This is a genomic window from Bartonella birtlesii IBS 325 (genome assembly GCF_000273375.1).
Lineage (GTDB): Bacteria > Pseudomonadota > Alphaproteobacteria > Rhizobiales > Rhizobiaceae > Bartonella > Bartonella birtlesii.
This window is the reverse complement of record NZ_CM001557.1, coordinates 979982-1095324: the sequence shown is the minus strand read 5'-3', so window position 1 is coordinate 1095324 and position 115343 is coordinate 979982. Positions and strand designations below refer to the sequence as shown.

The 115343-nt window shown below is 36.8% G+C and carries 90 protein-coding genes and 9 pseudogenes (1 of these 99 cut by a window edge); 39 read left to right on the top strand and 60 right to left on the bottom strand.

What is annotated here, in order from left to right:
* Positions 1 to 155: 155 nt before the first annotated feature.
* The 6 genes from QWU_RS05335 to tpiA form a co-directional block, all read right to left on the bottom strand.
* On the bottom strand, positions 156 to 563 hold the full coding sequence (locus QWU_RS05335; RefSeq protein WP_026017310.1) for a TM2 domain-containing protein: 408 nt from the start codon (positions 561 to 563) through the stop codon (positions 156 to 158).
* 94 nt (positions 564 to 657) lie between these two features.
* Positions 658 to 1926, bottom strand: a complete 1269-nt coding sequence (eno, locus tag QWU_RS05330; protein WP_006589324.1) for a phosphopyruvate hydratase — start codon at positions 1924 to 1926, stop codon at positions 658 to 660.
* A 76-nt stretch (positions 1927 to 2002) separates the two neighbouring features.
* Positions 2003 to 2839, bottom strand: a complete 837-nt coding sequence (gene kdsA, locus QWU_RS05325; RefSeq protein ID WP_006589323.1) for a 3-deoxy-8-phosphooctulonate synthase — start codon at positions 2837 to 2839, stop codon at positions 2003 to 2005.
* Positions 2840 to 2875: 36 nt separating this feature from the next.
* Positions 2876 to 4504, bottom strand: coding sequence for a CTP synthase (locus tag QWU_RS05320; RefSeq protein WP_006589322.1), 1629 nt, complete (start codon positions 4502 to 4504; stop codon positions 2876 to 2878).
* 128 nt (positions 4505 to 4632) lie between these two features.
* Positions 4633 to 5088, bottom strand: coding sequence for a preprotein translocase subunit SecG (gene secG, locus QWU_RS05315; protein ID WP_006589321.1), 456 nt, complete (start codon positions 5086 to 5088; stop codon positions 4633 to 4635).
* A gap of 82 nt (positions 5089 to 5170) precedes the next feature.
* Positions 5171 to 5935: a triose-phosphate isomerase gene (gene tpiA, locus QWU_RS05310; protein ID WP_006589320.1), complete on the bottom strand. Its 765-nt coding sequence runs from the start codon at positions 5933 to 5935 to the stop codon at positions 5171 to 5173.
* 155 nt (positions 5936 to 6090) lie between these two features.
* Between tpiA and QWU_RS05305 the strand changes: the two genes are divergently transcribed.
* Entirely contained in the window at positions 6091 to 7980 is a 1890-nt protein-coding gene (locus QWU_RS05305; protein WP_017196350.1) for a peptidyl-prolyl cis-trans isomerase, read from the top strand.
* 662 nt (positions 7981 to 8642) lie between these two features.
* Here the strand turns inward: QWU_RS05305 and QWU_RS05300 are convergent.
* The 10 genes from QWU_RS05300 to nagZ all read right to left on the bottom strand — a co-directional run bounded on the left by QWU_RS05300 (position 8643) and on the right by nagZ (position 17473).
* Positions 8643 to 9503, bottom strand: coding sequence for a phytoene/squalene synthase family protein (locus QWU_RS05300; RefSeq protein ID WP_006589318.1), 861 nt, complete (start codon positions 9501 to 9503; stop codon positions 8643 to 8645).
* Positions 9500 to 9886: an Mth938-like domain-containing protein gene (locus QWU_RS05295; protein ID WP_006589317.1), complete on the bottom strand. Its 387-nt coding sequence runs from the start codon at positions 9884 to 9886 to the stop codon at positions 9500 to 9502. Before QWU_RS05295 ends, QWU_RS05300 begins: the two co-directional genes overlap by 4 nt.
* A 472-nt stretch (positions 9887 to 10358) precedes the next feature.
* On the bottom strand, positions 10359 to 10811 hold the full coding sequence (gene yajC / locus QWU_RS05290) for a preprotein translocase subunit YajC (RefSeq protein ID WP_006589316.1): 453 nt from the start codon (positions 10809 to 10811) through the stop codon (positions 10359 to 10361).
* 389 nt (positions 10812 to 11200) lie between these two features.
* A complete protein-coding gene (locus tag QWU_RS05285) occupies positions 11201 to 12376 on the bottom strand; it encodes a M23 family metallopeptidase (RefSeq protein WP_017196349.1) in 1176 nt (391 codons plus the stop codon).
* A 148-nt stretch (positions 12377 to 12524) separates the two neighbouring features.
* Positions 12525 to 13184, bottom strand: coding sequence for a protein-L-isoaspartate(D-aspartate) O-methyltransferase (locus QWU_RS05280; protein ID WP_006589314.1), 660 nt, complete (start codon positions 13182 to 13184; stop codon positions 12525 to 12527).
* 134 nt (positions 13185 to 13318) lie between these two features.
* A complete protein-coding gene (serS, locus tag QWU_RS05275) occupies positions 13319 to 14596 on the bottom strand; it encodes a serine--tRNA ligase (RefSeq protein WP_006589313.1) in 1278 nt (425 codons plus the stop codon).
* A 61-nt stretch (positions 14597 to 14657) separates the two neighbouring features.
* On the bottom strand, positions 14658 to 15440 hold the full coding sequence (gene tatC, locus QWU_RS05270; protein WP_006589312.1) for a twin-arginine translocase subunit TatC: 783 nt from the start codon (positions 15438 to 15440) through the stop codon (positions 14658 to 14660).
* A gap of 84 nt (positions 15441 to 15524) precedes the next feature.
* Entirely contained in the window at positions 15525 to 15866 is a 342-nt protein-coding gene (tatB, locus tag QWU_RS09200; RefSeq protein ID WP_017196348.1) for a Sec-independent protein translocase protein TatB, read from the bottom strand.
* Between the two features lie 55 nt (positions 15867 to 15921).
* Positions 15922 to 16233 carry a twin-arginine translocase TatA/TatE family subunit gene (locus QWU_RS05260; protein ID WP_026017309.1) on the bottom strand — a complete coding sequence of 104 codons (312 nt, stop codon included), beginning with the start codon at positions 16231 to 16233 and terminating at the stop codon, positions 15922 to 15924.
* Between the two features lie 208 nt (positions 16234 to 16441).
* Positions 16442 to 17473, bottom strand: a complete 1032-nt coding sequence (gene nagZ, locus QWU_RS05255) for a beta-N-acetylhexosaminidase (RefSeq protein ID WP_006589309.1) — start codon at positions 17471 to 17473, stop codon at positions 16442 to 16444.
* Positions 17474 to 18128: 655 nt separating this feature from the next.
* Between nagZ and QWU_RS05250 the strand changes: the two genes are divergently transcribed.
* The 3 genes from QWU_RS05250 (at position 18129) to pgsA (ending at position 22017) form a co-directional block, all read left to right on the top strand.
* On the top strand, positions 18129 to 18992 hold the full coding sequence (locus QWU_RS05250; protein ID WP_006589308.1) for a 23S rRNA (adenine(2030)-N(6))-methyltransferase RlmJ: 864 nt from the start codon (positions 18129 to 18131) through the stop codon (positions 18990 to 18992).
* Positions 18993 to 19376: 384 nt separating this feature from the next.
* Complete coding sequence (gene uvrC / locus QWU_RS05245; RefSeq protein ID WP_006589307.1) at positions 19377 to 21362, top strand: excinuclease ABC subunit UvrC; 1986 nt, start codon at positions 19377 to 19379, stop codon at positions 21360 to 21362.
* A gap of 73 nt (positions 21363 to 21435) precedes the next feature.
* Complete coding sequence (pgsA, locus tag QWU_RS05240; protein WP_026017308.1) at positions 21436 to 22017, top strand: CDP-diacylglycerol--glycerol-3-phosphate 3-phosphatidyltransferase; 582 nt, start codon at positions 21436 to 21438, stop codon at positions 22015 to 22017.
* A gap of 87 nt (positions 22018 to 22104) precedes the next feature.
* Here the strand turns inward: pgsA and ndk are convergent, their stop codons facing one another.
* The 3 genes from ndk to bafA (QWU_RS05225) all read right to left on the bottom strand — a co-directional run bounded on the left by ndk (position 22105) and on the right by bafA (QWU_RS05225) (position 28383).
* Entirely contained in the window at positions 22105 to 22527 is a 423-nt protein-coding gene (ndk, locus tag QWU_RS05235) for a nucleoside-diphosphate kinase (protein WP_026017307.1), read from the bottom strand.
* A 382-nt stretch (positions 22528 to 22909) separates the two neighbouring features.
* The gene (bafA, locus tag QWU_RS05230; RefSeq protein ID WP_006589304.1) at positions 22910 to 25474 is read right to left on the bottom strand and encodes a BafA family autotransporter; all 2565 of its coding nucleotides are present in this window, start codon (positions 25472 to 25474) and stop codon (positions 22910 to 22912) included.
* A 350-nt stretch (positions 25475 to 25824) separates the two neighbouring features.
* Complete coding sequence (gene bafA, locus QWU_RS05225) at positions 25825 to 28383, bottom strand: BafA family autotransporter (RefSeq protein WP_006589303.1); 2559 nt, start codon at positions 28381 to 28383, stop codon at positions 25825 to 25827.
* A 675-nt stretch (positions 28384 to 29058) separates the two neighbouring features.
* Here bafA (QWU_RS05225) and QWU_RS05220 point away from each other — a divergent pair.
* Positions 29059 to 30348 carry an MFS transporter gene (locus QWU_RS05220; protein WP_006589302.1) on the top strand — a complete coding sequence of 430 codons (1290 nt, stop codon included), beginning with the start codon at positions 29059 to 29061 and terminating at the stop codon, positions 30346 to 30348.
* On the opposite strand, the gene QWU_RS05215 is transcribed toward QWU_RS05220, so the two are convergent.
* The gene (locus QWU_RS05215; RefSeq protein WP_026017306.1) at positions 30345 to 30608 is read right to left on the bottom strand and encodes a hypothetical protein; all 264 of its coding nucleotides are present in this window, start codon (positions 30606 to 30608) and stop codon (positions 30345 to 30347) included. The two genes, QWU_RS05220 and QWU_RS05215, sit on opposite strands and share 4 nt — an antisense overlap.
* Before the next feature lie 155 nt (positions 30609 to 30763).
* Positions 30764 to 31210, bottom strand: coding sequence for a DNA polymerase III subunit chi (locus tag QWU_RS05210; RefSeq protein WP_017196345.1), 447 nt, complete (start codon positions 31208 to 31210; stop codon positions 30764 to 30766).
* Between the two features lie 412 nt (positions 31211 to 31622).
* Between QWU_RS05210 and lptF the strand changes: the two genes are divergently transcribed.
* From lptF to rsmA, 6 genes and pseudogenes are all read left to right on the top strand, one after another.
* Positions 31623 to 32813 carry an LPS export ABC transporter permease LptF gene (gene lptF, locus QWU_RS05205; RefSeq protein ID WP_006589299.1) on the top strand — a complete coding sequence of 397 codons (1191 nt, stop codon included), beginning with the start codon at positions 31623 to 31625 and terminating at the stop codon, positions 32811 to 32813.
* Positions 32810 to 33900 (top strand): annotated as a pseudogene (lptG, locus tag QWU_RS09190) (LPS export ABC transporter permease LptG). The gene lptF and the pseudogene lptG overlap by 4 nt, the downstream one beginning before the upstream one ends.
* Positions 33901 to 36257, top strand: a pseudogene (locus tag QWU_RS09185) (LPS-assembly protein LptD). It abuts the pseudogene before it with no gap.
* Between the two features lie 110 nt (positions 36258 to 36367).
* A complete protein-coding gene (locus QWU_RS05190) occupies positions 36368 to 37324 on the top strand; it encodes a SurA N-terminal domain-containing protein (protein WP_006589296.1) in 957 nt (318 codons plus the stop codon).
* Positions 37324 to 38337 carry a 4-hydroxythreonine-4-phosphate dehydrogenase PdxA gene (gene pdxA, locus QWU_RS05185; RefSeq protein ID WP_006589295.1) on the top strand — a complete coding sequence of 338 codons (1014 nt, stop codon included), beginning with the start codon at positions 37324 to 37326 and terminating at the stop codon, positions 38335 to 38337. The genes QWU_RS05190 and pdxA overlap by 1 nt, the downstream gene beginning before the upstream one ends.
* Positions 38328 to 39158, top strand: a complete 831-nt coding sequence (gene rsmA, locus QWU_RS05180) for a 16S rRNA (adenine(1518)-N(6)/adenine(1519)-N(6))-dimethyltransferase RsmA (RefSeq protein ID WP_006589294.1) — start codon at positions 38328 to 38330, stop codon at positions 39156 to 39158. The genes pdxA and rsmA overlap by 10 nt, the downstream gene beginning before the upstream one ends.
* A gap of 47 nt (positions 39159 to 39205) precedes the next feature.
* Here rsmA and gmk read toward each other — a convergent pair.
* The 7 genes and pseudogenes from gmk to QWU_RS05140 form a co-directional block, all read right to left on the bottom strand.
* Positions 39206 to 39870 (bottom strand): annotated as a pseudogene (gmk, locus tag QWU_RS09180) (guanylate kinase).
* A 57-nt stretch (positions 39871 to 39927) separates the two neighbouring features.
* Complete coding sequence (gene mltG, locus QWU_RS05170) at positions 39928 to 41037, bottom strand: endolytic transglycosylase MltG (protein ID WP_006589292.1); 1110 nt, start codon at positions 41035 to 41037, stop codon at positions 39928 to 39930.
* Positions 41038 to 41134: 97 nt separating this feature from the next.
* Positions 41135 to 42397, bottom strand: a complete 1263-nt coding sequence (fabF, locus tag QWU_RS05165; RefSeq protein ID WP_017196342.1) for a beta-ketoacyl-ACP synthase II — start codon at positions 42395 to 42397, stop codon at positions 41135 to 41137.
* Between the two features lie 108 nt (positions 42398 to 42505).
* Positions 42506 to 42742, bottom strand: a complete 237-nt coding sequence (locus QWU_RS05155; RefSeq protein ID WP_004860281.1) for an acyl carrier protein — start codon at positions 42740 to 42742, stop codon at positions 42506 to 42508.
* Positions 42743 to 43011: 269 nt separating this feature from the next.
* Entirely contained in the window at positions 43012 to 43749 is a 738-nt protein-coding gene (fabG, locus tag QWU_RS05150) for a 3-oxoacyl-[acyl-carrier-protein] reductase (protein ID WP_006589290.1), read from the bottom strand.
* 20 nt (positions 43750 to 43769) lie between these two features.
* Positions 43770 to 44714 carry an ACP S-malonyltransferase gene (gene fabD, locus QWU_RS05145; protein ID WP_006589289.1) on the bottom strand — a complete coding sequence of 315 codons (945 nt, stop codon included), beginning with the start codon at positions 44712 to 44714 and terminating at the stop codon, positions 43770 to 43772.
* A gap of 78 nt (positions 44715 to 44792) precedes the next feature.
* Positions 44793 to 45380 (bottom strand): undecaprenyl-diphosphatase, encoded by a 588-nt coding sequence (locus QWU_RS05140; protein WP_017196340.1) that lies wholly within the window; start codon positions 45378 to 45380, stop codon positions 44793 to 44795.
* 346 nt (positions 45381 to 45726) lie between these two features.
* Here QWU_RS05140 and rpsF point away from each other — a divergent pair, with 346 nt between their 5' ends.
* The 9 genes and pseudogenes from rpsF (at position 45727) to QWU_RS05090 (ending at position 54687) form a co-directional block, all read left to right on the top strand.
* Positions 45727 to 46134: a 30S ribosomal protein S6 gene (rpsF, locus tag QWU_RS05135; RefSeq protein WP_006589287.1), complete on the top strand. Its 408-nt coding sequence runs from the start codon at positions 45727 to 45729 to the stop codon at positions 46132 to 46134.
* Entirely contained in the window at positions 46134 to 46382 is a 249-nt protein-coding gene (gene rpsR / locus QWU_RS05130; RefSeq protein ID WP_006589286.1) for a 30S ribosomal protein S18, read from the top strand. The genes rpsF and rpsR overlap by 1 nt, the downstream gene beginning before the upstream one ends.
* Positions 46383 to 46537: 155 nt before the next feature.
* Positions 46538 to 47518 (top strand): hypothetical protein, encoded by a 981-nt coding sequence (locus QWU_RS05125; protein ID WP_017196339.1) that lies wholly within the window; start codon positions 46538 to 46540, stop codon positions 47516 to 47518.
* A 25-nt stretch (positions 47519 to 47543) separates the two neighbouring features.
* Positions 47544 to 48131 carry a 50S ribosomal protein L9 gene (gene rplI / locus QWU_RS05120; RefSeq protein WP_006589284.1) on the top strand — a complete coding sequence of 196 codons (588 nt, stop codon included), beginning with the start codon at positions 47544 to 47546 and terminating at the stop codon, positions 48129 to 48131.
* Positions 48132 to 48758: 627 nt separating this feature from the next.
* Positions 48759 to 50249 (top strand): replicative DNA helicase, encoded by a 1491-nt coding sequence (locus tag QWU_RS05115; protein ID WP_006589283.1) that lies wholly within the window; start codon positions 48759 to 48761, stop codon positions 50247 to 50249.
* A 6-nt stretch (positions 50250 to 50255) separates the two neighbouring features.
* On the top strand, positions 50256 to 51644 hold the full coding sequence (gene radA, locus QWU_RS05110) for a DNA repair protein RadA (protein ID WP_006589282.1): 1389 nt from the start codon (positions 50256 to 50258) through the stop codon (positions 51642 to 51644).
* Between the two features lie 130 nt (positions 51645 to 51774).
* Complete coding sequence (locus tag QWU_RS05105) at positions 51775 to 52356, top strand: CvpA family protein (protein ID WP_006589281.1); 582 nt, start codon at positions 51775 to 51777, stop codon at positions 52354 to 52356.
* A gap of 89 nt (positions 52357 to 52445) precedes the next feature.
* A pseudogene (gene purF / locus QWU_RS09170) lies at positions 52446 to 53935 on the top strand (amidophosphoribosyltransferase).
* Complete coding sequence (locus QWU_RS05090) at positions 53935 to 54687, top strand: SDR family NAD(P)-dependent oxidoreductase (protein ID WP_017196338.1); 753 nt, start codon at positions 53935 to 53937, stop codon at positions 54685 to 54687. The pseudogene purF and the gene QWU_RS05090 overlap by 1 nt, the downstream one beginning before the upstream one ends.
* A 393-nt stretch (positions 54688 to 55080) precedes the next feature.
* Here QWU_RS05090 and pssA read toward each other — a convergent pair whose 3' ends face one another.
* From pssA to cysS, 5 genes are all read right to left on the bottom strand, one after another.
* The gene (gene pssA, locus QWU_RS05085; RefSeq protein WP_006589278.1) at positions 55081 to 55920 is read right to left on the bottom strand and encodes a CDP-diacylglycerol--serine O-phosphatidyltransferase; all 840 of its coding nucleotides are present in this window, start codon (positions 55918 to 55920) and stop codon (positions 55081 to 55083) included.
* Between the two features lie 8 nt (positions 55921 to 55928).
* Positions 55929 to 56627 (bottom strand): phosphatidylserine decarboxylase, encoded by a 699-nt coding sequence (locus tag QWU_RS05080; protein WP_006589277.1) that lies wholly within the window; start codon positions 56625 to 56627, stop codon positions 55929 to 55931.
* Between the two features lie 117 nt (positions 56628 to 56744).
* On the bottom strand, positions 56745 to 58628 hold the full coding sequence (locus tag QWU_RS05075) for an ABCB family ABC transporter ATP-binding protein/permease (RefSeq protein ID WP_017196337.1): 1884 nt from the start codon (positions 58626 to 58628) through the stop codon (positions 56745 to 56747).
* A 117-nt stretch (positions 58629 to 58745) separates the two neighbouring features.
* A complete protein-coding gene (locus QWU_RS05070; protein ID WP_006589275.1) occupies positions 58746 to 59417 on the bottom strand; it encodes a DUF421 domain-containing protein in 672 nt (223 codons plus the stop codon).
* Between the two features lie 42 nt (positions 59418 to 59459).
* A complete protein-coding gene (cysS, locus tag QWU_RS05065; protein ID WP_017196336.1) occupies positions 59460 to 60968 on the bottom strand; it encodes a cysteine--tRNA ligase in 1509 nt (502 codons plus the stop codon).
* A gap of 516 nt (positions 60969 to 61484) precedes the next feature.
* Here cysS and QWU_RS05060 point away from each other — a divergent pair.
* Positions 61485 to 61901: a TIGR02301 family protein gene (locus tag QWU_RS05060; protein ID WP_017196335.1), complete on the top strand. Its 417-nt coding sequence runs from the start codon at positions 61485 to 61487 to the stop codon at positions 61899 to 61901.
* Positions 61902 to 62065: 164 nt separating this feature from the next.
* Here the strand turns inward: QWU_RS05060 and QWU_RS05055 are convergent, their stop codons facing one another.
* Positions 62066 to 63394, bottom strand: a complete 1329-nt coding sequence (locus QWU_RS05055) for a dihydroorotase (protein WP_017196334.1) — start codon at positions 63392 to 63394, stop codon at positions 62066 to 62068.
* A gap of 64 nt (positions 63395 to 63458) precedes the next feature.
* On the opposite strand from QWU_RS05055, the gene ygfZ reads away from it, so the two are divergent.
* Together ygfZ and QWU_RS05045 are read left to right on the top strand one after the other, a co-directional pair.
* The gene (gene ygfZ, locus QWU_RS05050) at positions 63459 to 64325 is read left to right on the top strand and encodes a CAF17-like 4Fe-4S cluster assembly/insertion protein YgfZ (RefSeq protein WP_017196333.1); all 867 of its coding nucleotides are present in this window, start codon (positions 63459 to 63461) and stop codon (positions 64323 to 64325) included.
* Positions 64325 to 64945, top strand: a complete 621-nt coding sequence (locus QWU_RS05045; RefSeq protein ID WP_006589270.1) for a YfbR-like 5'-deoxynucleotidase — start codon at positions 64325 to 64327, stop codon at positions 64943 to 64945. Before ygfZ ends, QWU_RS05045 begins: the two co-directional genes overlap by 1 nt.
* Before the next feature lie 415 nt (positions 64946 to 65360).
* On the opposite strand, the gene panB is transcribed toward QWU_RS05045, so the two are convergent.
* The 11 genes from panB to rpoZ all read right to left on the bottom strand — a co-directional run bounded on the left by panB (position 65361) and on the right by rpoZ (position 74735).
* Positions 65361 to 66179: a 3-methyl-2-oxobutanoate hydroxymethyltransferase gene (panB, locus tag QWU_RS05040; RefSeq protein ID WP_006589269.1), complete on the bottom strand. Its 819-nt coding sequence runs from the start codon at positions 66177 to 66179 to the stop codon at positions 65361 to 65363.
* Positions 66166 to 67041 (bottom strand): pantoate--beta-alanine ligase, encoded by an 876-nt coding sequence (gene panC / locus QWU_RS05035; protein ID WP_006589268.1) that lies wholly within the window; start codon positions 67039 to 67041, stop codon positions 66166 to 66168. Before panC ends, panB begins: the two co-directional genes overlap by 14 nt.
* A gap of 22 nt (positions 67042 to 67063) precedes the next feature.
* Complete coding sequence (gene recO, locus QWU_RS05030) at positions 67064 to 67810, bottom strand: DNA repair protein RecO (protein ID WP_006589267.1); 747 nt, start codon at positions 67808 to 67810, stop codon at positions 67064 to 67066.
* Positions 67811 to 67817: 7 nt separating this feature from the next.
* Entirely contained in the window at positions 67818 to 68717 is a 900-nt protein-coding gene (era, locus tag QWU_RS05025) for a GTPase Era (RefSeq protein ID WP_017196330.1), read from the bottom strand.
* Entirely contained in the window at positions 68710 to 69417 is a 708-nt protein-coding gene (gene rnc, locus QWU_RS05020) for a ribonuclease III (RefSeq protein WP_006589265.1), read from the bottom strand. Before rnc ends, era begins: the two co-directional genes overlap by 8 nt.
* Positions 69398 to 70210, bottom strand: coding sequence for a signal peptidase I (gene lepB, locus QWU_RS05015; protein WP_006589264.1), 813 nt, complete (start codon positions 70208 to 70210; stop codon positions 69398 to 69400). The genes rnc and lepB overlap by 20 nt, the downstream gene beginning before the upstream one ends.
* 81 nt (positions 70211 to 70291) lie before the next feature.
* Positions 70292 to 70693 (bottom strand): holo-ACP synthase, encoded by a 402-nt coding sequence (acpS, locus tag QWU_RS05010; protein ID WP_006589263.1) that lies wholly within the window; start codon positions 70691 to 70693, stop codon positions 70292 to 70294.
* Positions 70690 to 71292 (bottom strand): DUF2062 domain-containing protein, encoded by a 603-nt coding sequence (locus tag QWU_RS05005; protein ID WP_006589262.1) that lies wholly within the window; start codon positions 71290 to 71292, stop codon positions 70690 to 70692. The genes acpS and QWU_RS05005 overlap by 4 nt, the downstream gene beginning before the upstream one ends.
* 95 nt (positions 71293 to 71387) lie before the next feature.
* Positions 71388 to 71966, bottom strand: a complete 579-nt coding sequence (gene pyrE / locus QWU_RS05000; RefSeq protein ID WP_006589261.1) for an orotate phosphoribosyltransferase — start codon at positions 71964 to 71966, stop codon at positions 71388 to 71390.
* Positions 71967 to 71983: 17 nt separating this feature from the next.
* Entirely contained in the window at positions 71984 to 74209 is a 2226-nt protein-coding gene (locus QWU_RS04995) for a RelA/SpoT family protein (RefSeq protein ID WP_006589260.1), read from the bottom strand.
* A gap of 127 nt (positions 74210 to 74336) precedes the next feature.
* Positions 74337 to 74735 carry a DNA-directed RNA polymerase subunit omega gene (rpoZ, locus tag QWU_RS04990; RefSeq protein WP_006589259.1) on the bottom strand — a complete coding sequence of 133 codons (399 nt, stop codon included), beginning with the start codon at positions 74733 to 74735 and terminating at the stop codon, positions 74337 to 74339.
* Between the two features lie 580 nt (positions 74736 to 75315).
* On the opposite strand from rpoZ, the gene QWU_RS04985 reads away from it, so the two are divergent.
* Positions 75316 to 75984 (top strand): uracil-DNA glycosylase, encoded by a 669-nt coding sequence (locus QWU_RS04985; protein WP_017344942.1) that lies wholly within the window; start codon positions 75316 to 75318, stop codon positions 75982 to 75984.
* Positions 75985 to 76025: 41 nt separating this feature from the next.
* On the opposite strand, the gene smpB is transcribed toward QWU_RS04985, so the two are convergent.
* Together smpB and dapA are read right to left on the bottom strand one after the other, a co-directional pair.
* Complete coding sequence (smpB, locus tag QWU_RS04980; RefSeq protein WP_006589257.1) at positions 76026 to 76502, bottom strand: SsrA-binding protein SmpB; 477 nt, start codon at positions 76500 to 76502, stop codon at positions 76026 to 76028.
* Positions 76503 to 76510: 8 nt separating this feature from the next.
* A complete protein-coding gene (gene dapA / locus QWU_RS04975) occupies positions 76511 to 77404 on the bottom strand; it encodes a 4-hydroxy-tetrahydrodipicolinate synthase (protein ID WP_006589256.1) in 894 nt (297 codons plus the stop codon).
* 244 nt (positions 77405 to 77648) lie between these two features.
* On the opposite strand from dapA, the gene QWU_RS04970 reads away from it, so the two are divergent.
* The gene (locus QWU_RS04970) at positions 77649 to 79772 is read left to right on the top strand and encodes a lytic transglycosylase domain-containing protein (protein WP_017196328.1); all 2124 of its coding nucleotides are present in this window, start codon (positions 77649 to 77651) and stop codon (positions 79770 to 79772) included.
* A gap of 108 nt (positions 79773 to 79880) precedes the next feature.
* Here QWU_RS04970 and QWU_RS04965 read toward each other — a convergent pair whose 3' ends face one another.
* Positions 79881 to 80648, bottom strand: a complete 768-nt coding sequence (locus QWU_RS04965) for an energy transducer TonB family protein (RefSeq protein ID WP_017196327.1) — start codon at positions 80646 to 80648, stop codon at positions 79881 to 79883.
* Positions 80649 to 80903: 255 nt separating this feature from the next.
* Between QWU_RS04965 and QWU_RS04960 the strand changes: the two genes are divergently transcribed.
* The 5 genes from QWU_RS04960 to QWU_RS04940 all read left to right on the top strand — a co-directional run bounded on the left by QWU_RS04960 (position 80904) and on the right by QWU_RS04940 (position 87208).
* A complete protein-coding gene (locus tag QWU_RS04960; protein WP_006589253.1) occupies positions 80904 to 83081 on the top strand; it encodes a TonB-dependent hemoglobin/transferrin/lactoferrin family receptor in 2178 nt (725 codons plus the stop codon).
* 270 nt (positions 83082 to 83351) lie between these two features.
* Positions 83352 to 84395: a hemin-degrading factor gene (locus QWU_RS04955; RefSeq protein WP_017196325.1), complete on the top strand. Its 1044-nt coding sequence runs from the start codon at positions 83352 to 83354 to the stop codon at positions 84393 to 84395.
* Positions 84396 to 84411: 16 nt separating this feature from the next.
* Positions 84412 to 85314, top strand: a complete 903-nt coding sequence (locus tag QWU_RS04950; protein WP_006589251.1) for a heme/hemin ABC transporter substrate-binding protein — start codon at positions 84412 to 84414, stop codon at positions 85312 to 85314.
* A 5-nt stretch (positions 85315 to 85319) separates the two neighbouring features.
* Positions 85320 to 86417 (top strand): FecCD family ABC transporter permease, encoded by a 1098-nt coding sequence (locus QWU_RS04945; RefSeq protein ID WP_006589250.1) that lies wholly within the window; start codon positions 85320 to 85322, stop codon positions 86415 to 86417.
* Positions 86414 to 87208, top strand: a complete 795-nt coding sequence (locus QWU_RS04940; RefSeq protein ID WP_006589249.1) for a heme ABC transporter ATP-binding protein — start codon at positions 86414 to 86416, stop codon at positions 87206 to 87208. Before QWU_RS04945 ends, QWU_RS04940 begins: the two co-directional genes overlap by 4 nt.
* Positions 87209 to 87849: 641 nt before the next feature.
* Here QWU_RS04940 and QWU_RS09165 read toward each other — a convergent pair.
* Positions 87850 to 88812 (bottom strand): annotated as a pseudogene (locus tag QWU_RS09165) (phage tail protein).
* 1292 nt (positions 88813 to 90104) lie between these two features.
* Here QWU_RS09165 and thiC point away from each other — a divergent pair.
* The 9 genes and pseudogenes from thiC (at position 90105) to QWU_RS09150 (ending at position 101736) form a co-directional block, all read left to right on the top strand.
* On the top strand, positions 90105 to 91937 hold the full coding sequence (gene thiC / locus QWU_RS04915; RefSeq protein ID WP_017196323.1) for a phosphomethylpyrimidine synthase ThiC: 1833 nt from the start codon (positions 90105 to 90107) through the stop codon (positions 91935 to 91937).
* On the top strand, positions 91934 to 92884 hold the full coding sequence (locus QWU_RS04910; protein ID WP_006589245.1) for an FAD-dependent oxidoreductase: 951 nt from the start codon (positions 91934 to 91936) through the stop codon (positions 92882 to 92884). Before thiC ends, QWU_RS04910 begins: the two co-directional genes overlap by 4 nt.
* Before the next feature lie 3 nt (positions 92885 to 92887).
* Positions 92888 to 93085, top strand: coding sequence for a sulfur carrier protein ThiS (thiS, locus tag QWU_RS04905; RefSeq protein ID WP_006589244.1), 198 nt, complete (start codon positions 92888 to 92890; stop codon positions 93083 to 93085).
* A 4-nt stretch (positions 93086 to 93089) separates the two neighbouring features.
* Entirely contained in the window at positions 93090 to 93863 is a 774-nt protein-coding gene (locus QWU_RS04900) for a thiazole synthase (RefSeq protein WP_017196322.1), read from the top strand.
* Entirely contained in the window at positions 93860 to 94465 is a 606-nt protein-coding gene (locus QWU_RS04895; RefSeq protein ID WP_017196321.1) for a thiamine phosphate synthase, read from the top strand. The genes QWU_RS04900 and QWU_RS04895 overlap by 4 nt, the downstream gene beginning before the upstream one ends.
* Complete coding sequence (locus QWU_RS04890; protein WP_017196320.1) at positions 94456 to 95214, top strand: hydroxymethylpyrimidine/phosphomethylpyrimidine kinase; 759 nt, start codon at positions 94456 to 94458, stop codon at positions 95212 to 95214. The genes QWU_RS04895 and QWU_RS04890 overlap by 10 nt, the downstream gene beginning before the upstream one ends.
* 387 nt (positions 95215 to 95601) lie before the next feature.
* On the top strand, positions 95602 to 96429 hold the full coding sequence (locus tag QWU_RS04885) for a uracil-DNA glycosylase (protein ID WP_006589240.1): 828 nt from the start codon (positions 95602 to 95604) through the stop codon (positions 96427 to 96429).
* Between the two features lie 71 nt (positions 96430 to 96500).
* Positions 96501 to 99127 (top strand): annotated as a pseudogene (pepN, locus tag QWU_RS09155) (aminopeptidase N).
* Positions 99128 to 99415: 288 nt separating this feature from the next.
* Positions 99416 to 101736: pseudogene (locus QWU_RS09150) on the top strand (ATP-binding protein).
* Here the strand turns inward: QWU_RS09150 and QWU_RS09145 are convergent.
* The 11 genes and pseudogenes from QWU_RS09145 to QWU_RS09140 form a co-directional block, all read right to left on the bottom strand.
* Positions 101723 to 102160: a methylated-DNA--[protein]-cysteine S-methyltransferase gene (locus QWU_RS09145; protein WP_017196319.1), complete on the bottom strand. Its 438-nt coding sequence runs from the start codon at positions 102158 to 102160 to the stop codon at positions 101723 to 101725. The pseudogene QWU_RS09150 and the gene QWU_RS09145 sit on opposite strands and share 14 nt — an antisense overlap.
* Positions 102161 to 102706: 546 nt before the next feature.
* On the bottom strand, positions 102707 to 103555 hold the full coding sequence (locus QWU_RS04865) for an outer membrane protein (RefSeq protein ID WP_006589236.1): 849 nt from the start codon (positions 103553 to 103555) through the stop codon (positions 102707 to 102709).
* Positions 103556 to 104208: 653 nt separating this feature from the next.
* Complete coding sequence (locus QWU_RS04860) at positions 104209 to 107133, bottom strand: bifunctional [glutamine synthetase] adenylyltransferase/[glutamine synthetase]-adenylyl-L-tyrosine phosphorylase (RefSeq protein WP_017196317.1); 2925 nt, start codon at positions 107131 to 107133, stop codon at positions 104209 to 104211.
* Positions 107134 to 107231: 98 nt separating this feature from the next.
* On the bottom strand, positions 107232 to 108614 hold the full coding sequence (locus QWU_RS04855) for a sensor histidine kinase (RefSeq protein ID WP_017196316.1): 1383 nt from the start codon (positions 108612 to 108614) through the stop codon (positions 107232 to 107234).
* Positions 108611 to 109297 carry a response regulator transcription factor gene (locus tag QWU_RS04850; protein WP_006589233.1) on the bottom strand — a complete coding sequence of 229 codons (687 nt, stop codon included), beginning with the start codon at positions 109295 to 109297 and terminating at the stop codon, positions 108611 to 108613. The genes QWU_RS04855 and QWU_RS04850 overlap by 4 nt, the downstream gene beginning before the upstream one ends.
* A gap of 81 nt (positions 109298 to 109378) precedes the next feature.
* Complete coding sequence (locus QWU_RS04845; protein ID WP_006589232.1) at positions 109379 to 110890, bottom strand: Do family serine endopeptidase; 1512 nt, start codon at positions 110888 to 110890, stop codon at positions 109379 to 109381.
* 188 nt (positions 110891 to 111078) lie between these two features.
* Positions 111079 to 111501, bottom strand: a complete 423-nt coding sequence (locus QWU_RS04840) for a cytochrome c-type biogenesis protein (protein ID WP_006589231.1) — start codon at positions 111499 to 111501, stop codon at positions 111079 to 111081.
* Positions 111498 to 113477 carry a heme lyase CcmF/NrfE family subunit gene (locus QWU_RS04835; RefSeq protein ID WP_006589230.1) on the bottom strand — a complete coding sequence of 660 codons (1980 nt, stop codon included), beginning with the start codon at positions 113475 to 113477 and terminating at the stop codon, positions 111498 to 111500. The genes QWU_RS04840 and QWU_RS04835 overlap by 4 nt, the downstream gene beginning before the upstream one ends.
* Before the next feature lie 7 nt (positions 113478 to 113484).
* A complete protein-coding gene (gene ccmE, locus QWU_RS04830; RefSeq protein ID WP_006589229.1) occupies positions 113485 to 113964 on the bottom strand; it encodes a cytochrome c maturation protein CcmE in 480 nt (159 codons plus the stop codon).
* Positions 113965 to 114152: 188 nt separating this feature from the next.
* Positions 114153 to 114885 (bottom strand): annotated as a pseudogene (locus tag QWU_RS04825) (tetratricopeptide repeat protein).
* A gap of 202 nt (positions 114886 to 115087) precedes the next feature.
* Positions 115088 to 115343 (bottom strand): annotated as a pseudogene (locus tag QWU_RS09140) (ATP-binding protein) (it continues 1159 nt past the right edge of the window).

Genomic DNA, 115343 nt, shown 5'->3' with positions numbered 1-115343 from the left:
TTTTTATTCTTAAGAAAACTATGTATGAGTTTTTCAATACTTAGTAAATGTATATAATACAGTCGCTTCTCATTACATACCTGATACATTTTCTGCATAAAAAGTAAATAATAATTATGTTATCTACTCTTTATGTTTTATTTTATATGAAACCCTTACCAACGTATAATTTGCTTTCCATCTTTATCAGTAAACTTTCCCGCAGTAATGACGATAAAGTCGACAATTGCCCAAATCCCTGTAATCATCAATCCAACAACCGATAAAGAGAGAGCAAGCATTAAAGCACCGGTTCTCACCTTTCCAACCATAAAACGGTGCACACCAAATATACCAGTAACCCAACAAATCATTGCTAACATTGGTTTTGAAGGTTCTGAATCCTGTGACAACAATGGGTAAACAGAATGAACACTATCTCCTTCACAGACAAAATCAACGGAATCACTTATTCTTGGTGGATTTTTTCCTAACCAATCCCAAGTCGCAAATTGATAACGCCTACCATCATCACCGGAGATAAGATAAGCCCCCTGATCCTGACTAATAATTATACCTCTCATATTTGCACACCTATAAAATTGTTGCCCCCTATCTCTTACAGTTAAAATGATAATCCCAATGACATCACAGTCTAAAACTTTATACTTACCACTCTCAACAGCGCAAATCACCAGCATAACATGCCTGTTTTCCTAGCATTTCCTCAATACGAATGAGCTGATTATATTTTGCTAATCTATCCGAACGTGCAAGCGAACCCGTTTTAATCTGTCCACAATTCGTTGCAACGGCAAGATCCGCAATAAAAGAATCCTCTGTTTCACCTGAACGGTGAGATATAATAGCACGATAGCCTGCTTTATGTGCTGTTTCTACAGCATCAAGTGTTTCACTCAATGTGCCAATCTGATTCACTTTAATAAGAATAGAATTAGCAACTCCCATTTTAATGCCATCACGCAAACGTGCAGAATTTGTTACAAATAAATCATCACCAACAAGCTGACATTTTTTACCAATCGAATCAGTAAGTAATTTCCAACCTTCCCAATCATCCTCAGCCATCCCATCCTCAATTGTAATAATGGGATAAGTTTCAACAAGTTGCGCTAAATAATTTACCTGTTCCTGGGCATCACGACATGTTCCCTCACCTTTATAAAAATATAAACCATCTTTATAAAGTTCGGTTGAAGCACAATCTAAACCAAGAGCAATCTGTTCACCTAGTTTATACCCACACGATATTATAGATTCCATAATAAAATCAATTGCCTGCTCTGCGCTTTTGAATTGTGGAGCAAAACCACCTTCGTCACCAATATTGGTATTATAGCCCGCATTTTTTAAACGTTTTTTTAACGTATGAAAAATTTCAGCACCATAACGAACTGCTTCTTTCACGGTAGATGCTCCTACAGGAATAATCATAAATTCTTGAAAATCAATTGGGTTATCAGCATGAGCACCACCATTAATAATATTCATCATAGGTGTGGGAAGAATATGCGCTTGTGTACCACCAATATAACGATATAAAGGCAGATTCAATGAATCTGCAGCTGCTTTTGCAACAGCCAATGAAACGCCCAAGATAGCATTGGAACCAAGGCGCGCTTTATTTGCTGTTCCATCCAAAGTAATCATTGCTTGATCAATAGCGATTTGATCTCTTGCATCTCGCCCACCTAGCTCCTCAAGAATTTCGCCATTTATTGCAGCAACGGCCTTTTCAACACCTTTTCCTTGATAGCGCATACCACCATCACGAAGCTCAACAGCTTCATGAGCTCCTGTCGATGCTCCTGAAGGAACGAGAGCACGACCAAAAGCTCCATTTTCTAGATGAACATCAACCTCTACCGTTGGATTCCCTCGGCTATCAAGCACTTCACGTCCAATGATATCGACAATTATAGCCATATGCGATTCCTTACTAAACAAAAGCTTTATCTATTTTTAATGCCATAATGATACAATATCCTTTATAACTTTATATTCAATTAATCTTTTTGGATAAATAATCAAAATCCATTAAAGTCTCAAGCAATCTCTGTAAGTGATCGATTTTAACCATATTAGGTCCATCAGAAGGTGCATTATCGGGATCTTGATGTGTTTCTAAGAATACCCCCGCCACTCCAACAGAAACAGCTGCACGTGCTAAAACCTCAACAAATTGACGCTGTCCACCAGATGAATTTCCCTGCCCTCCTGGCTCTTGAACAGAATGTGTTGCATCAAAAATAACAGGAGCACCAAATGAACGTAAAATAGGCAATGAACGCATATCAGAAATAAGGCGATTATAACCAAATGAAGTCCCTCGCTCACAAAGCATAACATTCGGATTACCGCTTTGTGTGACTTTTCTTAAAACATTTTTCATATCCCACGGAGCTAAAAACTGACCTTTTTTTATATTAATAATGCGTCCTGTTTTGGCTGCTGCTATCAAAAGATCTGTTTGACGACATAAAAAAGCAGGTATTTGCAAAATATCTACTGTGGAGGCAACAATCGCGCATTGTTCTTCTGTATGCACATCTGTCAATACTGGGCAACCAAATTCCTTTTTCAGGTCAGAAAAAATAGCCATTGCGTTTTCAAGCCCAACACCACGTTCTGCATTCAAAGAGGTTCTGTTAGCTTTATCATAACTCGATTTATAGACAAACCCGATACCAATTTGATCAGTAATTGTCTTAATCCGACCAGCCATTTCAAAAGCATGATCTCTACTTTCTATTTGACATGGCCCCGCAATTAATGAAAAAGACTTTTCATTTGAAAAAACAACATTTCCAACTTTTACAATAGCATTTGGTTCAGACATTTTATCCCTCAAAAAGCAAATAACGCAATTTATCAACTAAACCAATCGACTTTGTTCTACAGTGGCTTCAATAAAAGAAACAAAAAGTGGATGTGGACAAAATGGACGTGATTTCAGTTCTGGATGATATTGAACACCAATGAACCACGGATGATCTGCATATTCTATTGCTTCTGGCAAAATACCATCAGGAGACATACCAGAAAAAACTAAACCACACTGCTCTAGCGCATCTTTATAATCGATATTTACTTCATAACGATGACGATGTCGTTCGAAAATCTGCGTTACTCCATAAATTTTTGCAATATGACTCTTTTCTTTTAATTCAGCAGCAAAAGTTCCAAGGCGCATTGACCCACCAAGATTACTATATTGTGTACGTTTCTCAAGATTTTCTCCTTTGCGCCATTCTCTCATTAAATCCACAATCGGATTTTCGGTCTCGCAAAATTCACTTGATGAAGCATCCTTAATTTGTGCAATATTACGTGCAGCTTCTATACAGGCCAATTGCATACCAAAACAAATACCGAAAAATGGAATTTTATACTCCCGTGCAAATTGAATTGCTCGAATTTTACCTTCTGCACCACGCGCTCCAAAAGCACCAGGAACCAAAACTCCATGAACTTTTCGTAAAATAGGCGTAGGATCTTCTTTTTCAAAAAGCTCTGCATTAAGCCATTCAATATTAACCTTTACTTTATTGGCTAAACCACCATGAATTATCGCTTCAGTAAGAGATTTATAAGCATCTTTTAACCCCGTATATTTCCCAACAACAGCAATTGTAACTTCCCCTTCAGGATGGTGAATGCGATGTGTAATATCCTCCCAATGCTCCATTTTGGGTTTAGCTGCCGATTCTATTCCAAAAGCAGAAAGAACTTCTGAATCTAATCCCTCTTTATGATATGCTATGGGAACATCATAAATCGTTGGCACATCCAATGCTTGAATAACGGCACTCTGACGAACATTACAAAAAAGTGATAATTTGCTTCGCTCTGTTTCTGGAATAGGTCGATCTGCACGCACCAATAAAATATCAGGAGCAATACCAACCGATTGTAACTCTTTAACGGAATGTTGTGTTGGTTTGGTTTTTAATTCACCCGCTGAGGGAATATAAGGCATTAATGTAAGATGCACATAAACAACATTGTGCCTTGGTAATTCATTGTGAAGCTGACGAATCGCTTCTAAAAAAGGCATTGCTTCAATGTCGCCAACTGTTCCACCTATTTCACACAAAACAAAATCAAATTCTTCATTTCCGGTAGTAATAAATCTTTTAATTTCATCGGTAACATGAGGAATAACTTGAACTGTAGCTCCCAAATAACCACCGCGTCTTTCGCATTCAATGATATTGCGATAAATACGCCCTGTCGTAATATTATCTTGGCTATTCGCAGAACGTCCCGTAAAACGCTCATAATGGCCAAGATCAAGATCCGTTTCCGCACCATCATCGGTTACAAAGACCTCACCATGTTGGTAAGGTGACATCGTACCTGGATCAACATTCAAATAAGGATCAAGTTTGCGAAGCCGTACATGGTACCCACGTGCCTGTAATAATGCCGCTAATGCCGCTGCAGTAATGCCCTTTCCAAGAGAAGAAACCACACCACCAGTAATAAAAATATAACGTGCCATAGGCTTATGGTGATAAGCAGTTTATGATGATTTTTCCAGCAAAAAATGCAAAAAGGAATTATTTTTTTCTATAAGATAAAAAAGGCGAAAGTATCGCCTTTTTAAAAATTTACACTTTTTTGAGTAAACTATTTTTTATCATCATTTGGAACTGGATTTTCAAGAACCGGCGGAACGGGGTTTTCAATTTCAGAATTTGTAGGTTGTTTTTGTTCTCGATGTGGAACAGAAGTGTCTCCTAGCTGTTCAAGAATAGAAGGCTGAGATTCACCATTTGATGATGATGCCGCTTCTGGAACTTCTTTATTTTTAGAATTTTGTTTTGAATTAACAGGAATACGTTTGAGAATATCAGAACTGGAGTTTGATATATTCCCCACGACAATAAGCCCAATAGACACTGCCAAAAAACAACATGCCAAAATAGCGGTTAAACGTGTTAACGGATTTCTGGACCCCCGCGTTCTCATCAACCCAGAGCCGCTACTTGCACCAAACCCGCCACCTTCCGAAGGCTGAATAAGTATAACACCCACCAAAGCAATAACAACCAAAAAATGAATAACAATAAGTACTGTTTGCATAAACCCTGCTCTTTAAATAACTTTTCATGGCTATTTACACATAAATAGCACATAATCCAAGGGGGGAACAAAAATTCCTCTGTTATAATTTACGATAAACATCACAAATAGTTAAAAAATCAACCGCTTTTAAGCTTGCTCCACCTACCAAAGCACCATTCACGTGATCAATGCTCAAAAGCTCAAATGCATTGGATGGTTTTACTGATCCACCATAAAGCAATCGCATCTTATCCCCTTCATTACCAAAACGAGAGTGCATTTCATTACGAATGAAATTATGCACTTCTGCAACATCTGCTGAAGTAGCCGTATTTCCTGTGCCTATAGCCCATACAGGCTCATAAGCGATAATAACATTTTCTGCTTTTGCACCATCTGGTAAAGACTCCTCAAGCTGTCGTTTGAGAACATCCAGAATCTTATTACTTTGGCGTTCTGCCAATGTTTCACCAATACAAACAATCGCAACAAGACCTGCTCGCCATGCTGCTTGCACTTTAGAACAAACAATTGCATTACTTTCCTGGTAAACTGTGCGACGTTCTGAATGCCCAATAATGACATGGCTTGCTCCTGCTTCTTTCAGCATAAAAGCTGAAATATCTCCAGTATAAGGACCATAAACATCAAAATGACAATTTTGTCCTCCTAAAAGAAGGCTTCCACCACCTAATATATCAGCGGCACGTGATAAAAGTGTTGCTGGAACACAAATAAGTGCTTCTAATAAATGACCTAAATCAGAACTAATGCCGGCAGCAATGGTATGCAATTCTCTAAGCGATTCACCAGTACCATTCATTTTCCAATTTCCAGCAATAAAAGGCCGAACATTTGGAGACATATTTTCACCTCAAAAGCTATCACAACACGTTATTTGTCCTTTAGGTATCAAATTATAAAACGAAAGCAAGTCTTTAAGCTTGCATCTTTCTTATCTTTATTGCAAATTCTGTTATTATTTTGATAACAACTCATGCTAAAATATGGAATTGAACGATGCTTGACATCATAAGAAATGCTACAAATTTTTGGCTTTTCAGAATTTGCCTTGCTATTTTGCTCTTGTGCTTCATTCTTTTGTGGGGGATACCACAATTACACATAAAGAGTGAAAGAGATCTTATTACTTCTGGAAAATCCACGATAACTGTTGATGACTATCGTCTTGCACTCACTGATCAAAGCGCGCGTTTAGCGCTCTCATCTCATCTTGGACGAATGTTTACACCAAATGAAATGCAGCAATATCAAATACCTGCTTTTGTTTTCAATCAATTACAACAAAATATACTGTTTGATGAACAGGTGCGTAAGATGAAAATTAGTCTTTCAAAAGACGCGGTAGCACGTATTCTTAGTGCTGATAATATGTTTCAAACAAACAGCGTCTTTGATCAAAATTTATTTCGTAACTATCTTCAGCATTTACATCTCAGCGAAAATAGTTTCCTTGATTATTACACTCAAAAAGAGAAACGGAATCAACTCATTGCAGCTTCAATATCCGGAATGAAAGCACCAGATTTCTTTTATAAAGCTCTCGCCCTTTATCAAGGAGAAACTCGTATCGCTGATTATCTTGTTATTAATCTAAAAGAGAAGGAAACAATTTCTGATCCTGATCAAGAAACATTGCAAAAATGGTTTGAAATCCATAAAAATGAATTTAGTACTCCGGAGTACCGTACTGTTTCTTTATTATCTATGACATCAGCTGAGATAATAAAACCCGAAGATATTTCAGCAGATGAGACAAGAGCTTATTATACACAAAATATATCCCGTTTTATAACTCCTGAAAAACGTACTATTGAAGAATTGCGATTCCCTACACGCGAAGCTGCCGATAATGCGGCAAAAAAAATAGCCGATGGATTGAGTTTTGATGCACTGGTTAAAGCTGAAAATAAAACTCTCGATGATATAAAAAAAGGGCCTTTTACAGAAAATGAACTTCCTAGCCATCTAGCGTCTGAGGTTTTTGAACTTAAACAAGGGCAAACCAGTACTGTAATCAATACTATACAAGGTCCTGTTATTATTCGCGTAATATATATTGAACCTTCGGTTTCTATTCCCTTTGAAAAAGTGGAAAAAAATATTCGTCAAACACTCTCTCAAAATCGTGCCGTGGACATTATACGTAATAATTATGCAGCAATCGAAAATGCACGTTTTGAGGGAGCTTCTCTTAAAGAGCTTGCTGACCAATATAAGTTACCTTTGCGTACAATTACCATTGATAAAACAGGAAAAACAATTGAGGGCGCAATACTTACAGATTTACCCCAGAAAGATATTCTACTGGATGCACTTTATAAATCAAGCGAAGGAGTCGATCTTGATCCCCTCTCTCTCCCAGCAGGTGGATACCTCTGGTATAAGGTAGATAAAATTATTCCTGCCCGCTATAGAACACTTGAAGAAGCTAAGAAAGATGCACTTTCTCAATGGAAAAGTGAAGAAGTCCAACGCCTTCTTGATGAAAAAGCCCAAAATACTCTCAAACAACTCCATGAAGGAAAAAGCCTTATTTCTCTTGCTCATACACTTGGTATCATAAAACAAACCACACCAGCCCTACGACGCCAAGACTCATCTGAAATTCTTGGAGATGAAGGTGTTAAAGCATTATTTTCTGTGCCTAAAGATCATTACGGTATAGTAAAAGGCCCGATTATAACAAATCGTATCGTTTATCAAATAAAGACTGTAACCATACCTAAAGATATTACACCTCAGACTCTTTCATCTGATATCCGTACCAACATTGATATGATAATGAGAGAAGATATTAAGCTAGAAATACTACAAACTGCTAATAAAGAACATCCTTTGAAAATTAATAGTACGAACTATCATCAAATCTTCAATGTTCTTCAATAAAAACGTTGCAAATGATTTTTAATATTTAAGTGAAGAAATTCTATTCAGAACCTCTTCACTCTTTGGGAGTAAAATAGACTTCTTTTTCCGTAATATCAGAATACGTAACTTCTGTAACAACAACGGAATTTTCTGGAATCTCATAAATGTGCAGAAAAAGAGTAGATGTATTTTTAGAAAGAGTTTTTTTGTGTAATAAAAATATAATTTATAAAAATCACTCTACAAATATTTTCATAACAAGTGATGACCATTTGTAGTTCTATAATTTTTACATGCAATACCTATCATCAACTACAGATTTTTATGTATCCCTTGTATTGTCTCATAAAAAAAAGAAATAATACGTGAACAAATATATTTAAGCACTGCATATCAAAATCCCAATCTCCTGAAAACACTAATTGATCTATTTCATAAATTTGCTCTCACATTGTTCTCTATATCATCCACTGACATACAATCTAAATAAAATGAATACTAGCGAAAGGAATAAACAACATCTTTAACTTTATAAATCTAATGTCTAATTGTTTGAAGATCATCTTTATTCATTCTACTTGCAGTGTCTGCTAAATAAGAAAGAAATTTAAATCCATAACACACGATGACCGTCAACAGATTTACTGATTCTGCTGTTTTTAGATAACATTCTTTTATCCTTATAATACCTTTGGGAAATTACCGCCTATTGCTGTCCTTGTGATCAACCAATAGCGGTGAAGCAGTGATAAAGTTGCACTTTCTTGAAAAACTGCAGCCCCCAACTGTCGTGCTTTTTGAAGGGATGCTGGTATAATTGCTAATGGAAGAAATGCTGGCTTAAGCATTTTAGGCAGAATATTGGTACATTCGTGAAATTTGCTATAATGGTCTTGTGATAATGCGAGCATAGCTTCAATAATATGGCATTGTTGTTCACTATTAATACGATGAGACTCCAAATCCTTCCTATCCACTCCAACAGCTTCTAGCATATCAGTAGGCAAATAATATTGGTATCGTGATTGCATGAATGATAAAAGACGCAATACACCACTTAATCCTTGAGCAATCCCCCCATGTTTACAGATATCTGTAAAATCTTGTGTTACATCAGGATCTAATATCTGACAAGAAAGCTGTAAAATGATACTCGCTGTTTCATCCCAATAAAACTCAAGATCATGAAGTGTTTCTATTGGATTATGATAAAGATCTAAAATCTGCGCATCGCAATAACGTAAAAAAGCTGTCTTTGGTAGATTAAAAAGTGTTATTGCGGAAAACAAGTCATTCAAAATCGGATTATTTTTACTTTCTTGCATTTTACTATGCGCGATAGAATTATACCACCAGCGTAATCGTATCTCACCGATAAGTGGATCGTGTACAATTTCGCGAACACGAGAAACTTCTACATTAAAAGCATAAAGAGCCGCCAATGCTCTGCGCTTTTTTTTAGGTGCAAATAAAACCGATATATAGCGATCACGATCTGTAGCACGTAAAATATCAAGATAATAAGGAAGAGAATCAATCATTCTACGGCAGACAATAATGCAGCAACTGCTCGATTCTCAGTCAATAAAACATTAAATGTACGCACCGCTGCTCCCGTACTCATTGTATCTGATGAAATACGCTTTTCCCATAAAAGTGTCCGTAACTCTTCAGGTAATTGCAACAATTTAATTCCAGTTCCTATGAGCAAAACTTCAATTTCAGACGCTTCTTCTAAAACACGAGATATATTCTCTTGAGTCGGAATAGGACCTATCATATCGATACCATAAATTCCTGATGGTACACAAATAATAGAACCTTTGTGTGACATATCAGCAAAACGAAAACCACCATTTCCATAAGCATCAATAGGCGCACGCCCCGGAAAATGCGCTTCACGAATTTGAATTGCATGAAACATCAATAAGCATCCTTTGTTTTTGAAAACTCAATTGCGTTTTCTCTCCTCCCTAAAAATCAGAAAAGGGTTTGGACGTTTATGTATTAACCATAACCCGTATAGCAATATTTATGCAAAACCTTTTATACAAAATACTACCTTAGCAAGACAACAATTATATAAAAAGTTTATAGTAAGCTGAAGTTAAATGCTATTTTTATTTACACAAACCTATCTCAAAAAAACTATCTCGGTCTATTCGTTTCAAAATTAGAAATTTCTATCATACAAAATAATGATATTATTTAAAGGATAAGAAAATTCGTCGCGATACTCCAAAATATATATTTTTTAAAATATTCTGCAAAAAATAAATAAAACACTCCATTATTTATAGTATGAAATCACTTCTACGATGCAATGTTTTTTATACAAAAACACCTATTTTTATAAAAATATGTTGTAAAAGAACGCAAAAAACTACAATCATATTTTAAGATTCCTTTTCCTTTGATATAGTTCTTTTTTCTTTATCTTTAGATGCACTGATATTTCCCTTGGTTGTAGTTTTAGATTTTTGTGGTACTTTTGTTTTAGTATTAAGTTTTGATTTTTTTTCTGAAATGGGCTCGCCTTTAACACGAACATCAGCTAATGTTGAGCGAAGAACACGAACACGAATATCATCACTAATTTCCACCTCTAATTCACCACTTTCATCGTAAACTCTTGTGACTTTGCCAATAATACCGCCACCTGTTATAACTGTATCACCACGGCGTACAGCGTTAAGCATCTCTTGCCGCTTTTTCATTTGCGCGCGCTGTGGGCGAATTATAAAAAAATACATAATTACAAAAATCAAAATTAACGGAACAAAGCCAACAAGTGTATTCCCATTGGAAACACCACTTGTAACTTGAGCATAAGCGTTCGTAATAAACATTTTTATCTCCTATCGGATTAAACTTCAGGTATTTTTTACTCTACTAAAATAAACTTTTTGCTTAGAAAAAACTTTTCCAGAGGATTTATCATACAAAAAGAGAAGCTCTCGTACAAAGCAATAACTACACAATATAATCATAGCTTTATAGAAAGGAGATAAATCCTTAAAAGACAGATTTATGTTCCTTTTTATACCATAAATATGAACATTGGCATTCACTAGAAAAATTAAGATACAAAATAATTTTTTCGTCTTCCAACACACTTCACTGATAACGCTTCTCAAATGTATTATCTTTTCTACTGAGTCATTCTTATTCAAAAAAATTGATTGTTTTGCTCGAAATCCAAATAAACTATAAATTGTCAAAATAAAGTCATTATAAATTAATTTTCTAAATATTTGATCGGATCGACAGGTAACGAATTCTTACGTACTTCAAAATAAACACGTGGCGTTTTAACATTTCCTGAAACACCGGATTTAGCGATCTCATCACCACGACGTATCCTTTGTCCCTTGTTAACAACAAGCTTACTGTTACATCCATAAATAGTAATAACATTGTCTTCATGTCGAATCATAACAACATTGCCAAGCTCTTTTAACCCATCACTCGCATAGATAACGACACCATTTTCCGCTGCTTTTACCGACGAACCTTCAGGCACAGCAATGTCTATTCCTCGATTAGTTGCTGTTCCTTTTTTCTGTCCAAACTGGCTCAATAAACGCCCTCGTACTGGCCAACGCATTTTAGAAATTCCCGTGGCTTGCGGAGTAACAATATTATCCGTATTCGTAATAGTATCTGACAAACCAGTTTCATAATTTAATTGTTTCATCTTTCGAGAAGAATTCTTCTCAATAGTTGAACTGTCTATCTTTGCAGGGGGAAGAGTTTTTACAGGTGCTTTATATACAGGTGAAATCTTCTTGTAACTTGTGGAAGACGTCACTTGAGATGGAAATGAAGATTCTTTTACTGATGTCTTTCTATTATCATTATAAATATTTGAAGTTGCTCGTAAACCCTTTTTGGGAACCATAAGTACCTGGCCAATATAAATGGAATTATTGCCTATACCATTTGCTAATTTTAACGCTTCAACACTCACTCCTATTTGCCGTGCAATGCTTAACAATGTATCTCCACTTTGAACAATATAAGAATTTCGCCGAAAAATAGGAGCATTATCCATTTGTGAATGGGAAAGCGTTCCAAGATTGCGTGGTGGTGTTCCCATAATACGACTATCAGGAGACGGCGATCCATCTTGTTGTGAAGAATTATATGCAGTGTTATTGTTCGTCCATGAATCATCATTCGAAGCCACAGGAGGCAATTCAGTGCTTTGTATCACGCCACCATATGATAACATTTGTGAATCTGCAGGCATAGTCGTAGATGCATTGGAATGCGGTGACTTCGTATGATGAGAGAAAATATTCGTAAAGCGCTGTGTACCGGAACTACACCCTGCAAAAATTGTTATCATTGCTAGAAAAGCTATTTTCTGAAATTTACGCCGAAAAATATTACTCAAAACTTTTACACACATAGTTTTGCTCACTCACCAATACTCAACTCACTCTATTAAAGCTTTTTAATATTACTTAAGAGTTAAAATAAGATATTTTATTCATAAATATCTTTATGATGAGATCAAAATGAATTTATCATAAAATAGCATAGCTTAATCTCAAAAATTAAAGTATTTCTGCAATACCTTTAATAAAAGGTTGATAGCGCACCTGAAATATTTTTAAACACTCAAACTGACTGCCAGTTTTCATATAGCGCGTCACCGTTTGTATCCCTTCATCAGGTCCTATAGCTTGAATGAGAATCCCATTTTCGGCTAAAAGATCTAAAAATTCTTTTGGTTCATCAGAACGTGACGGCCAAATAAGAATACGATCAAATGATCCCAGACCTGTAACCGCACCGCTACCATCAATCTGTCGTACAGTGATATTTTCAAGCCCTAAGGTTTGAAACTTCTGGCATGCCAAATCAACAAGCGTTTTATAACGATCAATTGTTGTCACACGATCACTCAGACATGCCATAAGGGCAGTACAAAAACCAGATCCTGTACCAATCTCTAAAACACGATGCTTTTTTTTCAACGATAACGCAAAAAGAATCAAAAGCTGCTCTTCCAAACGCTCAATATATTCACCACACTCAATAGGAATAACTTTATTATCATAAGCACTGTTGAACCAAGTAGACGCAACAAACTGTTGACGTGGAATTTTTTCAAATGCCGAAAAAAAGCGAACATCATCAATTCCTTTGCTGCGCATTTTCAGCACAAGGCCAGCCAAATCCTCACGAAATCGCAAAATACCCTTTTTCCCCATAGTGTTATTCGTTCTCCAATGAAGTGGTACGCTTATTATGCATACAATTCATTTTTTTAAAATGGCAAAACCTTGTGTTTATACGTCACCATCACTTAGCAATAAACATATATCGCCTCTCTCCTCTTTATAAATTAGACAGTAATACAACGGATATCCTTCATATAAGGTTGTAAAACATCTGGAACAATAATTGATCCATCAGCTTGCTGATAATTCTCAAGAATCGCAATAAGACAACGCCCAACAGCCGTACCAGAGCCGTTAAGACTATGAATAAAATGCAATGTTTTATCACCTTCTTTACGATATCGTGCATTCATGCGCCGTCCTTGAAAATCTCCACAAATTGAACAGCTAGAAATTTCACGATAACATCCTTGGCCTGGAAGCCAAACTTCAATGTCATAGGTTTTGCGTGCAGCAAATCCCATATCGCCTGTAGAAAGAATGACCGTGCGAAAAGGCAAATCAAGACGTTTCAAGACATCTTCTGCACATTCTGTCATACGTTCTAGTTCCATTAAAGATTGCTCTTCAGTAGTAATGGATACCATTTCTACCTTCCAAAACTGGTGCTGACGCAACATCCCGCGCGTATCACGGCCTGCAGCTCCCGCCTCTGAGCGAAAACAAGGTGTTAAAGAAGAAAATCGCAATGGTAAATCTGATATTTCAAGAATTTCATTGTTTACTAAATTTGTTAATGGCACTTCTGCTGTAGAAATAAGCCATCGACCATCTGTTGTACGAAAAAGGTCTTCAGCAAATTTTGGTAGCTGAGCTGCTCCGTAAACAATTTCATCACGAACAAGGAGAGGTATTGAGACTTCTGTATAACCGTGTTCCTCAACATGTACATCCAGCATAAATTGACCCAATGCGCGTTCAAGCCGTGCCAATGCTCCTGAAAGCACTGTAAAACGTGCTCCTGATAAACGACTCGCTCGCTCAAAATCCATTTGTTTAAGATTTTGACCAAGATCAAAATGTTCCTTTGGTATAAAATCAAATGTTGGGAGGGTACCAAAATGTCGAATAACAACATTATCGCTTTCATCTTTACCTTTTGGAACATCATCTAATGGAATATTCGGAAGTGCTGAAAGAACCTTCTCAATGCTTTCTGTCAACTGCTTTTCTTTCGCTGTAGCAGAAGAAAGGAAGGCTTTAATCTCTTCAACTTCAGCTCTAAGATCTTCAGCTATTTTCTGATCACACGTTGCTAAAGCTTGTCCTATTTTTTTTGAAGCAGCATTGCGACGCTCCTGTGCCGATTGCACTTCTGCTACATGGACCCGACGTTCAAGATCAAGTTTTATTAATCTCTCTGCTTGCGGTTCAATACCTCTATTTTTCAGCGCTTTATCGAATTTTTCAGGATGTTCACGAATCCACTTAATATCAAGCATCAAAATTCCTCATTTGCATCGTTTCTATTTGTTTCCTCTTAAAAGAAGATATAAACCCCTCTTAAGAGGATTTTTTTCTCTTTTCTATACAGTAAGCAATTAAAATTGAGATCTCGTAAAGAGCTATCGTTGGTAAAGCCACTGCAAACATAGTAAAAAAATCTGATGGAGTTACTATCGCTGCAACTATAAAAGAAATGAGGATAGCCCACTTCCGCTTAGATACTAAACTATGAGAAGTTAAAAGTCCAACCTTCGTTAAAAGACTGGTTACAAGAGGCAATTGAAAAATCAAACCAAAAATTAAAATAAATGATGTCATAAAGTTTAAATAGTCGGCAATACGGACGATAAACTCTATTCTTAAGTGAACATCTGGAAGAAATTGCTGAGACAAGCTAAACCAAAGTATTATTGGCGCTAGCAGAGTATAAACAAATGCGCCTCCAAGACAAAATAAAATCGGTCCACCTATAAGGAATGGCAAAAAAGTCATACGCTCATTTTTATAAAGTCCTGGCGCGATAAAGCTATAAAACTGAAAAGCCGTATAAGGAAAAGATAAAATAACTGCCCCAAAAGCAGAAAGTTTCATCTTTGTTAAAAAAGTTTCCCATACTTGTGTTGATTGCAAACGGATATTCTCAGGATTCCCACCTGATATTTTCATTGCCCATTGATAAGGCCATATTAAAAAATTTAAGATATAATCTTTGACCAAAAAGCACAAAAAAAAAGCTATAAAAAATGCAATAAGAGCAGAAATAATTCGCTGACGAAGTTCAATTAAATGTTCTAAAAGTGGAGCTATATTAGCATCAACATCATCTTTCTTAACATTCATGACATACCTTCTCTATCTTTAGAAATATTCCCAAAACTCTTAGAATCATCGGATATAGTTAAATCTTCATTGGCTTTGTCTTCATTACATCCTAATTTTTTTTATTTTTTCTGATTTATGGTATGTTGTTTTTATATTAGAATGACTGTAGATGTTTCTATCTGCATCATAAGGGGGATTAAAAGTCTTTGTCAGCTCCTTATTCAGATTGATGTCATTGATGTCTGATAATGTTTTTTTAAAATCATCAACTTCAACTTGCCTCATCGCATCATCAAACTGGTAACGAAATTCATTCGCTGTAGAACGTACATAAGCGATTGCCCTTGCCATTGTCTTTAGCATTTTAGGTAAATCTTTTGGTCCAACAACAACGATGAGAACAAGTAAGATCACAAGAAACTCTGGCCCATCAATTCCAAACATCGCTTATATTCAACTTTCTCATTAAAAATAATATACAATTATGATAACGTCTTTATCATTTTATATGTTGTTTTTTAGTAGCAGATGCTTTCCTTCTTTTAGAGGAAGAGGAAGTTTTTCGGCGTACTGCTGCACGTTTTACCAATAATGGTTCAGATTGTTGAGGTTTAACATCAATTGTTTGAGAGCTATCTGCCATTTTAAGCTTATTCTCGATACCATCTTCTTCTTCCTTCATATTCTTTTTGAAAGCTTTAATTCCCTTAGCAACATCACCCATTAATTCAGAAACTTTGCCACGTCCAAAAAGGACGAGAATGACCAATAAAACGACAATTAAATGCGTTGGTGACAAAATATTACCCATCATTCTCTCTCGCTGCTTTTTAATTTAAATTCACTTCTTTATGCTTATTCTGAAACAATGTATCAAATATAACCATATCTTACTTATATATTTTCTTCTTCAATTAAAGGCAATCATACGCCTTTTATTGTAACCCTACTTTTTAGCCTCTTTTCTCTTTTGTTTAAGGTATTATAAAAAACTAGATAAGTTTAAAGAATAAGCTGCTTTAAACAAAATTCAAAAGGCTTGAAAATTCTTCTCTTAAAGCAATCTCATCGGATTTATCGGATTGCGAAATTTTTGTGTAAGCACTATATGCACGCTTTAACGCTTTACCTTTTAAAAATGGCGTCATTCGTGCGATCATGCACATCTCTTGCAAATTACCATTACAATGAAGAATGATATCGCAACCTGCTGCAAAAACTTTACGTGTTAAATCTGAAAAATTTTTCGAAAGTGAGAGTCCTGAAAGAGCTTTCATTGATACATCATCTGACATTAAAAGCCCATCAAAACCTATCTTTTTACGAATAACATTTTCAATCACTTTTTTAGACAGTGTTGCAGGAGCCTTACCATCAATTGCTTCGTAGATAACATGTGCAGTCATTGCAGCTGGTAAATCAGCCAAATCTTTAAAAGGCATAAAATCATATTTTTCCAAAATATCAAGTGGTGCATTAATATGCGCTAGCTCAAAATGCGTATCGGAAAATGCGCGTCCATGTCCTGGAATATGTTTCATCACTGGTAAAATACCCCCATCGATTAGCCCTTGAGCTGCAGCTCGCCCCAAAGCTGTAACTGTTTTTTTCTCCTTTGCATAAGCACGTGTTCCAATTACAGCATGTGCTCCTCTTATAGGAATATCTAAAACAGGAAGACAATTAGCATTAATACCAAATTTTATTAAATCAAAAGCATGAAGTCGAGACATAACCCATGCTGCACGAATTCCCTTCTCTTGATCCCTTTTATAAAGTTGTCCCAATGTTGCAGCCGCTGGATAGCGAGGAGCCAGAGGCGGAAGCAAACGTTGTACTCTTCCTCCCTCTTGATCAATAAAAATAAAAACATCATTGCGTCCACTTAGCTCACGTAAAGATATGGTAAGTGCTTTGAGATTATCTGCCGAACCTATATTGCGGATGAACAGAATAAAAGCCCAAGGCTTATGTTCTATGATGAAAGCTTTTTCTGCATCGCTTAAAACAACACCGGAAATACCAACAATCATAGCTTTTATTTCTGACATTATCGTAATACCTTGCTACTCTTTTTTGATCAAAAATTTCCTATTTTATTGATGCATTTTAAAAGCTATATTTCAATATCATATATAATCTCATTAATTTATTATACATAAACGTGAAATTTATGCCCTTCACCAAATTAGATGCCTACAGGGAATATTTTTCTACATATCACAATCGTGCTTTACTACTTTTTCAAAGTATTATAGCAATTTTATTAAAGCAAACGTATTTCTATCAAGCATTTAGAATATTCCAATATTCAAATTGTCAATAAGTTCATTAATCAATGTATCTTAAAAATTTCAATTATTTTAATTTCTGCTTCAGCCCATTTATATCCTCTATAATTTTCTTTTTTAGGCAGCAATAATAAAAAAGATCCCTCACAAAGATAAATAACAAATGCTTGAAATCTGTTGTTTTATAGTTCCGATAAAAGATTCAAAGTCTTAGGTATTTATCTCATTCTTACACATTTATAAATTGTCAAAATGTAGCAAATTATTGCAAAGCTATCACGTCAATATTTTTTAAGTGATATATACGCTTTTCCGATCGTTTGATTTCTACAAAAAGATTTTTATTGATATAAAGCCATTATTCTATGTTAAACAGAGAGGTTTGGTAAGAAGTTATATATGGTAGAATTTATTCATGAATTATCGGCATATTTATCATGCTGGCAATTTTGCTGATGTTTTTAAACACATCATTGTCACCCGCATTGTCGAATATCTTAAATGCAAAGAAAAAGCTTTTCGTGTTATAGATACGCATGCTGGCATTGGCATATATGACCTCTCTTCTTTGGAGGCATATAAAACGGGAGAGTGGCGTGAAGGTATACAACAGCTTTTTTCAGCTCCTATCTCAGAAGATTTAACAGCACTTCTTTCTCCTTGGTGTAATATTATTAATTCACTCAATGAGGGAGAAAAAGAAATCCTCTTCTATCCTGGCTCTCCTTTTGTTATTCGTCAATTATTGCGTAAACAAGACCGCCTTACTGCAATTGAACTACATGATGAAGATTATCACATCTTAGCAAAAAATTTTGCTGGCGATTATCAAACAAAAGTTTTGCATTTGGATGGTTGGCTTTCTTTAAACGCGCATTTGCCACCAAAAGAAAAACGTGGATTTATCCTCGTTGATCCTCCCTTTGAAAAAACTGGAGAATTTTCCCGCCTTATTGAAGGACTGATGAAAGCATATCGTCGTTTTCCTGGAGGAATTTATGCTTTATGGTATCCTGTTAAACATGACACAGAAATTGAAAATTTTCTTTATGCGCTTTACCAAACAAAGATTCCAAAAATCTTACAACTCGAAATGCATGTTCGAAAAAGTTCAATGCCACCTACAATGCGTGGAAGTGGAATGATTCTTATTAACCCTCCCTATCTTTTTGAAGAGGAAATGAAAAAAATAGGGCCATTTCTTATCAACCGTCTTGGGCAAGATAAAAATGCACAAATAACGCATAAATGGATCCAAAAGGAACATTCATTATATTAACTTTTTTATTTAAGGTTTACCTTAAGTTAGAATCTTCTTGGTAAAAACTAAAGGTTTTTAAATATTACTAAAGCTCTTGGCTTCCTTGACTTTAGAACCATATTAGCTTTGAATACACATCATCGTTAGCAGTACAAATTTTATTTTTTAATAAAGCTTCTCTTAAAATAGTTCTTATTAGCAATAAATGGCACTGATGAACATATAAAAATGTTTTTAAAAAATTACCCTTATTTTTGATGAATAAGTAATAACTCTAAAATTGAATGCTTTATGCAGTGGTACATTATTTATAGGAAAAATAACCATTATTACATAAATAGTAGCATTTTATGAATAAGAGCGTTTCATATGCAAAACATAAAATGTTTTTGGATAAACTGAATGATCCTGAAAAATAAAACGGCTTGTTGCCAAAATGAAAAAGACAATCTCTCTTTTCTCTCACCTATTACATGGGACAATGCCAATCAAGAAAATGATAAAAATCAATTTAAAGGTGCCAAACTCATCCAAGAATTTGCCAAATATCTTCCACATAAACCAGGAGTTTATCGAATGATGGATGAGAATGGCGATGTTCTTTATATCGGTAAAGCACGTAATCTCAAAAAACGCGTTTCAAACTATACGCGCGAAAAAGGGCACAACAACCGTATTACTCGCATGATTCGTGCAACTTGTCATATGGAATTTGTCGTCACCCATACAGAAACAGAAGCACTTCTCTTAGAGGCTAATCTTATCAAAAGACTGCATCCACGTTTTAACGTGTTACTGCGTGATGATAAAAGCTTTCCTTATATTATTATCACTGATGATCATCGAGCACCAGCACTTTATAAACATCGTGGCGCCCGAACAAAAAAAGCCCATTATTTTGGTCCTTTTGCCTCTCCAAGTGCAGTGACACAAACAATCAATGTTTTACAACGCGCTTTTTTATTACGAACTTGTAGCGATTCGGTTTTTGAAAATCGTACGCGCCCCTGTTTACTTTATCAAATTAAGCGATGTTCTGCACCTTGTACAGATAAAATTCGTGATAGCGATTATAGAGAATTGGTAAAAAAAGCAAAAGCTTTCCTTTCAGGAAAAAGCCTATCGGTTAAAAATGATATGGTTCAAGCTATGCATCAAGCGGCGAAAAATCTTGATTTTGAACAAGCCGCATCCTATCGTGATCGCTTATCAGCTCTCTCCCACATACAAAGTCATCAAGGTATTAACCCTCAAACAATACAAGAAGCAGATGTCTTTGCAATTGCACAACAGGAAGGAATAACCTGTATTCAAGTATTTTTTTTCCGCATGGGACAAAATTGGGGAAATCGTGCCTATTTCCCTAAAGCAGATTCATCTTTTGCTCGTAGTGAAATTTTAGCAAGCTTTCTTACCCAATTTTATGATAATAAGCCTCTTCCAAAACTTATCCTTTTATCTGAAGAAATCGAAGAAAAAGCACTTCTTATGGAAGCATTCAGTCTAAAAGCAAATCGTAGAATCTTCCTCTCTTTACCCAAGCAAGGTGAACGAAAAACTCTTGTAAACCACGCTTATATCAATGCATCTGAAGCACTTGGACGCAAACTTTCTGAAACAGCTACACATACAAAATTACTTCAAGGCCTTGCTGAAATATTCCAAATGTCCCATATTCCACGCCGTATAGAGGTCTATGATAATTCTCATATCATGGGAACCAATGCGATAGGTGCAATGATTGTTGTAGATGAACGAGGATTTATTAAAAATCAATATCGTAAATTCAACATTCGCTCTACTAACATCACACCTGGTGACGATTTTGGTATGATGAAAGAAGTCATGAAACGAAGATTTTCACGTCTTATTAAGGAGTATGATCGGCCTGATAAAAGCAATGATATAAAAAACAAAAACGGCGATTCTTTTCCTATTTGGCCTGATCTTATCTTAATTGATGGTGGCGAAGGACAAATCAATAGTGTGCATACAATACTCTCTGAATTAAAATTAGACAATCTCATCATGGTCGTTGGAATCGCTAAAGGCGTAGAACGTAACGCGGGATGTGAACGGTTTTTTATAAAGGGTAAGACACCCTTTACACTTCCCCCACGTGATCCTATTCTTTATTTTTTGCAACGTCTACGCGATGAAGCACACCGTTTTGCAATCGGAACGCATAGAGCAAAACGAAAAAAAGCGACATTCAAAAATCCACTTGATGAAATTGAAAACATCGGTCCAATAAGAAAGCGTGCATTGCTTCATCATTTTGGGAGTGCCAAAGCTGTTGCCAATGCTTCACTTGAAGATTTAACAAAAGTGATAGGAATTTCTGTTAGCATTGCACAAAAAATTCATAATCATTTTAATGAAAAATAAGCTTGTTTCATCATCTTTGCCTTGTTACGTTTATAAAATAAATCATATCTTACAAAGAATTAAAAATTGCTCTATGAAAAATCATACTTTTTCTTTTCCGAATATTCTTACTTATGCACGGATCATTGCGGTACCAATGGTTGTTGCCTGCTTTTTTTTAGAAGGACGACTCCAATCAAGTGATATTGCACGTTGGATCGCTGTTTCCATTTTTGTTATTGCCTCTATTACTGATTTTCTTGATGGTTATCTGGCTCGTATTTGGGAACAAACATCGAATATTGGTCGCATGTTAGATCCTATTGCAGATAAGCTTCTTGTCTCTGCCTGTTTGCTGTTGCTTGCCGCAGATAGCACAATTGCTGGATGGACATTATGGGCAGCTATTATTATCCTTTGTCGAGAAATTCTGGTATCGGGATTACGTGAATATTTGGCTGAATTGAAAGTCAGTGTTCCTGTTTCGCGTCTTGCAAAATGGAAAACTTTTGTTCAAATGATCGCCATTGTTCTTCTCTTAGCAGGACCAGCTGGTAATAAAGTTTTTCCTTATACAGTAGAATTTGGCATCACGATGCTATGGATTTCTGCCCTCTTCACATTATGGACAGGATGGGATTATTTTCGTGCAGGCTTAAAGCATGTTATTACATAAAAAATTATCAGCCTTACATACTAAACTTTATGAGAAAATCCTAAAATATGCTATTTTGGGATTTTCTACTTTTTATATATACTTTTATTAACCAACAATTTCCAATTCTGAAAACCAAAAAGCAATTTCCATTTTTGCAGCTTCAGGACTATCTGAGCCATGAACAGAATTTTCGCCAATCGACAAAGCATGAGCTTTACGAATTGTTCCTTCTTGTGCATCTACGGGATTTGTGGCACCCATTACTTCACGGTTCTTAGCTATTGCATTCTCACCTTCTAAAACTTGCACAATTGTCGGACCAGAAGACATAAATTCAACCAATTCACCAAAAAATGGGCGCTCCCGATGAACAGCATAAAATCCTTCAGCTTCACGCCGACTCATCCACACACGTTTAGATGCAACAACACGAAGTCCTGCATCTTCAAGCATTTTGGTAATTGCTCCCGTCAAATTGCGACGCGTTGCATCTGGTTTTATCATCGAAAAAGTACGTTCTATAGCCATTTGATCACCTTTATATAACATTATCTGGCCGCTCTATAGCGAGCAAGAAGCCTTTTGCCAAGAGGAGACTGTGAAAAGATCCATAGTAAATTTAAAAAAGATGTATTGATTTTTGTAAGTTCCGGTAAAGCATAAAAACACCCGTGGTATCTGACCTCTCTATCCATCCCCCCTCTGATAATGCTAAACACCTTACATAATCTTAAATATTCCTCTTTAAAATTACCATTCATAGAAAGAAAAGATACGAAAAAACGCTATACAGCAGAGAATAATAGCCTTTATAAACAGCCAAACCTCTCTCTCAAAACACACCTCGACATTACTGCCTCACTACCAAAATGGCCCGCATATTAAGACTAGGAAAAAAATAAATACCCATTTAGAAAGTATATTGTACACCTAAAATGCCCTGAAGTGACTGTTTCGTCTTACGTCCCTTGACATAATGTGCTTGTGCATAAAGCTTTAATTTCTTACTGACTAAGCTGCTTAAACCAATACCTAATTTTCCTGCATTGCCCGATAAATCTGTGGTAAATTGATGATGTTGATTAATCATCGTATGATTATCATTTTTATTCTCACGCAACCACGACGCCGTAATATAAGCTAAAGATGAACCAACCGTCCCTAATCCAAATTCATACCCTAATGATAATCCAACCTCACTACGTAATGAAGTAAAGGCGCTTATATTACCTGTCATTTCATTCGAAAGTTTTATTTCTTGACCTTTGACTTTCAGCCATGTGAATTGCGCATAAGGCTGTAACCAATTGCTTTGAGAAAGCTTAAAACGATGACCTGCTTCAAACGACATCCCTACAGCCCATTGATTATAATTTCCTTCAATCGCTAAACCGTTTGTTGAAACTGCCCTCAGAGTATTCTGATAATGATTGTATTTTAAAATACCATCTACATACCACCCACCATGATCAAAATACGCTGCATAAGCTCCAACGCCATAAGTGTTTATGCTACTCATACCCCCTCGTGCATGGGCAATACGCGCTTGATCATAACTACCAAAACCACCAATATAAACATCTCCATTCATCCATTCACTCAAACCATTTATACCTAGCACTATCCCTGTTTGCTCAAGTTTAAAATTTATATGATCTGCGGTAATATTTTTTTTATTCTTGATCCCATACGTCCAGAAAGCCTTATTATGCTTACTTCTGTCTAGACGTCTTTCTCCCGCACGCACCGTTTGTATTTCATTGTGAAACACCATCGCCGGAGCCACTGATAAAGACAAAATGGCATCCGTAGAAGGAGTAGTCAAAAAATGAGATACGGACATTTCTTTACGCGATTGTAGATGAGATTGACGCTGATCGCTTGGGCGCAAAATCGTGTGATCGGCTAAAAATTGTGCATCAGAAGAAACAACTGCCTGCTGATGCTCTGCAAGATGGTAATGATGATCTGCTGAAACTGATATATGTTCTGGCGAAGATAAAAGAGAGGAAGGAATAAAAACCTGCTGCCCTCCTCTCAAGTGTCGCGGCGGTCTTGGTTTGGGTTGCGGCTTACCATTTCGCCCACCACTACTGCCTCGAAGAGAAGAACGAGAACTTACTCTACTAGAGAAAGGACTTGAAAAAGTTGTAGCCTTTGGTTTCTGAGGCTTACGTGGAAAATTAATAGTTGAACGTTCTGAAGCTCCAGTACTCATACCTAAATACCAAACTGTATAATTACCACCAAACTCAGAACTCTTTTCTCTTTTATACAAACTATACATATAAGCCCCACCATCAACAGTTGTAATTTCTTCACCGGAAGAATTTGCCAAAGTAAAATTAGCTTCTTGACCTCTATCAGTAATTAGCGGGATTTCAGTAGCCAAACTATTATCTTTTAAGAGAGGTCGTGTAATTTCAGTACCAGAATCAGAAACACTTATTTTGTGATTACCTGCACTACTATCAAGCAATAAGTAATCACCACCATCACCTTTGGCACTAATATTGAATCGAAAATGTAAATGGCCTGAAAGTTTTTCAACATAAAGTGTAATATGACGTGGATCATATGGGATAGAAGTAAAAATGACAGTTCCTCCTTCACCACCTAGATCTTCAATACTAATTTCAGCCTTTTTTTTTATATTCCGCTCACCAACCAAAAATATTGTTTCATCAACTCTTCCCTCTATCGGAATTCTTTTTTTAGTGATATGATTTGTCATATCACCAGCGAATAAATAAAGTTCTCCTTTATCATTAACCCTTACTGCTCCGACTACATCTTCTGCATCAATATGTAGCCACGATTTAGCGAAGTCTTTAACTGTTAAACTGTCTATAAATCCACCAGGATATACGACTTGAACAGCATAATCACTCAAGGTAGTATCATAAGATTCTCCTAACGCTAGAACATGCTGCCTTCCATTCCCAGAAATTTCAGCATACATCGATTTTCCCCCCTCTTTTCTAAGTCCCGCGTAAAGATTTTGTTCCCCGTCTTTTCCTACTTTCGTTTTCCAAGCTGTTGCGGCATCATATATATTCTGCTGCCCTACTGCACCCTCACCGCCATTAACTGTAGCATCATAAGCGCTGCTTAACTTCTCAACCCCCGTAAGATCAAGATTATTCTCTTCATGAACAAACTGTTTACCACCAAGGATTTCAGCGTTTATAGTAGTTCCCCCGCGTGTAACTATTTGTATCCCCCCTTTTTCAATAGTAGCACCCACGGAAACTGCTCCATTATCAACAACCTCAACACTGCCCTCCCCAATTTTAATATTACTACTGGGAACACTATTTGTAATCAGTGCAAAACCTTTTGATACCGTCCCTCCACTCCCCACATTTTCTACTCTTATTAGCTCTCCATTCTTGTTTCCAATTGCATTTGCATATTGCACAAGACAACTACTTATTATCAACACTGAAAAACTCCATTTGCATTTATCATGCATTATCCACACTCCATTCTCAATTATTAGATAAACATCCTGCTCTTGCACAGGCAGCTCATTTTTGATTGTATCATAATGTGTTTTATTTATGTCTAAATACAATTTATTGGAGTACTATTTAACATTGCAATCATAAGAAGATCTTTGATTCTAAGTTTGTCTAATTTCATAAAATGCAAATTATGTCCTAATATTTAAGGCATAATTTGCAATATTTTTAATAATGGATAAAGTAAACAACCTTACTTTATGAATAAGGCGTAAGCTCATTCTCATAGTTGTTACATTCCTATGAGGTCTTAACACTGACAAAATATTTTTTTTACAGCTTATCAATTACAAAATTATATTTAGAAACTATAGCGTAGTCCTAAAATACCCTGAAGTGACTGCTTGATCTTGTGTCCTTTTAAATAACGTGCTTCTGCATAAAGCGTTAATTTATCATTCACAAAACTGTTTACACCAATTCCTAATTTACCCGCATTTCCTGACAAATCCGTGATAAATTTATGCCGGTTATTAATTGTCGTATGATTATTGTTTATATTTTCACGCAACCAAGCTGCCATAATGTAAGCCGTTAATGAAGTGTCTGCATTCACAATAAACTCATGCCCTGCGGTTAACCCAATTTCACTACGTAATGAAGTTAATGGATTTATATTAGCTGTCATTCCATTAGAAAGCGTGATTTTTTTTCCTTCAACCTGTAAACCTGTTAATTTAATATAAGGCTGCATCCAAGTGTTTTGCGCTGGCTCGAAACGACAGCCTATTTCAAACGATCCACCTATCGCCCACTGATTATAATCGCTTTGAACAACTAAACCATTCGTTGAAATGGCTTTCAGATTATCTCGGAAATAATTATATTTCAAAACACCATCCAAGTACCATCCACGATAATCAAAATAAGTTGCGTAAGCTCCAATGCTGTAAGTGTTTAGATTGCTATCACCACCTCGTGCATGTGTAACGCGTCCTCGATCATAACTACCAAAACCACCAACATACAAATCTCCATGCGTCAGTTCATTCAACTGATCAGCACCAAACACGATACCTGTCTGCTCAAGCTTAAAATGTGTATGATCTGTAGCAACACGTTCTCTGCTCTTAATCGCATAAGCCCATAAATTTACATTTTTTCTGTTTTGGTCTAGAATTCCTCTTCCGGTACGTACAATTTCCAATTCATTGTTAAAAATAAGCCCAGGAACTACCGCTGTAGAGAGTACTGCATCAACTGAAGGAGTTGTTGTTGGCCCACCAGGAACCAACGGGTCTATCGGATCGAGAGGTCCTGGATTATCAATGCGGTCAGCAGATAAAAACCAAATTTTTCCATTTTCGTTCTTTCTCTGTTTCAAACCATACATATAAGTTCCACCATCAATAGCATTAATATCTTCACCAGAGAGACCTGCCAGAGTAAAATGAGCTCCACCGCTTTGATCTGTAATTAAATCACGCTTATTTGAAGAAGGATCAGTGATTTCAACCCCGGAATCAGCAACACTTATTGTATGACTCCCTTTACCATTCTCAACGAAGAGATAATCACCACGGTTCTGTGCAATAGTGGTATTGAACGCGAAATGTAAATTTCCAGAAAGATTATTAACATGAAGCTGAGAGTAATATGGATCAGAGCCAGTAAATGCAAAAATAACACTCCCTTCACCACTTAATTTTTGAATGAGAGAGCTTTTTCCATCAAATGCATCGGTGATAGAGTATAGCTTTGTATCTTTTCCATTTAAAATAATGTCTTCTACTGTAGTACGATTCTTCTCATTTTCAGCATAAAGATGAAGCTGTGCAGAATGATTCAGCAAGGTTTTGCCTTCTAAGGTTGCTCCAGAATGTACAAGTGACTTTGTTTCATCATTCATTGTTAAATTTTTTACAAATCCATCAGCATATATTTCTTGAAGAGCAGTTTCATTTAAAGTGACATCAACAGCCTTCCCCCCTTCTAAAACACGTTGTTTACCACCACCAAAAATTTGTATATTAAAGGCAGAACCACCATTTTTTGCACTTTGAGATTTTTTTGCAATTTCTTGTACACCACCTCTCATAACTTTCGTATTCCAAGTTATTCCCCCATCATATACCTTTTGTTGACCCAGTGTTTCACCTTGACCATAAATAACGGTATTAGAAGCACTACTCTCTTGAATTTGTCCTCCAACATCTCCCTCCCCGAAAACAAGTTGTTCACCTCCATAAATTTCAGTTCCCTCTACTTTTCCGCCATTCCCTACACTTTGCTGTCCACCTTCTTTAACGATAGCATTTTTTGAAAAGCCTTGTTTGCCCTTTAAAGCTTGAATATTTTCAATTCCACCATGTTCAATCTTGCTATTCTCACTTAAACCTCCCGCATAAACATAAATCTCTGCACCATTCTTTACTGTGTTATTGATAGACCGCCCTGGCTCATCTTTCTCACCATCATTAGAAATATAAGCTTTTCCATTATTATCGAGTACAAAATTTTCTAGAAGAGCTCCATCCTTAACAAAAATAAGTTCAGGACTTTTAAGTGCTGCAATATTGCTTGTTTGCATATTCCATCCAGCATTGGTATCACTATTGCTATTCTCCCCTTGTTGTCTTTTGATCAATCTTCCAGTATTTTTACTCGTGCTAACACCATTAGGCTTTTCAAAAGATCCTGATCCACTAGACATTCTCGTAACAAAATCACTGTTAGAAGCCTTAGCTTTTATACACTCTTTTGTTTTCATGTCCTCATTATAGCGACTATGAAAAGCTTGGCCATTTTTATATGAAGACTGACAAGAAAGTTTTCCCCCTCCTTCACTTGCAGCAGCTGTTTGCACAAAACAGCAGCACGCCATGAATGCCCAACAACTTGCTTTCCACTTATATTGCATAGCTATACCCTCCCCTACACACTTGAGCAGATGTCAAATGTAATTAGCTCTACAAAATATATTTTCAACCTAAAGTTGTTATAATTGTCCCAAATATTTTCTCTGATCTCATCAGATGTTTTTAATAAAAAGCACAAAGAAGAAAATTCTGCACCGTGAAAAAAGTGCATAATAAAAATACCAAACAATAACTACCCAATATCCTATCATTAAGATTACATATCCGTATGAGAATCATTCAATACACCAAACTCTGACTCACTGAGCACTGCAGTATATGTTTTTAAATGCTTACATAATAAATGGTGAAAATATTTTATTAATACGCCTAAAAAGTGTTTTTATTGCATCTATAAAAAGATTTTTAAGATGCTCAACATTGATCTCAAAAATTAGATTAACCTCTAAATAGGCCCCCCAATATCCATATTTTAAAGAAAACAAAAATATGAAATTAAAGAGATTGCAGCGTTTATAGAAATATATTTCTATTTTTTATGACATTGCAAAAATGTCTACATATAGGCATTTGAACATGCTCCTCATTCGATAATCATTGTTTATTACGAAGAGCAGAATAATAATACTGACTCGACACTGATCTGAAATTTTTATAATTATAGTAGTTCAATTTTGTAATTTGATTTGTTATATACTGAAAGGGACATTTTATTCATGTCTATAAACTCAGAAATAAAGGATATAAGCAAAAGAAATTCTCCTCGCCGAATTTTATTTGCAAGTCTTATTGGTCCCACAATTGAATTCTTTGATTTTTATGTTTTTGCAACTGCTGCAGCCCTTATATTTCCTCATGTGTTTTTCCCAACGCAAAATGACCAACTTGCCATTTTGCAATCTTTTCTAATCTTTGGAGCAGCTTTTTTTGCGCGTCCCTTTGGATCAATTCTTTTTGGACATTTTGGAGATAAAATTGGAAGGAAAGTAACACTTATTGCTTCCCTTCTTACAATGGGTCTATCAACCGTTATCATTGGCCTGCTTCCCACCTATGAAACAGCTGGTTGGTGGGCGCCTTTTTTCTTAACCCTGTGCCGTATTGGACAAGGAATGGGATTAGGAGGAGAATGGGGTGGAGCCGTTTTACTTGCAACAGAAAATGCTCCTCCAGAAAAACGCGGATGGTATGCAATGTTTCCACAATTGGGCGTTCCAATTGGTTTATTTTTATCTATTATAGTTTATTTAGGTTTGTTGCACTTTCTTGATCACGCTGAACTTTTAGCGTGGGGATGGCGTATTCCCTTTATTGCCTCAATCATTTTTATGATTGTAGGATTGTGGGTTCGTCTTTCAATCAATGAAACAGTTCAATTCAAAAAAAATCTTGAAAGTAAAGAACGTGTTAAAATTCCTATAATTGATGTCTTTTTAAAATGTCCGCGAATCCTATTTCTTGGAATATTTGCTGGTATGGCAACATTTGTTTTATTTTATTTGGTCACGGCATATTTATTAAGCTATTCAACAAATCACCTGGAATTACCATATCATCAGGCTCTCCAAGTAGAAATGATTGGTGCTATTTTCTGTGGAATTTTTACCGTTATAACCGGAAAACTTGCTGATCGTATTAAGCGTAGGACTTTGATGATTTTTGTCACAATAATTACCGGTATCTATTCTTTCGCAATTCCTTATTTTCTAAATTCTGGAATTATAGGAATTCTTGCCATGTCTATCATTGGTTTGTCGATCATGGGGATGATCTATAGTCCTCTTGGTGCTGTTTTGGCTTCGCCATATCCAACAGCAATTCGATACACGGGTTCTTCTATAACGTTTAATTTGTCTGGGATCGTAGGTGCCTCTCTTGCACCTTATATTGCCGAATATTTGGTGCAAAATTTTGATACTTCTTATATTGGTTATTATTTGCTCCTTGCTTCTTTTATTTCACTGATTTGCTTTGTGGGATTTACGGAAGATGAAATCTCCAACTAAAATGTGATAAAAAGGAGTAAAATGAGCGTTGGCGGCATAAATGCCGCCAGTTTCATTTTCCAAGACATTGGTTGAGGTATACTCAACCACAATATTCCAGCAAACAGTGCACTCAAAACAAAAAATAACATATCTGCGATATTGCTCATATAAGCAGCCGGAAATATTCCCGATAAAATGTGCGTTGTACCTAACCATGAAACGCAAAAAAAAGCTAACATAACAGCCCACAAAACAAGCAAAATTCGATCAACAATCATTATTACCGTTATTTTTTGATTATAAGCCATATTTTTAGTCCCTTAAAAGAAAGTCATGATAAAAACCAACGATCTTCCTTCTAATCCTTCCGCGATAAAGAATGTTGGATTCATTATTCTTATCAATCTTATAAAAATAACAGGCGCGACACACATCAACCCTGCTTTTCCCAACTGCGATCTTCAGTCTGCTGCCAATAAGTTAAGTTATGATTTTTCATTTTATATTTTTTCCACTGCACCCGAGCAAAATTCAACTGTTCATCGTTTTGACCATCAAATATCACGACAAGCCGTTGATAAGCCTCAATATCCGAGCAAACAGCTCCCTCTATGAGAAAACGTATCTTGGAATCATTCGGATTTTCCTGTCCTGTGGTCAGAAAAACAGGTTGCAAATTTGGATATTGATCACACTCTGTCCCATGTCCAATAAATGCTTCATCAGAATAGGTCCATAAACGCATGTCTATAGCATCGCGTTGTTCTCTACTCACACATTGTATTGTGACCTTACCAAAACGGATTAATGCACGTTCCACCAACGTTGGCAAAATATCCCCCAGCGTTGATTGCGTCAAATGATAGAATAAAATATCCACCCTCTTAGCCCTCATCGCTCTTTATAAAAAAATCAATATATTTGAGGAGAAATGTCTACCATCTCCATCATAAAAAGAACTGGTCAAAAATATAATGCTCCCTCTTTTCTTAGCAATATGCATTACTTGTTTTTTCATATGCACTAAAGAGAGAAAAAAAACAAATTATCATTTCTTGCGTACAACAAAAGATTTATATCAGCTTATTTTCTTACTTCTCTATAATCTATCGCTAAAAATAAAATATAATGTATGGCACAATGGGTTGAAATTATTTCATAATTCTACATTCTTTATTTTATAAATAATATGCAAAAGATATAAAATATTTTAAATTTTGGTTATATTTTTCATTTAAGGCAGTGTAGAATACTTGTTTCTAGATTAAAGACATGAGGATGTTACCCTATTTATGCGTATTATTGAATTGTACATTCTAAAACGTGTTCTTATCTTATTTAGTGCTGTCATGATTGCAGCAGTTGGTATCAGCTGGACAGTACAAATTCTTGCACGAATAAACTTTCTTACAACAAGTAGACAAACGCTCCTAACAGTCTTGCAGTTTTCACTCTCATTAGTTCCCCCTGTTATTTTTCTTGTTATTCCATTTGCATTAGTAATCGCAATTACAAATACCCTTTCGGCGATGAATCAAGATTCAGAGCTTGCCATCATCAGCGCCTCTGGTTTTCCTAAAAGTACTATGTGGAGACCAATTCTTCTTCTTGCTATTGTTGCATCATGTCTTTCCTTTTTTATAGCCAATTTTGTTGTTCCTCAAGCACGCCTTAACATGCGACAAATGCTAGCAAGTGCCCATGTTGATCTTATTAATCTTTTTATCAGTGAAGGAAGTTTCCAAAAACTTGCCAACAATCTTTACATAGAAATTGGTGAACGAAATCCAAACGGAACCCTTGAGCGTCTCTTCATTGCTGATCAACGTGATCCTAAAAATGATCTTTTTTATTATGCAACAAATGCATCAATTGTTAGCAATAAAAGTGGTAATTTTCTTGTTCTCAATAACGGCGAAATAGAAAGAATCAATCATCAAAATGACAGCGTTTCAATTGTTCAATTCAGCTCTTATACCTTTAGCTTGGGTGAATTTATCCCCAACGATAAAACACCTACACTTTATCCAAAAGATCAACCTCTTCTTTATTTACTAAGCCCTAACCCTAAAGACCCCTATTATCAAAGGAAACCACTCCAATATAAAGCTGAATTTCACCGCAGACTTACAGAATGGCTCTATCCTGTTGTTTTTTCACTCATTGCATTAGCAGTATCAGGAGATACGCGCTCATATCGACAAGCACGTAATTCTGTAAATTTCTCTGCGATTGCTTTTTCTTTACTTGTTTATTGGATGGGATATTTTTTTGCTGAAAAAGCAAAGAGTGATCTTGCATATGTTCCTCTTCTTTATATAACTCCTATAGGAATGAGTGCTTTGGTTTCTTTCATGCTTTTGACCAATCATACAATTGGTATCCCCACAAAACTTAACGAGAGTCTTCAAATCATTTTTCAAAAAGTGAAAAGCAAATTTGTCCACCGAAAATCTCAATATCCCACGGATAAAATATCATGATTGGATGGACGCTTGGACAATATTTCTTTACACGTTATCTTAAAACAATCTGTTATTTTTTTGGGGTATTTTTATTCTTGCTCTTTTGATCGACTTTACAGAAAACTCTAGCCGACTTTCCCACCTTCCTCATTATACGGCAAAAGATGCTTTTTTCATCTCTGCTTTACGCATCCCTTTTATCATGCAACAACTTATTCCTTTTATTACACTCTTTTCTGCAATGGTAATGTTGATCTCGCTTAATCGAAAGCTTGAGCTTGTTGTGACCCGCTCTATTGGTGTTTCTGCATGGCAATTTCTTATGCCAGCCTGTTTGGGAGCTTTTCTTTTGGGATTATTTTCTATTTTCCTTATTAATCCTCTTGCTGCATGGGGATTTTCTCACGCAGAAAAAATGATAACTGAGTGGCGTAATAATAATGTACTAACACCTCTTCATAATACACGTATCCCATGGTTAACACAACGCACCATTTCAGATAGAACAACCATTGGTGCTAAATCTGTTACCGATCAAGGACTCTCTCTTCTTGACGCAACCTTTGTACAATACAATGATAATGCAACAGTTAAAAATTGGATTAATACAAAAAAAGCAACATTAACAAATGGCGCTTGGTTGTTAACAGATGGAACTATCTACAAAATAGGACATCCTCCTGAAAAATTTACGACATTTCAAATAAAAACTAATTTAAAGCCTGAATTTTTAACTGAACGTTTAGCAAATCCAGCAACTATCCCATTTTACCAATTGCCCAAAAAAATTATGATTGCACGTTCATTTGGCTATTCTGCCAATAGTTTTGATATGTATTTACAATCTTTGATTGCATTACCCGCATTGCTTGTGGCGATGACTCTTATTGCAGCAACTGTTTCTTTAAATTTCACCCGCTTTGGGCAATCTGGAATGTTAATTCTTGGTGGTGTACTCGCTGGATTCATGCTTTATGTTATTTCTGTACTTGTTCAGGCTTTTGGTAACGCTGGATATATTCCACCAATTATTGCAGCTTGGACACCAGTTATTATTGCATTATTTTTAGGAATCTCTTTTTTACTGCATAAAGAGGATGGCTAAGTGAACGTATTAATAAGTAAAAAAGTGATTTTGGCAAAATTAAGTCCCCTTACTTTGAAAAATATTATGGGCTGTATCTTAATTATATCTTTATCTTGTTCTGTAAATGCCAATGGCTCTCCTTTTTTTGCTCAAAGTCGCATCCAAAATCCGGTAAGTCCTCTCTTGCTCTCTGCAAATGAACTTATCTACAACCGTGATGAAAATACTGTTTCCGCACAAGGCAATGTCCAAATCGAATATGATGGCAATAAGGTCGTCGCTCAAAAAGTCACTTACAATCAAAAAACAGGGCGAATCATAGCGCAAGGAAATGTTGAAGTTATTCAAAAAGATGGTAACAGAATTTATTCTAACCAAATTGATATGACTAAAGACTTCGGTGAAGGATTTGTAAAGGCTTTACGCATTGATACCGCTAACAACATTCATTTTGCAGCAGCAAGTGCTACACGTAACAACAGTCAAATAACAGTCTTCGATAATGCCACTTACACAGCCTGTGAACCTTGCTCTTATAAACCAGATAGAGAAGTTATATGGAGGATTAAAGCAAGAAAGATCATATGGAATAATGTTACTAAAAAAATTCGCTTTGAAAATAGTTATTTTGAAATTTTTGGTGTACCAATTCTACACTTTCCAACTTTTGAACTTAATGATCCAACGGTGAAACGTGCAAGCGGTTTCCTTGCTCCTCGCTTTTTTTATGCCGATTATCTTGGCATGGGTATAAAAAATTCTTACTTTTGGAATCTCGCACCTTATTATGATTTTACATTTTCTTCGACCCTCTATACACAACAAGGACTTTTAACAGAAGCTGAATGGCGTCAACGTTTTAAAACAGGCAATTATAACATTCGCTTTGCTCATATATACCAAATGAAACCGCGCAACTTTAACAATGATACAATTGATGCACAGCATAAAAATCGTTATATGTTTGCAACAAAAGGAGATTTTCGTATTAATTCACACTGGGCTTACGGATGGGATATTTTTTCACAATCTGATCGACATTTTAGTCGTGCTTATAAACTCGAGAACTATAATAATCCCACGCAACTTTCTCAACTTTATTTGAATGGTCTGGCTGGGAAAAATTATTTTGATATGCGTTTTTATCATTTCAAAGTTCAAGATTTGATCTTGGATGATCCTCATGAACGTCATTCTCGGCAAGCGTGGGTTCTTCCCCGCATTGATTACTTTTTTACCCCAGCCAAATCAATTTATCATGGAGAGCTTACTTTTCATAGCAATATGCAATCAATTTATCGTCGTCATACTGATTTTAGTTCTACTAACTGGAATGGGAATCCTCTCAACACTGTTAGGATTTCTGGTATTGCAGGAAATAGTTTTCGTTTAACAAATGAACTAGAGTGGAAAAAACGTCTCTATATGCGCAGTGGGCTGATACTAGCTCCTCTTCTTTCTTTACGTGCTGATATTATTTCCACAAATATGCACGAAAATAATACTGTTCATATCCCAAATGATTTCTCATCCACTTTTCGTAGTTTAACAGTTCGTGGCATGGCAACTGCTGGCTTAGAATTACGCTATCCGTTCCTCATTACATCGGCAAATTCTACACATATTATAGAACCAACGGCACAAATTTTTATACGAAATAATGAACGCTATATAGGACAAATCCCTAATGAAGACGCGCAAAGCTTCATATTTGATGCAACCACCCTCTTTCAACGTGATAAATTCTCTGGTTATGACCGTATAGAAGGTGGAACAAGAGCCAATATAGGCTTAAGATATTCTGGAGATTTCAACAATAACTGGTCTTTTTATGGCCTTGTTGGACAATCCTTTCATCTTGCAGGAAAAAATTCTTTTGCAGAAAAGGACTTTGTTAACGTAGGCATTCATTCTAGCTTAGAGGCAACACGTTCAGACTATGTGGCAATGTTTGGTACAAATAATAAAAACGGCTTTTCCTTAGAATCTCGTGGACGTTTTGATAAAAAGACAGGAAAAATTCGTCGCAACGAAATCGAAGTAGCACAGAAATGGAAAAATTTTTGGGGAGCAGTGCAATATGCTTACATTGCAAATCAACCAGATTATGAACATCCACAAGAGCGCCAAGAAATTTCGTTTCAAACGGGCATAAAACTAGCTAACTATTGGTCTGTTAACAGCAATGCCGGTTATGATTTAGTATCTGGAACATTCACAAAACGAGGAATCAGCTTGAACTATACAGATGAATGTTTTGGACTAACATTTGGTTATCAGCAAATAACTGATCCAGGAAAAAAACACCTCTACAAAACTTTAATTTCTCTCTTTCATTGCGTACAATTGCAGACATTGGAAAAAAGATAAACTAAAGTTTATAAGGAGAATGTAGAGGCAATTTAACTTATTATTGTTTTTATAAAAAAAACGTATATTTTGAGGAATTGATGAAAATTAATAAACAATGCGAAGGCCTATTTACATGAATAAATTGAAAAAGCGTATTCTTACTTTGTTTTGTATTGCACCTTTGAGTGTGAGCAACCTACTGGTAAGTGGATTTTTAATTTCACCGGTCTTTGCACAAACGAGCATTGTTGTCACAGTCAATGGTAAACCCATCACAAATTATGATATTCAAAGACGTGCAGCTTTTCTAAGATTGCAACAAAAACAAGGCAATCTTACCCTGCAAGCTAAAAATGAGCTTATCAATGAAGTTCTCAAAAATATTGAAATTAAGCGTCGAAATATTGAGGTAAGCAATGATGAAGTTGATAAAGCTTTTGAAAATTTTGCAATACAAAATAATATGACTATTGATCAACTTAATCAGATTCTGATTCAAAATGATATAACAATACAGCACTTTAAAGATTACATCCGTGGACAAATGGGATGGGGGCGTCTTGTTAATGCACGCTATCAAACTGAAGCGGGTATGATTACCGAGCAAGAAGCTGTACGCAGAATATTAAAAAATGGTGGAGTAAAGCCTTCAACAAATGAATATACACTACAGCGAATTATTTTTGTTATTCCTGCACATCGCCGTGCAGAAATTCTTGAAAGACGCCAAAGAGAAGCCAATAACTTCCGTGCACATTTCCGTGGGTGTGTGAATGCTCACAATCAGGCAAGAGGTATCTTAGATGTTACAATTCGCCACTTGGGAAAATTTCTTGAACCCCAGCTTCCTAGTTCGTGGGAGCAAGCTATCCTTGCAACACCTGTGGGAAAAATGACTCATTTTCAGGAAACATCTGATGGAATTGAGGCAGTAGCTGTCTGCAAAATAAAAAGAGTTTCTGATGATTACGTGGCACGGCTAATATTTTCTCTTCAAGATAATAAACAAAAAAGCTCGCAAAAACTTGAAAAATTAAGTGAAAAATATTTAGAAGAATTGCGGCGGGTAGCGCGTATTCAAAACTCATAATGGCTGCACTTATTGTTAGTGGTGGTGATCCTGCCGGCATTGGTCCTGAAATAGTATTGAAAGCGTGGAGTTTGCGTGTTACACGTCAAGTTCCACCTTTTGCTCTTTTTGCTGATCCAGACGTTATTCGTTCGCGCGCTCGTTTTTTACATATAGATGTTGAAGTAGAATCTGTTTTAATAAATAATCCTGTAAAAAACTTTCAAACTGCTCTCCCTATAATACCATTAAAAAACCGACAAAGCGATCAACTAGGCTCGCCTTCACCGGACAATGCTGCTGGAATAATTGAAGCGATTAAACGCAGCGTTCAGTTGATTCGAGATAGACATGCGTGCGCACTCGTTACTTGCCCTATTGCAAAAAAAAGCCTTTACGACGCTGGGTTTAAATTTCCAGGTCATACAGAATTCTTAGCTGATTTGGCCTACACAATCTTCGATAAATGCTATCATCCGGTTATGATGTTATCTGGACCTCGATTAAAAACAGTTCCCATTACTGTTCATATTCCATTCAATGAAGTCCCCTCACATGTCACTCGCGATTTAATTATTCAAACAGCATTAATTACTGAAAACGACTTAAGAATGCGATTTAAAATAACTTCTCCTCGTCTCGCTATTGCTGGCCTTAATCCTCATGCTGGAGAAGAAGGGGCAATGGGTAAAGAAGATATTGAAATTATCCTTCCTGCTGTTGAATATCTTAAAAATAAAGGGTTCAATATTGTAGGTCCACTGCCTGCCGATACAATGTTCCATGAAAGAGCAAGACAGGCATATGATGTTGCCCTTTGCATGTATCACGACCAAGCCCTCATTCCTGTTAAGACATTGGACTTTGATACCACTGTCAATATCACTTTAGGACTTCCATTTATTCGTACTTCACCAGATCACGGAACTGCTTTTGATATTGCTGATAAAGGAATAGCCTCTCCTGAAAGCTTTATTTCTGCTCTTAAACTTGCAAGCCAACTTGCAAAAAATAGTTTGATACCATGCCAATAGATGATCTTCCTCCTCTTCGTGAAGTAATTAATAAATATAGATTACAAGCTCATAAATCTTTTGGCCAAAATTTTCTTTTTGATCTTAATTTAACATCTAAAATTGCTCATCAAGCAGGAAATATAGAAGGAAAACCTGTTATTGAAGTTGGCCCTGGTCCTGGGGGGCTGACTCGTGCCTTGCTTGCAAAAGGTGCCATTGTCACAGCGATAGAACGTGATGAACGTTGTATACCAGCTCTTTTAGAGATAGAACAGCACTATCCTCAAAAACTAAAACTTATTTGTAATGACGCACTAAAGCAAGATTTTTCAAAACTCTTTGAAACATATCCAGAAAAACCACGCATTATTGCAAATCTTCCCTATAATATTGGAACACAACTTTTATTAAATTGGTTGTTGGCTGAACCATGGCCTCCTTTTTATGAATCAATGACATTGATGTTTCAACGTGAAGTTGCCAACCGCATTATCGCAAAACCTCAATCAGCCCACTATGGACGTCTTAGTGTCTTAACCGGATGGCGTACCACTGCTAAAATTGCTTTTGATGTGCCTCCTCAAGCCTTTATACCAGCACCCAAAATAACTTCTTCCGTTGTTCATATCATTCCGCGAACACAACCTCTTACCTGCTCCGCACAAAAATTAAGCTTTGTCACAAAAACCGCTTTTGGACAAAGACGAAAAATGCTTCGTCAAAATCTTAAAACACTTGGAGATGAAATGCTTTTAAAAAAAGCTGGAATCGATGGAACACGCCGTGCTGAAACACTTTCAATTGCCGAATTTGTGGCTTTAGCTAATTTGGTGATTTAAACAGCATAACTTTTTGCTCACTATTCCTTTTCAAAACAATAAGAATATTAATCAATCTTTTCAGCAATAAGTCCATCAATGAAAGATTCAAGAAAGGAGCACCGCTCACGTTTTACTGTTTCGGCTAAATAAATCGATTTAATAAGCGACAAAGATTGATTTAAATCTTTATTAATAACGACATAATCATAAAAATGCCAATGCTGTATTTCCGTCCGTGCATTCTCTAATCGTAAATCAATGGTATCTTGATTATCTTCTGCTCGACGATGTAAACGTGAAACGAGCTCTTTCATTGATGGTGGAAGAATAAAAACAGATACAGTATCTCCTAGCATTTTTTTTGTAGCTGCTTTGTGCCTTGGTAATCAATATCAAATAACATGTCTCGGCCAACACTCAAAGCATCTTCAACGCTTTCACGTAAAGTGCCGTAATAATTTCCATGCACTTCTGCCCATTCAATAAACTCATCACCATCACGTTTGCGTTCAAACTCTTTTTTTGAAATAAAATGATAATGAAGACCATTCACTTCACTAGGACGTCTTTGCCGTGTTGTCATACTGATGGAGAGCTCTAATTGTCCCTCTTTTAAAAGTAAGCGAGAAAGGGTTGATTTACCAGCTCCTGAAGGCGAAGAGAGAATAAATAAAAAACCGCGACGTTTATTCCTTTTTTTAGTAGCCAATTCATTCCCAAAGAATGTCATCATACTGTTCTACTTCTCTTCAAAACTTTAATAACACGTTTTCTACAATCACCCAAATTAATGCGTTGCTTTTAATGCACGCCATTTGCGAACATTCATATTATGTTCCTCTAAAGTTCTAGAAAAGACATGCCCTCCAGAACCATCAGCGACAAAATAGAGTACATCACTGCTTGGCGAATGTGCCACTGCTTTCAAAGAATCACGACCTGGATTCGCAATAGCTGTTGGTGGTAAACCATTAATTTTATAAGTGTTATATGGTGTCTCTTTCTCAAGATCTGAGCGGTAAATTGCGCGACCGGGTGGTATCCCTTTTCCACCAAAAAGGCCATAAATAACGGTTGGATCAGATTGAAGACGCATATGCTTTGCAAGACGGTTATAAAACACCGCTGCAACCTTTGGTCGCTCAGAAGCAATTCCTGTCTCTTTTTCAACAATTGATGCCAATATAACAAATTCATCAATGGATTTTATTGGTAAATCAGGTGAACGCGTAGCCCATATAGCATGAATTAATTTTGTCTGTCCTTCACGCAATCTGTTTATAATTTCTTTACGCGTTGTTCCCCGAATAAAACGAACAGTATCTGTCATCAAACTGCCTTCTGGAGGTAAAGCTTTTGGAAGATCTCCAATTAAAATTTCATTGGCAGCCAATCGATCGAAAACTTGTTGAACCGTCAAGCCTTCTGGCACTGTAAACGTATATTCAATAGATTTTCCTTTCACAAGGATATCCATAATATCCCGCATCGAAGCATGCGCTGGAATTAAATATTCACCAGCTTTCAGATGTGTTGTTTTTTGGTGATAACCAACTCCATAAACAAAAATATCAGATGATCGAATGAGACCACGTTTTTCAAGGAGTGAAGCAATTTCACGGATTCCTATCCTAGGATAGATAAGAACAACTTGTTCCTCTTCAGCCATCCCCTTTCCTTCAAAAATAGTTTTGCCGATATAAAGAGGAATGCTTATGGCTAAAATAATAACTACAATCAGCATCAAAAAAAAATGACCGAGAATAACCAACGGATTACGTACAATAAACGATTTCTTTCGTATCTTATGTGCTAACATACCATTATTATCTACTCTATGATCCAAAGAGGAATCCTTTACGTCCTTTAGTGGTCTTCTATTTTTCACACCGGACACAACTATCACCCTCACTAAATTTTAAGTATTATAATTATAATCTTCTCACTTATAATTTTATAATAAAGTAGAAAACACAAAAAAAACAAACAATTTCTTATTTTTCAAAACGCCGCATTACTAAAGACGCATTTGTCCCACCAAAGCCGAAAGAATTGGAAAGAATCGTATCAATTTTTCGTTCACGCGGTTTATACGGAACAAGATCAATTTTCGTTTCGATTGATGGATTATCAAGATTAAGTGTTGCGGGAGCAATATTATCTCGTATCGCTAGAATACAAAAAATAGCCTCAGCTGCACCAGCAGCACCAAGTAAATGCCCCACAGATGACTTTGTTGATGACATAGATACTTGTGGTGCATAATGCCCTAAAACGCGCTCAACAGCTTTCAACTCTATGACATCAGCCATCGTTGAAGTGCCGTGAGCATTAATATAATCAAGTTCGCTTACATTCACTTGAGCACGCTTAAGAGCAGCTATCATGCTACGCTGTGCACCTTCACCACTTTCTGAAGGAGCAGTAATGTGGTAAGCATCTCCAGATAAACCATAACCAATAATCTCAGCATAAATGCGAGCACCGCGTTTTTTTGCATGTTCAAGCTCTTCTAAAATGACAACTGCTGCTCCCTCACCCATTACAAAACCATCACGATCAGCATCATAAGGACGTGAAGCACGTTCAGGGTCATCATTACGACAAGTAGAAAGCGCTCTACAAGCAGAAAAGCCAGCAAGAGATATTCGATTTATCGGAGACTCAGTTCCCCCTGCCACCATAACATCTGCATCCCCCAATGCAATTAAACGTGCTGCATCACCAATGGCGTGCGCTCCTGTTGAACAAGCCGTTACAACTGAATGATTGGGGCCGCGCAAACCATACTTAATAGACACATAGCCAGAAGCAAGATTAATTAAACGTCCTGGAATAAAAAAAGGAGAAACACGCCTTGGACCTTTGTCACGAAGCGTATAACCAGCCTCAACAATACCTTCAACGCCACCAATTCCCGAACCAATCAATACACCCGTGCAAACCTGATCTTCCTCACTGTTGGGAAACCACTCAGCATCTGCAAGTGCTTGACCAGCAGCAGCCATTGCGTAAACAATAAATGCATCAACCTTGCGCTGTTCCTTGGGATCCATATATAAATTAGCATTATATGTACCGTCTGTTCCGTCACCCAATGGAATACGAGCAGCAATCTGGCACGGCAAATCCGACACATCAAATTCAGTAATGCGCCGAACACCACTTTTCCCCTCAAGAAGGTGCTTCCAACTATATTCAACATCACCAGCTAATGGAGATACTAACCCTAAACCAGTAACAACAACACGTCTCATAATTTTAAAACCTTGGATTGAGATTTATCTCTCAAAGCTCTCTTCTTAAAATAGTCCTCCAAAAGCAAAAGCAAAAGCAAAAGCATTTTACGCTTTTGCCTTTCAATTTCACGCAGAAGCTTTATCAATAAATTTCACTGCATCACCTACTGTGAAGATCGTCTCAGCGGCCTCATCTGGGATTTCGACACCGAATTCTTCTTCAAAAGCCATAACAAGCTCAACCGTATCAAGGCTATCTGCTCCTAGATCATCGATAAAGCTCGCATTTTCCACGACCTTATCTGCATTAACTCCAAGATGCTCTACGATAATTTTCTTAACGCGCTCTACTGTATCACTCATGTTGAAATCCTCAAATTTATTTTCCTATAATTTGGTTAGCTATATCGGCTTATCCAATCAAGCAATAGATGCATTGCTCTAAAAGATTTTAGCAGCGATTTAAAACATTCTGTGGATATCCCCTACAAAATAAAAAAATCCGATAGCCTGACAATCCGATATAAATTGATTAACCTACAACTTTTAGAGAAATAGACACATCTGCCCATTTCATTCGTTACTATCTAAAATAATACGACTTATAAATCAATGTGCAATAAAGCAAATACTCAGATCATTGCCATCCCGCCATTGATATGTAGTGTTTGACCCGTTACATATGCCGCTTCATCACTCGCTAAATAAACAGCAGAAAAAGCTATTTCTTCTCCATTCCCCATGCGCTTCATTGGAATCGCAGCCATAATAGTTTCTTTTTGTTTCTCATTAAGTTTTTCGGTCATAGCAGATTTAATGAATCCTGGAGCAATACAATTAACCGTTATGTTCCGTGAGGCAATTTCTTGTGCTAATGCTTTAGAAAAGCCTATCAAACCAGCTTTTGCAGCACAATAATTTGTTTGCCCAGGATTTCCAACAACACCAACGACAGATGTTATGTTAATAATTCTTCCATAACGACGCCGCATCATAGAATGTGTTAATTCACGTGTCAAAGTAGAAGCAGCTGTGAGATTGATTGCTAAAACATCATCCCAGTCTTGATCTTGCATACGTACAAAAAGACCATCTCGAGTGATTCCTGCATTGTTAACCAATATATCAACACCATTCATTTCTTTTTCTGCTATTTCAGCCAATTGCTTAATAGATTGACGGTCAGAAAGATTAGCGGGAAATACAAAAACATTTTGTCCTAAATCTGTAGCTACTTCTCTTAACTTGTCTTCACGCGTTCCATGTAACCCAACAATTGCTCCTTGCGCGTGAAAACAACGCGCTATTGCCTCACCGATTCCTCCCGAAGCCCCCGTTATAAGAGCTTTACGACCTGTTAACTTAAACATCTTTTTAGACTCCTTATAAATTAAACATCAAGTACCTGTAATGCTGTTTCTATTTCTCTAACTGTTCCAATTGTTAATCCCTTGATGTCTTTGTTAATACGACGCGTTAAACCTGTTAATACTTTTCCAGAACCAACTTCAAAAAGCGTATCAACCCCATTGGCACTAATCCACTCTATTGTTTCACGCCATCGCACTCTTCCTGTCACTTGTTCAACAAGAAGCGTAATAATACGCTCTGGATCACTCTCTGGTGCAACAGAAACATTGGCAATGAGAGGAACAAGAGGAGCCCTTTTGTTAACAGTCAAAAGTGCTTTCTTCATGGCAACAGCGGCAGGCTGCATTAAGGTTGAATGGAAAGGTGCAGAAACCGGAAGAAGAAGTGCACGTTTAGCACCTTTTTGAGACGCAATCCCTACTGCTATCTCTACCGCTTTTGCTTTACCTGAAATAACAATTTGCCCACCACCATTATCATTAGCGATTTGACATTGTCCTTCTTCAGAAACGGTTTCACAAATTTCTTCTACATCTTTCTCACTCAAACCAATCAGTGCTGCCATAGAACCTTCACCAACAGCAACAGCGGCTTGCATAGCATTTCCACGAATGCGCAAAAGCTTTGCCGTATCAGTAAGACTAAACATACCAGCAGAACAAAGAGCCGAATATTCTCCCAAAGAATGACCTGCAACAAATTTCACCTTCTCCTCTATATTCAGCCCCAATTGTTCCATCACACGAATAACAGCCATGGATACAGCCATTAATGCTGGTTGCGCATTTGCTGTTAGCGTCAAAACATCTGCTGGTCCTTCAAAAATGATCTTTGATAACTTTTCACCTAAAGCCTCATCGACTTCCTCAAAAACCATCTGTGCTGCAGAAAATTGCTCTGTAAGCGCTTTACCCATACCAACAAGCTGACTTCCCTGCCCTGGAAAAATAAAAGCTGCCACCATCTATCCACTCCTAAAAATTGTGCCATTAAATTATTTTTTTATGATCTTATTCATTAACACAAATTAAGACAAACTATCTTATTTGGAACGAATACCTCTCTTAAAGTTATACTTTAATGGTGGAATTTGATATAAAAACTTAGGAAAATACGGTACCATAAACTGAATAACAGCATAACCGATAAAACCTCCTAAAAACGTACCCACTAAAACATCAAAGGGATAATGTATACCAACGAATACGCGTGCCCAACAAATTAGACATAAAAGAACTGCCGCAAACTGAGATGCAACTTTGTATCGGTAGAAGTAAAGATTCGCCACATAAGATGCGATAGTCAAAGCGTGATTACTCGGAAAAGAAGCAGTTGGACGATGCTTAATCAGTGGTATTGTCAACCCCATAACAAATGGGCGTGGATGAAAATAAATAAGAGAAATAAGATAACCTATAAAAAGAGCCATACAAATGCTCACGCAAATACTTAGCGCCACACGCCGTTCTATAATTTCACCGCAAAACCACAACGCACAAAGATGTAGTGGAATGACATAAATCAAAAACTTTGCACAAAAAATACTAAACAACACTAAAACCGACCAAGATTGATGATTGCCAGCAAGCATTTGAAAAAGCGCAACGTCAATCTGGTTGAAAAAATCCATTTTTCTCTCCTTTATATTTATAGCTTTAAAGCATCGTTTCTTTGTAAAAAAGTGATATGAAAAATATATCAAAATTCAATAAATTAATTTTTTTATGCGCATAAACTTGCTATTTTTAAAGATAAGCTGTAAATACTAGGCGTTTGTTGCCGGCACTTTAGCTGGAGATTGAAAGGAAGACTGGAAATTGACTAGTAGAAAACATAATGTTTTCGGCTTCCTGTATCTCCGCTCTCGAATGTCTCGAATTGTAAACGTGTCCTTTCTTCTTTGGTTTTCCAAAAAAGACAAGTTGCAGAGGCTTTGCGCTGAAACCGGTAAAGTTTAATTGAAGAAAGGCAAAACAATGGCTCTTTATGAACATGTGTTCCTTGCCCGACAGGACATTGCTCCACAGCAAATTGATGAACTTTTGAGCCTCTACAAAGGTGTCATTGAAGTGCATGGTGGAAAAGTTGGGCGCGTAGAAAATTGGGGCCTTCGGCCCCTCGCATACCGTATCCGCAAAAACCGTAAGGCTTATTATGTGCTGGTTAATATTGATGCGCCAGCTACGGCAATTGCTGAAGTTGAGCGTCAGATGCGCATCAATGAAGATATTCTGCGTTATATGACCATTCGTGTAGAAAAACATGAAACAGAGAAATCTGTTGTACTCTCACGGCTTGATCGTAATGCTCACATTGGTCAAGATGAAGAACGATCTCGCTCCCCACGTCGTCAACGTGAAGATGCCATAGAAGGAGTAGAATGATGAACGATATTAATCAAGCTGCAGCACGTCGTCCTTTCCACCGACGTCGTAAAACATGTCCGTTTTCAGGTGCAAATGCTCCCAAAATTGATTATAAAGATGTCAAATTGTTGCAGCGTTATATTTCAGAACGTGGGAAAATCGTCCCTTCGCGAATCACCGCCGTTAGCCAAAAAAAACAGCGTGAGTTAGCTAATGCCATTAAACGTGCTCGTTTTCTAGGTTTACTTCCATATGTTATAAGGTAAACTCTCTGTGAACTATGCAGCTGGGGAAATTCCTCAGTTGCTTTCCCTTGTATGATCTAACCATATATTAATTATATGCCTGTATTAAGATATAAAAATACCAAAAGTTGAGGTGTTTATAATGCCTCTAACTGCAAAAGGCAGGACAGCGATAAATGGAAAAATTTAATCTTTATAAAATAATGACTGGTATTTTAGCCGGGTTATTTGCTGTTGTGATAGCAATGGCAATTATCAACGTTGCAAATATTGTACCCTTTTTTTCTCTTCTTCTTGGTTGCTGTCTTTCATTGCCAATTTTCATTGTTGCATTCGGTCAAGGAACATTATCCAGCTTCGTTGCTCTCATAATTGCTACTGCTGTTCTTATCATCACCACTGATATTTATATTGCTCTTGGTTTTATGTTGTTATTTTTCCTTCCTGCTGTTTATGCCTCTTGGCTCCTTGGACTTGCAAGACCAACGCAAAAAGAAGATACTCTGATATGGTATCCATTATCATCAGTAATTTTTCATTTAACCAATTTTATTGCTCTTATAGCGACCTTTATCGGATTCTATGTTCAGACTCGTCCATCCACACCCCTCATTGCAGAAAAAATCACTGCAGACATAACACAAGCTATACAACAATCGCGGTCAATAAAAGAAACTGATATACGCGCTTTTGGTGAGTTTTTAATGACACATGCAGCGACTTTAACTGCGATTGCTCTTACCTTTTATAGTTTGGTTTTTCTTATTGGTAACCTTTATTTTTCTATGATAACAGCACAACATATGAAATGGTTGAAAAGACCCCGTGATGATTGGAGTCAAACTCTACGCCTTCCAATCTCTGGAATTTTTATTTTTATTCTTGTTTGTATAGCATCAATGATTGATTTTAGTACTGCTACTAATTTGAGCACACGTGTCTTTAGCTCTGCATATACTGTGATCATAGCAATCTGTGGTTTAGCATATCTTCACAATATTACAAAAGGAATCAACGGTCGCATTATCATACTCTCTCTTGTTTATATTGCTATTTTAACCGTCGTTTTTGCTCCACCTATTGCTCTCATGACGCTTTTAATGGGTATTTGGGCAACGATTCAATACAATTTTCAATCACGCAAAAAACTTCATTAAATTTATTTGTTCGAAAGGAAAAACTATGGATATTATTCTACTTGAGCGCATTCCTCGTCTTGGTCAGATGGGTGATATTGTCTCAGTGAAAGATGGTTATGCACGTAATTTTCTTTTACCTCAAGGCAAAGCTTTACGCGCGAATGAAGCTAATAAAAAACATTTTGAAATACAACGTGCACAACTTGAAGCACGCAATCTTGAACGCAAAAGCGAAGCACAGAAAGTTGCTGAAAAGCTTGATGGTAAATCATTTATTGCCGTTCGTTCAGCAGGTGAAACAGGACAGCTTTACGGATCTGTATCAACACGTGATATTTCTGAAATTATAACAAGTGAAGGTTTTTCCATTGGACGCAATCAGGTTGAACTTAACCATCCAATAAAAGCCATCGGCCTATATACCATCACTCTTAGTCTGCATCCTGAAGTGCAAATTTCTGTGATCATTAATGTTGCGCGTTCAACTAGTGAAGCACAACGTCAAGCAGAAGGTGAAAATTTAACCTCTGCTGAAGCAATATATGATATTCAGAAAAAAATGAATGAAGAAAAGCAGAATAAATTATCAGCAGAAGAAAAGAATGAAAATGATATAAACAACGGTGAATAAAGAAGTTTAATTGTTTTTTCCTATCTTGTATTATTTTTTCATCGTTTAGTAAATTGGCGTATTATAAAAACACTCAGATAAAAAGTTGGGTGTTTTATTGTTTTATCATCAAAAAATTCAATTTTGATGGGGAAATAACATCTAACATATTGTGTAAAAGCGTTCCATACTAAAAGCTATGCGCGCAATAAGCAAAATACTTACACATGTTATTTACTTAAGATAGAAATGAAAAACTTCTTTCTTTCTACTTTTTAAAAGAGAAAAGTTTGTGCACAGTGGTAAATCAATAGCATCCTGTTATTTAAAGTGAAAAAGTTATTTTACCCATAGCGATTCTGAGATTTTGAAATCATCTAATGTCGTAATATTTGAGATATAGCATTGTACTTTCTTTAAAACACCAAAAGTACAATTTAGAAGATTTATATACTCTCTAAAATTTCTGTACTATAAAAATAAAATGTAAAGGAGTAGGCTGTAATATAAAAACATAAATGATGAATCAGAAATTGAAAATGTGGTTTTAACTTAAAAGGAAGATTTGATCTCCTATCCTTTTGAGATGTGGTGTTCAATTGATGGCCCTAAATAGCGAAACATGAAATTTTAGTGGAAAAAACTGTTATGGAAAAAACAAGCATTGTCAATTTCAGTTCTTCACAAAAAGAAGACTCCTCTTCTTTTCAACAACTCCCACATAATATTGAAGCTGAACAAGCATTACTTGGTGCACTTCTCATCAATAATGATGCGCATGATCGCGTTTCAGATTTTTTAAAACCAGAACATTTTTTTGAACCGTTGCATCAAAAAATTTACGATGTTTCATCACAGCTTATTAAAAAAGGAAAAATTGCAGATCCAGTTACCATCAAGTCCTTTGTTCCTGCTGATGAGAAAATTGGCGACATTACCGTATATAATTACGTTGTTCGTTTAGCAAAAGAGGCAGTGACAATTATTAATACCGAAGATTATGGACGTGTTATTTATGATCTTTTTATTCGGAGATCCTTAATCAATCTTGGGACTCAAGTTGTTAATACAGCCTTTGAGGCTCCTATAGAGTTTTCTCCATCCCAACAAATCGAAACTGTTGAACACCAGTTGTTTGAATTGGCAGAAAAAGGCAAATATGGGGGAGGATTTGAAAATTTCAACGAAGCTATCAAAAAAGCTGTTGATATGGTAAATGCTGCCAAACAGCGTTCTTCACACTTATCAGGAATAGCTACCCATATTAAAACACTTGATGAAAAAATGGGTGGGTTACAAGCATCTGATTTAATTATCCTTGCTGGACGCCCCGGTATGGGAAAAACATCACTGGCTACCAATATTGCCTTTAATATTGCCAACGCATACAGTTATGACAGCAAAACACAAGACAATGAGGGAGGTATTGTCGGATTTTTCTCACTTGAAATGTCATCAGAACAGCTCGCAACCCGTATTATTTCTGAACAAACAGGGGTCTCTTCTTCTGATATCCGGCGGGGGAATATTTCAGAAGAGCAATTTTCTAAAATCATCCGTGCAATGAGTCGCTTACAAAAAACACCGCTTTATATTGATCAAACTGGTGGTATATCTATTACGCAACTTGCTGCTCGTGCACGACGCCTCAAGAGGCAACATGGTTTGGATATCCTGATTATTGACTATATCCAGCTCATGACAAGCCATTCAAAGCGTTCTTCAGAAAATCGTGTTCAAGAGATTACAGAGATTACTACAGGATTAAAAGCATTGGCGAAGGAACTGAATATTCCTATTATTGCTCTTTCACAGCTTTCACGACAAGTTGAAAATCGCGCAGATAAACGCCCTCAACTCTCAGATTTACGTGAATCTGGTTCAATTGAGCAAGATGCTGACATCGTTCTTTTTGTATACCGTGAAGAATATTACCTCAAAAATGAAGAACCTAAGATAGGTACTCTTGAATATGAAAGATGGCAAAATACAATGGACAAAGTTTTTGGGAAAGCTGACGTTATTATCGCAAAACAACGCCACGGACCAACGGGAACAGTTCACCTTGCCTTTCAATCTGATTTCACACGTTTTAGCGATTTAGCAGATAGTAATTACCTTCCAGAACAAATTGGTTAAATCACTATGGCACGTAACCGTATTCAATTTATCTGCCAAAATTGTGGAACCATTTATTCACGTTGGGCTGGGAAATGTAATTCTTGTGGCGAATGGAATTCCCTTATCGAAGAAAATACGAATGGTGGTATCGGCACTGGTCCTATGCAAAATGTTCGCAAAGGACGTATAGTTGCCCTTACATCCCTTTCTGGAGATCTTCAAGATGCTCCCCGTATCTATTCCGGTATTGCTGAACTCGATCGTGTCACCGGAGGAGGTTTTGTGCGTGGATCAGCATTACTTGTTGGTGGCGACCCAGGTATTGGAAAATCAACATTGCTGACACAAGCAGCCGCCGCCTTATCGCGAAAAGGTTATCACGTCATCTATGTCTCAGGTGAAGAAGCTATCGCACAAATCTGCCTTCGTGCACAAAGACTTGGAGCAGCCAATACAGAAGTTAAACTCGCCGCTGAAACTAATGTTGAAGATATTCTTGCAACTTTAAGCGAACATAAAAAACTTGATATGGTTATCATCGATTCTATCCAGACCCTATGGTCAGATGCTGCTGATTCAGCACCAGGCACAGTTACACAAGTACGTATTGGCGCTCAAGCAATGATCCGCTTTGCTAAAAAAACAGGAACGACTGTTGTTCTTGTCGGCCATGTGACAAAAGATGGACAAATTGCTGGTCCCCGTGTTGTCGAACATATGGTTGATGGTGTTCTCTATTTTGAGGGTGAAGGAGGACATCATTACAGAATCCTTAGAACTGTAAAAAATCGTTTCGGGCCAACGGATGAAATTGGCGTTTTTGAAATGTCTGATAAAGGATTACGGGAGGTCATCAATCCATCTGAACTATTTTTGGGTGAACGAAATGAAAAAGCACCAGGATCTGCTGTTTTTGCAGGAATGGAAGGGACACGGCCAATATTAGTAGAAATTCAAGCGCTTGTTGCTCCTTCTTCACTTGGAACACCGCGACGCGCTGTTGTAGGATGGGATGGAAACCGTCTTTCTATGATTCTTGCTGTTTTAGAAGCCCATTGCGGCATTCGCTTTGGTCAACACGATGTCTATCTTAATGTTGCAGGTGGATATCGCATATCAGAACCAGCAGCTGATTTAGCTGTTGCAGCGGCTTTGATATCCTCTCTTGCAAATATTCCTCTCCCAACAGATTTCATATATTTTGGTGAAATTAGCCTTTCAGGTGCTACGCGCACTGTTGCACATGCAGCACAACGCATCAATGAAGCAAAAAAACTTGGCTTTCAAGGAGCTGTTCACCCTACAACAACAGGCAAAACAATGAAATTACTCAATTTTCAACAAAAAACATTCTCCGACCTTTCTGAGCTGGTTGTCGCTCTTACCACAGGTAAAAAATGTGTCGCCCCATAAGCATAATAATATAGAAAAAACCCTACAAAGCGCAAAAGGCCTTTGCTATAAGAATAAAAAATGACATAACAAGAAACGTATTTGTATATTAACTTACAAAAATACAACTTTATGTATAAGGAACAAATAAATGATCATAACAGTCCTTGATGGAATTGTCGTAGCAGTCATCCTGTTGTCCGCTTTTCTTGCTATGCTTAGAGGATTTTCGCGTGAAGTGTTTTCGTTGATCTCTTGGGCAATTGCTGCTGTTGCTACACTGTTTTTATTCAAACCTGTCTTGCCTTTTTTTGAGCAATATCTCTCTAATAAAACGATTGCATTAATCACAACATTGGTCACGATTTTTATTATTGTTCTCATTATTACTTCAATCATTACAATGAAGATTTCTGATTTTATTATTGATAGTCGAATTGGTATCTTAGACCGTACTATTGGTTTTATTTTTGGAGCGCTTCGCGGTTTATTCATTATGGTTATCGGTATGTTACTCCTTAATGCACTTATTAAACCAGAAAATCAAGCAAACTGGCTAAAAAATGCCAAAACAAAACCCATCTTAGATTCATTGGGACAAAAAGTTTGGGAAAAACTTCCTAAAAATTTTGATATTGTTCTTGAAAAAGCAGAAAAAATTTTCAAAAAAGACAATGCTCCCACACAGAATAAGTTTTCTCATAAAAATCTTATTCAACAAAATAAGGAGTAGTTTATCATGAAACAAAAGTTCCAAATAACATATAAGTATAATATGGTTATTCCTCATGGTATTATAGATAGCATAATTGAAAGAATATAATGACAAAAAGCAACATTTTCTGTCAGGATTTTTTATTGGATGATGATACTCTTCATGAAGAATGTGGAGTTTTTGGTATCCTTGGGCATGAAGATGCTGCAACATTAACAGCTCTTGGGCTTCACGCACTTCAACATCGTGGACAAGAAGCTGCTGGAATTGTTTCTTATCATCATAAAATGTTCCATCAAGAAAAGCATTTAGGTCTTGTTGGTGATCACTATACAAATCCGGTAACACTTGCTCGTTTACCAGGAAATCGTGCTATCGGACATACCCGTTATTCAACAACTGGAGAAATAGCATTACGCAATGTTCAGCCTCTTTTTGCTGAATTAAAAGCTGGAGGTATTGCTATTGCCCATAACGGCAATCTTACCAATGGTCTTACATTACGCCGTGAACTCATTGCTTCGGGTGCCATCTGTCAATCGACATCAGATTCAGAAGTTTTTCTCCATCTTATTGCCCGCTCACGTTATGAATCGTCATCTGATCGTTTTGTCGATGCTATTCGGCAAGTGGAAGGCGGATATGCCATGTTGGCACTCACACGCACTAAACTCATTGCAGCGCGAGATCCAATAGGAATTCGACCTCTCGTGATGGGTGAGCTTGATGGTAAACCAATCTTTTGTTCCGAAACCTGTGCACTTGATATTATTGGAGCAAAATATGTCCGCGATGTTAAAAATGGGGAAATTATCATATGTGAAATACAAAAAAATGGGGAAATTACGAAAAAATTATAAAACCAGAGGATGAGAAGCCTGAAAAACTTTGTCTTTTTGAATATGTGTATTTTGCACGTCCTGATTCAATTGTTGGAGGGCGCAGTGTTTACACGGTGCGTAAAAATATGGGAACTCGTTTGGCACAAGAAGCACCTTGTGAGGGTGATGTTGTGGTTCCCGTTCCCGATGGCGGAACACCTGCTGCAATTGGCTATGCACAAGAGATTGGAATTCCTTTTGAGCTTGGTATTATTCGCAATCACTATGTTGGCCGCACTTTTATTGAACCAACACAGCAAATTCGTGCTTTTGGGGTAAAATTAAAGCATTCTGCAAATCGCCCTGTGATAGAAGGAAAACGCGTTATTCTAGTTGATGACTCCATTGTACGTGGAACAACGTCCCTCAAAATTGTGCGAATGCTCCGCGATGCTGGAGCGAAAGAAGTGCATATGCGCGTTTCTAGCCCTATGATTTTTTATCCTGATTTCTATGGTATTGATACACCTAAAGTTGAAAGTCTATTGGCTAATCAATATCCAGATTTAAAATCCATGTGCAATTTTGTAGGAGCTGATTCATTGGAATTTCTTTCAACGGATGGTCTGTATCTTGCTGTAACAGGAGAAAAACGAAATAACGCTAATCCACAATTTACCGATCATTATTTTACTGGACATTATCCTACACATCTAGTTGATCAAGAAAGTATTCCTCAAATTCATCAATCATCCGTTCTTAAAACAAGAAATTAATGATAGCAAAATTTGATTTTAGTCTCTCTGGTCGTGTTGCACTTGTTACCGGTGCTTCAAGAGGTATTGGCTACCATTTAGCATTAGAACTCGCGGCACGTGGTGCTCATATCATCGCACTTGCACGAACAGTTAGTGGCCTCACTGAACTGGATAATCAAATCCGAAAAGAAGGTGCCCACGCAACACTCGTCCCACTCGATTTACATCATATGGATAATATTGATACCCTTAGTATTTCAATTGCTAAACGCTGGAAAAAACTTGATATTATGGTTGCAAATGCAGGAATTCTTGGAACACTTTCACCAATAACACATATCGAAAATACGGTATTTGAAGATGTCTTTCAAATAAACCTTATCAGTCAATGGCGTTTAATGAAAGCTATTGAACCTTTATTGCGTAAATCTGATGCTGGACGAGCGATTCTGCTATCTTCGAGCGTTGCTCATGTTTCACGTGCTTTCTGGGGACCTTATGCAGCCTCTAAAGCTGCTTTAGAGATGATTGCCCGTTGTTGGGCAGAAGAATTAAAGCAAACTTCTATTAAAATTAACTGTGTTGATCCTGGTGCAACACGCACTGCTATGCGAGCACAAGCCATGCCTGGAGAAAACCCTCAAACTCTTCCTTCACCACAAGAAGTTGCAGCAAAGATAGCACATTTATTCTCACCTAATTTAAAAGAAACAGGAAAACTTTTTAATGTCCGTAAAAATCGGTTTATGGATTATCATCTACCTGATTAAGGCAATATATTGGCTTATAAAAATAATTCATTGTTTCGCAACTTAAATGAGAATTCTAAATCCAATAAAATTTTTTTATTTTATCTTCTATTATAAATAAGAAAAACGCTCGTTTGTATACTATAAACAAAATGAATGTATAGATAAATATTATTTAAGAAAAGAGCAGGACACAGCGGATTTTGTGTTATACCTTCACGACCTGTTAATGAAATGAGATTGGGAGCCACAAAAGAAGTTTCTGTAAAACAAATCCGCGCATAAGCAACGCAATGGCGTATTGCTCTTTGCGAGAGGCGTGCTTCTATCAATCATAAACACAGAATAAAAATGATCCGCTGGAACTAAATTTCTCTCTACTTTTATTTTTTTCTAAAAACAAAATATAAATCTCTACGGTTCTTTGATATTTTGAGCATTTATCTTCTTTTCTTCCAAAGCAGTGCGTTTATTATAAGCCACAAAACTACAGGGAAGAAAAATCATATAACCAACAGCAGTGATCAATAAAGTATGCCATGTGTAAGTTGCAAGAAAACCTACATAAATAACAACGCCCAGCATGCACGGTACAACGATATCACGACTCAAATTTTGATCAATTGTTTTTGCGTTCCATACTGGTAAACGACTGACCAAAAGAAAGGCAATAATCACAGTATAAAGGCTAAAAAATAATGCCCAACCCCAACTTGGAACCAAACCAAGAGCTCCTAAATACATAGGTAATAAAAGCAATAATGCCCCTGCTGGTGCAGGAACCCCAATAAAATAACTTTCCTTCCATTTTGGTATATCAGCATTGTCTAACATTACATTAAAACGTGCTAACCGTAAACAGCAAGCAACACAATAGACAAGTGCGGCTACCCAGCCTACTTGGTGGGTTTGAGTCAAAATGAAGGAGTAAACAATAAACGCTGGAGCAACACCAAAATTAACCACATCGGCAAGAGAATCCATCTGCGCCCCAAAAGATGAACTCCCATCCATCAAACGAGCAATACGACCATCGGCACCATCTAGGATTGCTGCCAAAAGTACCATTAAAATAGCAGCCTCATAGCGATGCTCAAAAGCTAAACGAATACTGCTCATCCCTGCACAAATCGCCAAAATAGTAATAATATTAGGAATAACATATCGCATAGGTGTAGGTGAACGCCACCGATTTGCAACATCATCATGCTGCCCCTCAGGATTAAATGAAGAAAATAGTGAAAAGTTTTTCATTGCTTATCCTAATCAAATCTGAAATCAGTTGTAGCACTCTTATCATCAAAAGAAGCTAAAACTGTTTCTCCAGCAATTGCTGTCTGGCCAACAGCAACACGCAATTTCACGTCAGTGGGGATATAAATATCAAGGCGAGAACCAAAACGAATCAACCCAAATCGTTCTCCAGTTATGACGGAATCATTTTTTTTTGACCAACACACAATCCTACGAGCAATCATTCCAGCTATCTGTACCATACCAATTTTACCGTGTTTGCTGTCAATCACCAACCCATTACGCTCATTAAACTGACTAGCTTTATCAAGCTCAGCATTTCTAAACTGGCCTGGACGATAAACTATAGATTCTACTGTACCACTTATAGGAATACGATTAATATGGCACGAAAAAATGTCCATAAATACGGAAATACGGATCATTTCTTTACTACCCAATCCTAATTCTTCAGGCGGAACACATGGCTCAACAAACGAGATACGCCCATCAGCAGGACACATAACCCAATTGGGATTCAAAGGAATTACACGCTCTGGATCACGGAAGAAGTATATACACCAAATAGTAAGAACAAGACCACACCAAAATAATGGACTCCATAGCCAACCAAGAAAGAGCGAAATAATAAAAAATACAATAATAAAAGAATAGCCTTCTCTGTGAATTGGCGTAAAACTATTATGGATAGATTGTAAAATACTCATATAATTTCCTATTCATCGTATAACTTAACTAAGTCATAAATCTTTTTGTTCCTCCTTACTCCTTTCTGTACTGAACCAATCGCTCCATATAAAGATATAAGTTACATTTTGCGCAGCTTATTTTTTACGATTAACAACACCTGTCTCATCTTCTTCACGCATTTTACGTAATTTTTCTTCAGCTTGCGATGCTTCAAGCTGCTTATTCCACATTGAAGCATATAAACCTTTCTTACGTAAAAGCTCTGCATGTGTCCCATTTTCAATAATACGGCCATTTTTTAGAACCAAAATTTCATCCGCATTTATAACAGTAGAAAGACGATGCGCAATTATCAATGTTGTCCGCCCACGGCTTACAATATCCAATGCTTGTTGAATTTCCTGTTCCGTTGCTGTATCAAGAGCCGCGGTTGCTTCATCCAGAATAAGAAGTGGAGGAGCTTTTAACAGTGTCCGTGCAATAGCCACACGCTGCTTTTCACCACCTGATAGTTTGAGCCCACGCTCTCCTACCATAGATTGAAAACCTTCTGGAAGCATCTCAATAAATTTTGATATCTGTGCCATTTCAGCAGCTTTGCGCATCTCTTCCTCAGTAGCACTTGGACGCCCGTAGCAAATATTATACGCAATGGTATCATTAAATAACACCGTATCCTGCGGTACCATGCCGATAGCTTCACGCAAACTTTTTTGCGTTACATCACGAATATCTTGTCCGTCGATTGTGATAGAACCCGCATCCACGTCGTAAAAACGAAAAAGTAATCGAGAAATAGTCGATTTACCAGCACCGGATGGACCGACAATGGCAACGGTTTTGCCTCCAGGGATCTCAAAATCAATATCTTTGAGAATCTGACGAGTCGGATCATAGGAAAACTTTACCTGGTTAAACCGAATACTACCATCACGCACTATCAATGGCTTGGCATCCGATTTATCAACGATTTCCTGCTGAACATCTAAAAGATCAAACATGGCTTCAATATCAGTTAATCCTTGTCGAACGTCACGATAAATTGAGCCAATAAAATTTAGCGGAATAGAAAGCTGTATTAAAAGCGCATTAATAAAAACGAAATCTCCTACAGTTTGTGTTTTATGAAAAATTTCATAAGCTGACATCAACATCAAGATAGCCATCCCAATACCAAAAATAAGAGCCTGACCAAAATTAAGCCAGCTTAATGATGTCCAAATTTTTGTTGCCGCTTTTTCATAATTTGCCATAGAAGAATCAAATCGACGTGCTTCTAGAGTTTCATTGCAAAAATATTTGACAGTTTCAAAGTTCAAAAGAGAATCAACAGCATGCGTATTGGCCTCAGTATCTGCCATATTCATTTTTTCCCGAATTCGAATGCGCCAATCACTCGCTTTGATTGTAAACCAAATATACAAGCCAACCATTATTACAACTATGAACAAATAATGCCATCCATAGCTTATGTAAAATACAAATGCTGTTAAAATAAATTCTAAGATTGTCGGTACTGTGTTCAAAATTGAAAATCTAACGATAGCTTCAATTCCCTTCGTACCACGCTCAATCACACGAGAAAGTCCACCTGTTCGCCTTTCTAGATGAAATCGCAAAGACAATCCATGAATATGCACAAAAGTCTTATAGGCTAATTGGCGAATAGCATGTTGACCAACGGTCGCAAAAAGAGAATCACGTAACTGGTTTAATCCAGCCTGAATAATACGCGTAACATTATATGCTAAAACTAGCATAATAGGAATAAGCCAACTAGATGGAAACCATACAGGCAGCTTAAAGGTTGCATTAAGTGCATCCGTAGCATATTTAAAGAAATATGGCACACATATAAGAACGAGCTTGGCCAAAACAAGATAAAATATCGCCCATAGTACACGTATTTTTAGATCGCGCCGATCTACCGGCCACATATAAGGCCATAAATTATAAAGCGTACGTAGAGTTTGACCTGTACCTGATGACACAGTTTTTGTCATTCCACTCTGTTCCATAAAGTCCTTACTGTTCTATTATTCACTCAACAGATGATAACCACCCTGTTGCTATTTACAGGTCATATCATCTCTTTGTATATTCCTCCGGCAAACTATACGTTTTAACTTTTTAGGTTAGACTGTTTTTGAAAAAGGAACAAGAAATAATCCACCATAAGATTTATTATTTTCGTCTGTATGCTCATACCATTCTGCTGCAAATAAATTCTCAACTTTTACACGCTTTTTTTTCAATTCTGCTTGAAGCCATGTCTTTGATTTACCAATCTCTTTAAGTCCATCGTCGATAATTTCGCCATTTTCTACTAAAATAATAGACTTTTTTCCCTCATCCTTTTTAACAACGGAACAATCACCACTGGTTTCTAAATGAACAAAAGCTGCTTCATGTAAACTACAACCTTTAATTCGTAACATTGTAATCAAGTCATTTACGCTGATACCCAAACTCTTAATCTTATCCATTTGAAATACACTATCTAAAACTAATGTGACATTTCGTCCTGCAACAAGACGACGAAAAAAAACTGAATATCGTGCACAAAAATTAAGAGATGTAACCAAAGCTTGCCAAATACATAAAACAATCAACAATTGAACAGTACTAATGTTCGGATTATAAACAACCCCTCCAATGATACTCCCCATCACAAAATTACTTATCAAATCAACCGGTGTCATTTGACTGAGACTGCCGCGCCCTGTTGTTCTTAAAATCAAGAGGAAGGCGATAAGACCTACAACCAATTTAAATGCGACATACCCGTAATAATATACAAATTCCATCAAACTTTCTCCCTTGTTATGAAAGCTGCTAGAATACGGGAATTATAAGCGTTTGATTTCCCACACGGTTATACGTTCACCAGTTTGTGAATCCTTGCTATCTTTGAGTGAAATCCCCTCGGCTGCAAGCTCATCACGAATTGTATCCGCAGCTGCCCACTCTTTATTATGGATAAGCTGCAACCTTTCGGCAATGCGCTGATCAATAATTTTTTTATCAAGAGAAGTTTTTTTTATAAACAGTGGGCATTCTAGATCGCTAATCCATTCTTGCCGCAAGAGCCCAAATAAATTCATCCCATTTGCGAGTGCTATAGCATTTCCTGCTTTATAAAATTTTCGCAAAAGAGTAAATGCACTCGGAGTATTAAGATCATCACTTAGTGCATTTAGTAAAGATTCATCAATCGATTCATTGTTTTCTACTCTTTCTCTTTCATAGCGAAGCAATTGATACCAACGATACAGTTCGCTACTAGACTGTGCCAAACGTTGAGATGTCCAATTTAACGGTTCACGATAATGCGTTTGTAACATTGAAAAACGTGCAGACAAACCAGCCCAATTTTGCTTTATTTCATCTGTTAAAACACTACTAGTCTCAACAAAATTGCTCTCTAAAACAGAACGAATGGTTATGAAATTGCCAAGGCTTTTAGACATCTTTTTACCTTCAACTTGCAAAAATCCATTATGCATCCAAAGATTAGCCATCCGCTCAGTTCCAAAAGCTGAACAACTTTGTGCAATCTCATTTTCATGGTGAGGAAAAATCAAATCGATACCACCACCATGGATATCAAAAATATTCGCTGTTGGATCATCACAAGTCAAACCACCACCATAGGGTGCTAATAGTTTTGCCATTGACATTGCAGAACATTCAATATGCCATCCTGGACGCCCTAAAACAGAAATTCCTGCCGGTGATACCCAACCTGGTTCTCCCTCCATAGAGGGCTTCCATAAAACAAAGTCCATCTCCTCTCTTTTATAAGCAGCAACATCAACACGCGCACCCGCTCTCATTTCATCCAACGAGCGTTTTGCCAATGCCCCATAATGGGAATGTTTTTTGATACTGCTCACAGAAAATAATATATGATTTTCTGCTTTATAAGCGTGCCCCTTTTCAAGCAACCTTTCAATTAAAGAGCGCATTTCCTCTAAATGATCAGTTGCACGCGGTTGACTAGTTGGCAGTAGACAACCGAGTGCTAGTGTATCTTGTTGAAATTGAGCATATGTGCGCTCTGTTAATCGACGAATAGCATCATTAAATCCTAATTCTGGATATTCGCAAGCTGCTCGTGCATTAATTTTATCATCCACATCTGTAATATTACGCGCATATATAACATGATCATTTCCATAAACATGACGCAATAAACGAAATAAAACATCAAAAACAATTACAGGACGCGCATTACCTATATGCGCATAATCATAAACCGTTGGACCACAAACATAAAGACGTACTCTTGTCGTATCTATTGGTGTAAAATTTTCTTTTTTACGTGTAAGCGTATTATAAAATCGCAACTCTTTCATCTTTATACTCCATTAGCGATATTACTCGCCGCTTATCTAAGATAAAACTCATCTAAAATCATTGCATTATGCGGTTTGAGCTAAAAATTTCTATAGCTTATGTAGAATTCTCATAATTTCCCCATTTCCTTCAGGCAGCATTGATCATCTGTCACAAAAACAATCCGCTTTATTTGATTGGACAAAAATATTTTATCAATACATACTTTTTCTCGATAAAAAAATGTCACAGAAGAAAATCTGTAATGTGTAATACAACTCAGACTTACACGAAAAATAAATTATATACAGAAAATTTGAAATTTTTAATCACACAAAACTTTGTTAGTATTTTTAATCAATCTCTATGACGCTCTCCCTACTCTTTGTTCATGCTCTAAATTTTACAACATACCGGTTATTGGGAATGATGTATAAATTCATTTGTGTCCTATCTTTTAGCATATGTTCTATGACAAAACCATTTTTCACGATTGTAATCGTACAGAAGCTTATTAAAAGAAAGCAAATAAATTTATGCGTAATATATTGATAAATATCATTTTTTTAATATTTTTTTTAACTTCATCACAAACTTTTGCGCAACAATTGCCACCCTATGAGTCAAAATTGCTACGGCTAGCAGAAATTTTGGGATCCCTTCATTCTCTACAAAACCTTTGCAGTACTCCAACAAATCAATGGTATGACTACATGCATGCACTGATCGAGATAGAACAACCAATAGCACAAAGACGTGCTTACTTTTACGAAGCGTTTAATAGAGCGTATAGTGCTTTTTCAGAAAATTATCATTATTGTACACAATCAGCAATTGAAGCAAATCAAAGATATATTAAAGAAGGAAAAGCCTTATCCGAAAGCCTTCTCACGTATTATAACAATCAACCTGCGCAAAAATTACCAAATCTTCGATTTGACTTATCCCACTAACAATACTCTCAAAAATAAATAGATCAATAAGCTTATTCTGATATAAATTATAGCAAATTTTTAAGGCTAAACCCTCAATATGCTTTTACTCTGTATAATAAAATCACTACGAGCACCTTGTTCACCCATAAAATTATTTTATAAAATTTATCAGTTTTATGTGGTCATACCAAAGCTTCTATAAATTTAACAGGCTCACCTTGCGAAGGTGTGATAATTTCACCTTCCCACATAACGCGCATACCACGAATAATAGTACCAACAGGCCAGCCTTTAACTTTTTTACCATCATAAGGTGTCCAACCTACACGCGAACCAATTAATGCATTCGTAATAATTTCTTCCCGCTTAAGATCAACAATGGTCAAATCAGCATCATATCCAACAGCAAGGCGCCCTTTACAGCTTATACCAAAAATACGGCTAGGGCCATGCGAAGAAAGATCAACAAAACGTTCAAGAGAAAGCTTTCCTGCATTTACATGTGTTAGCATAATTGCCGTCGTTGTCTGCACACCTGTCATCCCCGAAGGTGACGCAGGATAAGCTTTAAGCTTTTCTTCAAGCGTATGAGGAGCGTGATCAGAACCTAATACATCAACAATACCTTGCTGAACACCATACCACAGAGACTCACAGTGGCGGCTTTCACGAATAGGTGGATTCATCTGAATCAATGTGCCAAACTGCAAATAATCATCAGCAGTTAAAGTCAAATGATGTTGTGTAACTTCAATAGTTGCAACATCTTTATGTTTTTTTAGAAAATCTATTTCTTCTGCAGTAGAGAGATGTAATACATGAATGCGCGCCTTCGTTTCATGCGCAATTTTCACTAAGCGCTGTGTACATTTTAATGCTGCGACTTCGTCACGCCAGACCGGATGTGATGATGCATCTCCTTCAATACACAACATTTTACGCTCTTTGAGCCTTTCCTCATCTTCAGAATGAAAGGCTGCACGACGGCGTGTATTCTGCAAAATAAGACGCACACTTTCATCATCATCCACCAAAAGATTACCTGTAGAAGATCCCATAAAGACTTTAATTCCAGCAACACCAGGAAGTCTTTCTAACTCAGCTAATTCATGTGCATTTTCACGCGTTCCTCCAACCCAAAAGGCAAAATCACAATGCATCCGATGAAATCCGCGCTTTACCTTATCAAACAAAGCTTCTTCTGATGTGGTTAAGGGATTGGTATTAGGCATTTCAAATACTGCCGTAACACCTCCTAACACCGCAGAATAGGAACCACTTTCTAAATCTTCCTTATGTTCATTACCTGGTTCGCGAAAATGAACTTGACTATCGATAATCCCTGGCAAAATATGTAACCCTGTACAATCAATCACTTCACCAGCAGATGCCCATGTAAGATCACCAATTTCAGCAATACGGCCATTTGTAATACCAATATCACGCTTACTCCTTCCATCATGATTTACTACTGTTGCACCTTTAAAAATTGTATCAAATGTTTTAAACATAGCCATGCTCCTCACATATCCTTTCTTTATCGATTATGTAACTTTAGGCAGAAAGGCAAGAACCATGATTGAAAAACAAAATGCCATTCTCTTTAAAAATCGTAGAATTATTAAAGTTACCGGTGAAGAAGCAACAAATTTTCTTCAAGTTCTTATCACAACAGATGTGACAAAAATCGCCCCAAAAGAAATTTTCCCTGGAGCTCTCTTATCTCCACAAGGAAAGGTTATTGCTGACTTTCTTATCGGTAAAAGAGATGATGGTTATCTGATTGATATCGTTGCACATTTAGCTGATACCTTCTACAAGCGTTTGCTCCTCTATAAGTTGCATACAAAAATAGAAATTACACAACCATTACAAGAACTTGTTACAGTTTTCTGGAACAACGAATCAAATACTTTAAATTTTGATTCAAGTTTTATTGATAAGCGATTTCCACAAAAAGAAAAAATAATACGATCCTATGGAAAAATAGCTTTTTTGGCTCCAGAATATAATGATAATTGGGATCGATTACGTATTCGTTATGCAATCGCAGAAAGCGGTCAAGATTACGAAATAGGTAAAATCTTTCCTCATGATATTAATTACGATCAAATCAGTGGGCTAGCATTTAATAAAGGTTGCTATATCGGGCAAGAAGTTGTTTCAAGAATGCATCACCGTCGCATGGCACGTCGCCGTGTTTTAGTCGTAAAAAGCCAGCATGAATTAACCAAAGGCTCCAGCGTTGAAGCAGGAAAAAAAATACTTGGTTATCTAGGAACATGTGCTGTAAACGAAGCCTTAGTTTTAATGCGTATAGATCATGTCAAAGATGCTATGAATAACAATATCCCATTTACAGTAGAAAATTCTCCCGTCACAGTAAGCATTGCTGAAAATATGAATTTTACCTTCCCTGAAAGCACTGTGAAAACTCCCTAATGGCTAAAGCTGAATTATCAAAAAATGGAGAAGCACGAGCTTGGCAAAGAATGCTTTCTGGCCGGCGTCTCGATTTGCTAAACCCTTCTCCTTTTGATGTCGAAATCGAAGATATTGCCCATGGACTTGCCCGTGTTGCACGTTGGAACGGTCAAACACGAGGAGAACATGCCTATTCTGTTGCACAACATTCACTTTTGGTAGAACAAATATTTCAAAAACTTTTTCCCCAATCGCGTAGCGATGCGTGCCTGTGTGCTCTCCTTCACGATGCACCGGAATATGTCATAGGTGACATGATTTCGCCCTTTAAAGCTGTCATAGGAAAACAATATGAGCTCATCGAAAAACGTATACAAGATGCTATCCACATGCGCTTTTCCCTCCCCGTTAATCCTTCTCAAAAGCTCTTAAAAAAAATCAAACATGCTGACCGCATTGCTGCATTCTACGAAGCTATCACGCTTGCTGGATTTAATACAGAAGAAGCCCTTCGCTATTTTGGCTCTCCAAATAATATTTTACCCGATGATCTCAATTTGCAACCATACTCTACACAACAAATTGAAAACACCTTTTTAATCCGTTTTAATGACCTTGATACCCAGAGAGCACACTAATATTCTTCTTGTATCATTCACCCTTTATCATTTGAGTTGAGAAAAATTCCTATATTAGGTTTTCGCCTTTTTCCCTTAACGCTTTCTTAAATGCAATTATTAAAAAGAATGATCCCCTTTTTTCATCCACTATCCTATAGAAATTTGATAGTCTACAATTTCTGCCTCTATAATAAATTGTAACTTAAAACCAACAAAAAGCACATATTATTAAGTTCAAGTTTTTGCGATCTACTATCAATGAAAACTTCGAAAACTTTATGCGTTTATGAATCAATAATTATATAAACGGAATGATATATTAAAAATTACAGCTCAAATTGAATACAAACAAGAGATATATGAAAGAACATGTATATTATCGGAGCTCGATCACAAATGCTCTCTTATCAAATTTTTCATATTAAAGTGGATTTTATTTTAGTTTATAAACTTCCTTATCAGCTGGAAAAGTACGCGATGTGACATCCTCTGCATAATTCTTGATTGCAGATTCCATTGCTTGTTCAAGAGCACCATAACGACGCACAAATTTTGGTACATAAGCACCGTAGCCTAACATATCTTCCATAACTAATACCTGTCCATCGCACTGATTAGACGCACCAATACCAATGGTCGGGATAGAAAGTTTTTCTGTAAGCTTCACCGCTAAAGGTTCGACAACCCCTTCTACAACTACAGCAAAAGCACCAGCTTCTTCGATCGCTATCCCGTCGGATTCAATCCTTTGCCAATCACTCTCCTTGCGTCCTTGCGTCTTGAAACCGCCAAAACGATTTACCGCCTGTGGCGTCAGTCCGATATGCCCCATAACTGGAATGCCACGTTTACACAAAAAATCAATTGTCTCTGCTATATAAACACCGCCTTCAAGCTTCACTGCACCACACCCTGTTTCTGCAAGAACACGCGACGCATTAGAAAAAGCTTGTTCTGGACTTTCTTCATAAGAACCAAAAGGCATATCAACAACTACAAGGGCTTTTTGCGATCCACGCATAACCGCCTGTCCGTGCAAAATCATCATGTCTAAATTAACAGGAAGTGTTGTCTCAAACCCATACACAACCATGCCAACGCTATCACCAACCAAAAGTAAATCGCAATATGGGTCAGCAATTCGCGCAGTATAAGCCTGATAAGCTGTTAAAGAAACAATCGGTTGTTGCCCTTTTCTTGATCGTATTTCAGAAGAAGTTATACGCTTCATAGCTTTATTATGTACACTCATTTTCATGCTTCTCTTGCAATATGTATTGATCAATAAGCCTCACTGTACCAAAACGGACAGTGAGGAGTAAAACTGCAGGTTTTTCTAATCTCCCTTTTACCTCGCATAAGGTTTCCATATCTCGTAAATCCACTGATTCAATAATGGCGCGCGATTCTTGCTGTAAAATATCATGAACAATTTTGCATAATTTATCAACCGAGCGTTCACCTTGGCGATAAAGTTTTTCAGCAGCTTTACCACTTTTAGAAATAATTTTTGCAGCTTTGCGATCTTCTAATGTTAAAAGCTGATTACGTGAAGAACAGGCGAGCCCATCTGCTTCACGTAAAATAGGCACCCCTACAATTTCAATAGGAAAAGCTAAGTCTTCCACCATACGTCGAATAATCAAAATTTGTTGAAAATCCTTTTCCCCAAAAAAAGCCTTATCTGGCTGGACAATATTAAAAAGCTTAGCAACAACGCTGGTCACGCCACAAAAATGCCTTGGACGTAATCTCCCTATCAAAATACGTGATAACTTTCCCACCTCCACAACTGTGTCATTTCCTAGTGGCCACATTTCTTCTACAGAAGGTGCAAAAACATATTCAACACCCGCTTTTTTCAACAAAGCACAATCGCCCACCAAATCTCTTGGGTATTTATCAAAACCCTCGTTGGAACCAAATTGTTTTGGATTGACAAAAATAGAAACCAACACTTTATCACACGTTGCTCGTGCTTTCTGCACTAATGCTAGGTGCCCCTCATGCAGTGCCCCCATCGTTGGAACAAAACCAATCGAAAGTCCTAAACACCGTTCTGCTGCGATATATTGACGTACTTCAGAAATTGTTTTTAAGATTCGCATCTTCATATTCTATTGACTATTTATCGGATTAACAAATTGATGCTTGCATACAAAATTGGCGTTCAAATAATTGTATCAAATTCATGCGCATCGGTGGTTGCTTTATATCCCGCGGTTCCCAAACATGACGCATTAAAAAGAAACCCGTTAGAATGAAACCATTTATTATGTCATTAAAATCTACAGGACGTGTCGTTCTTTGCACAAGAAACTGTGGTAAAATGAAAAGCTTCTCTTTCCAAGGGCGCCCCGCCTCCTCACATACAGCTCGTCCCGATTTTGGTGATACATAACAAAGTCTTTCTGTGCTGCCTGTTGCAGCACAATGAGATAAATCAAGGCCAAAGCCAAGTTCTTCAAGCAGCCGCATTTCAAAACGTACAAGCAACTCTGCGTTTACAAACAGCTCATCAAAATTCTGCATAAAGAGATGTAAAATATCGTATAAAATAGGATGCGGATCACGCTCAGGAAGGAAACGCAAATAAAAAGCTATCAACTGCAAAGCATAAAGTGCCTCTGGTAAGAGAATTAACCGTGCAGCATGTAAGTTAAGTGCTTCAAGTCGAAAAAGCCCTAAATGTTCATCTAAACGCGCCCACCACTCAGCCTCAACAAAATTCCCAGGTTGAAGAAGAGCCGCCATACGACGAGAACGCCCCCCTTTTACCACTCCCATATAACGTCCACGCTGACGCGTCATAATCTCAAGAATAACACTTGTTTCACCATACTGGCGCGTACCAAGGATAATGGCTTGTTCTTTCCATTTCATTTTGTTTTTAAAAATCCAGTCTCATTTCGCGATAACGCTCTGGATCGGTGTCCCAATTATCACGCACTTTCACAAAGAGAAAAAGATGAACTTTCTGATTCATAATTTCCATTAATTCTTTGCGTGCTGCCTGTCCAATCGCTTTAATTGTATCGCCTTTTGCTCCTAAAACAATTTTTTTCTGACTCTCACGCTCTACATAAATAACTTGGTTAATTTTAACTGAACCATCTGAATACTCTTCCCAGCTTTCTGTTTCGACTGTTGAAGTATAAGGGAGTTCATCATGAAGACGGAGAAAAAGCTTTTCACGCGTGATTTCAGCAGCAAGATAACGCATAGGCATATCTGAAATTTGATCTTCCGGATAATACCAAGGTCCTTCCTGCATCATTACACTCAATGCATGAAGCAGATCCTTGCAACCAGAACCGTTTAAAGCCGAAATCATAAATGTCTGCACAAACTTCACGCGCTCATTAATTTGAATGGTTAACGCTAAAAGGGATGATTTAACAACTGTATCAATCTTATTAAGAACGAGAATCTTGTCTTGTTTAAAATTTTTTACAATATCTAACATTGTACAAACTTCATCCGAAAGACCACTTTGAACATCAATCAAAACTAAAAGGATATCAGCACTCTTAGCGCCTCCCCAAGCAGCAGATACCATAGCACGTTCTAAGCGCTTATGGGGACGAAAAACACCTGGAGTATCAATCAACACAATTTGCGCATTATCATGAACAACAATACCACGAATCAAAGTCCGCGTCGTTTGGACCTTATGCGTTACAATTGAAACCTTCGTTCCAACTAACTGATTAACCAATGTCGACTTACCAGCATTAGGCATTCCAATAAGCACAACAAAACCAGAACGCGTTTTAATAACGTCATCCATGATTATTTTTTCCCATTGTTTCCCATATCCCCTCTCGTCGTAAAATTTTCTCCGCTGCCATTCTTTCAGCATATCTTTTAGAACTACCTTGCCCAATCTCTGGAGCAAAACCAGAAATGCTTACTTCTACCATAAAAACAGGATCATGATCTGGGCCAGAACGCTTTATAACCCGATAATGTGGCTGTACACTGCCCTGCATGTGCGCCCACTCCTGTAGCTCTGTCTTGGCATCACGTCGGCCAGCATCCATTTGTTTTGCTCGATTTTGCCAATATCTTTGAATAAAAAATCGAACGCTTTCCAATCCTCCCTCTAGATACATCACAGCAATTAAAGCTTCTACCACATCAGCGTGCATATTGATGAGTCGGCGTCGCTCAAAGTTTCTCATCTCAAAACCAACATGAATCATTTCAGGCAAACCCATTTCTCGTGCAATATCGGCACATGTCTGCGCATTCACCAAACCGTTTAAACGTACCGATAATTCACCTTCACTTGCCTGCGGAAAAAATTGATAGAGCATTTCTGCAATCAAAAGTCCGAGAACTCGATCACCTAGAAATTCCAGTCGTTCATAATTCCCCTGTTCTGAATCTTGTACACTAGAATGTGTCAATGCTTTTTTTAATTTCTCTTCATTCTTAAAGCGATGCCCCGTCAGCTTCTCAAGCTGATCAATCATTGGACGCTTCATTATTGTTTCCTTGTTTGATAAGCGGCAAATCATGAACAGTATTGATAAAAGAAAACAAACGACTCCAACGTATATCAAATGGCCAGCGCCAAATCTGCCAAGCACTTGAACCATTACGAATAGAGAAAAAAATCACACTTGCTCGACCAACCAGATTCTCTTCCGGAACATAACCCACATCTAAACGACTATCATCTGAATTATCACGGTTGTCACCCATCATAAAATAATGACCTGCTGGAACTTCAAAGACTTTTGTGTCATCAACTTTTGGAATAAAAGCTAAATCAAGTGTATCATAGCTAACACTATTGGGCAGTGTCTCACGATAGACATCGACAGGGGAATTAACCTCTGTTATATCAGAATTATCAATCTTCCCCATAAAGTGACGTGAAACAGCCTTATCATTAATATAAAGGATACTTTGACGGACTTGTATACGATCACCAGGTAGTCCAATAACACGTTTTATATAATCAATTTTTGGATCACTTGGTAAACGAAAAACAACGACATCACCGCGCTGAGGCTGAGACGCCCAAATCCGTCCTGAAAAAAGAGGAGGAGAAAAAGGAATAGAAAAACGAGAATACCCATATGCATATTTTGAAACAAACAGATAATCCCCTACAAGCAAAGTAGGACGCATAGAACCGGAAGGGATACTAAAAGGTTGAAAAAAAACTGTGCGAATAAACGCTGCTAATAATAGAGCCTGTATCAAGACCCAAATAAATTGACGAATTCCACCTTTTTCTTCCTTTTCACGCATTTTCTCTTTCTGGATCATTATAGACACCCTTCTCATTATAATTATAATTCATCTCTTATCATAATGTTCAAATAACAAAAGTACAATCTCCCACAATATCTATTCACGTGGAAGTGCTTCAATAATAACAAATGCCTGCGCCCAAGGAAAATCATCCGTTATACTTAAATGAATGACAGCTTCATAATAAAGAGGCAATAATTTTTGCAAGTGCATTTGCGCACAACCTGTTAGCTTCATGATTGGTTTGCCAGATGATAAATTGACCACCCCCATATCTTTCCAACTCACACCACAAGCGATTCCTGTCCCCAAAGCTTTAGCACATGCTTCTTTGGCAGCAAATCTTTTGGCATAAGAAGAAGATCTCTTTTGAAGATTTTCAGATTTGATCTGTTCAATGTCAGTAAAAATACGTTGAACAAAACGGTCGCCATAACTAATCAACATTTTTTCGATGCGTCTTATATTAACAAGGTCGTTCCCGATACCAATGATCATAAGGTATCACCTGTTTTTTTCTGCCACATACGCTTTTTATTTATAATTTTTTGATATCGCTTTTTTTGAAAACGGGCAATTGCTCTATAAACACTTATATAAGATAAGCTACCCAAAATGGCACCCAAAAGCGTACCACCTAAAATCATTGGTCTCATGATTGAGTCCCATGCCCCCTTGAAAAGAAGAGAGAAATTTGACAATGACAAACCATCAAAGAGAGTGCGAATTTGCGAAAGAGAAATCTCATTTACATTGCTAAAAAATGATAGACAAAAATAACCAATCTTATAATCAGCCATAACAATGAGCAAAAATGTCAGTGGATTAGAAAAAATCGTTCCAATAATTGCTGCTGCAAAATTTGCTCGTAAAAGCCAAGACAAAAATATTGCCAAAACAATATGCATGCCAAAGAGAGGCGAACAAGCTAAAAAAATTCCTATGGCAAAGCCCAATGCAACTTTATGTGGTGTTGCTGATATACGTAAAATACGTTTACGTATGTAGCAAAATGAGCGAGAAAATGAACGACGTGGCCATAACCAAAGCCGCACACGCTTTATAAAATCTATTGGTTCTCGACGACGAAAAAGCATATGCCTCTCAGTATACATCTTGTGATAATGAAATAATTCGCATAGTTTAAATAAGTTTATCCAAGTTTTTTGCATAAAAAGAAATAGAAAGATAATTAAATATTCCGACTTCCCGGCTTGATCGCCGGAAGTGCTGCAAGTTCAGAAGGGAGCGCATCACTGGCATAAGATGCTAGCTCATATTCAGCAAGTGCAATCAACGGCACTCCAACATCAGCCTTACCGCCAGAACGATCGAGAATACATGCACTCGCTAATACATTTGCTCCAGCTGCAACCAAAGCCTCAACTGTCTCACGAATGGAAAGACCTGTTGTCACGATATCTTCAACAATCACAACCCGTGCATCCTTTTTGATTTCAAAACGGCGCAGCTCAAATACACCATTTACACGCTCTACCCACAGAGAGGGAACCCCAAGATGACGTGAAGTTTCATAAGAGGGAATAAGACCACCAATCGCGGGGCCAACTACATAATCAATTTTTCCTTCAATAGACTTTTTGATTTTTTCAGCTAACCCATAACATAACTTTTCCGTTAAGTCAGCATGCATAAATACCTTCGCCTTCTGCATATAAGTCGCACTATGACGGCCTGACGTTAAAATAAAATGTCCTTCCAGAATAGCATCTGCTTGTTTAAAAATATCAATCACATCTTTTGTATTCATTGCAAAATCTCTCTTTTTTACCCATGAACCCGTCGTACCACACTAACCGAACCTGCCTCTTTTAACTGAGAAAAAATACGATTCAAATGTTTTAAATCCCAAACTTCCAGATCAATCATAATTTCTGTGAAATCTGGGGCGGTACGGATAAAAGATAAATTTTGGATATTGGCATCATTGGCAGAAATCACTTGAGTAATTTCAGCCAAAGAGCCAGGACTATTAACAGCAAGAATATTAATCCGAGCAGGAAAACGCTCGCTCATTTGAGAATCTATATCCCAGCGGACATCAATCCATCGTTCTGGCTGATCATCATACGCCATCAAAGCCGAAGACTGTATTGGATAAATAACGATCCCTGCCCCTGGTTGCATAATGCCAACAATTCGATCTCCTGGCACTGCTCCTTCAGGAGAAAATCGTACAGGAATATCTCCACGGGTTCCTCGAATAGGTAAAGCTTTAGATTGATGCTTTTCTGCCATTGTATTCTTTTCGTTTTCTGGAACTTTAAAAATCATACCTTGAGCATTTTCAATGTTAAACCAACCTTCTTCCCCAGGCTTAAAAGACGACTTTTGTACCACACGGTGATCTTGATAATCAGGATAAACCGCTTTTATCACATCAGCAGAAGGCAATTCACCACGCCCAACAGCAGCCAATACATCTTCCACATCTTTGCGTGCCAAACGTGGCAAAATTTGCTTAAGAATATCTCTTGAAAATTGTTTTCCCATATATTCAAATGCACGCTCTAATATACGATATCCCAAGCCCGAATATTGCTTACGTACCGCTGCACGGGTTGCTCGGCGAATAGCTGAACGTGCTTTGCCTGTTACAACAAGAAATTCCCATGCTGCTGGAGGAATTTGTGCTTGTGAACGTATAATATCAACTTCGTCACCATTTTTTAATTTAGTCATTAAAGGCATAATACGACCATTGATTTTTACTCCCACACAAGAATCACCAATATCAGTATGAACTGCATAGGCAAAATCGATAGGAGTAGCGCCTTTTGGAAATGCAATCAATCTGCCTTTCGGGGTAAAACAAAAAACTTGATCTTGAAAAAGCTCAAGCTTTGTATGTTCTAAAAATTCCTCTGGATTATCCCCATCAGACAAAGATTGAATTGTTTGACGTAACCATGCATAAGCATTGGTTTCATTTGATAACTTCAGAGTCGAATAATGAGAACCATAGTCTTTATAAATAGAATGTGCAGCAACGCCATATTCAGCAATTTCATCCATAGAAGCAGTTCTAATCTGCAGTTCAACACGTTGCCTCGAAGGCCCTACAATTGTTGTATGGATGGAACGATAATCATTTTGCTTCGGTATAGAAATATAATCTTTAAAACGACCTGGTACCATTGGCCACGTCGTGTGAATGATGCCAAGAGCGCGATAACAATCATTCACTGTTTCAACAATAACGCGAAATCCAAAAATATCTGACAATTGTTCAAAAGATAATGCCTTGCTTTCCATTTTGCGAAAAACTGAATAAGATTTTTTCTGACGGCTTTTAACATCTGCTTTAATGCCATGTTCGCAAAAAAGTTTTGTCAGTTCATTTTCAATCCTAGAAAGTAAATCACGGTTGCGCTTTGATAATTCAGAGAGTCGATTTGTAATCGTACGGTAACCCTCTGGATTTAAATAAAAGAAAGAAAGATCTTCTAATTCCTCACGCATATCCTGCATACCCATACGTCCTGCAAGTGGCGCATAAATATCCATTGTTTCCTCAGCAATACGCCGGCGCTTATCATCACGCATAGCACCAAGGGTACGCATGTTATGGAGACGATCAGCAAGCTTGACTAAAAGAACACGAACATCATCAGAAATAGCTATAAGAAGTTTACGAAGATTCTCTGCCTGTACTGCCTTCTTCGATACAAGATCAAGCTTATTAAGTTTTGTGAGACCTTCAACCAACTTACCAATTTCAGACCCAAAAAGCTGGTCAATTTCTGCTCGTGTAGCACTCGTATCTTCAATCGTATCATGCAAAAGAGCAACTGCAATCGTTGCTTCATCCAACCGCATATCCGTCAAAATAGCGGCAACTTCTAAAGGATGAGAAAAGTAAAGATCACCCGAAGCACGCTTTTGATGACCATGCTTTTGCATTGCATAATCATAGGCTCTGTTTAATAGAGCTTCATCTACGTCAGACTTGTAACGTTGAACACGCCCAACAAGCTCACACTGACGCATCATACGAGCATATCCTTTATCTTTTCACCATTTAACCCTTATTGAATACCAATATTCTATCAATAAAAGACCCGCAAATAACCACTATCACATAACAACGTACATTCCCCCCGTAATATTATCGCTGTAATTAATAATCGTCACTCTTCTCCGGAACAACCAAACCTTCAATACCCGCTAAAAGTTCTTCTTCTGACATATGATCGAATAAACCACCTTCCTCTTCCGTTGATGCTTCAAAAACACTTTCAGTTTCACCTGAATGCGTAATAAACTCACTTACCATTTCTGGTTCATCAACTTCTACATGCTTTTGCAACGAATGAATAAGATCTTCTTTCAAATCGGCAGACGATAACGTCTCTTCTGCTATTTCACGCAAAGCAACAACTGGATTTTTATCATTATCACGATCAACCGTAATCTGCGCCCCCTGTGAAATTTGACGCGCCCGATGCCCTGCTAAAAGCACTAACTCAAAGCGATTATCGACTTTATCAATACAATCTTCTACCGTTACGCGGGCCATTTATGCTTCTTTCTTAAAGATTAAAACTTTTTCTAATAAGGAAAGAGTATATACAATAAACAAAATAAAACACAAGAAAAACAATGCAGGTTTTAATATTTTTTACTAAAAGATCTCATTAAAAAAAACTTCTTAGAAGCTTTACAAAAAGTGCATTACCTATCCAAGTTTGTTATCAGTATCACTTTAAAATAAAATGTTTTAAGAGTAGTGAATTCAAACAGAAAAATACACTCACCGTTTCAATCTACTCGATAAACTTTGGAAAATTCATCCTTTAAAATTATATCAATCATTCAAATTCATTAAAAATCTTTCGCTATAAAATAGTCTCATACATATTATTTATGATAATACATCATATAAATTAAGAAAATTTATCTCATTAAATGTTTATTCATTTCCATCTTGTTTATCAAATAAATCACTAGATGATTTTCATTCTTTGAAAAATAACGCGATCTTTTATGTTAAACTCTGTTATTAAATAATCCATTTATATTCATTATGGTTGTTCAAAAAAACATGATCCGTCATATACCTCAAAATAATTTTTATGAAAAATGATGAATGTTGTCTCATGAATAACCAATTAACTCCACTTTGCCCAGAGCCGCCACAAAATTGCAATTTATGTCCACGCTTACATAAGTTTATCTCTGACTGGCGTATCAAAGAACCGACTTGGCATAACGCACCGGTGCGCCCATTCTTTCCCTATAAAGGCGCTACTACAACCCGCCTTCTCATTGTTGGTCTTGCTCCTGGATTGCGTGGAGCAAATCGGACTGGGCGTCCGTTTACTGGTGACTATGCTGGACACTTACTTTATTCTACTTTGAAAAAATTTGGCTTTGCCCAAGGTACTTTTGAAGAAAGAGCCGATGATAATCTTGTATTGATTGATGCTGCGATCGTTAACTCAGTTCGTTGTGTACCGCCAGAGAATAAACCCACTGGTGCAGAAATTAATACGTGCCGATATTTCTTTGCACCCCTTTTAACAAATCTTCCCAAACTTAAAGCTGTTATTACCCTCGGCACTATTGCACATCACTCAACATTGCGTGCCCTCAATGCAAAAATTTTAGCCCATCCCTTTGGGCATGGAGAAATCAACGATGTTGGCAGATTACGTATTTTCTCAAGTTATCACTGTTCACGTTATAATACTAATACAGGCCGTTTAACAGACACCATGTTCCATCAAATTTTCGCAGCAGCAAGAACATATCTAGATCAATGCTAAAATCTCTTTAGGGATGCTAAAAATAAAGGATGGCAATTCTGTTATCCATATCTTTTTAAAATTCTTGCTTTTTCACGTCCCCAATCTCGTTTCTTTTCTGTCTCTCGCTTATCATGAAGCTTTTTTCCACGTGCCAGAGCAATCTCCAACTTAGCACGCCCTCTTTCATTAAAATAAAGTTTGAGAGGAACAAGAGTCATTCCTTCACGAGAAGTCGCGTTAAAAAAGCGTGCCATTTCACGTTTTGAAATTAATAACTTACGTAAACGACGTGGCTCATGATTAAAACGATTAGCTTGCGTATACTCGGGAATATAGCTGTTTACTAACCATAATTCCCCATTTTCAAAACTGGCATAACTTTCAGCAATATTCGCATGATTGGAACGCAAAGACTTTACCTCTGCGCCTTGTAACACCAGACCAGCTTCAAGATTATCGAGAATTTCATAATTAAAACGCGCTTTACGATTATCAGCAATTATTTTTTGCACTAACGCGTTCTTTTTTTTACTCATGGAAACCTTTATACCATTTTTTCTTTAAGCAGTCCTGCATGGCAGAGGGCCGCATCAATAATTTTCTTTGTGGTATCTGTTAGTGGAACAATTGGTGAGCGAACAGTACTTTCACAAATCCCTAATTTTGCAGCAGCATATTTTATACCAGCAGGGCTTGGTTCAATAAAGACTGCACGATTAAGAGGCATCAGACGATCATTTAATTCACGTGCTGTTTTATAATCACCACGCAAACAAGCAGCTTGAAGTTCTGTGCATAGTTTTGGAGCAACATTGGATGATACCGAAATACACCCCACACCTCCATGTGCATTAAAACCTAATGCAGTACAATCATCACCGGAAAGCTGTATAAAATTTTTACCACATTTTTCACGTTGTTCACTCACGCGCTCAATTTTGCTTGTCGCATCTTTAACACCAATGATATTTTTAAAATCCTGACACAGATCTCTCATAGTCTCCACAGCCATATCGATAACAGAACGACCAGGAATATTATAAATTATAATCGGTATAGAAATAGCTTTCGCAATGGACGAAAAATGCTTGTATAAACCAATCTGATTAGGTCTGTTATAATAAGGAGTGACGACCAAAACTGCATCTGCACCTGCTTTTTGCGCATGTTGTGCAAGCTCTACAGCCTCACTTGTACTATTTGAGCCTGCTCCAGCAACAACAGGAATACGCTTGGCAACTTGTTCAACACACAATTCTATAACTTGTTTGTGCTCTTCATGACTTAAAGTCGGTGATTCACCCGTTGTTCCAACAGGGCTTACACCATTAATACCTTGTGCAATCTGCCACTCAACAAAATTGCAAAATGCCTTCTCATCAATAGTACCCTTATCATTAAACGGTGTGATAAGCGCAGTTATGGCTCCCTTGAGCATGATAAACTCCCTATAATGTTCTCTTTATTTTTTATGGCCTTTATAAATTACTCAATAATAGAGCATAGTCTTGCTCTCTTGTTGAAGCAAGATGAATTTCATAATAGCTCTCTCAAGGTTTAACATATCTCCTTTAATTCTGAACATCTCTTTAGAAGATTGGCTTACATTAACCCGTTTTTCATGCTTCTCTTATAAAAACTTTTGAATATTCTTCAATAGCAAGGTCTCTAGGTTTTTTCTTATGCGCGCATTTTCTGCCCTCTTTTGTCTACAAACCTTTACTGTGCTTATACTGGCAATAACAATTTTATTTTCAAGCACATGTTTATTTTCAACCACATGGGCAAAAATGCCCTTTATACATGAAAAAGCACCAATCCCTTTAGTTCGTCCGAATCCCTTTATTACAAAAAAAGAAATTCAAAAAACTCCTAGACAAATTCACACAAAACCCAAAAGTCTTCCTACGTCCAACAATAATTCTACTCTTAAGCAACTTAAAGCGGGTTTAGACGCACTTTTAAATAACAATATTGTAAAAACAATAAGCCTTCGTAATTCACTGGAAAAAAATAGTCTTGATCGTCATATTTTGACATGGGCAATCAGCATATCAAATCAAGCCAATATACCAAGCTCTGAAATATTCAATGCAATAAAAGAGCTAAAAGGATGGCCAGGCATAGATATTATGCAACGTAACGCTGAACGTGCTTTTATCAATGAAAATAATTTTACACACATCATCCTTCAAAAATTTGCTCATCATCCCCCTTTAACAGCACAAGGTATGGCCCGATTTGCTAAAGCACTTATTGCAACGAGACAAATTGCTCGTGCTCAACAAATTATTGCACCATGGTGGCATAAAGCAAAACTCAATGCAAAAGAAGAAGAACTTATTCTTAAAAATGCAAGCTCTATATTAAAACCTATAGATCATTTGAAACGTATGCGATTTATGCTTTACGCTCATCATTTTGATTCAGCAGGGCGCATTGCAAAATTAGCCCGTGCCCAGTCTCTTTTTAACGCTTTTGTTGCCGTTGAAAAAAATGATCCTAGAGCTGCACAAAACTTACGTTCTGTAGAGCGTTCATGGCAAAAAGATCCTCTTTTACAATTTTCTCAAATTCGCTATCTTAGACGAACAGGACAATATAATGCAGCGGTAACACTCATGATGAGGACATCAAAGGATACATTAAAACTTATGGATCCTCATGCATTGTGGAAAGAACGACGTGCCCTTTCTCGTGAAATGCTCGATTTAAATAAACCTAAAATCGCTTATCAACTCGTTGCAACACACAATATTACGACATCTTTATTGGCAGTGGATGCTGAATTTCACGCAGGATGGTATGCGCTACGATTCCTTCATGATCCTAAATTGGCAATGCATCATTTTTCACGTATTCCTCAATTATCTTCTGTACCTCTTTCCTTATCCCGTGGATATTATTGGATGGGACGAGCTGCAGAAGCTCTGGGAGAACATAAAAATGCTCAAAATTATTTTCATCGTGCCGCCCATTTTGGTGCAACTTATTATGGTCAATTAGCAGCTTCACGACTTAATCAAAAAAAGCTCCAAATTTCTTTTCCCAAACCGACAGCCACTGAACGACAACGCTTTAGTACACGAGAAGCTATTAAAGCAATTCAACGTCTTGAAACAGCTGGATATGCTAATCTCGCTAAGTTTTTTTATAAAGAACTCGGCGAAAAAATAGAAAGTCCTGGCGAATTAGTTCTTCTAGCTGTGATGGCAGAAAAAAATGGCGACTATTATACCAGCCTCAAAATCGGAAAAACTGCCGTTTCTAAAGGCAAAAATGTTGGTGCACTTTCCCATCCTATAGGTGCTATACCAACTTCTGCGAATGTTTCTGGTGCAGGGCAAGCACTTATTTATGCTATCGCCCGTCAAGAAAGTGAATTTAATCCAACAGCCATATCAAAAGCAGGTGCACGAGGTATACTCCAGTTACTGCCTACTACAGCAAAAACACTCGCAAAAAAATATTCAATGACATGGTCACTTCAAAAATTGAGTAGTGATGCTAGCTATAATGCTACATTAGGTGCCTATTTTCTAAGCGAACAATTGGAACGTTTTAATGGATCTTATATCTTAACTCTTATTGGCTATAATGCAGGCGCCCGCCGAGTTGATGAATGGATAAAACGTTATGGTGATCCTCGAAATCAACCTCTTGATAAAGTCATCGACTGGATTGAACGGATTCCCTATACAGAAACACGTAATTACGTGATGCGTGTTATGGAAAATTACGGAGTTTACAAAATAAGATTGACTGGAAAAACAGATATAAAAGCTGATCTTCTTTTCGTCCGATAAAAGTAATTCAATCTCAATTCACCCTCAAATCGCTCATTCTTATTTCTCAAGATATAGACCAAAGTATTGCAGTAAATTAGTAGGAAAAATCTTAACAGCTCCTGAAAATCAACTGAATATCAAAGATACTCTGATAATTTTATTGACTTTCGATGGTGGTGGTGGAGGAAAAGAACTTACACGTTGGAGTACCGCCATAGCTAACCGATCAAGTTCTGGGTCACCAGCAGAAACCATAACGCGACTAGAAAAAATGCTCCCCTGTTCATGCACTCTAAATTCTAGTGTTACCGTCCCTTTTGTACGACTGATACGCTGTCTTATAACATATTTTTTTTGCTTTTCTAATTGCTCTTGTATCTTTGCCAGCCATTCTATTAATAATGCATCCTCACGTGTTGCCGTATCACCACCCTGAATAGCGCTAGATGAACGCACCGCTTTTACAGTGGAACGCTTTGCTATAATCTTTGATATCGTTTTCTGTATGCGTACTTCATGTTCACTTTTTTGAGGTGTAAGTTCTTCCAAAGACTTAAGAACTGTTAGATCATCTTTATGATAAGATTCTTCTGGTTGATTCTTATCCACGACTTCCAGCATCTCTGAATCCTGCTCTAGAAAATCAGGCTGCAATATTTCTGGATCAATACTAGCATTCGATAAACTGGTATCAATATCAGCCGCATCTGTATCAAAATTCGGAGAAAGATTCTCTTGAAGAAAAGTCAGCATAATCGGGAAAGAGGGTGTGCCATTACTTACACCAGTACTGTAGAAACAAAACTGCACTCCCAATGCTATATGCAAAGAGAAAGCACAAATAAATCCACCAATCCAAAGAGCTAATAATCGTCTTGTATTTGCAAAAATCATAGTTTTTTCTGCCGCTATTCTAAATTTAATAGTTAGTCTTAAACTTCATTAAAACAAGCTATTTTTAAATGACAACTTTTTTCTTGACTGATTTTGTCATGTTTAATATGGTTTCGCCGTGGTTTTGCCGTGGTTTTGTGCTTAAGTCAAATCACGTTATGCTTGGTTGACAAATTTATGATTATTGAGCCAGGCACTTTTATAATAAATTTCAAGCTAGGGGGGGGATGTTTTAAGAAAAGGTTATGATGTGTTATGCGAATAAGACGAAAAAATATCCATAAAAGCTGCATGATTTTAAGTGCTTTGTCGGTCTGTATACCTTCATTTGTTTTTGCGCAAAACAGCAATAAAGATGCTGTGACTGAGCTTAAACCGATTATTATCAAAGGGAAAAAAATAGAGGGTGCTTCGGGGTCAGTAACCATTCTGACTGATCGGAAAACTGCCGAAGATATTGATAAAAAACAAATAAGTGATGTTCATGATGTTGGTCGTCTTAATCCCTCTGTTTCCTATAACTCACTTAATAATAGTTTTGGAATCCGCGGTTTGAATGCAAATCGTGTTCTTACAACAATGGATGGTATAGCTCTTCCATGGTTTGATGATATATTGCGGGGAAATGGTGGAAACACAACTTTTGATTTTAGTGCGCTTTCTGCGTTTGATATTATTCAAGGATCAGATTCTAGCCTTTATGGTTCTGGTGCTTTAGGGGGAGTAGTTGCTTTGCATACCCTTAATCCTGAGGATCTTATTGCTGAAGGAAAGAATTGGGGAGGGCTTATAAAAGGCAGTTACCATTCTGTTAACAATAGTTGGCGTGTAGATCAAGCGATGGCGGTACGTGCACAACAAACGTTTTTGTTTTTTCAAGGATCTCACGTAGAGGGTCATGAGCGAAAAAATATGGGAACTGTAGGGGGATATGATGAGCGTACACGCAAAAATCCCTCTCGTTTTGACAAAAATAATTTGCTTTTTAAAATTCATCAATATTTGAATGATAATCATCGAATTGGTTTTACTGCGGAACGTTTTGCTCATAATAGCAACACACATTCATTAGATGCATCTAAAAGATATGCTCCGGGTTCCGTGTATGATAAAGATAATAAAAACCGTGAACGTCTTTCTCTTTCTTATAATTATAATGGCAATGGAGATGCTATTATTGATGCGTTTCGTGGGCAAATTTATTGGCAAAAACAGTCAGATCGTTATATTATGACGGGCTTTCGTGTAGCAGCGCCCAAAGGAGATTATTTGAGAAATAATTTTTTACGTAACACCAGTTATGGTTTTAACGCTCATGCTCTTAAAAAAGGTTATATAGGTACTGTAGATCATACATTAAAACTTGCTACGAATGTTTCGTCATCTAAATTTCATCACTATTTGTTAGGTAAAGATAATTGCCATTTGCCAGAAAATGCACGGGGATGTCTTTTTGTGCCTGCTAATCGATCTGATTCACCAGATACAAATAGTTACAGTTTTGGTTTTGCTTTCGAAGATGAAATTGGTTTGGTTGATAACCGGCTCCGTATAACACCAGGGATGCGTTATGATTGGTATAAATATGTCCCCCAAAAAACCTCCGCTTATGAAAAAGCTCTGATTTCTGACAAATTTCCTCCAGAGAGAAATGGTTCGCGTTTTTCTCCTAAATTACGTATAGAGTGGGATATTCGTAATCAAATAACGCTTTATGCTCAATGGGCACAAGCTTTTCGTGCGCCACGTGTTTCGGAGCTTTACGTCTCTTATATTAAACCCTCTGCTTATTATTCGAAGGGAAATCCTGATCTTAAAGCGGAAACAAGCAATGGTTATGATTTTGGGATACAATATGGAAATGTAAATTTCGGTGGTTCTTTTAGTGCCTTTATTAACCAGTACAAAAATTTCATCGATACTATGGATAAAGGACCATCAGAAGAATTCAGATTTGCACGTCGGCATTATATAAATCGTTCACGTGTGCGAATTTTTGGCGTTGAAACAAAAGCGCATTGGATTTTGCAAAATGGTTTTCATAGCAATGTTGCTCTTGCCTATTCGCAAGGAAAAGATCTTGATAAAAATGAATATCTTGACTCCATCCAACCTTTGAAAGTAATTATTGGCCTAGGATATGCTGGGGAAGTTTGGGGCACTGATATTATGCTTACCTTAGCAGCCAAGCGTGATAAAGTTATTAAAGGATCTGACTACCAAAAAAATCCAGGATACCGTGTTGTTGATATGACAGGATGGTGGAAACCATTTGGTGAAAATGGCCCTGTTATAAGAGCTGGTGTTTATAATCTTTTCAATGAAAAGTATTGGAATGTATCGGATCTTCCTTCAGGAAAAAGCTCAACACCAAAGGATTACTATAGTCAACCTGGTCGTAATTTTAAAGTGTCGTTCGTGCAAAAGTTTTAGTCACTTCTGTTAACCATTAAACCAATAGAAAATTGTGTCGGTAAAAGGATAAATTGTTGTGTTTCGATTCTTATCATTCTTTAAATCACAAAGAGTTGTAAAGAAACGCTTTAATTATTTTTCATTTATCAACTTTTGGTTATTTTGCTGTTGATATAAGGGCTTATTTAGTGATGGATTAAATCGTTCGTTGAGAATGATTCAGCCTATTGTTTTAAAAGTATAAATTTTTGAAAATTAACTCTGTACAAGTAATATTAAGGAAAGTCTATGTCATATACAGCTGAAGTGATTCTTCGTTTACGTGAAGAAAAAAAAGAAATGCGAAACCGCGATTTTGCGGTTTCTATTGGTATCTCTGAAGCAGAACTTATTGCTGCTTATTGTACAATTGAAAAAGCAAAAAAACTAAAGGTTGATGTTGCTACTTTTTTAGAAAATGCTCCTCAGCTTGGAACGGTTATGGCGTTGACGCGCAATGAGTACGCTGTTCACGAAGTAACTGGATGTTTTGAAAAAATTGTTCAAAGCTCACATATTCCTATCACTCTCGGTGAAATCGATTTGCGTATTTTTTCAAAGCAGTGGAAATTTGCTTTTGAGTATGATGTGGTTATTCTTGGAAAACCTACGAAAAGTCTGCAATTTTTTGATCAGTATGGTGTTTCTATCTTAAAAATCTATTCTAAAGACACCACAAATATGGACAAATGGAATGAATTGGTTAAAAAATTGCTTCATGAAGACCAATCATCTATTCTTGATGTTCTTCCGCTTTCTACTCCAAGTCAACGTAATACTATAGAGTTTGATGTCGAACAATTCAGAAGCCGTTGGCGAAATATGACTGATGTGCACCAGCTTCATGAGATTATTTCTGAATTTAAAATTAATCGACATGATGCTGTAAAACATGCTGGTGATGAATTTGCTAATAAAGTGACTATAGAATCCGTTGAAATGATGCTCAAAAAAGTTGCAAAGCAAGAAATACCTATTATGTGCTTTGTTGGGAACAGAGGATGTATTCAAATTTTCAGTGGGCAAGTAAAAAATATTAAACAGGTAGGACCATGGCTTAATGTTCTTGATCCTAAATTTGATCTGCATTTACTTATTTCTGGTATTGATCGTGTATGGTATGTTCGCAAACCTACCCGTGATGGTTATGTCAGTTCGCTTGAGATTTTCGATAAAAATGGTGAGATGATTGTTCAATTCTTTGGTATGCGAAAAGAAGGACAAAAAGAGCGTGAAGATTGGCGCTCAATATTAAATAATCTGCCTACCTGTCAAGAAGCTATTGTGGCGTAGAAAGGTAAAACTGGATATGAATGCGCGTTTTTTACGTAGATTCTTAAGCGTTTTTTTTGTTGTTGTACTATTTTCTTTTATCTCCTTTTTTCAACCGGTCATTGCTGAACCTACAACGCACTTTTCTAAAAATGCACGGATTGTCTCTATTGGTGGTTCTCTTACAGAAATTGTTTATGCACTAGGAGCTCAAGATCAACTTGTGGCTCGTGATAGTACAAGTATTTACCCGCAAGATGCACTTAAACTTCCTGTACTTGGATATATGCGTGCTCTGTCACCTGAGGGGGTTTTATCACTTGATCCAGAAGGCATATTACTTGTTGAAGGAAGTGGCCCTGCTTCAACAATTGACATTCTTAAGAAAACTTCTATCCCGATCGTGATTGTACCAGAAAACTACTCTCGTGAAAGTGTAATAGAAAAGATTCGTGTTGTTGGTAAAGCTATTCATCGTGAAGCACAAGCTGCTGCATTAATTGAGAAAATAAGCCGTGATTTTGTAGATAATGATGCGCTTTTAGCAAAAATAGTAAAACCAAAGCGTGTTCTTTTTGTACTCTCTGTACAAAATGATCGCATTATGGCGTCTGGAACAGCTACCGCTGCTGATGCGATGATAAAGCTTTCAGGTGGTATCAATGCCATCAGCGATTATAAAGGATACAAGCTGTTAAATAGTGAAGCATTATTAAAGTCAAATCCTGATGTTATTTTACTTGTAAAACACGGTGAAAAATCCGCCAATCTTGAAAAAATTTTAGCTATACCAGCAGTTCAAGCAACAACTGCCGCCAAAAATCATGCCGTTAAACAGATGGATATTATGTATCTTTTAGGATTTGGTCCACGTACTGCAGACGCATCAAGAGAACTTATTAACATCTTTTATGGTGTAAATGAAAATGATAAGAATTGATACAAATGATAGATGAGACATCCATAGTATATGCATCTGAAGCAAAAAAGAATAAAAAAATAGGCCGTGCATACTTAAAGAAAATTATATTATTGAGTCTTGTCATATTTCTCATTTGTAGCATTTTTGGTGGGCTTTTGAATGGTCCTTCAAAGGTTTCTTTTTTTGATTTTCTTCATATAATGTTTACACAAGATTTTTCAGTAAGCAGTAAAACCCGTGAGTACCTTATACTTGTCGACATTAGGATTCCCCGTGTTTTTTTAGGGTTATTGGTTGGGTCATCTTTAGCTGTCTCTGGTGTTCTCATGCAGGGACTTTTCCGAAACCCTCTTGCAGATCCTGGAATTGTAGGCGTATCAGCAGGTGCAGGTCTTGGTGCTGTTTTAGCAATTGTTATTGGTATTTCTTTTCCTATCTCATTAGCCCCTTTTTTGGAGCCTTACAAAGTTATCATAGGTGCCTTTTTTGGTGGTCTGCTATCAACAATTGTTCTTTATACAATAGCGACGCATCAGAATTTTACTTCTATTGCAACAATGCTTCTCGCGGGTATTGCCCTTGGTGCCTTAAGTGGTGCCGTTGTGGGAACACTTATTTTTATCGCAAATGATCAACAATTACGTGACATTACTTTTTGGAGTCTTGGCTCTTTAGCAGGTGCTACATGGTTGAAAGTTTGGCTTGTTTTTCCTTTTATCTGTATTGGCCTCCTTTTTTCGCCCTTTTTATCACGAGCGCTTAATGCTCTTGCTCTTGGAGAAGCTGTTGCTGGTCATATTGGTTTTCATATTCAACGAATTAAAAATAGTGCCATTTTCCTTGTTGCCCTAATGTGTGGTAGCGCAGTTTCTGTCAGTGGCGGTATTGGTTTTATTGGTATTGTTGTTCCACACATTTTACGACAATTAATTGGTCCAGATCACCGCTATCTTATTCCTTGTTCCGCTCTTTTGGGCGCGGCATTGCTTATTTTTGCTGATACATTTGCACGCTTAATTGTTGCTCCTGCGGAATTGCCAATTGGAATTGTTACAGCACTTGTTGGAGCACCTTTTTTCCTTTGGATTCTTATAAAAAAACGGGGAGCAAATTTTTCATGATTGAAGCAACCCATATTTGCGTTCAACGCAGCAAAAAACAAATTCTTAATCATATTAACCTTCAAGCTGAAAGCGGTGCTTTTACTATCATTATTGGCCCTAATGGATCTGGAAAAAGTACTTTTATCAAAGCGTTGAGTGGTGAAATTCCCTATTGTGGGAAAATAACCTTAAATGGCTATGATGTTAGCCAAACAAAAGCTTCTGAAATGGCAAAAATGCGTGCAGTACTACCACAATCAACAGTGCTCGTCTTCCCATTCTTAGTTCATGAAGTAGTCGAACTTGGTCTTTCTATAAACCAATACACCATTGCAAAAACTAAAATACGAAGTCTTACTCAAAAAGCTTTGAAACGTGTAGGACTTGCTGATTATACTGATCGGTATTATCATCAACTTTCAGGAGGGGAACAGGCTAGAGTGCAACTTGCTCGCGTACTTTGTCAAATCTGGGAACCTGTTTATCATGGAGTTTCTCGTTGGATGATACTAGATGAACCTATTGCAAGCCTGGATATTCAACATCAAATTGTCGTTATGGATATTGCTAGAGATTTTGCCCGTTGTGGTGGTGGTGTTCTTGCTGTTCTTCATGATCTCAATCTTGCTGCACATTATGCAGATAAAGTGGTATTACTAAATCAGGGAAAAATTTATTCTGAAGGAAATGCTTCTACCGTTTTGACAACACAAAATCTGCGCGATGTTTATCATTGTTCCTTAGTTGTTTCTGAATTACCTAAAACAGGTGTTCCATTTATACTCCCTCAAACGGCATCCTGTCTATAATAGTGTATAATTTTTTAGAGATCTGTTTGCTTAAATAAAAAATTAAAATATACAGCAAAATGAAAGATAGAGAGATTTTTATGAATTGTAATCAATTCCTTTCTATATAATAACTGCTATTGTATTTTTGAAAATAGAAACAATCTGCTTGAAAACATTGAAGATTTTAGGAATTATCTCTCTATTCTTACCACTCTGGTCTTTATAAAATAATATAAGAAATACACAAAAATACCTCTGTCATGATATAAAATTAAATGTATTTTCGTTATTATTTTTCTCAATATTTATGAAAAATCTCGTAGCTCTCTCTCTCATCCTTATTCATAACTTTACAAAAAATCCTTCTCCACATTCATAAGAAAACGGTTTTTTAATATTCTTTTTACGTATTATTTTCATTAAATCATGCATTTATAAAGTTACAATAATTTATAATCCGCTTCTTGGTAATAATTCATATCCTTACCCTACATAGCCTTTGAGATGATGTTTTGATCACTTTAAGAGCTTTTACCAATCCCAAATATCTTCTTTAGCTACAGTCGTTCCTTTTTATTATTTACATAAAAAATAACGCGGACTAACTCTGCGTCAATGATATCATCAATAGTTGATAGATTATTAATTATTCAACAATCTTATGATTTTATAGCATAACCAACCGTTGTATTAACAGGTCGCATTTCTGTTTCACCCGTCGTAGAAAGAATTACTTTGTGCTTATATGCTCCAGCTGATTGTGTAGTCCCCGTAATAACTTCATAGGGATAAAAAGGATTTCTTCTACCAATGCCATTGGCACTCTATCCAACTCCATTATATTGAAAACTGTGTGTATATTCACCTACCCCTTCCATAGAGTACAAATATGCGTATGTGATTTAATACTCTCTTGCTGCTCATTTGCAAACTATCTCTTCGTATCTAAACCACGACCATTATCCGAACCGCGTAAAAACATCCCTCTAAAATCTAGAACTTTAAAGGTTGTATCACTGTTTTTCCTCATTTATCGCCTATTGCTCTGAATAGTCGTGGACAATCTTTTGCAATTATAGGCTGTGCTGTCTTATAAAACACAACCGTTTTACACCTCTTGCATAGCAAATGTGGCAATAACCCCACATGGAAAAGTTTCTACCTTTGGTGAAGGGATAGGCGTTGGGTTTCAAAGATACCAACCATCTCGATTTTCTATTGAAACATTGCCATTATATGCCATCTGTTTGTAGCTTTCCCCCTTCTAACAGTATAATACCTGTATTAGCAGTTTTATAGATATGCTTCTCTCCCATATTATTCACTGTTATTGTCGTTGTACCAATATTCACATATGCGCTTTAAAACGTATGACTATATCATTTTTGTATTTCTTTATAGGTGAAATTGTTTTCAATATGATTAATGTTGTGTTATCTTCTATATTGATCACAAAATTAATAGAATCATCATTATCAGCAAGATATTCACGGCACATACTGCATCATCGCTTGTGCGCTATCATTGATAGAACTAGGCGGTTGACCTTCTGCCCAATTAATGATGCTGTCTGAATGAGCATTTTCACAAGCCTTTAGCGACCAATCATAAATATTAAACATTACAATTCCCTATTGTTCTTAAACTCCTTCTAGTCATTTACTTTTTGTGCACCAGGGTATAGATTTCCTTCGTCATTATTCGTTGATAGAGTATCTACTCCTGTAGTATTTGTTCATTTATGCTTTTTTTCCCTCTAATTGAATAAATCAAATTCACTACAGTTTTCTATAAACAAACATCCATGCATCCACTTGCAATGCAAAGACTTCATTCTCAGTTTGTTTAGCAGTTATCTGTATCAAAAAAGTTTTGATACTTTTTCCCTAGATTCTTTACACACCCCATCATGTTTTTATGTGTATATAGAAACCTCTTAAAAAACATCTTGTTTTATTAAGTTTGCCAGATAAACATAAAATTTTTTCAGCGCCTCCTGTTCACAGCCTAGCACCCCATAGAGAACTTTCTTTAGATGAATTGAAAAACTGCAAAACTGCACTCTACCCCCTGCAAAATGCACACTGCTAATTTTTGAAGAATCGTAATAGCCTATTGTCCTTACACATTTTTAATATGATCACTTACATGTAGTATTCTATTATATAGATTTTTTGCAAAAAAAATAAACTCTTCTGAATAAAGCCTGTACAGTTATTGGCTCTCTTTTTTCTCATAGCAAGACAAAAATAAAGCTTCTTCACATTGTTATGATAGCAAATAAGTTCCCAAAAAATATTTTCTATTTAACCTGAGCGAACAGTAACATTTCAAAATAGATTCAAGATGAAATAGTCAATATGTGTCACGACTTCAGAAACAAAAGTATTGCCGCTTAAAAAATTTTTAACTCAATAGAAAATAATATGACATTTTTTTATAAAAAAGTACTGATTTCTGAAGATATACCTCTAGATCAGTAAAAGAGCCGCACAAAAATGGAGAATAAGCACTTATGGAAGAGCCAAGTATAAATCCCATTGTTTTAGCACTGAATTTTGCTCTTACCGTTTCTTTATAGAAGACTTTTGTATTATTGCTCACTACATCACGATACCTGTTTTCATTTTTAATAAACATAGAAAAATCGTTAAAAACATATCTTTGCGATTGACAATATAAATATTTAAGCCAACCATGTTTTTGCAAATAAAAACTCTTAAGTTGAGGGGGGAATGCAAATAATATGAGAGTTGTTGTACCAATCCTTTCAATAAAGTTTCTTGATATTTATTTGAAGTATCTTGGTATTATTATAATCCCTGCATTCAAGAAACTATCATTGATGATTTGAACATATCCTCCCTAACCTCACGATCTGTTTTTGAACTCTGTATTTATAAGGAAAAAGTTTATGCAGAAAAAGATTCCATCAATCAGTTGCAGCCCCTTTCCTGCCTCACGCAAAATTTATCACCAAAGTTCTCTTTTTCCTGATGTACGTGTTCCATTGCGTGAGATTTTATTGACCGATGGCAGTGGTGAAGAATCTTTAAATATTTATGATACTTCTGGCCCTTATACAGATAAAGATATGGTCATTGATATTACAAAAGGCTTGCCCAAAATTCGCTCGCCTTGGATCTCTAAGCGTGCTGATACTGAATCTTATTCTGCACGATCAGTTAAAGCAGAAGATAATGGGTTAAACTATGATGAAAAATCTATACCCGCCTTTAAACAAAAGCGCTCTATTCTACGCGCAAAAAATGGCAAAGCAATTACACAGATGGCATATGCACGTGCGGGTATTATCACAGAAGAAATGGAATATGTCGCTATACGAGAAAATGAAGGACTTACAATAAAAAATCAAAAGAAAGTGCAATCAAATATAACATCAAACGGATCAATACCAGAAATTTATACTGCTGAATTTGTCCGCAATGAAATTGCTTGCGGGCGCGCGATTATCCCCCAAAATATCAACCATCCAGAATGTGAGCCAATGATTATTGGACGCAATTTTCGTGTTAAAATTAACGCCAATATTGGCAATTCAGCCGTAACATCTTCTATGGCAGAGGAAGTTGATAAAATGGTTTGGGCTATTCGTTGGGGAGCAGATACAGTTATGGATCTCTCAACAGGACGGAATATTCACAATATTCGTGAGTGGATTATTCGAAATTCACCAGTTCCAATTGGGACTGTTCCTCTTTATCAAGCACTTGAAAAAGTACAAGGTATTGCTGAAAATTTAACATGGGATATTTTCCAAGATACCCTTATCGAACAAGCAGAACAGGGAGTTGATTATTTTACCATTCATGCGGGCCTAAGATTACCATTTATTCATCTCACCATTGACCGCGTAACAGGTATCGTTTCACGGGGCGGTTCTATTATGGCAAAATGGTGTCTGCATCATCACAAAGAAAGTTTTCTCTATGAACATTTTGATGAGATTTGTGATATTGCACGCACCTATGATATTTCTCTTTCGTTGGGAGATGGATTGCGCCCAGGCTCTATTGCTGATGCCAATGATGAAGCCCAATTTTCCGAGCTTAAGACTTTAGGAGATTTGACAAAAATTGCTTGGTCAAAAGACGTACAAGTTATGATTGAAGGACCTGGACATGTCCCAATGCATAAGATTAAAGAAAATATGGACCAACAATTAGAGCTCTGTCATGAAGCTCCTTTTTATACTTTAGGTCCTCTTACCACAGACATTGCTCCTGGTTATGACCATATTACATCCGCAATTGGTGCTGCTATGATTGGATGGTTTGGAACAGCTATGCTCTGTTATGTAACGCCCAAAGAACATCTTGGACTCCCTGATAAAAATGATGTAAAAACCGGAGTGATTACTTATAAAATTGCTGCCCATGCTGCTGATCTTGCTAAAGGTTTTCCTAGAGCGCAATTGCGCGATAATGCTCTTTCGCGTGCACGATTTGACTTTAGATGGCATGATCAATTTAACCTTTCTCTTGATCCAGATACAGCTTGTGCCTTTCATGATGAAACAATGCCTAAAGAAGCTCATAAATTGGTGCATTTTTGTTCCATGTGTGGACCAAAATTCTGTTCTATGCGTATTTCTCATGATATTCGTGATACAGTCGTGAAGAAAACAAAAGATGAAGGTATGCTTGCTATGGCAGAGAGGTATAAAAAAGATGGTGATCTTTATATGGAAGCCATTCCTCTGCAAAAAGAGAGAGTAAACAGTTGAAAAACATTTTGATCAAAGGTGCGGGTGTAGGGGGGCTAACAACTGCTTTTATGTTACAACAAAAAGGTTTTTCTGTTACTATATCAGCCCCTCCTTCTTCTCCTATAGGAACAGCAAGTTGGTATGCAGGAGGAATGCTAGCGCCTTACTGTGAAAGAGAAATTGCTGAACAAATCGTTGAAGATCTTGGCATACAAGCCATCGAATGGTGGTACAAAACACTCCCCTATTTGCTCATACGAAAAGGAACTTTAGTTGTCGCGCCAGCACGAGATAAGGTAGAGCTTGAACGATTTTCAGAGCGGACACATCATCATAGAATTATAAATGGTGAAGAAATAGCATGTCTTGAACCTGATCTTGCAGAACGTTTCAACCATGCGCTTTTTTATGAAAATGAAGCACATCTTGATCCTCGTAAAGCGCTTATTGCTTTAAAAGAAAACCTCATAAAAAATGGAGCATGTTTTGTTGATATCAAAACATCTGAAACAAATTTTGATATTATCATTGATGCGACAGGCATAGCGCGTTTGGGAAAAGATAAAAATATACGCGGTGTTCGTGGTGAAATGCTTCTCGTACGCAGTAGGGATATTAAAATTTCTCGCCCAATTCGCCTTCTTCATCCACGCTTTCCTCTCTACATTGTTCCTCGGCAAGATAATATTTTTATGGTTGGTGCAACAATGATTGAAAGTGATTTTGATGGAGCCATCTCGGTAAGGTCAATGATGGAACTACTTAATGCTGCCTACACGTTGCATCCTGCTTTCGCTGAAGCAGAAATTATTGAATCCGGCGTTGGTGTTCGCCCATGTTATCCTGATAACTTCCCTTCTGTACGTAAACATGGTAATCATATTTCTATTAATGGATTTTATAGACATGGTTTTCTTTTATCTCCAGAAATGGCAAAACGCGCGATGAAATTGGTAGTGGAATAAAATATGCAAATATTTGTTAATGGTGAAACCATTCAAACAGAAGTCAGCACCCTTAATCTCTTGCTTGAAGAATTGGGTTATGAGGGAAATTGGCTTGCTATTGCTGTTAATGCTGAAGTTGTTCCTGTAGAGGCACGAAACAAATTTTTCTTGCATGAGGGAGATAAAATTGAAGTTTTAAGCCCAATGCAAGGAGGATAAAACTATGCTGAATCTGTATGGACGTAAATTCTCTTCTCGTCTTATGTTAGGTACAGCACAATATCCCTCACCTGCAATTCTGCGTGATGCTATTTGTAAATCTGGTACAGAAATTGTAACAGTTTCATTGCGCCGTGAAACTGCAGGTGGTAAACAAGGAGGACAATTTTGGCAATTTCTTACAGAATTGGATATAACAGTGCTTCCCAATACTGCTGGTTGTTATACTGTTAAAGAAGCTGTTACAACGGCAAAACTTGCACGAGATCTCTTTAAAACGTCTTGGATTAAACTCGAAATTATTGGGAATCCTGACACCTTACAACCAAATGTTTTTTCCTTAATCGAAGCAGCACAAATTTTAAACAGTGAAGGTTTCAAAATTTTTGCCTATACAACGGATGATCTCATTGTTGCTGAAAAACTCTTAGACGTTGGATGTCAAGTCATAATGCCTTGGTGTGCTCCTATTGGATCTGCCAAAGGTCCTCATAATACCGATGGATTGCGTTCTATCCGCGCTTACCTTCCTGATGTTACTCTTGTTATTGATGCTGGCATTGGACGCCCCTCCCATGCTACTGTTTCTATGGAACTGGGGTATGATGCAGTGCTTCTTAACACCGCAGTTGCTAAATCAGCTGATCCTGTCTTAATGGCTGAAGCGTTTTCTAAAGCTGTTCAGGCAGGTCGTATGGGATATAAAGCAGGACTTCTCGAAGCGCGTGATATAGCTGTCCCCTCAACACCAGTTATTGGAAAAGCAGTCTTTTCATGAAACTGGACCCTTTCTACCTCATTGTTGATAATGCTGATTGGGTTGAACGTTTGGTTCCTCTTGGAGTCAAACTCGTACAACTGCGTATAAAAAATAAAAATTTAAAAATAATCCGTCAACATATCAAGCATGCAAAAAATATATGCGATAAATTGGGAGTACAATTAATCATTAATGATCATTGGGAAATAGCAATCGATGAAAAATGCAATTTTATTCATCTTGGGCAAGAAGATTTAAGCAGTGCCGATCTTCCTGCAATTCGTAAAAATGGTATAAGATTTGGTCTTAGCACACATGATGAACAAGAATTGGATATCGCACTTTCTGTTAATTCTGACTATATTGCACTTGGTCCTATTTACCCAACAATCTTAAAAGAAATGAAATGGAAGCCTCAAGGGCTAGAAAAAATCAAACACTGGAGAAAACGGATTGGTGCTTTACCTTTAGTGGGCATTGGTGGCTTAACACCAGAACGCGCTATTGGTATTTTAACTGCAGGCGCCAATAGTGCTGCTGTTGTAACGGATATTATCCTCCATAAAAAACCTGAACAACGTGTCCAACAGTGGTTAAAGGTAACAAAAGCATGGCGTTGAAGCCTTCTATTCTTATTGTTGCCGGAACTGATCCAACAGGAGGTGCTGGTATTATTCGTGATATAGAAACAGCTGCCCATTTTCAAATAAAAGCAAATTTAGCTATCACCTGCGTTAACGTGCAAGATGATAACCACGTTGCTGAAATTGTTCCAATGCATGCAGAACTCATTATCGCACAAATGCGCTGTGCCTTAGAAGCCAATCCAATAAGCGCAATAAAAATCGGTATGACAGGGACCCGAGCAATTATAGCAGCAATCTGTAATGTATTAGAAGACTATCCTCATATTCCAGTTATTCTTGATCCTGTACTGGTCGCCTCATCAGGAGGAAAACTAACAACAGAAAAAATCACAGAAATTATGATCAATAAACTTCTCCCTCACGTTGATCTTTTAACACCCAATAGAGAAGAACTTGCTCTTCTCAGCCAAGATACATTGGCATCTCATCATAAGCAAGCAATAGAGCAAGCAAGAAAACTGCTGTCATTTGGTCCACGCTCTATCTTGATAAAAGGCGGTCATGCAAACAGTCCCCTTGCAACGGATAGTTTCATTGATAAAACTGAAATCATAAATATTTCTACTCCCCGCTCGACGGAAACAATACGTGGAACAGGTTGCATCCTTTCAAGCGCTATTGCAGCCAATTTGGCATTGAATGAATCTATGCCTCAAGCCATAAAAAATGCAAAAGCATATATTCACACATTACTGTTAAATCACAACCGAAAAGATTGTTAAAAGCTTATATGCCATAATATATTGAACTCTTCTTGTCACATTTTGCATATTTATAGGATTATTTTTCCTTAAAATTAAGGTACACATCGCTCAAAGAGCTTTTATACTAATATACTGCTATATAGGTACCTTTTATAACCGTATTATATCACTATCCGAGTAGTTTAAACTATATATTCCATGCGTTTTTTTATTATAGAGCAATTTAGTATAGCCTAACAAATTAAGATAAATCATTGAAAAAAATATCATTCCATTCTATAGTTTTTATTGGGATTAAAGAAAATAGAATTTTTCAGATATAAACCTCTAACGAAGATATCATAACGCTTGAAGGATGACGTTATGTGGTCTATCCGTAGTCGATAGATCATTAGAAAAGATAAAATGTTAAATCAAACACCGTGCTCAATCTCATATGAAGAACTCTTGAACTTTTATAAAGAAAGTGGTGTGGATGCTGTTCTAACGGATTTACCTGTTGATCGCTTTAATCAAGCTGTCTCTTTAGAGAAAAAATCAATACAAACAGTAAACATTTCTCATAATCAACAGACATCACCAACCATAAAGTCGTCCAATCATCTACTGCCTACGCCTAGTATTATACAAGATAAACCTTCCACTGTAGATAGTGTAAAACATGCGAAGACACTTGATGAATTAAAATCTGTTCTTCTCGCGTTTAATGGCTGTTCATTAAAATTGACAGCAAAAAATACCTGTTTTTCAGATGGAACAGCGGGAAGTCCACTCATGCTCATAGGAGAAGCGCCAGGACGAGAAGAAGATATACAAGGTGTTCCTTTTGTTGGGAAAGCAGGAATGTTGCTCAATAAAATCCTCGCATCAATTGGTTTAACAAGAGAGAATGTTTACATCGCGAATACTATTCCTTGGCGCCCACCTGGAAATCGCACGCCAACACCAAGGGAAGTTGCATTATGCCGCCCTTTTATTGAAAAGCAAATTCATTTAGCTAAACCTCGTATTCTTGTAGCACTTGGTGGAGTTGCTACTCAGTTTCTTACGGGAGCGCAAAATGGAATTATTCGTACGCGAGGGAAATGGTTTACCTATGAAAGAGAAGATAATACCAAAATACCTGTTATGCCGACCTTTCATCCTGCTTACCTCCTTCGAACGCCCAGTCAAAAAAAACTTACATGGATGGATTTTCTAGAAGTAAAAAACCGCTTAGATAATCTCCCGTAATTTTTACCTCATTACAAAACATAAACACTTTTTCAATTCCGTAACTTTTAAAATACAATCAGGAAAAAATTATGCAACAATCAGCAATGTCCATTTATCGTCTGGAAGACTACCAACCAACCCCTTATGCTATCCCCAAAACACAACTTCACTTCTGTTTGAAACCAACAAAAACCCTTGTTACGGCAATATTATTGATTGAAGCGCGTCAAAATACGAAAGAAAGAACGCCTCTTGTGCTTTCTGGTGATGATCTTACACTCATTTCTGTTGCTATTAATGGTGAGGCATTGTCTGCAAACGCTTATAAAAGCACGCCTTCACGTTTAGAAATTACAACTCCACCAGCGACTCCTTTTACATTGCAATTGGTCACGGAACTAAACCCTGAAAGCAACCGCCAACTTATGGGACTTTATCTTTCAAATGGTGTTTATTGCACACAATGCGAAGCAGAAGGTTTTCGTCGTATTACTTATTTTTACGACCGCCCAGATATTCTTTCTACCTATACGGTCAAAATCGAAGCGGATTCTCAAACAATCCCTATCTTACTTTCCAATGGTAATCTCGTGGAAACAGGAACTCTTGAAAATAATCGTCATTTTGCTCTTTGGGAAGATCCATATCCCAAACCATCCTATCTCTTTGCTTTAGTTGGCGGTGATCTTGATAAGTTAGAAGACCATTTTACTACTGTATCTGGTCGACGTATCAAACTTGGTATCTATGTGGAAAAAGGAAAAACCAAACGTGCAACCTATGCAATGGATGCCCTCAAACGCTCCATGCGTTGGGATGAGCAATGCTTTGGACGCGAATATGACCTTGATGTTTTCAATATTGTTGCTGTTTCGGACTTTAACATGGGTGCAATGGAAAATAAAGGGCTTAACATCTTTAATGATAAATATGTTCTTGCAGATCCTGAAACAGCAACCGATCATGATTATAGAAATGTCGAACGTATCATTGCTCATGAATATTTCCATAATTGGACCGGTAATCGTATTACTTGCCGTGATTGGTTTCAACTTTGTTTAAAAGAAGGACTAACAGTTTACCGAGATCAAGAATTTTCCTCAGATCAAAATGTACGTAGTCTACAGAGAATTGAAAATATAAAAACATTAAAAGCTATGCAATTTACTGAAGATTCTGGTCCACTTGCTCATCCTGTACGGCCTCGTCAATATAGTGAAATCAACAACTTTTACACCACAACCGTTTATGAGAAAGGCGCTGAAGTTGTTCGCATGATGCATACTATTTTAGGTCCTACTCTTTTTCGTAAAGGAATGGATCTCTATTTTCAACGTCATGATGGGCAAGCTTGCACAATTGAAGATTTTGTCACCTGTTTTGCTGAAGTCTCTGGTAGAGACTTTTCACAATTCATGCTGTGGTATGAACAAGCAGGAACGCCTCATGTGGAAATCGACCACCATTATAACAATGGTATTTTAACAATTCATGCAAAACAACATATTCCGGCAACACCGCAACAAAAAACAAAAAACCTATGCTTATCCCTATCGTTTTTGGTCTCTTAGGACAAAATGGAGAATCTCTTACCTATGAGACTGATGCGGATATTCAATCAGATGTTATGCTTCTGTCTAAAGAAAGCCAAACGTTCACATTAAAGGGACTGAGTGAAAAACCTGTTTTATCTCTGCTTAGAGACTTCTCTGCACCTATCAATTTACAAACTCCGTTTAATGAAAACGAGCTTATATTTCTTGTACAAAATGATAGCAATCAACTCAACCGTTGGCAGTCGTTTAATCATTTAATGATGCAAGCTCTAATTCAAGCTATTAACGATAAAACACAAGTAAAAGAGAGTATGCCTTCTTCTTTGCTAAAATTAATTGAAAACATCCTTAAAGATGAAAGTCTTGAACCAGAGTTTCGAGCATTTTGTTTAAATTTACCTAGCGAAATAGAACTTGCTCATACAATCGGTAAAAATGTTGATCCAGATCGTATCCACTCTGTGCGTAATCAGTTTTTAGCTTCACTCGCGCATACACATCAAGGGCTTTTCACAAAAGTTTATATGCAAATGGAAACTAATGAACCCTATTCACCAACTACTGCACAAGCTGGAAAACGAGCATTACGGAATATTATCCTAGATTATCTTTCCATTGCTGAAGCGCAACCAAATCGTGCTGTCACGCAATATATAACAGCTGATAACATGACTGACCGCATAGCCAGTATAACCATTTTAGTGCGGCATTTTAACAAAAGTGAGCAGGCACAAAATGCCTTAAATGATTTTGAAAACCGGTATCGGCATGACCCTTTGGTTATGGATAAATGGTTTTCCATTCAAGCAATGGTTGCAGGAGCATCAACACTTGACCATATTCAAAAACTCATGCAACATCCGCTCTTTTCACAAGATAATCCCAATCGTGTACGAGCCCTAATTGGTGTCTTTGCTTCTAATAACCTAACGGGTTTTAATAGAGTTGATGGTGCAGCCTATCACTTTCTTTGCCAAATTGTTTTGGAAATTGACAAGAAAAATCCACAACTTGCCTCGCGATTACTCACAATAATGCGTTCTTGGAGACAATTAGAGCCTATTCGACAACAAAAACTTAAAGCTGCATTAAAAACAATTGCAGTAGCTCCTCAATTATCAAGCGATGTGACTGAGATCATCTCCCGTCTCCTCGCTTAAATGGATAAATAATTTATAATCATTATGTCAGGATACCGTTTAATAAAATAATATCAATGAATAACTTAACTATAACAATCCTCTAAATGAGTCATTTAAACCTGTTTAGAAGTCTTTTTAAAGTTCCTCTTATTTGCTTCATCCACATTCAATAAAAGTAAAATACTTTTTTTAAAAAAAAGACTGGACAGAGGACTCCCGTTTTGATTCATTGCACCCTATGGGGTTTTATTATGAATATTGAAACAGTTTTTATAACACATTATTCCATAATTAAAGGAACGAGAAATGGCTAAATTGGACGCATATAATGCGCCAACGGAGGTGTATACTAGCTCAAAGTCAAGTGCTCAAAATCATAAAGCACAAACAGAGCGTATTCATCTGTTTTTTGGCTCTGCCTCTCAAAAGCTTCTCTCTATTGAACCTTGGCTGCGGCGTTTACTTCCATTTATCATTCTTGTATTCCTTATTGTTTTAGCAACCATTCGTTTTGTATCAATCTATGATTGGCGTCATGTTATTGATAAAAACACACGCTCTACCCTTGCTCTCGTCGCTTCCCATATTAGTAATACAATTAATCATGATTTACTTGCTGTTACTGAAAAAGGTAAAGTTGCTACTCTTTCTCATAGCCATTTGCAAAATATCCTAAACAGTTTTCTCAATAAAGACCTTATCAGTCCTCATACTGTTATTGCTATAATCGATCAAAAAGGTATTGTCTTAGCTTCATCCGGTTCAGAGATCATTTTAGGAAAATCCTTACAGAATTTTACTTCCGAGGGTATTGCTTTACAAGCTCTGGGACAACATGTTGGTATTATGGAAATCACGATGGGCAAAGATACTCCTGCTTTTGCTTCATTTCACCAAACAGAAAATGGACAATATGGTGTTTTCGTCAGCGAAAAGAAACAACATATCTACATGGAATGGCGCAAAATTTTCTCGCTAAATATAACCTTGTTCATAGGAACAGGTGGCGTTATTTTGGCTCTCCTCTATGCTTATTACAATCAAATTGCGCGAGCACGCAAAACGGATTTAATTTCAGAAAAAACTCAAAACCGTATCGATATGGCAATGATGCGCGGACGTTGTGGGTTATGGGATTGGAACATGGCAAGCGGGCGTGTTTACTGGTCACGGGCAATGTATGAAATGCTCGGTTATGTGCCTCAAGATGCACTGCTGTCAATTTCGCAAATTACCGCTATTATCAACCAAAACGATGCTAATTTTTTTGATCTTGCTCAAGAATTAATGGGGGGGCAAAAAAAACATATTGATATTAATGTTCCCATGCGACATGCCGATGGCCATTATGTGTGGATGCGTATTCGGGCTGAAGTTACAGATGAAGAAGAACCCCATTTGGTTGGTATTGCTTTTGATATTAGTGAGCAGCGTCAACTCGCAGAAGAAACAGCACAGGCCGACCTTCGTATCCGTGATGCAATTGAAAATATTTCAGAATCTTTTGTCTTATGGGATTCAGAAGGACGTTTAGTCATGTCCAACAGCAAATTTTGCGAATATACTGCTATCCCTAAACAGGTTTTACAATCAGGAGTCCAACGTGCAACCGTTGAAGCCATAGCTCGCCCTGCAATCCATGAATATCCTCTTAAAGATGATGGTGCTGGTAATTTAACTAGTATCCGACAAACTGCAGATGGTTATTGGCTGAAAATTAATGAACGACGTACCCAAGATGGAGGGCTTGTTTGCATTGGTACAGATATTTCTGAACTTAAACAACAACAAGAAAAATTTGAAGATAGTGAAAGACGACTTTTTTCTTTTATTCAAGAACTTAAACGTACACGGGGAAGTGCACAACAACGTGCAACAGAAGTTGAAAAACTGAATAAAAGTTTAAAAGCAGAAAAAGAGCGCGCCGAAAGTGCTAATAAAGCCAAATCAGAATTTTTAGCCAATATGTCCCATGAATTGCGGACGCCACTTAACGCTATTCTTGGCTTCTCAGACATCATGTTGCAATCTACCTTTGGCCCTCTTGGCTCGCAACGTTACAAAGAATATATGCACGATATTTATAATTCAGGAGCCCATCTTCTAACCCTTATCAATGATATTCTTGACATGTCCAAAATCGAAGCTGGGAAATTTACCCTTAATTGCAAAAATACTAATCTTGAGCCCATCATCAGTGAAGCAGCCCGCACACTTACACCACAGGCTCAAGAAAAAAATATTTCTGTTATAACAAATATTGCTCCAGAACTCCATGCAGAGGTTGATATCCGTGCCATGAGACAGATCTTCCTTAATCTCATCTCTAATGCTGTTAAGTTTACACCTTCTGGCGGCAGTATTAATGTTTGTGCTTTTAAGAAAAAAATAACCTTGTTTGTAAAATTAAAGATACAGGGGTTGGCATTCCCCAATCAGCCATAAAAAAACTCGGACAACCTTTTGAACAAGTTGAAAATCAACTCACAAAAACCCATACTGGATCAGGTCTTGGACTAGCCATTTCACGCTCCTTGCTAGAACTACACAAAGGGAAACTTGAAATTATTTCCAAAGAGATGAAAGGTACAACTGTGACTATTACAATGCCAATCAAACAAAATTAAATTTCCCCATTTGTTCGCGTCGTAACAAAATCTGTTTTCGCCAAATACCCCAACGATACCCAGAGATAAAACCATTCTTTTGCACCACACGATGGCAAGGGATGATTAATGCCAATTCGTTATGTGCACATGCATGAGCAACTGCACGAAAAGCATTTGGCATACCAATACGTTGTGCTAACGCTTTATATGAAATTGTTTCACCACATGGCACTTCACATAATGCCGTCCATACTTTCTGCTGAAAGATTGTGCCTTTTATATCTAAGAGAAAATCATGTCGTCTTACCAACTTAGGAGTCTCTATCATTGCAACAATATGTGCAATCTCTTCCTTAAATATGTTGTCACTATCCACTTGTTGTGCATCCTCAAAGCGTACCATGAATTCTTGTAATAATTGTTCTGTAGTATCTCCTAACATTATATTACAAAGCCCTTTGTAAGACTTTGCTACCAAAAGCTCTCCTATTGAAACGTTTTTTGAGACAAAATATTTTCTTTTTTGAGAATGTCTAGCATTTTAACTTTTCTATATTTTTAAGAGATCTGAACATCATGAATGAACTCAAAAAAAGCAATTTTTCATTACACTCTTTACAAGGTAAGACAAAATACCCTCAAAATCTATCTTCTCAGTCATCGACTTAAAATCATGTTGTAATCATTTTGTAGAATGGCATAGTGAAAAAACAATAATAAGAAGCTGAATCATTTTCTTTATATCTATAAAGCCTAATGACTGTAAGCAATCAAATTGGCCATCTTAAAGTAGGTGATTTTAGCATACTAAAAAAAATTCAGTAAACACCTAAAAATTCAAAAAATTTTTTATCTTTTAATAAGAAACTAATAGCCTACACCTGCATGAGAACATTAAAAAATAGAAAGAACTACCACTAGAGGTATTCAAAAAAATTAAAGTCCCATTCAAAAATGGGACTTTAAAATCATTTAATTCTTTGATATTCTAAAATTTGTATGCTACACCAACGCGAAAGTCGTTTGTTTTATAGCTCATTTCGACTTTATCATATCCGAATTTCTTTTTACCAAAATCTGAATAACGATATTCTGCACGTACAATAACATTATCAGTCATCGCAAAATCAACACCACCTCCAAGGGTATAACCAACCATAGTCTTTTTTTCATCACACACCCAATCAGAAAGATCAACTGTTCTACTTTTTGCAGCCGTATCTTCTGCACTTGCAATAATGTTTCGAAGTTGTGTATAAGCAACCCCTCCCGTAATATAAGGCATCATACGATCAACAGAAAAGCCAACGCGTACTCGTGTAGCACCAAACCATTTTTGTTTTGAAGTGTGATGTACTTTTTTTATAGGTACCGCCGAAATATCCTCTTGTGACTCTGCCCTAGAACTCATTCCATTTGAATACTCTAAGATTACTCCTTTTGGTTTTTCTTCCGATGGAGTAATATCTGATGAACTAATATCTTTTGTATCCTTTTTGTCAGACCACATTATATCCGTATCAATACCTATAATAAAACCATTGTCGATATCAATATTGGAACCTGTATAAATACCACCTATAAAACCGGAAAGTTTAGGTGAAAGCCCCTTATCAAGCAGAATCCATTTTTCTGCATCCTTATCTTTTAAATAACTTAAAGTATTTTTACCGGAAAAACCACCAATTTGGCCTCCAAGATAAAACCCTGTCCAAGAAAAAGCAGGAGCTGCAACAACAGGCATCGACTGTTCTGGTATAGTAACATCTGCTGCCTGTACTGCAGAAATCAAAATTAAAGAAAAAATAGATGTTTGCATTAAGTATTGTTTAGTCATAATTGCTCCCCTAAAAGCTAAGTGACATATATTATAAATATAAACTTTTATATCTATAATAATAAAAAATACTTTCATATTTTTTTCAAAAAATCTGTAACAAAAATAACACAGTTTAAGATAAAATAAAATTTATATTATTAAAATATATAAATAAATTTTAATAATATAAGTTATAATAAGTGTTTAAAGCGCCTAAAGGCTTACTAAAAATTATTATTTCTCATAATGCTTTTATTAACTTAATAAGAAATAATATATTTATATAGTATTATAATATTAATTTTTAAATTATATAATAAATATTCTTGTTAAGTTTTATTTTGAAACAAATTTGTATTAACTCTAAATTCATGAATAAAGATGAATTAATATTCTCTTCTATATGAATAGCTCTTGTCATGCTATAGTGTGCATTAAATAAAAAATAGAAAATAATCTTATTTACTAATAAATAGAAAAAACGCATTATAACTTTTTAATTAAACATAAGATTTCGTATTAATTTGTTTAAAATAGAATTTTTCAGCCTATATAAAAAATTAAACAAGAAATATTTTTACAACAAAAATAAGTAATATTATAAAGCATTTATTTAAGTTATTTTTTATAATTTAGATAAAAAATACATATAATTATTATATAAAGTACATTCAATATTTCATTACATGTGTAAAAGCTGAACATACAGATTGCCTAGTTTCTTCAATCAATTTTTCAGCACGCAGCAAATCAGGTTCCCCAACATTACTTAACAAAAGGTCGCTTAAACTAGGTGGCATTTCATGAGGATCAAGCAAATCATTTAAACAAAGTCGTATAATTTGGCTTAAATTGGTATAGAGGCCATAAGCATGATGTAAATCCGAAATAAATGGCTGATTAAGAAAACTGTTCGGCAACTGAGACAAAATATCTGCTGTAGTTGCTCCAATATGAAATTCCATGACATGTGTAATAAGAGCAAATTGAGCAATAAATTCTAAATCCACGATACCACCAGACATCGTTTTTAAATCCCATTGGTTTTTTGGTGGCTTTTCTTTTTCAATCAAGGTACGCATCTCACACACTGCTTTTGCAACACTCTTCTTATCACGAGGAAAAGCAATAATTGTACAAACTTCATTTTCTAATTTTTGCAAAAAATCACGATCTCCAGCAATACCTCGTGCCCTTGTTAAAGCAAGATGTTCCCATATCCACGCTTGTTTGCGATAATAGTTCTTAAAAAATTGAAAAGAAACAGCAACAGGCCCTTTATTGCCTAATGGACGCAACCTTAAATCAACGGCATAAAGAACACCTTGGCTTGTAAGAGTGGATAAAGCTGCAACTAAACGCTGTGTCAAACGGGTATAATATTGAGAAATATAAAGAGGTTTTTCTCCATCAGATATTTCCGTATCTTCATCATGTTCGTAAAGCAAAATGAGATCAACATCTGAACCTGCCGTTAATTCACGACTTCCAAGCTTACCCATCCCCAATATGCCAACACGTCCTCCTTTAATACTGCCATGAAGACAAGAAAATTCCTCTTGAACCGCAGCAAATGTTTTTGCAATCATAAGATCAGCAAGCGCAGTAAACGCATAACCTGCTCTCTTTCCTGTAATTACACTATTCAAAATTCGAATACCAATTAAAAAACGTTGCTCATCAGCAAAAATTCTTAAGCGATTGAGAATTTCTTCGTAAGAAGAAGCACCTTCAAGAAAACATTCAAGCCGTTTCTCTAAATAAGTTTTTGTTGGTAGTTCTGAAAAAATACTTGGATCTAACATCCCATCAAAAACATGGGGTTTACGTGTAATAATTTCTGCAAGACGTGGAGCTGCTCCCATGATAAGCACCAACATATCTAAAAGAGACGGATTCGACTGCAAAAGACTAAAAAGCTGAATTCCTGAAGGCAACCCTTGTAAAAAACGATCAAAACACAACATCACTTCATCGGCTCGTTTAGTCGCACCAAAAGCTTTTAAAAGCGCTGGGGTCAATTCTGTTAACCTTTCACGGGCTTCTGCAGATTGTGTTGCTCTATAACGCCCACAATGGAGCGTGCGCATGATACGACAAATATCACTCGCTCTTTCAAAACCTAGACGGCTTAATGTGATTAATGTTTCTGGATCATCTTCTTCACCTGTAAAAACTAAATTGCCAATTTCTAAACCAAGTTCTTGTTCATTCTCAAACAGTGCAGCATAATGTTTTTCAACAACCTGTAGCGTTTTTAATAAATCGCGAATAAAGCTGTTACTTTCTTGGTAGCCCATTAAATATGCAATACTGGTAAATTGAGAAACATCATTTGGGAGAAGATGTGTTTGTTCATCTGCAAGCATCTGAATACGATGCTCTACATTTCGTAAAAAAGCATAACTTTTAATAAGACTATCTCGTGTTTTTTCACTAATCCAACCAAGTGTATGAAGTTCTGCTAACATTGCTACTGTCTGTCGGCCGCGCAATTGAGGAAAGCGCCCACCTCCAATAAGTTGTTGTGTCTGAACAAAAAACTCAATTTCACGAATGCCCCCTCGCCCTAATTTTACATTATGGCCATAAGCCGCAATTTGACCATAATTTTTATAAGCATGGATTTGGCGTTTAATAGAATGGATATCAGCAATAGCAGCATAATCTAAATATTTTCGCCATATATAAGGAAACAGCTCTTTGAGAAAGTTAAAACCTGCCTTTTTATCGCCAGCCACTGGACGTGCCTTAATCATAGCTGCCCGCTCCCAATTTTGTCCTCGCCCCTCATAATAACGCAATGCAGTTTTTACTGGTAAAGCTAAAGGGGTTGAACTTGGGTCTGGTCTTAACCGAAAATCGAGACGAAAAACATATCCTTCCGCAGTACGTTCTTGAATGATACGGATCAATCGACGTACCATTTTGGAAAATAGATCGACACTCTCAGAAAGATTACCAATATGAGATGATATTTCATCAATAAAAACAATAAGATCAATATCAGACGAATAATTAAGTTCTTCTGCCCCTAATTTTCCCATCCCTAAAATGATTAGGCCACAATCTTTTTCGGGATTCTCATGGTTCAACAAATTTATTTTACCATGATCATGGGCTTCTCTTAAGAGAAAACGCAGAGCCACACCTAATACGGATTCTCCCAAGCGTGTTAACCAAACACATGAAACTTCGTACGTAAAAACACCACTCAAATCAGCTAAAGCAATGAGAACATGTGCTTCTCGTTTTTGGCGCCTTAAAGCCGTTTTTAATGAATTTTCATGTATAATCTCACTTTTATCAAGGTGCGCAATATCATCTATAATTTTGCTTAACCTCGTTTCTATATCAACATGCAATAAGGGACTAAGATATGATGGGTTGGCAATTAAAGCCTCACGCAAAAAAGGAGATAAGGTCATAACCGCACTTATAAATTCAACCTGATTTCCCTTATCGGAAATAAAGGAAATAAGCGATCCTAAATTCTCTTTTCTTGCTTGTTCTGCAAGCTCTTTCAACCATTGAGAACCACTGTTATCAAGGGGGGATAAAGAGAGGAGCTGTGTTTTTAAAAAAGCTTTCTTCATCTATGCTCTCGTAAAAAACATTTTAGCTTTTTCTCTATTACCTTATACTTCAAAGAGAAATTATCATAAGTATAGCAAACAATGAAACAAAATACTTTTCAAGGAAATAATAAAATAGCCCTAAGCCCTGGATTTGCATTTTCAAGTAATAATTCTCCCCCATGAAGCTTCATTACAGCTTTTGCTATACTAAGGCCAATACCAAAACCAGGTTGTGTACGACTTTCTTCGAGGCGAAAAAAGCGTTCTGTTACTTTCTCACGCTTATCTTCTGCAATTCCTGGACCATTATCGCTAACCACAACCAACAAATGTTTATCACGATATTCCATCGATAAGCAAACCTCTGCCTTCCTGCCATCTTTAGATGCATATTTAATCGCATTATCAATAAGATTAAAAATCGATTGTGCAATAAGCTCACGATTTAACTTCAGCTCTTTATCAAATGTATCCCCCAACCGAAGCAAGACACCAGATTCTTCAGCAAAAGGTTCATAAAGTTCAACGGCATCTTCAAGGATAAATTTCATATTCAACATCTCAAGATGCTCTATTGCACTGCTAGCTTCAATGCGCGAAATCATCAAAATCGCATTAAAAGTACGAATAAGTTGATCGGATCCAGCAATAACAGCATCAAGTGCTTGACGATATTCAAGCTTTGTCTTTTGCCCAGAAAGTGCTTCTTCAGCACGATTTCTAAGGCGTGTCAGTGGAGTTTTCAGATCATGCGCAATATTATCCGATACTTGATGCAAACCAATATTTAATTCTTCAATGCGCTCTAACATAACGTTAAGATTAGCGGACAATCGATCAAACTCATCACCTATTCCAGATACAGGTAAACGCCCACTGAAATCGCCCTCCATCAATCGTTGTGAGGCAGCCGTAACATGATCAATCCTTTGTAATGCTCGCCGACCAACGAAAAACCATATAAGTAGAGCTCCTCCAACCATTGCCGCAAGAGCAATCATGACAGCTTTACGAATAACTGCTGCAAAACGTTCTGGTTCATCTAAATCCCGCCCTATAAGAACCTTCATAGCATTGGGCAAATCAACAACAATTGCCAAAGCGCGATGTTCGCTTGTTTGGCCATGTTCACCAAAACGTGAATACAAAAAAGAATTTTCAATAAAGCCATTATGCCTCAAAAGACCTAATTCAATACGTGCAACATTACCTGCTAAAATGCGTCCCATAGGATCTGTGACAAGATAAAGAAAAGCTCCTGGTTGTCGTGAACGATAATCAATAGTGCGTATTAATAATGGAAGTCCACCATAATTATAAGCATCTTCGATATATCTCAATTCTTCATGTAAAGCTTGCTGTGTTTGCTCTGTTAACAACGAAGCAGAAAAATCCGTCATATAAATAGACAGCCCTGTTGCCACCAATCCAAATAACAAAATATAAAGTGCCGAGAGCCTTAGCGCAGTTGTGCGCATTATATTGATTAGACGATTCATGTTTTGTTATCTGGTGCTTTCAGCATATAACCAGCTCCACGCACTGTATGGAGAAGCGGTACATCAAAATCTTTTTCAATTTTTGCTCTTAAGCGAGATATATGAACATCAATGACATTTGTTTGCGGATCAAAATGATAATCCCAAACATTTTCCAAAAGCATGGTACGCGTTACCACTTGACCAGCATATCGCATCAAATATTCCAGTAAACGAAACTCTCGCGGTTGTAATGGGATATTTCTCTTCCCTCTTTTCACTGTATGTGCTAAACGGTCAAGCTCAAGATTTCCTACACAATAAACTGTTTCTGCTTCTTTAGGATTTTTACGCCGCTGTAACACTTCAACGCGAGCAAGAAGTTCAGAAAAAGCATAAGGCTTTGTTAAATAATCATCACCCCCCGCACGCAAACCCGTCACACGATCATTTACTTGCCCTAAAGCGGAAAGAATGAGAACTGGTGTTTCATTGCCTTTAGCACGCAATTCAGAAATAATAGAAAGACCATCACGATGCAAAAGCATTCGATCAACAACCATTACATCATAGTTTTCCATTTCAGCTAAAGCGTATCCAGTATCTCCATCATAGGCAACATCAACGGAATGTCCTGCCTCCAAAAAAGCTTTTTCGAGATAACGTCCTGTTTCACGATCATCTTCGATAACGAGTATTTTCATAAAACGCATCTCCGTTATTTTTATAAAACTGTATTGTAGGACAGAAATTTACAAAATCTCTGCCCCACTCATGATAAAGTACTATTTTTTGAAAATTGGAAGAGCAACAAAACGATTTTGCTCATTTGTCCGTACTTGTAAGAGTATGGCTTTTCTTCCTAGCTTTTGAGCATTCTTGATTGTATCCGTAATATCAGAAGCCTTTTTAACAGGTTTATTATTTACTGTCACAATAACATCACCTGGGCGGATTCCCTTATCTGCAGCATCTGAATCCGAATCCACATCCGTTACAACCAATCCTAGACCATCATCAGAAGGTGCAACAATTAGCCCATAATCTTCCAATGTCTCATCTGAATCACCGCGTTCAGTTGAATATTTTGAACCTTCTTTTTTCCCTTCACTTTCAGGCATTGAAGCAAGTTTTACCTTGATACTGTCCTCCTTACCAGATCTCCAAATCCCTAAGGTAACGGTTTCTCCTGGTCTAATATTTGCAATACGCTTTGCCAGATCACGAGAATCGTTAATTTTTTCATCATTCAATGTAATAATAACATCACCTGCCTTAATACCAGCCTTTGATGCTGGTCCTTTTAATGGATCAGTAATCAAAGCGCCTTTCGCTTCTTTCAAACCTATTGAATCAGAAATTTCCTTCGTTACTGGCTGAATCTGAACCCCTAGCCAACCACGTTGAACTGAACCTTTTTCGATAAGTTGTTGTACAACCTGTTTTGCTGTTGCTGCTGGAATAGCAAAAGCAATCCCAACATTTCCTCCTGAAGGAGTAAAAATTGCTGTATTAACTCCAACAACCTTGCCATTCAAATCAAAAGTTGGACCTCCAGAATTTCCTCTATTAACAGCAGCGTCAATCTGAATAAAATCATCATAACTACTGGTGCCAATATCACGTCCACGTGCCGAAACAATACCTGCTGTCACAGTTCCACCGAGACCAAATGGATTACCAATAGCAACAACCCAATCACCAACGCGAAGCTTTGAATCATCACCAAAATCAACATAGGAAAATTTTCTTTTATCATTTACTTTTAGAACTGCAAGGTCAGTTTTTGGATCTTTTCCAATGAGCTTTGCATTCAATTCTGTACCATCATCAAGAACAACAGAATAACTTGTACCTTCAGAAATTACATGATCATTGGTCACAATATAACCATCGGATGAGATAAAAAAGCCCGAACCAAAAGCTATAGGTCGCAGTCTATTTGAATGTGGTGAAAATTTATTTTTAGGCTTATCAAGATCATAAAATTCTTTAAAAAATCTTTTCAAAGGATGTTGATCTGGTAATTGCTCCATACCTGGAGCACTAAAAAAATTGCTAAAGAACCATTCTTCTTTCTTTTTATTACTCTTTACTTGCACTGCTACAACCGCAGGTTTTACTTGAGAAACAATATCTGCAAATCCCTGCTGTTGTATTAATGAAGTAAGTACAGAACTCGCATGAGCCGACGTCGTGAATAAACTTGACCCACATCCACTAAAAAACAATACACTTTCCAACGCAGCAGAAAAGCTTACTGCGACTAATGTTTTAAAGAAAGTTTTTTTAACCATTTGGTATACGCTCCTATTCAATGATATTTCTATCCCAATGTTGATCCTTATAGAACAACAGACCTTACCGTTTTCTGTCTAAATTGTTAAAGTTTTGTAAGATTTAAGTACATAACAATACAATCATGACCAATTTTAATGACCTCAATTTTTTTTCATATAATACCTCTCTCAGCTATTTTTCTGCATCAGCATTCAAGATTAGCATTTTTTGATTTGTATTGTTTTGTCCGAAAAAGTATCACGCCTGCACTTATGAGAATTATTATCAAAGGAGATAGCCATAAAAACCAAGTTGTTTTATTAAATGGTGGCTTTAAGAGAATAAACACACCATATCGTTCAACAAGAAAATCAATAACTTGTTGATTAGTATGCCCCATTTTTAATCGTTCCCGAATCAACAACCGTAAATCACGTGCTAGGAGAGTATCTGAATCATCAATTGATTGATTTTGGCAAACCGGACAGCGTAAATGAGATGAAATATCTCGTGCACGTGATTCAAGCACTGCATCTTTTAAAATTTCATCGGGCTCTAAGGCTATTACTGACTGCAAAGAAAAAATCATGATTAAAAAAAATAAAATATAAAGCAATATTTTTTTCATTTATGTGCCTTTCCAAAAAAATTAATGCGAAAAGCATCCTGTCGACCGGTGCGAAAAAAATAACCTAAAAGAGAAAAACACCCACCGATAGCCATCATCGATGCCCCTAACCATACACATATTATGTAAGGCTTCCACCATATATGCATAACAACTCCCCGATCATCCATACGCCCCGGTACAATATAGAGTTGTGATAAACCATGATTTTGGATACCAACTTCCGTCGTTGAGGTATTTTGGCTTGAATAAAACCGTTTTGATGCTGTTATATTCCCCACCGTATTTTTATTTTCATATACCGTAAAATGAAACTCCACTGCCGAATAATTTGAACCAACACCATCGCGGACTTCATCCAAATGAAGAGTTTTCCCTGCTATCGTTACCATATCGCCTATGTGCATATTTAAAATACGCTCCTGCACAAAAGATGTCACGCAAACGATACCAAATAATGTAACGCCTAATCCCATATGCGCCATTGCCGCACCAAAAACCGACCATGGTAATTTTATAAATCTCTTAACCCGCACCCCAAAAGTTACCTTATGATGTCCACTCTTCTCCCAAAGATCAGCTAAACTGCCTAAAACAACAAAAGCTGAAAGTCCTATTCCTAAAATGGTAAAAATATCACGCAAAGAAGTTGCATAAAATGCGATAAAACAAGCCATACAGACTAATGCAAAAATAAACCAAAGCCGTTCAAAAACAGCCAGAAAATTACCGCGTTTCCACGCCATCATTGATCCAAATGGAGTCAGTAATAACAATAGCATCATTAAAGGCCCACAGGTAAGATTAAAAAAAGTAGCTCCTACAGAAATTTTTTGCCCAGTTAATGCTTCAATGAAATAAGGGTAAAGCGTACCAATCAATACTGTTGCTGTTATTGTTGTAAGTAACAGATTATTTAAAATAATAAAGCCTTCACGCGAAATTGGCTGAAATAATCTCCCTGTTGTCAAAACAGGTACACGCACTGCAAAAAGAAGCAAAGCTCCTCCCGTGAAGAAGAATAAAAGTGCAAGAATTGCTTGCCCTCGTGCTGGATCAACAGCAAAACTATGAACAGATATTAAAAGACCAGAACGAACAAGAAAAATTCCCATAAGAGAAAGGGAAAAGGTAAGAATTGCCAAAAATAAGGTCCAACTTTTCAATGCTTCCCGTTTTTCAAGAACAAGAGTGGAATGCAAAAGAGCTGTTCCTGAAAGCCAAGGCATAAACGAAACATTTTCAACAGGATCCCAAAACCAATAACCACCCCATCCTAGCTCATAATAAGCCCAATAGGATCCAACCATAATACCCAATGTCAAAAAACACCAAGAAAGTAAAAGCCAAGGACGAACCCAACGCGCCCAAAACCTATCAACATAGCCTATAATCAATGCAGCAACCGAAAAAGAAAAACAAAGTGAAAAACCAACATAGCCTAAATAAAGAAGTGGTGGATGAATTGCTAACGCAATATCCTGCAAAAGAGGATTGAAATCTTTTCCTTGCAATGCCGGTGGATCAAGGCGTAAAAATGGATTGGATAGAAAAAGAATAAATAAAAGAAAAGAGCTTGTTATCCAACTTTGGCATATTAAAATGAGTGTCTTCAATTGTGCTGGCAAATGCTGGCTAAAAAACGCTAGCAATGTACTAAAAAAAGCGAGACTTAAAACCCATAACAACATGGAGCCTTCGTGGTTTCCCCAAACACCTGTGATTTTATAGAGCATTGGTTTTTCTGAATGAGAGTTCTCAACTACATTCAAAACAGAAAAATCAGAGACAATATAGGCATGAACAATAATTAAAAAAGATAAGAATAATAAGGTAAAAGTAACATATGTCAGAGGCACAGCTGTTTGCATTAGCGAACGCTCCCTCCACAAAACACCTAAAGCAGGTAAAAAGGCCTCTAACAAACTAACGGCAAAAGCTGCAGCTAAAAAAATATGACCTAGCTCGATAAGCACAATCGAATTATTTCTCCACACTATGATGTTTTTTTAAACGATCCGCTGTTTCTTTAGACATATAAGTCTCATCATGTTTTGCTAAAATACGCGTACCTATAAAAAAGCCCTGTTTATCAAAATATCCTTCTACGATAACCCCTTGTCCTTCACGAAAAAGATCCGGCAAAATACCATTAAAAATTACTTTTTGATGTTTTTTGTTATCCGTTACAAAAAAAACAATGCCCTTCTCTCCAAGATATTTAATACTCCCCTTTCCAACAAAACCGCCTAAACGCAAAGAGTATCCCGTTAAAATATCTTTTTTTGTAATTTCAGATGGTGTTCGAAAAAAACTTACCGTATTACGCATTACATAGATAATAAGACTTGTTGCAATTGCTATTACCAAACAACATGATAAAATAATCAGCAATCGATTTTTTTTCCGCTGCTTTAAAATAACTCTCAATGAAGGAGTGGTATGAAACGGGTGACTGTTCATAAATTGTCTATGGAAATTCTTTTATAAATGCGCTGTATAAACATTGAGTATTCACATGCCTTATCTTGCAAAGAAGCTTGGCATATCTTGCATGGGGATGCAACATTTTATCCAATGTCTTTACCACTGCTAAATATCCCCTTTGATTTTCATAATCTAAACCGACAATAATTACTTTTCTTAAGATTCTAATTGAATGCATTACGTAACTGAATAATCATGGCTTCAATACGTGATCGTCCTGTAAAATCTTCAGGCATTGTATCAAGAAAATTTTGTAAAAACTGTACTGCTTGCACAGATTTACCTGCCTGATGAAGCGCTTCAGCAATTAATAAACGAGGATAAAAATCTTTTGGCGCCAAATCTACGGCTTTTTGAAAAGCCTTTTGTGCTTCTTGTGTAATCATGCCACCTTCATAACCAACCAATGCCAACCCATATCCAACAAGCCTTGGAGCCGTTTCTCCATTCAAGCGCAGCGCATCTAAATAAATATTCACAGCATCCTGGAAATAGCCTTCTTCGAGGTATCCTACTGCTAATGCATCTGCCAACTTGCCATCATGAGGTAAGCGAAAAAAAAGCGCTTGTAAACGAACAAGCTGTTCATGCTTACTGAGCTTATTAGGGTCTTTATGCATGAGTTCGTTAAAAAAATAACTTTTAACTTCTGGATTGCCTGTCAAACCGTAAATACTCCATGTCATAAGAAGAACAAAAAAATACTTAAAGTTTTTAGAGTATATGTTTTTTATCATGCGAACAAGTCTTACCAGAATTAATCGAATACATATGGATTCTATTATTATCGATGACTTGCACTTTCAACTCTTCTTTTTCCCCACAATGATGAAGCGAAAAAAAAAGAATATTTGCTAAAAATATAAGAAAAAATACTGCTAAAACCAATAAGAGCATGTTATTTTGCTACCAATGTGAAAATTAAAAAATTCGCTAGTTTATCCTTTTCCACTTATCAGAGATAGCAAAACAAAATTTTACTTTTCCATTTTAATTATAAAAACTATACTTAGAACTTTAAAATATCTCTCTGTATATCATGTAAAAGCGATGCTTTGCTTATGGATTTCCATATATATAATTCTCAGCAAAAAATAATTCATCTTCTTCTTGGTAATATAACTTTTGCACATAACCCTCCCAGAACAGAACGCGATAGAAAAAGACTTCCACCATATTCATTGACCATATCTGAAACAATCGCTAACCCTAAACCTGTCCCCGGCTTGCTTTCATCAAATCGATACCCTCTTTTGAACGCTTCATCAATTTTATCTTCTGTTAAACCAGAACCATCATCTTCCACAAAGATACTAAAATATTCCGTTTCTTCAATATTTTCTTCTAAAAAACAG

What these genes read in the sequence shown, in the direction of transcription:
- QWU_RS05335 (WP_026017310.1), bottom strand. Translation starts at nt 563, where the DNA reads ATGAGAGGTATAATTATTAGTCAGGATCAGGGGGCTTATCTTATCTCC.
- eno (WP_006589324.1), bottom strand. Translation starts at nt 1,926, where the DNA reads ATGGCTATAATTGTCGATATCATTGGACGTGAAGTGCTTGATAGCCGA.
- kdsA (WP_006589323.1), bottom strand. Translation starts at nt 2,839, where the DNA reads ATGTCTGAACCAAATGCTATTGTAAAAGTTGGAAATGTTGTTTTTTCA.
- QWU_RS05320 (WP_006589322.1), bottom strand. Translation starts at nt 4,504, where the DNA reads ATGGCACGTTATATTTTTATTACTGGTGGTGTGGTTTCTTCTCTTGGA.
- secG (WP_006589321.1), bottom strand. Translation starts at nt 5,088, where the DNA reads ATGCAAACAGTACTTATTGTTATTCATTTTTTGGTTGTTATTGCTTTG.
- tpiA (WP_006589320.1), bottom strand. Translation starts at nt 5,935, where the DNA reads ATGTCTCCAAATGTTCGGCCTTTTATTGCTGGAAATTGGAAAATGAAT.
- QWU_RS05305 (WP_017196350.1), top strand. Translation starts at nt 6,091, where the DNA reads ATGCTTGACATCATAAGAAATGCTACAAATTTTTGGCTTTTCAGAATT.
- QWU_RS05300 (WP_006589318.1), bottom strand. Translation starts at nt 9,503, where the DNA reads ATGATTGATTCTCTTCCTTATTATCTTGATATTTTACGTGCTACAGAT.
- QWU_RS05295 (WP_006589317.1), bottom strand. Translation starts at nt 9,886, where the DNA reads ATGTTTCATGCAATTCAAATTCGTGAAGCGCATTTTCCGGGGCGTGCG.
- yajC (WP_006589316.1), bottom strand. Translation starts at nt 10,811, where the DNA reads ATGTTTATTACGAACGCTTATGCTCAAGTTACAAGTGGTGTTTCCAAT.
- QWU_RS05285 (WP_017196349.1), bottom strand. Translation starts at nt 12,376, where the DNA reads ATGTGTGTAAAAGTTTTGAGTAATATTTTTCGGCGTAAATTTCAGAAA.
- QWU_RS05280 (WP_006589314.1), bottom strand. Translation starts at nt 13,184, where the DNA reads ATGGGGAAAAAGGGTATTTTGCGATTTCGTGAGGATTTGGCTGGCCTT.
- serS (WP_006589313.1), bottom strand. Translation starts at nt 14,596, where the DNA reads ATGCTTGATATTAAGTGGATTCGTGAACATCCTGAAAAATTCGATAAA.
- tatC (WP_006589312.1), bottom strand. Translation starts at nt 15,440, where the DNA reads ATGAATGTTAAGAAAGATGATGTTGATGCTAATATAGCTCCACTTTTA.
- tatB (WP_017196348.1), bottom strand. Translation starts at nt 15,866, where the DNA reads ATGTTTGGAATTGATGGGCCAGAGTTTCTTGTGATCTTACTTGTTCTC.
- QWU_RS05260 (WP_026017309.1), bottom strand. Translation starts at nt 16,233, where the DNA reads ATGGGTAATATTTTGTCACCAACGCATTTAATTGTCGTTTTATTGGTC.
- nagZ (WP_006589309.1), bottom strand. Translation starts at nt 17,473, where the DNA reads ATGTCAGAAATAAAAGCTATGATTGTTGGTATTTCCGGTGTTGTTTTA.
- QWU_RS05250 (WP_006589308.1), top strand. Translation starts at nt 18,129, where the DNA reads ATGAATTATCGGCATATTTATCATGCTGGCAATTTTGCTGATGTTTTT.
- uvrC (WP_006589307.1), top strand. Translation starts at nt 19,377, where the DNA reads ATGATCCTGAAAAATAAAACGGCTTGTTGCCAAAATGAAAAAGACAAT.
- pgsA (WP_026017308.1), top strand. Translation starts at nt 21,436, where the DNA reads ATGAAAAATCATACTTTTTCTTTTCCGAATATTCTTACTTATGCACGG.
- ndk (WP_026017307.1), bottom strand. Translation starts at nt 22,527, where the DNA reads ATGGCTATAGAACGTACTTTTTCGATGATAAAACCAGATGCAACGCGT.
- bafA (WP_006589304.1), bottom strand. Translation starts at nt 25,474, where the DNA reads ATGCATGATAAATGCAAATGGAGTTTTTCAGTGTTGATAATAAGTAGT.
- bafA (WP_006589303.1), bottom strand. Translation starts at nt 28,383, where the DNA reads ATGCAATATAAGTGGAAAGCAAGTTGTTGGGCATTCATGGCGTGCTGC.
- QWU_RS05220 (WP_006589302.1), top strand. Translation starts at nt 29,059, where the DNA reads ATGTCTATAAACTCAGAAATAAAGGATATAAGCAAAAGAAATTCTCCT.
- QWU_RS05215 (WP_026017306.1), bottom strand. Translation starts at nt 30,608, where the DNA reads ATGATTGTTGATCGAATTTTGCTTGTTTTGTGGGCTGTTATGTTAGCT.
- lptF (WP_006589299.1), top strand. Translation starts at nt 31,623, where the DNA reads ATGCGTATTATTGAATTGTACATTCTAAAACGTGTTCTTATCTTATTT.
- QWU_RS05190 (WP_006589296.1), top strand. Translation starts at nt 36,368, where the DNA reads ATGAATAAATTGAAAAAGCGTATTCTTACTTTGTTTTGTATTGCACCT.
- pdxA (WP_006589295.1), top strand. Translation starts at nt 37,324, where the DNA reads ATGGCTGCACTTATTGTTAGTGGTGGTGATCCTGCCGGCATTGGTCCT.
- rsmA (WP_006589294.1), top strand. Translation starts at nt 38,328, where the DNA reads ATGCCAATAGATGATCTTCCTCCTCTTCGTGAAGTAATTAATAAATAT.
- fabF (WP_017196342.1), bottom strand. Translation starts at nt 42,397, where the DNA reads ATGAGACGTGTTGTTGTTACTGGTTTAGGGTTAGTATCTCCATTAGCT.
- QWU_RS05155 (WP_004860281.1), bottom strand. Translation starts at nt 42,742, where the DNA reads ATGAGTGATACAGTAGAGCGCGTTAAGAAAATTATCGTAGAGCATCTT.
- fabG (WP_006589290.1), bottom strand. Translation starts at nt 43,749, where the DNA reads ATGTTTAAGTTAACAGGTCGTAAAGCTCTTATAACGGGGGCTTCGGGA.
- fabD (WP_006589289.1), bottom strand. Translation starts at nt 44,714, where the DNA reads ATGGTGGCAGCTTTTATTTTTCCAGGGCAGGGAAGTCAGCTTGTTGGT.
- QWU_RS05140 (WP_017196340.1), bottom strand. Translation starts at nt 45,380, where the DNA reads ATGGATTTTTTCAACCAGATTGACGTTGCGCTTTTTCAAATGCTTGCT.
- rpsF (WP_006589287.1), top strand. Translation starts at nt 45,727, where the DNA reads ATGGCTCTTTATGAACATGTGTTCCTTGCCCGACAGGACATTGCTCCA.
- rpsR (WP_006589286.1), top strand. Translation starts at nt 46,134, where the DNA reads ATGAACGATATTAATCAAGCTGCAGCACGTCGTCCTTTCCACCGACGT.
- QWU_RS05125 (WP_017196339.1), top strand. Translation starts at nt 46,538, where the DNA reads ATGGAAAAATTTAATCTTTATAAAATAATGACTGGTATTTTAGCCGGG.
- rplI (WP_006589284.1), top strand. Translation starts at nt 47,544, where the DNA reads ATGGATATTATTCTACTTGAGCGCATTCCTCGTCTTGGTCAGATGGGT.
- QWU_RS05115 (WP_006589283.1), top strand. Translation starts at nt 48,759, where the DNA reads ATGGAAAAAACAAGCATTGTCAATTTCAGTTCTTCACAAAAAGAAGAC.
- radA (WP_006589282.1), top strand. Translation starts at nt 50,256, where the DNA reads ATGGCACGTAACCGTATTCAATTTATCTGCCAAAATTGTGGAACCATT.
- QWU_RS05105 (WP_006589281.1), top strand. Translation starts at nt 51,775, where the DNA reads ATGATCATAACAGTCCTTGATGGAATTGTCGTAGCAGTCATCCTGTTG.
- QWU_RS05090 (WP_017196338.1), top strand. Translation starts at nt 53,935, where the DNA reads ATGATAGCAAAATTTGATTTTAGTCTCTCTGGTCGTGTTGCACTTGTT.
- pssA (WP_006589278.1), bottom strand. Translation starts at nt 55,920, where the DNA reads ATGAAAAACTTTTCACTATTTTCTTCATTTAATCCTGAGGGGCAGCAT.
- QWU_RS05080 (WP_006589277.1), bottom strand. Translation starts at nt 56,627, where the DNA reads ATGAGTATTTTACAATCTATCCATAATAGTTTTACGCCAATTCACAGA.
- QWU_RS05075 (WP_017196337.1), bottom strand. Translation starts at nt 58,628, where the DNA reads ATGGAACAGAGTGGAATGACAAAAACTGTGTCATCAGGTACAGGTCAA.
- QWU_RS05070 (WP_006589275.1), bottom strand. Translation starts at nt 59,417, where the DNA reads ATGGAATTTGTATATTATTACGGGTATGTCGCATTTAAATTGGTTGTA.
- cysS (WP_017196336.1), bottom strand. Translation starts at nt 60,968, where the DNA reads ATGAAAGAGTTGCGATTTTATAATACGCTTACACGTAAAAAAGAAAAT.
- QWU_RS05060 (WP_017196335.1), top strand. Translation starts at nt 61,485, where the DNA reads ATGCGTAATATATTGATAAATATCATTTTTTTAATATTTTTTTTAACT.
- QWU_RS05055 (WP_017196334.1), bottom strand. Translation starts at nt 63,394, where the DNA reads ATGTTTAAAACATTTGATACAATTTTTAAAGGTGCAACAGTAGTAAAT.
- ygfZ (WP_017196333.1), top strand. Translation starts at nt 63,459, where the DNA reads ATGATTGAAAAACAAAATGCCATTCTCTTTAAAAATCGTAGAATTATT.
- QWU_RS05045 (WP_006589270.1), top strand. Translation starts at nt 64,325, where the DNA reads ATGGCTAAAGCTGAATTATCAAAAAATGGAGAAGCACGAGCTTGGCAA.
- panB (WP_006589269.1), bottom strand. Translation starts at nt 66,179, where the DNA reads ATGAGTGTACATAATAAAGCTATGAAGCGTATAACTTCTTCTGAAATA.
- panC (WP_006589268.1), bottom strand. Translation starts at nt 67,041, where the DNA reads ATGAAGATGCGAATCTTAAAAACAATTTCTGAAGTACGTCAATATATC.
- recO (WP_006589267.1), bottom strand. Translation starts at nt 67,810, where the DNA reads ATGAAATGGAAAGAACAAGCCATTATCCTTGGTACGCGCCAGTATGGT.
- era (WP_017196330.1), bottom strand. Translation starts at nt 68,717, where the DNA reads ATGGATGACGTTATTAAAACGCGTTCTGGTTTTGTTGTGCTTATTGGA.
- rnc (WP_006589265.1), bottom strand. Translation starts at nt 69,417, where the DNA reads ATGAAGCGTCCAATGATTGATCAGCTTGAGAAGCTGACGGGGCATCGC.
- lepB (WP_006589264.1), bottom strand. Translation starts at nt 70,210, where the DNA reads ATGATCCAGAAAGAGAAAATGCGTGAAAAGGAAGAAAAAGGTGGAATT.
- acpS (WP_006589263.1), bottom strand. Translation starts at nt 70,693, where the DNA reads ATGATCATTGGTATCGGGAACGACCTTGTTAATATAAGACGCATCGAA.
- QWU_RS05005 (WP_006589262.1), bottom strand. Translation starts at nt 71,292, where the DNA reads ATGCTTTTTCGTCGTCGAGAACCAATAGATTTTATAAAGCGTGTGCGG.
- pyrE (WP_006589261.1), bottom strand. Translation starts at nt 71,966, where the DNA reads ATGAATACAAAAGATGTGATTGATATTTTTAAACAAGCAGATGCTATT.
- QWU_RS04995 (WP_006589260.1), bottom strand. Translation starts at nt 74,209, where the DNA reads ATGATGCGTCAGTGTGAGCTTGTTGGGCGTGTTCAACGTTACAAGTCT.
- rpoZ (WP_006589259.1), bottom strand. Translation starts at nt 74,735, where the DNA reads ATGGCCCGCGTAACGGTAGAAGATTGTATTGATAAAGTCGATAATCGC.
- QWU_RS04985 (WP_017344942.1), top strand. Translation starts at nt 75,316, where the DNA reads ATGAATAACCAATTAACTCCACTTTGCCCAGAGCCGCCACAAAATTGC.
- smpB (WP_006589257.1), bottom strand. Translation starts at nt 76,502, where the DNA reads ATGAGTAAAAAAAAGAACGCGTTAGTGCAAAAAATAATTGCTGATAAT.
- dapA (WP_006589256.1), bottom strand. Translation starts at nt 77,404, where the DNA reads ATGCTCAAGGGAGCCATAACTGCGCTTATCACACCGTTTAATGATAAG.
- QWU_RS04970 (WP_017196328.1), top strand. Translation starts at nt 77,649, where the DNA reads ATGCGCGCATTTTCTGCCCTCTTTTGTCTACAAACCTTTACTGTGCTT.
- QWU_RS04965 (WP_017196327.1), bottom strand. Translation starts at nt 80,648, where the DNA reads ATGATTTTTGCAAATACAAGACGATTATTAGCTCTTTGGATTGGTGGA.
- QWU_RS04960 (WP_006589253.1), top strand. Translation starts at nt 80,904, where the DNA reads ATGCGAATAAGACGAAAAAATATCCATAAAAGCTGCATGATTTTAAGT.
- QWU_RS04955 (WP_017196325.1), top strand. Translation starts at nt 83,352, where the DNA reads ATGTCATATACAGCTGAAGTGATTCTTCGTTTACGTGAAGAAAAAAAA.
- QWU_RS04950 (WP_006589251.1), top strand. Translation starts at nt 84,412, where the DNA reads ATGAATGCGCGTTTTTTACGTAGATTCTTAAGCGTTTTTTTTGTTGTT.
- QWU_RS04945 (WP_006589250.1), top strand. Translation starts at nt 85,320, where the DNA reads ATGATAGATGAGACATCCATAGTATATGCATCTGAAGCAAAAAAGAAT.
- QWU_RS04940 (WP_006589249.1), top strand. Translation starts at nt 86,414, where the DNA reads ATGATTGAAGCAACCCATATTTGCGTTCAACGCAGCAAAAAACAAATT.
- thiC (WP_017196323.1), top strand. Translation starts at nt 90,105, where the DNA reads ATGCAGAAAAAGATTCCATCAATCAGTTGCAGCCCCTTTCCTGCCTCA.
- thiS (WP_006589244.1), top strand. Translation starts at nt 92,888, where the DNA reads ATGCAAATATTTGTTAATGGTGAAACCATTCAAACAGAAGTCAGCACC.
- QWU_RS04900 (WP_017196322.1), top strand. Translation starts at nt 93,090, where the DNA reads ATGCTGAATCTGTATGGACGTAAATTCTCTTCTCGTCTTATGTTAGGT.
- QWU_RS04895 (WP_017196321.1), top strand. Translation starts at nt 93,860, where the DNA reads ATGAAACTGGACCCTTTCTACCTCATTGTTGATAATGCTGATTGGGTT.
- QWU_RS04890 (WP_017196320.1), top strand. Translation starts at nt 94,456, where the DNA reads ATGGCGTTGAAGCCTTCTATTCTTATTGTTGCCGGAACTGATCCAACA.
- QWU_RS04885 (WP_006589240.1), top strand. Translation starts at nt 95,602, where the DNA reads ATGTTAAATCAAACACCGTGCTCAATCTCATATGAAGAACTCTTGAAC.
- QWU_RS09145 (WP_017196319.1), bottom strand. Translation starts at nt 102,160, where the DNA reads ATGTTAGGAGATACTACAGAACAATTATTACAAGAATTCATGGTACGC.
- QWU_RS04865 (WP_006589236.1), bottom strand. Translation starts at nt 103,555, where the DNA reads ATGACTAAACAATACTTAATGCAAACATCTATTTTTTCTTTAATTTTG.
- QWU_RS04860 (WP_017196317.1), bottom strand. Translation starts at nt 107,133, where the DNA reads ATGAAGAAAGCTTTTTTAAAAACACAGCTCCTCTCTTTATCCCCCCTT.
- QWU_RS04855 (WP_017196316.1), bottom strand. Translation starts at nt 108,614, where the DNA reads ATGAATCGTCTAATCAATATAATGCGCACAACTGCGCTAAGGCTCTCG.
- QWU_RS04850 (WP_006589233.1), bottom strand. Translation starts at nt 109,297, where the DNA reads ATGAAAATACTCGTTATCGAAGATGATCGTGAAACAGGACGTTATCTC.
- QWU_RS04845 (WP_006589232.1), bottom strand. Translation starts at nt 110,890, where the DNA reads ATGGTTAAAAAAACTTTCTTTAAAACATTAGTCGCAGTAAGCTTTTCT.
- QWU_RS04840 (WP_006589231.1), bottom strand. Translation starts at nt 111,501, where the DNA reads ATGAAAAAAATATTGCTTTATATTTTATTTTTTTTAATCATGATTTTT.
- ccmE (WP_006589229.1), bottom strand. Translation starts at nt 113,964, where the DNA reads ATGAACAGTCACCCGTTTCATACCACTCCTTCATTGAGAGTTATTTTA.